Genomic DNA, 110,594 nt, shown 5'->3' on the forward strand with positions numbered 1-110,594 from the left:
CGCGTGCGTATGCCGCGCGACGGTTTCCTGCGCGAGACCTTCGTGCTGCCACGCTCCGATGCCCGGCTCAAGGCCAAGGAATGGTTCGAGCGCTTTCCCAAGCAGGCCTACTGGACCGAGATCGAAAGCTGGTTCGAGCGGCCGGGCGACCTGATCGAGTTCACCATCAGGCGGTTGCCTGCGGCCGACTAGGATTTCCTCGCCCCGTTTACGGGGAGAGGGTGCCGGCAGGCAGGTTGAGGGGCGGCGCGAACCTCTCAATGCTGGCGCCGCCCCTCATCCGTCTTCACTGCGTTCAGGCACCTTCTCCCCGTGAACGGGGAGAAGGAAGAGCGACCAGCCTCCTTGCCCCCGTTCCCTCGCGTGCCAGCCGGTCACCCTTGTTGCGCAGCGGGCATTTGTCGATCGACATGCAGCCGCAGCCGATGCAGTCGGTCAGCCCGTCGCGCAGTTTCTTCAACTGGGCGATCTTGTGATCGAGCCCGTCGCGCGGCGGTCGACAAAAGGTTCCAGTCGTCGCGCGTCGGAGTGCGGCTTTCGGGCAGTGATTCAAGTGCGGCACCGATTTCGGCCAGCGAGATGCCGACCTCCTGTGCAACCTTGATGATCGCCACGCGCCGCAGCACGTCGCGGCCGTAGCGGCGCTGGTTGCCCGACGTGCGGTGGCTGCGTATCAAGCCGCGGGCCTCGTAGAAATGCAGCGCCGACACCGCCACCCCGCTGCGCATGGCCACTTGGCCAACCGTTAATTCCGTTACAGGCGCCATGTCTGATTTTTCCGTCCCGATTTTTCTGCTTGACCTCAAGTTAAGTTGAGCTTGTAGCGAAGAAACCCTGGATGTGCAAACGAAGGAGAAGGCGATGTGCGCCTGGGTCGAGATGTCGGGAGACGGAGTGCCGTTATCCGAGTTGCCGGATGGCTTCGCCCACCACCATGGCGACGGAGAGCGCCACGTTGATGCTGCGCGCCGTACCCTGCATGGGGATGGTCAGGCGCGCATTCGCCGCCTGATGGACAGGATCCGGCACGCCTGCGGATTCGCGGCCGAACAGGAGGACGTCACCGTCCGCGAAGCTGAAGCTGGTGTAGGCCGTCGTGGCTTTGGTCGACAGCAGCACCAGCCGGTGCGAACCAGCCTTGCGCCATTCCTCGAAGGCGTGCCAGTCGACATGCCGGGTCAGGGCAGCCATTTCGAGATAGTCCATGCCGGCTCGCTTGAGCGCCTTGTCGGAGAGCGGAAATCCGGCGTGTTCGATGATGTCGACACCAAGTCCGAGGCACGCGGCGAAGCGCAGGATTGTTCCGGTGTTGCCGGCAATGTCAGGCTGGTAGAGCGCGATGCGGAGACGACGGTTCATTTCCGCGTCCTTCTAATAAGTGGCGGATCGGCCACAGCGGCTTGGCGGTTTTGGAAATTGCTGGACCTGCGGGTGGCCATTTTCTGCGAAGTCGGGTATACAACCAGCATTGTCAACCCGAACCGATGGAGGGGTAATTCATGATGACCATGCACATCCAGCGCCCCTCTCGTGGGCTTACCTGCCTGCCGGCGGTTTCGGTACGACGATTCTCCTGACTCTCTAAGACTTGATCGCACCGATTCCCGCCGAAACGATTTTTCGGCTCTCGAAGGAATCCTGCGATGTTTTTCAAAAAGTCAAAAGGGCTGAACGCCCCAACTGAAGCTGTCCGGACCGACACTCGTCATGTCCGGACCGATGCAATGCGTGCCTCCGGGCGAATGCCGGCGGACGATATTGCTTCGCCTTTTTATCTCGATTTTCACACGGAGGACGGACCGATGTTCGATCCCTACAGAATACCGGGCTCGAGGAGCCTGCATATCCACCGACTGCCGACCTGGGCGCTGCTGATCGGCGACACCTATTCGTCGGCGGTTCACGCCGAGGTTCGCCGCCGGCCGCATCGCGGCATGCTGCCGGATGTCGATTTTTCGCGCGCGGTTCCCGATCCCGGGCGGCCGTCGCTGGTGCGCCGGATCATCCGGCTGATCCGGCCTGGCGCGAAAAACCGGGCTGGCGGCATCGTGTCGTCAGGATCGTCTGGCGCAGCTGTCGGCGAAAAGCCCGCGAGCCCCTATATTGCGCGAAGCATTGCCGACGGTCCGGGTGATTCCGGACCGTCGGCACTCGACGCCATGGGTTCCGGGGACTTCGTACGCTCACGTGCCGCGTAAGCGGCAAACACATTTCACAGGCATGACCTATGTTGTTGTTTAGCTGGTTTGAAAAAAGGCTCGATCCGTTCCCCGCGGCGGAACCGGTCGAGCCGCCCAAGACGCTGGTTGCCTTCTGCGTGCATTATACGCGCGGCGCCTGGCCCTATATCCTTTTCGACGCAGTGCTGGTGACGGCCATCGCGATCGCGGAAGTGTGGATGTTCGGCTTCCTCGGCCGCATCGTCGACTGGCTGTCGGGGCAGAATCGCGAAACCTTCCTGCAGACGGAAGCCTGGAAGCTTGCCGGCATGGCCTTCATCGTGCTGTTCGCACTGCCGGGCACGGTATGGCTGCATTCGCTCCTCAACCAGCAAACGCTGATGGGCAACTATCCCATGCGCATCCGCTGGCAGGTGCACCGCTATCTGCTCAAGCAGTCGATGAGTTTCTACCAGGACGAGTTCGCCGGCCGCATCGCGACCAAGCTGATGCAGACGGCTCTCGCCGTGCGCGAATGCGTCATCAAGGTGATCGACGTCCTTAATTACGTTATCGTCTACTTCCTCGGCATGCTGCTCATCGTCGGCTCGGCCGACTGGCGGCTGGCCGCGCCGCTCGGCGTCTGGCTGGTCGGCTATATCCTTTTGCTGCGGTTTTTCATTCCCCGGCTGGGCAAGGTCGGCGAGGAACAGGCCAATGCGCGCTCGATCATGACGGGCCGGGTCGTCGACAGCTACTCAAACATCCAGACGGTCAAGCTGTTCAGCCATGCACGCCGCGAAGCGTCATTCGCCAAAGACGGTATGTCCGGCTTTCTCGAAACGGTCTACCGGTCGATGCGCCTGGTGACAGTGCTTTTCGGCTCGCTCTACATACTGAACGCGCTGCTCTTGTTCTCGGTGACCGCGATGGCGCTGTGGCTGTGGCTGGGGCAAGCAGTGACGATCGGCGCGGTCGCCGTGGTCATCGGCCTTGTGCTCAGGTTGTGGGGCATGTCGCAATGGATCATGTGGGAAATGTCGGGCCTGTTCGAGAACATCGGCACGGTGCAGGACGGTATCGCCTCGATCTCGCTGCCGCGCCTTGTCGAGGACCGGCCGGACGCGAAGGAGATCAGCGTCTCCAGGGGTGAGATCCGCTTCGAGGACATCCGCTTCCACTACGGCAAGCAGAAGGGTGTGATCGAGGGCCTGTCGCTGGCGGTGAAGCCGGGCGAGAAGGTCGGCATCGTCGGCCGTTCCGGCGCCGGCAAGTCGACGCTGGTCAACCTGTTGCTGCGCTTCTACGACCTCGAAGCCGGGCAGATATTGGTCGATGGCCAGGAAATCGCCGCTGTGAAGCAGGATTCGCTTCGTGCGCAGATCGGCATGGTCACGCAGGACACCTCGCTGCTGCATCGTTCGGTGCGCGAGAACATCCTTTATGGCCGGCCCGATGCAACCGACGAGATGCTTGCCGAGGCGGCGCGGCGCGCCGAGGCGCTGGACTTCATATCAGGGCTTTCGGATGCCAGCGGCCGCAAGGGCTTCGACGCCCATGTCGGTGACCGCGGCGTCAAATTGTCCGGTGGCCAGCGGCAACGCGTCGCCATTGCTCGCGTTATGTTGAAGGACGCACCTATACTTATCCTTGACGAAGCGACCTCGGCGCTTGATTCCGAAGCCGAGGCGGCGATCCAGGAGAATCTCTACAAGCTCATGCAAGGCAAGACCGTCATCGCCATCGCGCACCGGCTGTCGACCATCGCGGCGATGGACAGGCTGGTGGTGATGGACAAGGGCCGTGTCATCGAGGAAGGTTCGCACGAAGAACTCGTCGCCAAGGGCGGGCTCTACGCGCAGCTCTGGCAGCGCCAGTCGGGCGGGTTCCTGCTTGAGGACGGTCCCGCCGACGCCGCCAACGACGCACTTGCAAAGAGGCAAGCCGCAGAATGATGGCCGCCGCATGATGACAGCCGTCTATCGCTGGTTCGAGAACTGGGTCTATCCGTTCAGGGAGCCGGCGAATCTTCGGCCACCGATCAGTGTCGGCGGCTTTCTCTGGCACTATGTCGGCCAGGCGAAGTTCGCCTTCTTCGCCATGCTGGTCATCGGCGGCATCGCGCCGCTGGTCGAGGCCGGCCTGTTCTACTTCGTCGGGCGGCTGGTCGATATTCTCGACCAGCTTCCCGCCGAGCGCAGCTGGCACGCACTGTGGGCCGCCGCCGGCCCTGAACTGGTTTTCATGGCCGTGGTGGTGCTGGTCATCCGCACCGTCGTCGTCGGCTTGTCGGCGCTGGTCGACGAACAGACGATCACGCCGGGCTTCTACAATCTGGTGCGCTGGCAGGCGCACCGGCATGTCTCGCGCCAGTCCTACGCTTTTTTCCAGAACGATTTCGCCGGCCGCATCGCGACGAAGGTCTGGCAGGCGGGCCAGGCGACCGGCGACTTGATGGAAAGCTTCATCGAGGTCGTCTGGTTTATGATCGTCTACACGGTGACGACGCTGGCGCTGGTCGCAGGCCTCGATCTCAGGCTGGCGGTTCTGGTGGTGATCTGGATTTCCGCCTTCGGCTGGCTGGCCAAGCTCTATTTGCCGGCAATCCGCAAGCATGCCGAGGAAACAGCTGAGGCCGGCTCGATGATCACCGGCCGCATCGTCGATTCCTATTCCAACGTGCAGACGCTGAAACTGTTCTCGGCCGATGGCGACGACCGCTACATCAGGAACGGTTTCGACATCTATCTCGACGCATTGCGCCCGTTCACCCGCCGGCTGACCGGCGTGCGCATGGCGCTGACCACGCTGTCGGGCATCATGATCACGGCGATCGGCTGCTTTGCCGTCTATCTCTGGGTCGAGGGCTCGATCACCGTCGGCGCGGTCGCCTTCACCCTGTCGCTGGTGCTGCGCCTCAACATGCTGCTCGGCCGGCTGATGATGCAGCTCAACAGCATCTTGCGAAACCTCGGCGTGCTGGAAAATTCCAAGGCGCTGATCTCGCAGCCGCTCGGCCTCACCGATGCGCCCGACGCCAAGGAACTCGTCGTGGCAGGCGGCCGTATCGCGGTGAAGAACGTCGAGTTCCATTACGGCAAAGGTTTCGGCGTGCTGAACGGCATCGACCTTGTCGTCAGGCCAGGCGAGAAGGTAGGGCTGGTCGGACCGTCCGGCGCCGGCAAGACGACCCTCGCCAATCTGATCCTGCGCCTCTACGATCTCGAGAGCGGGTCGATCACCATCGATGGCCAGGATGTCGCCAAAGTTACGCAGAATTCGCTGCGCGCCAATATCGGCGTCGTCAGCCAGGACACGGCGCTGTTCCACCGTTCGCTGCGCGACAACATCAAGCTCGGCATGCCTGACGCGACCGATGCGGAGGTGATCGCGGCGGCGAAAAAGGCTGAGGCGCACGAGTTCATCCTGACCTTGCGCGACAACAGGGACCGCGCCGGCTACGAGGCGTTTGTCGGCGAGCGCGGCGTCAAGCTGTCGGGAGGCCAGCGCCAGCGCGTGGCGATCGCCCGCGTCTTCCTCAAGGATGCGCCGATCCTGATTCTCGATGAGGCGACCTCGGCACTCGATTCCGACATCGAGGCGGCGATCCAGGAGAATCTGACACGGCTGATGGAAAACAAGACGGTCATCGCCATCGCCCACCGGCTGTCGACGATCGCAGCACTCGATCGTCTGGTGGTGCTCGACGGCGGCCGCATTGTCGAGCAAGGCACGCATGACCAATTGGTGGCGCTCGACGGGCTCTATGCGCGGCTGTGGAAGCGGCAGTCCGGCGGTTTTCTCTATCACGAAGACAGCGTGCTCGAAGAGACGCGCCCGGCGGAGTAGCTCCATGGGTGGATCGACAGGCGCCATCCCAGAGGTCGGCTACGTGCTCAAGCGGCTCCGGCCGACCATGCCGGCCTTCGACACGCTGAAGGAAGAGAGCCGGCTGGAAGGCTACTGGATGCTGGTACGCCTTGCGGATGGCTGGGCAAGTGGCCGCAACAAGTTCCTGAAACGGGGGGAGGCGCTGTACGGAGCATGGTATGGAAGGGAACTCGCCGGCGTGTGCGGGTTGAACATCGATCCCTATTTCGAGGGCAGGGGCCACGGCCGGGTCCGGCACCTGTTTGTGAGCGCGCGCCACCGTCGCGCCGGCCTTGGCCGGATGCTGGTCGAAACCGTTGTCGACAGGGCACGTCACCATTTCGCCATGCTGAACACCCGCGCGCCGCAAGAAGCCTTCGGTTTCTATGAACGGCTTGGCTTTCAGCGCGTAGCAGGCGAAGAGTTCGTCACACACCGCATGGTTTTCGGGAAAGGAGGCTGAAATGTCCTTGCGTCCGCCATCTCATCTTGCCGGCGCCTCGGCCGCCGAAGCCGCCTTCTACGCGCTCGGCCATGAAATATTGGCGGAAAAGGCGGCAGCACTCGGCCGCGCCGGCCAGCGGGTAGAGGAAACGCTGGCCAGGCTGCGCGACAATGCCGACGAGCAACTGCGCCCCCTTCTGCTCAAGGATGCCGCCGAGGCGGTGCATGGCTATTTCATCCAGCGCGAGCTGTGCGGCTTGCGCAAGCACGATGCCGTCATTCGTGAATACAACATCCCGAAAGCGGTGCTGGCCAGGCTCGGCGCGAAATAGGGATCACTCCAGCCATTCGGTGATGAAGCTGCCATTCTCGTGGATGTCGGTCGTTTCCAGTGGGCCTGGGCCGAGATTGGTGAATTTGTGCGGCGTATTGGGTGGCACGATCAGGATCTGGCCGGCGGATGCCTCGATTTCCTGGTCGCCGACAGTGAACAGGCCGGTGCCCTGGCGGATGATGAAGATCTCCGCGTAGGGATGTGTGTGCAGGCGCGGGCCGCCGCCGACATCAGGTAGATAGTTGAAGATCAGGCAGGAGTTGGAGCCGTAGGCGCCACATTGCAACTCGCCCTTCCAATGGTCGGAGCGAACGGCCCAGGTGTCGCGGTCTATGACGTGTGCCATGATGACAAGGATAGGCCCGGCTGGGGCCTTGTGTCGAGCCGAACAAGGGCGTCGGATTTGCGGGTGTTTCCCGGTTGTTTAGTGATGGTTGGCGGCTATCCGGCGTCGTGTTGACCGGCGGCGGATTTTGTCCCCGCGACAATCTGCCCTTGTGCCTTCACCCGTCTGGACAAAAACGGGCTTCACGCATAAACCGAAGTCCAAATGCCGGAGGAATTCGCAAGCCTGTTCGCCATGCGCTGTCGGGTTGGCGTAATTGAGCGGGGAACAAGGCTCAACCACCGGCACGGAAGAGGCGAAAGGATCAGGCACCCGTGAGCGCAACCGACACCCAGGATCCCAACCGTCGTGATTTTCTCTACGTCGCCACCGGCATGGCCGCAGTGGTCGGCGCGGGTGCTTTCGCGTGGCCGTTCATCGACCAGATGCGCCCTGACGCCTCGACGCTGGCACTCGCCTCGGTCGAAGTCGACGTCGCCTCGCTGACGCCGGGCATGTCGCTGATCGTCAAATGGCGCGGCAAGCCGGTCGTGGTCCGCAACCGCACCGAACAGGAAATGAAGGACGGCGAGGCGGTCAAGCTGGCCGATCTCAAGGATCCGATCGCCCGCAACGCCAATCTGCCGGCCGACGCACCGGCGACCGACGCCAATCGCACCACGCCCGGCAAGGAAGCCTGGATGGTGATGGTTCAGGTCTGCACGCATCTCGGCTGCATTCCGCTTGGCCAGGAAGGCGATTTCGGCGGCTGGTTCTGCCCTTGCCACGGTTCGCAATACGACACCGCCGGCCGCATCCGCAAAGGCCCGGCGCCGGAGAACATGGCGGTTCCGGTATTCAAGTTCATTTCCGATACCAAGATCCTTATCGGTTGAGGCAGGGGGATATTTCGATGAGCGAGGGACACTCGACCTATACGCCCAAAACCGGTCTCGGACGCTGGTTCGACGCCCGCATGCCGCTGCCGCGGCTGGTCTATGACAGCTTCGTTGCCTATCCGGTGCCGCGCAACCTCAACTATGCATGGACCTTTGGCGGCATCCTGTCGATCATGCTGGTGGCGCAGATCCTGACCGGCATCGTGCTGGCCATGCATTACACGGCCGACACCAATCTGGCCTTCGGCTCGGTCGAGAAGATCATGCGCGACGTGAATTCGGGCTGGCTGCTGCGCTACATGCATTCGAACGGCGCCTCGTTCTTCTTCGTCGCCGTCTACATCCACATCTTCCGTGGCCTCTATTACGGCTCCTACAAGGCGCCGCGCGAACTGCTGTGGATCCTCGGCTGCATCATCTATCTCCTGATGATGGCGACCGGCTTCATGGGCTACGTGCTGCCGTGGGGCCAGATGAGCTTCTGGGGCGCCACCGTCATCACCGGCTTCTTCAGCGCCATTCCGCTGGTCGGCGACTGGATCCAGCAGCTGCTGCTCGGCGGCTTTGCCGTCGACAACCCGACGCTGAACCGTTTCTTTGCGCTGCACTATCTGTTGCCGTTCATGATCGCCGGCGTTGTCGTGCTGCACATCTGGGCGCTGCATGTCGTCGGCCAGTCGAACCCGACGGGCATCGAGGTCAAGTCGAAGACCGACACCGTGGCCTTCACCCCCTACGCGACCATCAAGGACGCGTTCGGCATGATCGTGTTCCTGTTCTTCTTCGCCTATTTCGTCTTCTACCTGCCGAACTATCTCGGCCATCCCGACAACTACATCGTCGCCAACCCGCTGAAGACGCCGGCCCACATCGTGCCCGAATGGTACTTCCTGCCGTTCTACGCGATCCTGCGCGCCATCACCTTCAATGTCGGGCCGATCAACTCCAAGCTCGGCGGCGTGCTATGCATGTTCGGCGCCATCGTCATGTTGTTTCTGGTGCCGTGGCTCGACACTTCGAAGGTGCGCTCGGCGGTTTACCGCCCTTGGTACAAGCTGTTCTTCTGGCTGTTCGTGGCCGATGCCATCCTGCTTGGCTGGCTGGGCTCGCAGCCGGCGGAAGGCAGCTATGTGTTCATGGCGCAGATGGCGACATTGTTCTACTTCGCCTTCTTCCTGATCGCGCTGCCGGTGCTCGGCCTGATTGAGACGCCGCGACGGCTGCCGAACTCGATCACCGAGGCGGTGCTCGAGAAGAACAAGGGCGGCAGCGGACATCCGGCGGGCGCTACGGCGGCTCCGGAAACCAAAGGCTGAGCGGTAGAGAATCTAAGGGGATTTGGCATGAAAAAGATTCTCACCTCGCTGGCGCTGATCGGCCTTGTGGCCGTCGCCGCTGGGGCCGCGGGCACTCGGGCGATCGCCGCCGAAGAGGCACACAATGTGGCCAATCCGACGCATTTCCCGATCGACGAGCCGAAGGAAATGGACTGGAGTTTCACCGGCCCATTCGGCACCTATGACAAGGCGCAGCTGCAGCGCGGCCTCAAGGTCTACAAGGAAGTCTGCTCGGCCTGCCATTCGATGAACCTGGTGGCGTTCCGCACGCTGTCGGACCTCGGCTATTCCGATGCGCAGATCAAGACGCTGTCGGCCGAGTACACCATCCACGACGGTCCCAACGATGCCGGCGACATGTTCGACCGTCCCGGCAAGCCGTCCGACCACTTCCCACCGCCCTTCGCCAATGAGGAAGCCGCCGCTGCCTCCAATGGCGGTGCTGCTCCGCCAGACATGTCCCTGCTGGCCAAGGCTCGCGGTGTCGAACGCGGTTTTCCGCAGTTCGTCTTCGATATCTTTACCCAGTACGACGCGGGCGGCCCCGACTATATCCACTCGCTGCTGACCGGCTACGACCAGACGCCGCCTGCCGGCATGGTGATCCCGGAAGGCACCCACTACAATCCGTACTTCATGTCCGGCGTGTCGCTGAAGATGCCCAAGCCGCTCTCCGACGGCCAGGTGACCTATGATGACGGTGCGCCGCAGACCATCGACCAGTATTCCCGCGACGTCTCCGCCTTCCTGGCATGGGCGGCCGAGCCGCATATGGAAGAGCGCAAGAAGACCGGTTTTCGCGTTCTGGTGTTCCTGCTTTTGTTCGGCGCGCTGGTCTATCTCACCAAGCGCAAGGTGTGGGAAGGCGTGGCGCATTAAGCCACACAATCAAGTGATCGCAAAGGGCGCCGAGAGGCGCCCTTTTGCATTTCCGGAGGCTGGTCGTGTCACATGGCCGTCACCGCATCCGGCGATCCTGGGCTGCTCTCATCAAAGGATCGCATTCATGAAAAGATACGCATCGCTCGCGGCAGGCCTGCTGCTGCTCATCGTCGGCTCGGCCGCGCAAGCGGAAGACGCCCAGCCTTTCGTCACCAACAAGGATGTCGACCTGACGATGATCCTGCCGCCGCCGCCGGCAAATGATTCGGCACAGACCAAGGCCGAACTCGGCGAGGTGCTGATGCTGCAGGTGACACGCACGCCCGAGATGGTGGCCAGCGCCGTTGCCGATGCCGAGGAGAATGTCTGGCGCTTCGCCAACGTCATGGGGCCGAAATTCAACAAGGAAACGCTGCCCAAATTCAGCGCCTTCTTCGATCGCGTCGTGGCCACCGAAGGCGCCGTCGTCGATCCGGCCAAGGATATCTGGAAGCGCCCGCGTCCGCACCAGCTCAGCGACCTCGTCAAGCCGGCGGTCAAGTTGTCGAGCTCCGGTTCCTGGCCGTCCGGCCACGCCACCGTCGGCACCATGATGGGCATTATCCTGTCCGATATGGTTCCGGAAAAGCGCGCAGAGATCATGGCGCGTGCGGCCGAATACGCCCACAACCGCGAGGTCGGCGGCATCCACTATGCGTCCGACGTCGAGATGGGCAGGATTTCCGGCAGCGTCATCGCCGCGGTCCTGCTCAACCGGGACGACTTCAAGGCCGAATATGAAGTGGCCAGGGCCGAGCTTCGTTCGGATCTCGGCATGTAACCTTCGTCAATCGGATCAGACCAGAAAGGGGCGCTTCGGCGTCCCTTTTTTGCTCATGGCCATGTCCGGAGGGCGGTTCGAAAAATAGTCCGTTGGCACGCCGACAACAGGTTGATATTCGATGCATCGAACGGTGGCGAGAAACTTGTCCCGCCATGGCCTTTGGAATTCGATGATGCGGCTCAGCGACTGTCACAACTTTTCCGATTTCCGCCGCATGGCGCAGCAGCGGCTGCCGGGACCGATCTTCAACTACATCGACGGCGCGGCGGACGACGAGGTCACCTATCGCCGCAACACCGAAAGCTTCGAGACCTGCGACCTCGTTCCCAACGTGCTGCGCGGGGTGAGCGAGGTCGACATGTCGGTGACGGTCATGGGCCAGAAGCTGGCGATGCCGTTCTATTGCTCGCCGACCGCCTTGCAGCGCCTGTTCCATCACCAGGGCGAGCGCGCGGTCGCCAAGGCCGCCGCCAAATACGGCACGATGTTCGGCGTGTCGTCGCTGGGCACTGTCAGCCTCGAGGAGGCGCGCAGCATCAGCAGCGGCCCGCAGGTCTACCAGTTCTATTTCCACCGGGATCGCGGTCTTAACCGGGCGATGATGCAGCGGGCGAAGGCGGTCGGGGTCGAGGTGATGATGCTGACCGTCGACAGCATCACCGGGGGAAACCGCGAGCGCGACAAACGAACCGGCTTTGCCATTCCCTTCAAGCTCAACCTTACCGGAATGGCGCAGTTCGCGCTCAAGCCGGCCTGGGCGATCAACTATTTCACCCATGAGGGCTTCAAGCTGCCGCAGCTCGACGAGCATGTCGACATGGGCGGCGGCACGATGTCGATCAGCCGTTACTTCACCGAGATGCTCGATCCGTCGATGACATGGGACGACGTCGCCGAGATGGTCAAGCTCTGGTCGGGTCCGTTCTGCCTAAAGGGCGTCATGTCGGTGGAGGATGCCAAACGCGCTGTCGACATCGGCTGCAGCGGCATCGTGCTGTCGAACCATGGCGGGCGGCAGCTGGATGGCTCACGGGCGGCGTTCGACCAGCTTGCCGAGATCGTCGATGCGGTTGGCGACAGGATCGACGTCATCATGGATGGCGGCGTGCAGCGCGGCACACACGTGCTGAAAGCGCTGTCGCTCGGCGCCAAGGCCGTCGGCGTCGGACGCTACTATCTGTTTCCGCTCGCGGCGGCCGGCCAGCCCGGCGTGGAACTGGCGCTCGAACAGATGCGGGTCGAGATCGAACGCGGCATGAAGCTGATGGGCTGCAGCTCGATCGAACAATTGTCGCGCAACAATCTCCGTTTCAGGTAATCTCGACCCATGAAATCCTCGCTCGAAGACACGCTGCTTGCCGCGATCCGCACCATTCCGGACTATCCCAAGCCCGGCATCCTGTTTCGCGACATCACCACGCTGCTTGGCAATGCGCGCGCCTTCCGCCGCGCCATCGACGAACTGGTGCATCCCTATGCCGGCCAGAAGATCGACAAGATCGCCGGCATCGAGGCGCGCGGCTTTATCCTTGGCGGCGCCGTCGCCCATCAGCTCTCGGCCGGTTTCGTGCCGATCCGCAAGAAGGGCAAGCTGCCCTACGAGACGGTGCGCGTCGCCTACAGCCTGGAATACGGGCTAGACGAAATGGAGATGCACAAGGACGGTGTTGCTCCGGGCGAGAAAGTGATCCTGGTCGACGATCTGATCGCCACCGGCGGCACGGCTGAAGCGGCGGTCAAGCTGCTGCGCCAGATAGGTGCCGACATCCTCGCCGCCTGTTTCGTCATCGACCTGCCGGACCTCGGCGGCCGTGCCAAGCTGGAGGCGCTTGGCGTGCCGGTGCGGACGCTGATCGGGTTCGAGGGGCATTGAGCGTTCTTCCCTTCTCCCACATGGGAGAAGGAAGAAGCGCCGCCTCTACTCGGCCTTCACCAGCACGGCGCTTTCGAACTCGAGCACCTTGGCGCCGGTCGAATCGAAAGCTTCCGAACGCAGCGCCAGCAGCCGCCAGCCGGGGCGTGAGGCAATCGGGCGGTGCGACAGCGCGGTGCGCGTAAAGGTGATGGTTTGCCCGGCATAGACCGGCTTCAGCCATTTCAGGTTCTTGAAGCCAGGCGAGGGGCCGAATTCCGGCACCGGACCGGGGCCGCTCCACGCAGCGATCTCGGCGTCCATGCGGTTTTCGAGATTGAGTTTCATCCAGGTGGCGGCGGTGTGCCAGCCGGATGCGCAGAGCCCGCCGAGCACGCTTTTCTTCGCGGCCTCCTCGTCGGTATGGAAGATCTGCGGGTCGTATTTGCGGGCGAAGGCCTTGATCGCCTCGGGCTCGAATGTGTGCGAGCCGAGCGTCACCGTGGTGCCGATACGAAAGAACTCGTCCAGTGTCATGCTTGGCTCCCCGCGGCATCGCGCGTGAGGAACATGGCGGAGTTCTCGAGCTCGAAGACGCTTTCGCCGCGCTGGTTGAACAGTTCGCTGCGCATTGTAACGAAGCCGAGTTGCGGCTTCGATTTGGACAGGCGCTTGGCAACGACCACCAGGGTGCCGGTCAGTTGATCGCCGGCCAGGACCGGCTTCTTCCATTTGACCTGATCGACGCCGGGCGCGCCCTGGCAGGTCGAGTCCAACAGGAAGGCATCGCACAGCATGCGCATGAACATGGCGCAGGTGTGCCAGCCCGACGCCGCCAGCCCACCGAGGATGCTGGCCTTGCCGGCTTCCTCGTCGAGATGCATCGGCTGCGGGTCGAATTCTCCGGCGAATTCGACGATCTCGGCGGCACTCACGAGCTTCGAGCCGAGGTCGATCGATGCACCCTCGATGAAGTCCTCATAGGCCCATGTTTTTATCTCTGCGGTCATGGTCTGGAATCCGGCTTGTCGACCCACGATCCTCAGGATCGGGGTTTCCGGATGCAGGCCGGCGTTCATTTGGTCAAGCGATTTCTACTGCGCCAGCCTGTGGCAGCCGATCGACAGGCCCACTCAGAGCCAGCCGCGGCGGCGGAAATACCAGAAGGGCAGGATCGCCGACAGCACCATCATGGCGATGGCGAAGGGATAGCCAAGTTCCCATTTCAACTCGGGGATGACGTCGAAATTCATGCCGTAGATCGAGGCGACCAAAGTCGGCGGCAGGAAGATGACGGCGGCGACCGAAAAGATCTTGATGATGGCGTTCTGCTCGATCGAGATCATGCCGAGCGTCGCGTCGAGCAGGAAGGAGATCTTCTGCGACAGGAAGGTGGCGTGGTCGGCGAGTGACAGCACGTCGCGAGACAGCGTCTTGATGCGCGCCTTGGTGTCCTTGCTCATCTTGGTGCGGGTCGAGGCATGGGCGAAAAAGCCCGCCAGGCGCTGCAGCGAGATCAGGCTGTCGCGGATCGAAGACGCGATGTCCTCCTTGCGGCCGATGGCTTTCAACAATTCCTGGAAGTCGCGATTGCGCTTGGAAACCTTGGTCGATCGCGCCTCGAAGATATCGCGCGAGATCGCCTCGATGTCACGGCCGGCACGCTCCAGAATGTCGGCGAGACGGTCGACGATCGCCTCCAGCAAGCCGATCAGGATGGTGTCGCCGCTGGTGCAGCCGGTCGCCACCTTCTCGGCGCGCTGCGGAAAGGTCTTGAAGGCCTTCGGCTCATGGTAGCGCACAGTGATCAACCTTGTGCCGGCGAGCACGAAGGTGACCGGCGACATCAAGGGATCGTCGACCTCGGTCTGCGCGGGCAGGGTTGCGGTCATGAAGTAGGCGCCGTCCTCGACATAGAGGCGGCTCGAAATCTCGATCTCCTCCATCTCCTCGCGCGTCGGAATGGCAACGCCGAGCCAGCTCTCGATCGTCGCTTCCTCTTCCTTTGTCGGGTTGAACAGGTCCGCCCAGACGATGGTCTCGCTGTTTGCCAGGAGATCGTCGACGACGCGCAGGCGATCATTGTCCACGACGAAGGCCTTGATCATCGCCTGATTCCCTTGCTGGGGCCAAAGGGTGCGTTCGGATTGACGCGTCGTGTTGGATTGCACGGTTCCCGGCGCCAGCGCCGACCGTGCGTCTGCCGCTTAGACCTGTGACGTGACAAAATCAAGACAAGTGGCTGTCCCGGGCGGCCCGGCGGATGGCCGCCGGCCGAGACGGAAAATCACGCCTGAAAAGTTTCGTCGGTTACCCCGTCGGATGTCTGGATGCTCGATAGACCAGCCTCAGGTGTTGAACTTGAACAGCAGGATGTCGCCGTCCTGGACGACATATTCCTTGCCTTCGTCGCGGGCCTTGCCGGCTTCCTTGGCCGCCACTTCGCCGCCCAGTGTGACGAAGTCATTGTAGGCGATGGTCTGGGCGCGGATGAAGCCGCGCTCGAAATCGGTGTGGATGACGCCGGCGGCCTGGGGGGCCTTGTCGCCCTTATGGATGGTCCAGGCGCGCGTCTCCTTCGGCCCGACGGTGAAGTAGGTGATGAGGTGCAACAGATCGTAGCCGGCGCGGATGACCTTGTTGAGGCCGGGCTCGTCGAGGCCGAGCGAGGACAGGAATTCCATCTCTTCCTCATCGGAGAGCTGTGCGACCTCGGCTTCGATGGCGGCCGAGATCACCACGGTGCCGGCGCCCTGGGCGGTCGCCATCTTTTCCACGGCCCTGGTGTGCTCGTTGCCGGTGGCTGCGTCGGCCTCGGCGACGTTGCAGACATAGAGCACGGGATGCGAGGTCAGAAGGTTCAGGCCCTGCAGGATGCGCAAATCTTCGGCCGAAATATCCTTGAGCAGGATGCGGGTCGGCTTGCCGGCCTGCAGCAGTTCTAGCGCTGCCTCCATCATCGGCAGCACTGACGTCGCTTCCTTGTCCTTGCTGCCGGCGCGCTTGCGGAATTGCACGATGCGGCGCTCGAGGCTGTCGAGGTCGGCGAGCATCAGCTCGGTTTCGACCGTCTCGGCATCGGCCACCGGGTCGATGCGGCCCTCGACATGGGTAATGTCGTCATCCTCGAAGCAGCGCAGCACATGCACGATGGCGTCGACCTCGCGGATGTTGGCGAGGAACTGGTTGCCCAGCCCTTCGCCCTTCGAGGCGCCGCGCACCAGACCGGCAATGTCGACGAAGGAGATGCGGGTCGGGATGATCTCCTTTGACTTGCCAATCGCCGCGATCTTCTGCAGGCGCGGATCGGGCACCGCGACCTCGCCGGTATTCGGTTCGATGGTGCAGAACGGATAGTTGGCGGCCTGCGCCGCAGCCGTTCTGGTCAACGCGTTGAAAAGCGTCGACTTGCCGACGTTGGGCAAGCCAACGATGCCGCATTTGAAACCCATTTTGTCCGGTCCTATCGGGAAATAGAAATTTGATCAGGGCTATGGGCGATAGGGGTGATCAACGTCAAGCCCTTCGGTCCCCTTGATGCTCAGTCCTTGCCGCCGAACAGCTTCTTCAGCATGGCGGCCATCGGACCGCTTTCCGGCAGCTTGGCCAGGGGCTGTTGGGGCCGTGCCTGGCGGACGTGACTTTGCTGCTTCTGCGCCGGCTGCTTAGGTGCCGATTTTTCGGGCTCCGGCCCGGCCTTGCCCTGGACGGCGAGACTGGCTTTGTTCATGAAGCCGGATTCGTCGCCTTTGGCGATCATGGCGGCGTTGTCGGCGACCGCGTCGAGCAGCGGGTCAAGCCATTCGCGGTCGGCCTTGTCGAAATCGCCGAGCACATGGTGCTGGACCATTTCCTTGACGCCTGGATGGCCGACGCCGATGCGTACGCGGCGATAGGCGTTGCCGACATGGCCATCGATCGAACGGATGCCGTTATGGCCGCCGGCGCCGCCGCCGGTCTTTATGCGCAGCTTGCCTTCGGCAAGATCGATCTCGTCATAGAAGACGGTGAGCGCGGAAAGCTCGAGCTTGTAGAAGCGCAGCGCTTCGCCGACCGACTGGCCGGACAGGTTCATGAAGGTCTGCGGCTTGATCAGGACGACTTTTTCGCCGCCGAGCGAGCCCTCGGCGATCAGGCCCTGAAATTTCTTCGACCAGGGCGAAAAGGAATGGCGGCGGGCGATTGCGTCCGCCGCCATGAAACCGACATTGTGCCGATTGCCGGCGTATTTCGCGCCCGGATTGCCGAGACCTGCAAATAGCAGCATCGCCTGCTCCGGGCGTGAAAGAGTTACTTCTCTTCGGCGGCAGGAGCCGCTTCAGGTGCAGCCGCTTCAGCCGTCTCTTCCGTCTCCGGCTTCATCGCCGACGAACCGGCAATGGTCGCGATGGTGAAGTCGCGGTCGGAGATCACAGGCTTGACCCCAGCCGGCAGCTTGACCGCCGAGATGTGGATCGAATCGCCAATGTTGGCGCCGGTGAGATCGACGGTGATGAATTCCGGGATCGCATTGGCCGGGCAGTGGAACTCGACTTCGTGACGCACGATGTTGAGCACGCCGCCGCGCTTGATGCCGGGCGACTTGTCCTCGTTGATGAAGTGGACAGGCACGTCGACATTGACTTCGGTGTCCTTGCCGATGCGCAGGAAGTCGACATGGACAGGGAAATCCTTGACCGGGTCGAGCTGGAAGTCCTTCGGCAGGACCTGGATCTTCTTGCCGTCGACATCGATCGTGGCGATCGTGGTCAGGAACCCGCCGCCATGGATCTTGTAGTAGATGTCCTTGTAGGTGAGCGCGATAGCCAGGGGAGGCTGCTTGTCACCATAAATTACTGCAGGCACTTTACCGTTGCGGCGAACTGCACGGGCGGACCCCTTACCGACCTGTTCGCGTGCTTCGGCCTTGAGCTCGTAAGTGTCGTGGCTCATGGCATTTCCTTTCGGTTTGTTCTGGAGCGCTCACGGTGGGCAGAGTGCCTGGACCGTAAACGTCGAAAGCCGACATACCCATGCATGATCTGGTCCGAAAACCGGAATCCACTTTTCGGGATCATGCGGGAAGGCGGCCTTCCGCCGCGTTGCCTCCAAGGGTGTCTACGCGGGTGGCGGCTCTATAGCGGAAGGCGGCCGGAGGTGCAAGCCAAAGGCACGACCGCCTGGTGCAGCCCAGACGGCCGCTATCCGCGCTTTTCGATGACGGCATAGAGCACGTTGCGGTTCTCGCCGAAGAATACCTGCGCCTCGACGGTGTTGCGGTCGACGCTGGCATTGACGATGTTCCACATATCGACCTCCGATCGCAGCAGCAACACCCAGTCCATGAACGTCTCCCGATACCCCGCGTCGGGGGTGCCCTCGGCGTAGTTGGCGAACAGGAATGTTCCGTTCGGCTTCAACATCTGCAGGCAGGTCTTCGTGAGTTTCACCGCGACGTTGTGGGCGAGGTAGTCGTAAAGGCCGGAGGCGTAGATGAAGTCGAATTTGCCGAGCTTGTGGCCCCGCGTGAGCACGGTTCGCACCGAGCCGTCGATGGCTTCGACGGCGGTGCCCTGGAAGTCGCGCGAGATCAGCCCAACGCTCTGGGGATCCTGGTCGAGCGCAACCCAGCGCTTGAGACGGCCCTCCGTCAGGGCGACCGAACGATTGGCTTCCCGCAAATGGCCGGCCGCGATCGCCAGAACCTCGGTTTCCGGTCCGTTCTTGGCCGCGATCTCGTCGACATATCGGGTCAGGAGGTCGCGTCGTTCCCGGGCCGCGACGCATGACGGTACGTTCTGGGTATGGCTATAGAGTGCTTTGCCGACCTCCGAGGCGTTCGCCACGCTCTCTGCCACGTGCGGATCACAATAGATGTAGTCGAGCAACTGCGCGTCGCCGGAATAGCCCCTGGGTTTGGTGAAGGACCAGTGCGTCAGTGGATCCTCGAGAAAATACTTCAGGATCGGATGGTTCTGCGCGACCGGTATCAACGCATGCCAGACGTCGGGATGAACCTTGGAATGCAGGCCATTGAGGAAGGACAGCAAGCGGCCGACGATCTCGGCCGGGTTCTTGTCCTGTTCGACCTGCTGCTGCGTCGCGTGGAGAATGAGGGCAAGCTCCGCGCGCGCGGTTTCGAACGCTTCGCCATGATGCTCGATCTTTCCCCGAGGCAGCGTGCCGGCGAGCATCTCGGCAGTAATCAAGCTTTTGCCATCAAGAACGGTCTGCACGCCATCACTCCATAGTTAACAGTCGGTTAACTTATTGCGTAGAATGCTCCCTTTGCCAATGTCGGGCCGACGGCATTTTAGGTTTATGATTAATTTCCCGCCAACCATGTTCGTTGGTTAATCAGCTTCCGAGCCGGATTCCGGGTTCGAGTTAACGGAAACTTGTCTTGCGCGATTGCATTTGTTTGCCCGGCGTTCGCAATCGCCGTCGCGTCCCAAGGAGCCGGCCCGCGTGGGGGCAGAAGCTGGAAATGAGTTCGGAAAACAAAATCCCTTTCAAAAGGGGTCGATTGTGATGAACGAACACGTGTCATCCGCATTGGCCGATACGGTTGATGCGGAGCCGTACGAGCCGCGCTACGAACTGGGGGCCGACGAACTTCGCGCCCTCTACCGCACCGAAGCCCGGGCGACGCGAAGAGGGGAAGCCAGGCCAGGGCTTTGGATCGCAGTTGCGATCTATCTCTTGTTTTCGGCAACGGATCTGCTGCTGATCCCGGATGTGGCCGCCTATACGATCACGGCGCGCTTCGCGGTCGGCTTGAGCGCGCTTTTGATCCTGGAAGCGCAGCTTCGCCACGGCGTCGGGACGGAATGGCTCGACGTGACCTGCGCCGGGGCCATCATCTTTGGCTATGTTGGTTGGCTGTGTCCGGCGATTATGGGCGCGGACAAGGAAAGCGTCTCTTACTATATGGTCTTTGGGACCATATTCATGATGAGTGCCAATCTTTTCTTTACATTCAATTTCAAGCTTTCTATCGTAACCTCGACAATAATCTTATGTATACTTTATATCGTAAATTACTTTGTTCCCTCAACTCTCATATACAAAATGGTATTTGGGGCTTTCTATGTTTCTTGTTTCACGTTCACCTCATATGTGAACTGGAAACTGAATGAGGAACGCTACAACGTCTTCCTGAACGCCCTGGAAGCCAAGATCCAGCACAATGAGGCGACCGAACGCGGCAAGGCCCTGCTGAGGTTGTCGCGGACCGATCCGCTCACGGGTCTGGAGAACCGGCGCGCGATCGACGAGAAGCTGCGAGACTACTGGAACGATTGGCAAAAGGTCGGCACCAGCTTTGGGGCGATCCTCATCGACGTGGACTTCTTCAAGAAGTTCAATGACTGCTACGGCCATCAGGAAGGCGACCGCTGCCTGATCCATGTCGCCAATGCCCTTAGCGATATGATCAAACAGTATAATGGCTCCATCGGCCGCTATGGCGGCGAAGAGTTCATCGTCCTGGCTCGCATGGAGAAAAAGGAGCAGATCCTGGACATCGCGGAAGCCATTTGCAGCACGGTGGAGAACCTGGCTCTGACGCACGAACTGCGGCGCGACGGCGTCTCGATCGTAACGGTAAGCGTTGGCGCCGCATTCACCCGGACGCAGACCGGGGCCAAGCTGGAGAAAATCATTCACGAGGCCGATCGCGCTCTCTATCTGGCAAAAGCCGGCGGCCGAAATTGTGCCCGGCTGTTCGATCCAACCGACCCGCAAAGCAGTGACGAGAGCGAGAACATTGCGGCTTTGCTGAAGATCGCGATCGGCCAGAATCTCGTTTCACTCGTTTACCAGCCTATCCAGGATGTCAAATCGGACCGGGTTGAAGCGGTGGAGGCTCTGATGCGCCTCAAGATGCTCGACGGCACATCGGTTCCGCCGAGCCTGTTCATTCCGGTGGCCGAACGGACCGGCGCGATCCTGGAACTCGGGCGCTGGGCGATAAGGACAGTGTGCGCCGAACTGCTGGCGGACGACCACGTCCGTGTCGTCAGTGTCAACGTCTCCCCGATCCAGCTCAAGACACCGGGCTTCGCGACGTCGGTCGCGACCATTCTGGGCGAGACGGGTGTCGCAGGCAGCAGGCTGGCCTTCGAGATCACCGAAGGGCTGGAGATGGAGATGCACTCCGACATCCTGCGCTGCATCAGCGACCTGAAGCTGCTCGGGATCAAGATCTGGCTTGATGATTTCGGGACCGGCTTCGCGGGTCTTTCGTGGCTTCGCCTGATCGATTTCGATACGGTGAAGATCGATCGCTCGTTTCTGCATGACTGCAGCTCCCCGAGCGGCAAGGCGATGCTGCAGGACATTATCACCCTGGTTCGAAATCGCGGCCACAAAATCCTGGTCGAAGGGGTGGAGACAGACGAGCAGATGGCCCTTATGCGCGAATTCGGCATAGACAAGATCCAGGGCTTCCATGTCGGCCGTCCCGCTCCCGCCGTCAGTTTCCAGGCAAAGCGAGCCATGCGCAAACGGCCATTTGCCGTGCTTAAGTCCGCATGATGGTGGCCTCTTCCGACGTTTGGCTAGCCGTCGTCAAGCCGTGCTAGCGGTCGCCGGTCAACGCGGCGCGTAACGCCTGGATCTGCCGGTTCAGCGCATCGAGCTCAGTCAGCGTCATGCCCGAGCGTTCGACCAAGGCTTCGTTCAGGCAGTTGCATTGGACAAGCAGTGCGCGCCCGGCTGATGTCAGATCGACCTGCACCTGGCGTTCGTCGGTCTGGCTGCGCTGGCGGGTCACCAGCCCGGCCTGCTCCATTCGCTTCACCAGCGGCGTGACGGTGCTCGATTCCAAAGCGAGCCGATGGGCGATGGTGCCGACCGACATGCCGTCGGCCTCTCCAAGCGCGTTCAACACCAGGTACTGCGGATAGGTGATGCCCATCTCGTCCAGCATCGGCTTGTAGGTGCGGTTGATCGCCATGCTGGTGGCATAGAGCGTGAAACAGAGCTGATTGTCCAACGGGAGAGGCACGGCGCATTCCTTTTGCCAATGTGGGCATCATTTCGATACCACGAAAAATGATATCGCGATACATATTTGTGTGGACAAGGGCTTTAGGCCGCGTTAGCTATGTCGTTATCGCGATATTGTTTATCGCGAAAATAACCAGAAGGAGATTGAGATGACCTCGCAAACCAAACCCAGCTCCGGCAGCGGTACGATCACCACCAGGGACGGAACGCAGATTTACTACAAGGACTGGGGGACCGGGCAGCCTGTCGTCTTTCATCACGGCTGGCCGTTGAGCAGCGACGATTGGGACGCCCAGATGCTGTTCTTCGTGTCACAGGGCTACCGTGTCATTGCCCATGATCGCCGAGGCCATGGCCGCTCGACCCAGACGGATATCGGCAACGAGATGGACACCTATGCCGCCGACGTCGCGGAACTCGCAGCCCATCTGGACCTCAAGAACGCCATCCATGTCGGCCATTCGACCGGCGGCGGCGAAGTGGCGCGTTATGTCGCCAAGTATGGCGCCGGCGGCCGTGTCGCCAAGGCGGTGCTGATCGGCGCGGTGCCGCCAATCATGCTCAAGACTGCCGCCAATCCCGGCGGCCTGCCGATCGAAGTGTTCGACGGCTTCCGCTCCGCGCAGGCAGCCAATCGCGCCCAGTTCTTCCGCGACGTTCCATCAGGTCCGTTCTACGGCTTCAACCGCCCGGGCGCAGAGGTATCGCAGGGCGTCATCGACAATTGGTGGCGCCAGGGCATGATGGGCGGCACCAAGGCGCATTATGATTGCATCAAGGCCTTTTCGGAAACCGACTTCACCGAGGATCTGAAGGCGATCGACGTGCCTGTGCTGGTCATGCACGGCGACGACGACCAGATCGTTCCCATCGCGGACTCGGCGCTGCTGACGATCAAGCTGCTCAAGAAGGGCGAGCTCAAGGTCTACAAGGGCTTCCCGCACGGCATGGCCACGACCCATGCAGACATCGTCAACGCCGACCTGCTGGCCTTCTTCAAAGCATAGGCCGTTGGAACGAAAAAAGCACCCGCCGTCCGGCGGGTGCTTTTCCTTGCGTGGGTTTCAGGCCTGATCTAGGCGGCCGCCTGCGCCTTGCGCGCTTCCTTCATGTTGGGCAGGAACACGGTCAGCAATCCAAGGAACGGCAAATAGGAGCAGATCTGGAAGACGAAATCGATGCCCTTCATGTCGGCGACGACGCCGAGCACGGCCGCCGCGATGCCGCCCATGCCGAAGGCGAAGCCGAAGAAGATGCCGGCGATCATGCCGACGCGACCCGGCACGAGCTCCTGCGCAAAGACGACAATGTTGGAGAACGCCGAGGAGAGGATCAGGCCGATCAGCACCGTCAGCACCATCGTCCATTCCAGATTGGCGTAGGGCAGGGCGAGCGTGAAGGGCAGCACGCCGACGATGGAGAACCAGATCATCGCCTTTTGCCCGTAGCGGTCGCCGAACGGGCCGCCGAGCAGGATGCCCAGCGCCGAGGCACCGAGGAACAGGAACAGCATGACCTGGCTCATCTGCACAGAAACGCCGAACTTATGCATGGAATAGAAGGTGTAGTAGCTGGCGAGGCTGGCGATGTAGGCATTCTTGCTCAGCACCAGCAGTGTCAGCACGATCAATGCATTCATCACCTTGCGGCGCGGGAAGGGCGAAACGAAGCTCGCCGCCTTGCGGGTGCCCTGCGCGGCACGCAGCCGGCTGTACCAGCCGCCGACCTGCCACAAAACGATGATGCCGATCAGCGAGCCGACGGCGAACCAGGAAATGCTGGTCTGGCCGAACGGCACGACGATGAAGGCCGCCAGCAGCGGCCCCATGGACTGGCCGAAATTGCCGCCCACCTGGAACAGCGACTGCGCCAGGCCGAAGCGGCCGCCGGAAGCGAAGCGGGCGATGCGCGAGGATTCCGGGTGGAAGATCGCCGAGCCGATGCCGATCAGCGAGGCGCCGATCAGCAGCAGCGAATAATGCCCGGCATAGGCGAGCACGATCAGGCCGATCAGCGACGACGCCATGCCGTAGGGCAGCGAATAGGGCATCGGCCGCTTGTCGGTGATCATGCCGATCAGCGGCTGCAGCAAGGATGCGGTCACCTGGAAAGTGAAGGTCAACAAGCCGATCTGCCAGAAATCGAGGCCATAATTCTCTTTCAGGAGCGGGTAAATGGCCGATAGCAGCGACTGCATGATGTCGTTGATGCAGTGGCAGAAGCTCACCGCCAGGATGACGGTGAAGGCCGTCGCCTGGGCTGAGGCGTGACTGGCGCTCGCCGGTGGGGCGACGCTGGCTGCTGTCGTATCGGTCAAGGTAGGCTCCGTGGTCTTTTTGGCGGGCACGCCCGCAGGCAACTGGCGGACGCTCCTTGCGGCCACCCTAGGGACGGTGCCTTATAAGCCGCTTGCGAGACGACTTCTTTCGTGGTTTGGTCCAATAGTTTCGCAAGTGGGCCATAACTAGATGCCGCACGGCAAAGAAGTCTTTCACGCTGGCAATGCCAATCTCGGCCAGTTGCACGAGAGCCGCTGGCAGTGGCTTGAGCAAGTGGCCGGGCCGGCGGTGGCATTGCCGACCGAATATCCTGACGGCTACCGCGTGCCACAGCACCGCCACAGCCGCAGCCAGCTCTTGCATGCGCTTGTCGGTGTGGTGCTGGTGACGACACGCTACGGGCGCTGGATGGTGCCGCCCGACCACGCGATGTGGATTCCAGCCGGCACCGAGCATTCCGTCGAGATGCTGGGCGACGTCTCGATGCGTTCGGTTTATGTCATGCCACAGGCGATCCCCGGGCTGCCCGAAGGCTTGCGCGTTGTGGGCGTCACCGACCTGATGCACAGCCTGATCGTGGAATCGGAGAAGCTCCCGCAAGGCGGCGTTCTGGAAGGACGCGGTGGGCTGATCATGAACCTTTTGCTGCACGAAATCCCGACCTTGCCGGAACGGCCTCTCGGGCTGCCATTTCCGTCCGATCCAAGATTGTCGGCGCTGTGCCGACGCTTCGTCGCAGCACCGTCGCCGCATGCGACCATCGACGAATGGGCCGATGCAGCCGGCATGAGCCGCCGTTCCTTCACGCGCGCCTTCCAGCGCCAGACCGGCCTGTCGCTGTCGACATGGCGCCAGCAGGCCTGCCTGTTCGCGGCGCTGCCCAGGCTGGCGGACGGCGAGCCGATCACCAGGGTGGCGCTTGATCTCGGCTATGACAGCGTGCCGGCCTTCATCACCATGTTCAAGCGCATGCTGGGGACCTCGCCGCGCGGCTATATGCGCGGCGCACGCGAGAACGTCGAGGTCGCTCGTCGCCTGATCGGCCCGGTTCGGTTGGAAAGCTCCGCGCCTTAAGGGCAGGCGGGTTTAGTCGAACAGGCTGGACACCGATTCCTCAGTCGCCGTGCGCGAGATGGCTTCGCCCATCAGGTCGGCGATCGAGATGACGCGGATGTTGGGCGCGTCGAGCACGCCCTGGGTCGGCTGGATGGAATCGGTGATCACCAGTTCCTGCAGCTTCGAGCCGCTGATGCGGGCAACGGCACCGCCCGACAGCACGCCGTGGGTGATGTAGGCGGTGACGCTGGTGGCGCCGTTGGCCAGCAGTGCATCGGCGGCATTGCACAGCGTGCCGCCGGAATCGACGATGTCGTCGATCAGCAGGCAATCCTTGCCGGCGACCGCGCCGATGATGTTCATCACTTCCGATTCGCCCGGCCGTTCGCGGCGCTTGTCGACGATGGCCAGTTGCGCATCGAAGCGCTTGGCCAGCGCACGAGCGCGGACCACGCCGCCAATGTCGGGCGAAACCACCACGACGTTGCCGAGTTGCTTGTATTTGGCCTTCACGTCGCGGGCCATGACCGGCACGGAAAACAGATTGTCGGTCGGGATGTCGAAGAAGCCCTGAATCTGGCCGGCATGCAGGTCGAGCGTCAGAACGCGGTCGACGCCGGCGCGGGTGATCATGTTGGCGACCAGCTTGGCCGAGATCGGCGTGCGGCCGGAGGCGCGGCGGTCCTGCCTGGCGTAGCCGAAATAAGGGATGACCGCCGTGATGCGCTTGGCCGAGGAGCGCATGAAGGCATCGATCATGATGAGCAGTTCCATCAAATGATCGTTGGTCGGAAACGAGGTCGACTGCAGGATGAAGACATCTTCGCCGCGCACGTTTTCCTGGATTTCGACGAAGATTTCCTGGTCGGCGAAGCGCCTGACCGTGGCTTTGCCCAGCGGGACGTTGAGGTACCGGGCGACTGCTTCGGCCAGCACCCTGTTGGAATTGCCCGCGAAGAGTTTCATGCACGGTTCCTGGTGGAGGATGATGAGGCCTGACGGACTCGCTTGCGCCCTTTAACCGGGCTTTTAGCGGCCCGCGCTGGTATTGCAAGCGCCGAGATCGGGAATCCGCCGGCTAAACTCAAGAAAGCTCCGCGCCATCGCCGGACTGCAACAGGGAGCAGGGGACTTGTGCTGGTTCTTCTTCTCATTGGGCATCGGATTTTCCCAAAACCGTCTCCACTTTGGGGTCCGATGCCTCTAGCCCGCCTTGCCGCCGAGCCAGGCGGCGAACTGGTCGATGGTCTGGTCGGCGATCGCCTGCATGGTGGCCGGCGAGATCCCCTTCCAGCTGTCGCCGCCCGCGCTGGCGCCGGAATTGACCGACGGAGCCTTCTGCTGGCCATTGATGCGGTGCAGCCGGTTGCCAGCGGGGTCATAGACGTCCCAGACATAGATGACGGTGGTGTCGGCGCCTTCCGACATCGTCGAGAAATAGCCCTTCAGCACATGTGTCACGGTCTGGTCGGCGCTGCCGGCGAGAGTGATGCCGCGCTGCCTGGCACGGGTCTGCAACTCCGCCGTCAGAGGTGTCGCAGCTTCCACCGAAGCGCCTACGATCGGCGCGATCTGCAAGCGGGTCTTCGACAGGATGGCAGCGCTTTGGGCTGATGTGACCGGTGCGGCGGCGGTTGCGGGAGCGCCAGACGTGCTGGTGGCGGGCCCGGCCGGAACCGTTGCCGCCGTGTTGCCTGACGTTGCGGGCAGCGTCTGGGTCGACGTCGCCGGCGGGGTGATCGCCGACGGTTCGAGCACGTCCTTTGCGTTGGTGCAGGCGGCAAGAGCCAATGCCACAAGCAATGACACGGTCGTCACATGCGATCGTCTCATTTGCCTTCTAACTCCTTGGCGAAGAACGCCTCCCACTGTGGATTCACTTTACGATCAAGTCGAGATCATGGCGGGACAGCGGCCTGGGCTGGGATTCGGTGGTCAGGTAGGTGCGGCCAAGCGTCATCGCCGTCTCGGTGTCGGAGTCCATGATGATCATATGGGCGAACAGCGTCATGTTGGGCGCGATCGGTTCGGGATTGCCCTGGTAGAACATCGGCATGTCCATCCAGGACGGGGTGAAGCGGGCGCCGACCGAATAGCCGCAGGCGTTCAGCCGGTGCTTGGTCAGGCCGTGTGCCTCCATGGTGCGGGCATGCGCATCGAAGACGTCGCCGAAGCTGTTGCCCGGCATCATCGCCTTCTCGACAGCCAGGAGTGCTGCGCGGGCGGCTTCGAACAGTTCCTGATGGCGCTTCGACACCTTGCCGGTCAGCACCGTGCGCATCATCGGCGCATGGTAGTGGTTGAAGACGCCGGCCCATTCGAGCGTCAGCTGGTCGTTCTTGGTGAGCTTGCGGCGGCCGGCCTTGTAGCGGCACAGCAGCGCATCGACGCCGGAGCCGATGATGAACTCGTTGGCCGGGTAGTCGCCGCCGCCGGCGAAGATCGCGCCCTGCATGGCGGCCAGGATCAGAGCTTCGTCGCCGCCTTGCTTGATCAGCGGCAGTGCCGCGTCGAGCGCATCGTCGGAGAGATTGGCGGCCTTCTCGGCCTTGGCGATCTCGGCCGGGCTCTTAAACAGGCGCAGCCGGCCGACAATGCCGGACGCATCGGCGATCTGGCCGAAGGTCTGCAACTGCTCGTCCAGGCGGCGGCCGTTGAAGGCGGTCAGGCCGTGGGTGTCGTATTCGACGCCGATGCGGGCGCCGAGCAGGTCGAGTTCGTTGAGCAGATTGCGCAGGTCGACCGCAGGATTGGCGCCGTTGCGGTCGGTCCACAAGACGATGTTGTCGATAATCGAGGTCTGACGCGCCTGGCGCAGGTCGGCCGAGCGGGTCAGAAGCACCATCGAACCGTCGGCCTTGACCACCAGGCACTGGAAGAAGCAGAAGCCGAACGTGTCGTAGCCGGTCAGCCAATACATGCTTTCCTGCGCGAACAGCAGGATGGCGTCGAGCTTCTTTTCGGCCATCTCGATGATCAGCCGGTCGCGCCGCGCGTCAAATTCAGATCGTTCAAAATGCAGCGCCATTATTCCCTCTCCAAGACAATTGCCGAAACCTGCCGGCCGTAATCGGGCTCCTTGCGATGCGTGGTGCGCCGATAGGAGTAGAACAGGCCTTCCTCAGCGTAAGTGCAGCGGTCTAGGCCCTCAGCCATCACGCCTGCCTTGGCCAGCCGGTCAACCGTGTAGCGGTTGAGGTCGAACATCGCATGGCCGGCATTGGCGGACGGAGCGAAATAGAGGATGTTTTCGGCGTCGGCTTCGACAAAGCGGGCGACGAATTCCGGGCCGACCTCGTAGTTTCGCGGGCCGATGGAGGGGCCTAGCACGGCGACGATGTTTTGGCGCCGGGCGCCGAGGCTTTCCATCGCCAGGATGGTGTTTTCGAGCACGCCGGTGAACGCGCCTTTCCAGCCGGCATGCGCAGCGCCGATGATGCGCGCCTGCGCATCAGCGAACAGCACGGGACCGCAATCGGCGGTCGAGGCGCCGATGGCGATGCCCGGCCGATCGGTGACGATGGCGTCCGCCTTGGGGCGCTCGCCGGCAAAGGGCTCCCTGGCGATGACGACATCGGGCGAATGGATTTGCCAGGCGGTCAACAGATGGCTTGCCGGCACGCCCATCCAGGCAGCGACGCGGCTGCGGTTCTCGGCAACCAGCGCCTGGTCGTCATTCGATCCGGTGCCGATGTTGAGGCCCTGATAGATGCCGCCGGAAACACCGCCGACGCGGGTGAAATAGCCGTGGCGGATGCCTTGTGCCTGCGCCTCGTCCAGCAGCGGCGACCGAACGGGATCCGGTTTGGTCTGATTCAGCATGCGGGCGTTGTTGTCCGTGTGGGCGGTTTCGTCAAGAAGAAGGTGCTTGGTCGAGAACAGGCTGCAAAGCGCGGACGGGAGATTGGGAGGGGCGGCGGTAAAAAGTCAATCCGCCTCGGCAAAGGGCCGAACCGCCACGCCGCGAGGCAGCACCGCAAGCACCTTGAACAGCTCGCCCATGGCTTGCGGCCCCGCGAGGCGCTCGACGTCGCCGGCGATCCTTTCGCGCGCCGCCTGGCCGGCATCGGCGCCAAGGCGGCCGGCGCGCTCGAGGATGCCCATGCCGAGCAGGAAGTCGCCCTGTGTCGTGAGATGGGCTTCGAGGCCATGTGCACGCGCGATCGCGGCAAGGGCGGCGAAATCGACGTGGGAGGTGAGGTCGGCCTCACCGGGATTGGCCAGCACATCTTCGTGATCGTGGCTGCGCAAGGCCTGCAGGGTGTCGCCGACACCCGGCTGGAGATGGCCGTAATCGAGAAACAGGCCGGCGCCACCATGCCTGGATATGCGCTCGGCGATTGTTGCCATGAGCGCGGTGCGGGCAGGCGCCACTTCGGCGATCGCGCCTTGCGGCGCGTGAGCGGCATCGGTGGGCAGCAGCGTCGGGTCGACCGAGCCGGCGCCGGCGAAGAAGCAAAGGTCGTTGGTCTCGTCGAGGCCGACCATGCGCTCGCGCCAGCCGGCGCCGGCGCGGATGAACTGGCGGATGGGCACCGCGTCGAACAGTTCGTTGCCGACGATGAACAGCGATTGTTGCGGCAGGGTCTCGATGGTTTCATGCCAGCCAACCGCGAAGGGCGTGACGCCAAGCGTCTTTTTTTGCACCTCGGTCAAGCGCGGGCTGGTCTCGATCATGGCGAAGGTGGCGCCGTTGGCCAGGCCAGGGTCGAGCCGCGACAGCGTGCGCAGCATGTCCTTCATCAGCGTGCCGCGGCCGGGTCCGATCTCGGCGATGGTGGCCGACCGCGGCCGGCCGCCCGCCAGCCAGGCTTGATAAAGCCACACGGCGACCAGTTCGCCGAACATCTGGCTGATCTCCGGCGCGGTGATGAAGTCGCCGCCCGCACCAAAGGGCTCGCGCGTCGTGTAGTAGCCGTCCGCCGGGTCGAACAGGCAGAGCGCCATGTACTCGTTGACGGGAAGCGGCCCCAGGGCCTCGATCAGGTCGACGATGCGGGTCTTCAGCCGTGTCATGCCGGCTGCGGCTGTGTCACCGGCTTGGCGGTCGCCATCGCCCAGATGCCGGCCAACACCATCGGCGACGACAGGATCATGCCCATGGTCAACCAGTTGGTGCCGAGGAGATAGCCGAGCTGCTGGTCGGGTTCGCGGAAGAACTCGACGAAGATGCGCGACAGGCCATAGCCGCAGATGAAGGCGCCACCTACGAAGCGCGGCGTCTTCAGCCTGAGGCGCGAATGGGTGAGAATGCGCAGCACAAGGAACAGCACCACACCCTCGAGCAGCGCCTCGTAAAGCTGGCTCGGATGACGGGCAAACGGCCCGCCATTGGGAAACTCGAACGCCCAGGGCACGTCGGTTGGTCGGCCCCACAGTTCGGAATTGATGAAGTTGGCGACGCGCACCAGGCCAAGGCCGACCGGCACGCCGGCCGCCACGACATCGAACAGCGACCAGGTGCGGATGCCGCGCTTGATGGAAAACAGCGTCATGGCGAGGATGACGCCGAGCAGGCCGCCATGGAACGACATCCCGCCCTGCCACACGGCGAAGATATCGAGCGGGTGCGCGATGTAGCGCGCCAGATCATAGAAGAGCACATAGCCGGTGCGGCCTCCGAGCACGACGCCGATGGCCGCCCAGACGATGAAATCGTCGAGATCCTCCGGCTTCATCGGCAGGACGCCGTTCGGCCACAGCCTGGCATTGGCGGCGAGCCGCTTGGCATACCACCAGGCGAACAGGATGCCGACGATATAGCCGACGCCATACCAGTGCACCGCCAGCGGCCCGATCTGGATGAGGATCGGGTTGATGTTGGGGAAGGGCAGGGAGGCCAGCGGCAGCAGGAAATATTCGTTCAACGGGGAACTCTCGGTTGCGAACGTGTTTGGGCGCGGACCATGCGGCAGGGTTTTGGCAGGGTCAAGGCAAGGTGGGCGCACTCGACTTGATGCCGCAGCAAGGTGCAACAAGCTTGCATTCGACGCGCGGCGCCACTACGTCAATTTTGTGCAAGCGCGAGGATTTGCCATGTCGACCGGACCGAACCGCATTCTCGATGAATTCGCCAAGCTGATGACCGACGCCGCCGGGGCCGCCCAGGGCGTGCGCCGTGAGGTGGAGACCGCCTTCAAGGGGCAGGCCGAGCGCATTCTCAACACGATGGACGTGGTGCAGCGCGAAGAGTTCGAAGCCGCGCGCGAGATGGCCGCCAAGGCGCGGGAAGAAAACACCCGCCTTGCCGCCCGCATCGAGGCGCTCGAGGCGAAGCTTGCCGAACTGGCCGGCGACGCCACACCAGCGACGGCCGCCAAGCCGCGCACAAAAAAATAATCGTTAAACTTTTCCACATAGCCCGATCCTGAAAAGCGCTTTGCCGTGAATCGCTTAACGGCATTGCATGAATCTTTGTGACAGCGGCTTTCCACATGCGAATGACGCAGTGCGAAAAATTGGGCTGTTCACGCGACTCCCGATCAATAGACTGAATTTGTTGCATGATTCGGAGCAGGATCATGCGACCGGGCGGTGGGGTCCGGTCTGGGGTCTTTGCGTCGAGAAGTCGTCTTTGCGCGAAGAAAGTCCTGGCCGTCCGAGTTCTAGACAAGATTGTTCGTTGTGTGTGCCCTCCCGCGGAGCGTGTGGCGGCGCTCGTACAGAACGACAGGAAGCATTCCATGGAACTTCTCGAACTCGAATTCTCCCGCGAAATCCATCCGGTGGATGTTATCGAGCAGGTGGCCCACAACAACGACTGGTCCTTCGAGCGGGCCGGCGACGACGAGATTTCGATCTCGGTTGCCGGAAGCTGGACCGACTATCACGTCTCCTTTTCGTGGATGGAGGATTTCGAGGCGCTGCACCTGGCCTGCGCCTTCGATATCAAGGTGCCGGAGACCCGCACGCTGGAAGTGATGCGGCTCTTGTCGCTGATCAACGAGCAGATGCTGTTTGGCCATTTCGACCTCTGGGAGCAGGAGGGCGCGATCATGTTCCGCCAGTCGCTGCTGCTGGCCGGCGGGGTCGAGCCGTCGAGCCAGCAGGTCGAAGTGTTGCTGTCGTCGGCGCTGGAAGCCTGCGAATGCTATTTCCAGGCATTCCAGTTCGTCGTCTGGTCGGGAACCTCGGCCAAGGATGCCCTGGCCGGCGTGCTGTTCGAGACCTACGGCAACGCCTGAGTCCCCGTTAAGGCAGACAAGACCAAGATGAGTTCGAACACCGAGCGCAAGCCCGAGATCAGTTTTGCCGATTTCGATCGTGTCGACATCCGCGCCGGCACGATCGTCGAGGCCGAACCGTTTCCCGAGGCGCGCAAGCCCGCGTTCAAGCTGAAGATCGATTTCGGCGCCGGTATCGGTATCAAGAAATCGTCGGCGCAGATCACCAAATACTATACACCGGAGACGCTGATCGGCCGGCAGGTGTTCGCGGTGGTCAATTTCCCCCCGCGCCAGATCGGTCCATTCATGTCGGAAGTGCTCACTCTCGGCTTTCCCGACGAAGAGGGCGCCGTGGTGCTCGGCGCGATCGAGCGTAAGGTGCCGGATGGCGGGCGGTTGTTTTAGGGTCTCAACTGGGGATCGGAATCCCCCGCGAACCGGGATGGATTGATAATCCTTTCGGCAGATGCTTCAGCATGAATGCCGATGAGGTGACAGGAGTGTCGCGCGTGGACATCATCCGCTTTTCCTGTCCGCGTCGACCAATTTCCTTATTCTGTAAAATTTGAACTGTTTGCCTTCGGCGATTAATTCAAGGTTGCCGTGTCGTGGCGGGCTGCGCTCCGGCGCGATTACCAGCAGATAGTCAAAGTCACGGGTCCAATGCGCTGCATACGCCGCCTCGACCGGTGGGGAAGCACCGGCGGCGTAGGCCTCCAGCTCAGACATCGGGATAGGCCCGCCTTGCGGTACGGTCAGGTTTGCCACTTCCGGCCGGGGCCTGACCGGCTGTTTTCCCGGATAGGTGAACAGCGTTGGCATCAGTGCATTGCGTGTGACTACGGCCAACGCGGCAGCATTGTACATTGGATAAAGGAGCAGATTCGTTGGCGGGTCGTCTGGGAGGCCATTCTGGCCGGTAAGGATTCGCGAACCCATTGGAATGGCGTCGAACGCGGTCATAAGGGCACGATATTCGCTGCCGCACGACAATTGGGCCCAGATCGCGATGCCACTGTTTGCAAGCCCGGCGCCAAACGCCAGCGCGACGAGAAGTGTTCCACGCGAGCCTTGCGGACGCTTGATCGTGACGAAGGCTGGCAGGATCAGAACAAGCGCCAGAAGGACGCGCCCGTCGACAAAGGCCGTGTCCGCAACGCGAAACGGCATGACAATGAACAGGCACAAGAGCCCAAAGCCTATCCAGCAGCCGACGCGAGAGACCGCCACCATCCTGTGCTTCACCGCAAGGTAACTGAGAATGACCAGCACCACGGTCACGGCTGAGGAAGTGTATCTGCTGAAGCCGTTGACTTGAACCAGCGCCAACAATTTCGCCGACAGGGCCCATTCGGTTCCTTCGCCACCCACTTTGCCGCCGTAGGCGAGCGCCAGGGCGCCAACTGCGACGACCGGAGCAGCCATTCCGGCAACCAGCAAGATCGTGCGTTTCCAATTCTCAATATGGTCTGGCCAGCGGGAGAGTTCGTACAGCCCCACCACAATGCCATACAGGCCGAGGGCAAATAGGTGAGAGATATACAGAACCACGACGAAGACGGCGTGGATCGCAAGGCGCAGCGGCAAAGGTCTTTCCGCAAGCCAAATCCAAACCGCGATGGACCAAAGAACGATCCCCAGTCCAAATTCAAAATTCACGAATCCGAAAGCGAAAGGCATGGCGTAGAGGAAGAGCGAAGCGACGAAGCCGCTGAGGATCACACGCCCCTGTGCGGCCGCTCCGACGGCCATTGCCCCGCTGACGACCAGCATTTGCGAGCCTAGATAGAAAAGCTTTGATGCCAGCTCGATCCCGATCAAGCGCCCAGCGAACGGGACGACGAGATCCATGGCTAGATTAGGGTAGGGTGCCCACGCGGCTTCATAGTAGGGATGGGCTTCGGGCGTACCGGCGCGCATCAGGATCGACATTCTTGCGAGATGATTTGGATAGTCTGCCATAGCGGGTATGTCGACGAGCAGTACGGGCAAGAAAGCCACCACCAGCAGAACTATCAGCAAGATACCTTCGGGCCTGATGAAATGGCTCGTGTAACTGTTGATTTTGTTGCTGGCTGTTGCTTCGAGCATGCCACAATGTAGGTAGAAATGGTAAATTTTGAGTCGCCGACAATTATCAATCTGACTTGGTCATGGCTCCGAAGTCGCACAATACGTCACGCCGAACCATCCCTTTGAAACAAGGTGCCGTGGCAGACTAACGGTTGATTGTGCGTCGCCGCGCTTTGTCATCCGTGGCGGTGTGTCAGCTTCGCCCTGGATAACGAAAAGCACGATCAGGCCGCCAGCTTTCGCCGTGTGCCCAGTGCTTCCTCGACCGTGTCGAGGAACATTTCCGCACAGGCCTTCCAGCTGTAGCGCATGGCGCGTTCGCGGGCTTCGGCACGGTCGACGTTGAGCGCGGCGAGTGAGGCCTCGCGCAAATCGTTGGAGACCGCGCCGCCAAAACCATCGCCGACAATGTCGATCGGCCCGGTCACCGGATAGGCGGCAACCGGCGTGCCGCTGGCCAGTGCCTCGATGATGACGTTGCCGAACGTGTCGGTGCGGCTCGGGAAGACGAAGACGTCGGCCGATGCATAGATCTCGGCCAGTTCGTCGTTGGGGCGATGGCCGAGGAAATGCGCTTGCGGATATTTCGCCTTCAGTCTGGCAAGCTCGGGGCCTTCGCCGACGATCACCTTGCTGCCGGGCAGGTCGAGGTCGAGGAAAGCACCCAGGTTCTTTTCGATGGCGACGCGGCCGACGCAGAGGAAGATCGGGCCGGGGAAGCCGAGGTCCTTCTTCCTGTCCGGGCGGAAATGGTCGGTGTCGACGCCGCGCGTCCATGGCCGCAGCTTGGTGAAGCCGCGCGCGGAAAGGTCGTCGGCGAGCGACTGGGTGGCGACCAGCGTGCCCTGGCCGGAATTATGGAAATCGCGCAGCCAGCGATAGGCCCAGCTTTCCGGCACCGGCAGGCGGGCGCTGAGATATTCGGGAAAGCGCGTGTGATAGCTGGTGGTGAATGGACGGCCGGCATTGCGGCAATAGCGCCGCGCCATGATGCCCAGCGGTCCTTCGGTGACGATGTGGATGTGGTCGGCCTTGCCGGCGTCGATCAGGCGCGCGACATGGCCGGGCGTGGTCAGCGCCAGCCTGATGTCGGGATAGGTCGGCAAGGGCAGGGTGCGAAAGATATTGGGCGTCAGGAAATCCACCGCGACGTCGAAGGATTTCAGCGTCTCGGTGAGCCGCTCCAACGTGTGGACGACGCCGTTGACCTGCGGGCGCCAGGCATCGGTGACCATCAGTATGCGCATGGCGGCCCTTTGCTTGAAAGGTCGACGGTTGCCTTGAGACGATGCCGGAAAGGCGACCAGCCTGCTGCTCTCGCTTCGCTCCAGCGCACCCGGACAGGTACGGGGTCGAAGATAGGCGGCAAGGCCGAATCAATTGAGGTCGCGCGCTTCATGCGCGCTCTTGATCATGGTTTCATGACGGGCGGATGAAGCGGTTTCCACTTTTCGGAATCGTGCCCGGTTATGCCGGAACCTTGATGATGGCGCGCAGTCCGCCGAGCGGGCTGTCTTCAAGAGTGATGTCTCCGCCATGGGAGCGGGCGATGTCGCGGGCGATCGACAGGCCGAGCCCGGTGCCGCTGGCATCGAGGTTGCGGGCCTCGTCGAGCCGCACGAAAGGCTTGAACACGTCTTCGCGTCGATCGGCGGGAATGCCCGGACCATCGTCATCGATGGTGACCAGCAGCGAGCCGCGGCCATGGGTGGCGTTGACCTCCACCGTCTTGGCATAGCGGAAGGCGTTGCCGATGACGTTGGACATCAGCCGGGCAAAGGCATTGGGCCGCACATGCACATCGTGATCGCCGGCAAGCGTCGTCGACAGCTTACGCTTGCGCAGCCTGGCTTCCTCGTCGAGCTTTTCGAAATAGGCCTCGAGATCGAACCGTCCGGCGTCTTCCGAAGCTTCGCCGCGGGCAAAGGACAGATAGCCTTCGAGCATCGACTGCATGTCGTCGATGTCCTGGTCGAGCGCTGCCTTGGTCTCGGCCTTGCCGCCGGAAAGCGCCAGCTGCAGCTTGAAGCGAGTGAGGATGGTTCTGAGGTCATGGCTGACGCCGGTCAGCATGGCGGTGCGCTGTTCGATCTGGCGTTCGATGCGCTCGCGCATCTGCATGAAGGCAAAGCCGGCGCGGCGAACCTCCTCGGCGCCGCGCGGCCGGAAATCGCGCGGCATCGGCCGGCCCTTGCCAAAGCTTTCGGCGGCTTCGGCAAGCATCAGGATCGGCCGGATCTGGTTGCGCAGGAAGGGAATGGCGATCATCAGCAGCACCAGCGAGGTGCCGACCATCCAGATCAGGAAGATGTGGGTGTTCGAGGCATAGGCCTGGCTGCGGCGCACGAAGACGCGCAGCACCTTGCCCTCGAGCTGCACGCGCACCTCGACGATGTTGGAGTTGCCGACCGTGTCGATCCAGAACGGGCGGTTGATCTGGCGGGTGATCTCGGACGAGAGAACATCATCCAAAATCGAGAAAAACGGCTTTGGACCGGGCGCGGGCAGTGGGTCGGGCGGCAAGAGGTCGACCTTCAGCTGCATGCGGTCCTGGGCGATGCGGATGATGTTGGTGTAGTCGGCATCGCGCGGATAGGTCTCGATCAGGTCGATGATGGCGGCGATGTCGCGCACGGTGGCCTGCGACAGGCGCTGCGTCACGGTTGCCCAGTGACGTTCCATGAAGACGAAGGCGACGACCGATTGCAGCAGGATCATCGGCGCGATGACGATGATCAGCGAGCGGGCATAGAGCCGCTTGGGCATATAGAGCGAGACGAGGCGCCAGAAGCGGTTCCAGGCGCGCGGCACCGCCTTCAGCGTCCGCGCGGCGCGTGCGCTCAAGCCGCCATTGCCCGGCTGTTCCAGTTCCGTGGTTGCCATTCGCTCTTTTCGCTTGCCCGCAGCCGTTCAGCCGGCCGCAGGCGGCATTCTATTCCACGCTGAGCCGATACCCAATACCACGTACGGTCTGCAGCCAGACCGGATTGGACGGATCGCGCTCGATCTTGCGGCGCAGGCGGTTGATCTGGACGTCGATGGTGCGCTCGCCGACTTCCGAATCGTCGCCGACAAGCTCGTGGCGGGGTATCGTCTCGCCCGCCCGCGCGGCGAAGATCGCCAGGATCTCCTGCTCGCGATCGGTCAGCTTCAACGCCTCGCCGCCACGCTTCAATTCGCGCCGGGCGATCTGGAAGGTGTAGGGGCCGAAGACCAACTGCTCGACCTTGGGCGTGGTCGCCGGGCCACCGCGGCGCAGGATGTTGTTGATGCGCAGGATCAGCTCGCGCGGATCGAACGGCTTTGGCAGATAGTCGTCGGCGCCAGCCTCCAGCCCTGAGATGCGGCTGTCGGTCTCCGACAGCGCTGTCAGCATCAGGATCGGTACGTTCTTTTCGGCCCGCAGCGACTTGGTCAGGTCGACGCCCGTCTCGCCGGGCATCATGACGTCCAGCACCAGAAGGTCGAAGTCGAGGCCGGCAAGCTTGCGCCTGGCTTCGCCGGCATTGCCGGCAACGGTGACGCGAAAGCCATTTTCGGTCAGATACTGCTTGAGAAGATTGCGGATGCGGGTGTCGTCGTCGACGACAAGCAGATGCGGCGCGTCGTCGTCCGGCGCGGCCGCGTGATCGACCCGTTCAGTGCTCTCCATGGCTTTTCCCTGACATTTTTGCGGACCCAACGTCGATCTGCGCCCTCAGTTCCGGATTGACCATCGCTTCGAGGAACCGTTCCACCAAGGTCCGTTCGGTTACTCCGGAATCCCCCAATGCAGCATGGATGCGGCGCGACTGTGGCCGCGCCAGCGCCAGCGCCAGCGCACGGCCCTTGGCTGTCGGATAAAGTTCGCGCTGGCGGCGGTCGCGCGGACCTTGCAACTGCACGATATGGTCGGTGTCGATCAGTTGCTTGAGCACACGGGCCAGGCTCTGCTTGGTGATCTTCAGCACGTCGAGCAGTTCGGCGACCGTCAGGCCCGGCCTGCGGTTGACGAAATGCAGCACCCGGTGGTGGGCCCGGCCGAAGCCGTAATCGGCCAGGATCTGGTCCGGATCGGAGGTGAAGTCGCGATAGGCAAAGAAGAGCAGCTCGATGATGGCGAAGTCGATGCCGTCCTCGACCGACATTGCGGTCCTGATCGGTTTTCCGGCGGCTGGGCTTCGATCCGTCATTATTTCTCCGTGGGAAAGAGAGATTATGTCAGTACTATTGACGTAATTTCCCTGCAATGGTAATTTTTGACAAGCTTTTGGGCGGATTGCGAACGAAAAGGCAAGGGAAGCCGGTTTTTCCGGAATTTCCTAAGTTTGCCAGAGCGCAATTATCCGCCTACGCTCCACCATAAAAGCCGCTTTGGGCGGCCGACACGAAACACACAACGATACAACTATCCGGGCTGCCGCCCGTGGGAGGTTACCATGGCATCCGTTCCCTTCGATCAACTCGATGGCTTCATCTGGATGAACGGCGAATTCGTCCAATGGGGTGACGCTAAGATCCATGTGCTGACGCACGGGCTGCATTACGCCAGCGCTGTTTTCGAGGGAGAGCGCGCCTATGGCGGCGAGATCTTCAAGCTCAACGAACACACCGAGCGCCTGCATGAATCGGCACGCCTGCTCGGTTTCAAGATCCCGTATTCGGTGGCCGAGCTCAACGACGCCTCTTCCACGCTTCTCAAGAAGCAGGGTTTCCAGGACGCCTATGTCCGGCCGATCGCCTGGCGCGGCAGTGAGCAGATGGGCGTCTCGGCGCAGAACAACCGCATCAACTGCGCCATCGCCATCTGGCAATGGCCAAGCTATTTCGATCCTGCGCAGAAGCTGAAAGGCATCCGTCTCGATGTGGCGGAATGGCGCCGGCCCGACCCGCGCACCGCGCCTTCTAAGTCGAAGGCCGCCGGGCTCTACATGATCTGCACCATGTCCAAGCACGCCGCCGAGGCCAAGGGCTATGCCGACGCCATGATGCTCGACTGGCGTGGCCAGGTCGCCGAAGCGACCGGAGCCAACATCTTCTTCGTCAAGGACGGCAAGATCCACACACCCAAGCCCGACTGCTTCCTCGACGGCATCACCCGCCGCACGGTCATCGGGTTGGCCAAGGATCGCGGCCTGGAGGTAATTGAACGCGCCATCCTGCCGGAAGAGCTGGAAAGCTTCGAGCAGTGCTTCCTGACCGGGACGGCAGCGGAAGTGACGCCGGTTTCGGAGATCGGGCCTTACCGATTCGAGGTCGGCGAAATAGCCAAGAATCTTATGAATGACTATTCTGCGGCCGTTCAGCCCAAGCACGCGATCGCCGCAGAATAACGAAAGTCACAGCTTTTTTAGGAAGTAGGGGCGGTTTTCGGGCCGCCCCTTTTATTTCAGCGTTTCTGCATTTGACTTTCGTCCAATTCGGCGTCTCATGATGGTGTCGGCCCGGGAGGCTGACAGCTATGGAGGGACTAATCATATGGACATGAACACGCTTCTTCCGATCATCATACAGGTGATTACTGGCATCATCGGTGGTCAGGCGGTCGGTGCGGCGCTCAAGACGGCGGCGATGGGTCAGCTTCCCAAAATCCTGGGCGGAGCCATTGGCGGCGTCGGTGGTGCGGCGATCCTCGGCAGCCTGCTGGGTGGCGGTGCGGTCGATCCGGCGGCTGCGGCAGCAGCAACGAGCGGTCTCGGCAGCGCGCTGAACCTGCAGAACATCGTCGGCGGCGCCGGCGGCGGCGCGATCCTGACCGCCATTCTCGGTGCGGTCATGGGCGCCATGAAGAAGTAAGCAGGCCGTTTCGGTCTTTTCAAATGGGCGGCTTCGGCCGCCCATTTCCGTTTTGGGGCTACTGACTGTTCGTCTTTCGAGGTGGACGCCCTTTGTCCGCGCCTCTACATCACCCGTGAACATCGAAAGGACGATCATGGGTCAGCTCAATGCCGGCATCGTGCCGGTCACACCGTTCCAGCAGAATTGCACCATCCTGTTCGACATGGATGACAAGCATGGCGTCGTCGTCGATCCGGGCGGCGATATCGACAAGGTGCTGGCGGTGCTGAAGGACAATGCGATCTCAGCCGGAGCTATCTGGATAACGCATGGCCACATCGACCATGCCGGCGGTGCAATGGAGTTGAAGGAGGCGCTCGGCATCGAGATCATCGGTCCGCATGAGGCCGACAAGTCGCTGCTCGACAATCTGGAAAACCAGGGCAAGCGCTACGGCATCGCCGGGGCGCGCAACTGCGTGCCCGACCGGTTCCTGGCCGAAGGCGAGACCGTGTCGTTCGGCGGCCATGTGTTCGAGGTGCTGCACTGCCCCGGCCATGCGCCCGGTCACGTCGTCTACTACAACCGCGCAGCCAAGTTCGCCCATGTCGGCGACGTGCTGTTCCGCGGCTCGGTCGGCCGCACCGACCTGCCGGGCGGCGACCACGCGGCGCTGATCGCTTCGATCAAGGACAAGCTCCTGCCGCTCGGCGACGACATCGGCTTCATTTGTGGCCACGGTCCCGGCGGACGTTTTGGCGAGGAGAGGCGGACCAATCCTTTTTTGACTTGAACCAGGCTCGGAACCGTAGCTGTTTTTCATCAGCCCAAGCGGACCGTTGACATTGTAGAGACCACAACAAAAAAGCGCTGGCCTTGCGGTCAGCGCTTTTCTGTTTTGGGGCAGGGAAGCCCTTGGTTAGTTGGCAGTGCAGAAATGCTGTTCGCCGTCATTGCCGGTGAACGTGCCGGTACGGGAATTGAAGCTGCGGTAGCGGTCCGAGCAATATTCGTACCAGTCACGCGTCCACGGTTCGGCATAACGATTGGCGTAGACCACCCGCGGCTCCGCATAATAGCGGCGGACCGGGGCCGGGCGCACCACGACGTCACGATCGTAGTAACCGTCATCGTAGTAGCGGTCAGCGTCGGGCGGCGGGCGGTCATTGGCCAATGCGCCACCGATCAGCGCCCCGGCCGCGAGGCCGAGCACGCCGGCGGCAATGGCATCGCCATTGCCATGATGGCCATGATGACGGCGCCAGTCGCGCGCATTGGCGGCGGGCAAGGCCGTGAGCGTGGTGGCGGCCACGGCAGCGGCCAGGACGGCGGTTTTGAAAATTCGGTTCATGTCGGTCTCCTTCGTTCCGGCCCGTGCAGTTTCGGGGATGCGGTCCGGCTTTACCGAAGACTAATATGCGACCGTGGCTGAACGGGGGCTGAACGGATTTTAACGTGTTTATTCAAAACGGACGTCAAAAATCACAGGCTCTCAAGGGAGCGATCTGCCCGGGAGCGCCGGTTCGAAGCCGGCTCAGCCGACCGACAGGTTGACGGCCTTGGGACCCTTGCCGCGCTTATCCGGCTCGGTATCGAACGACACTTTCTGCCCATCCTCGAGGCCGGGAAGACCGGACGCCTGCACAGCTGAAATATGGACGAAAACATCCTTCGCGCCATCATCGGGCGTGATGAAGCCGAAGCCCTTGGCATGATTGAAGAATTTGACGGTGCCGGTCTGCGGCATGGGAAGCTCCTTTGTCCCATAAACTCCAGTCTCGGGCCGGCAAATGCCCGAGTGGAAATTTGTCCTTTATTTTAGCGTCATCGGCAAGAGAAAGTTTTGCGGGCGTCTAAAGCACGTTGCGGCATGCTTCGGGTCTTTGTTTTTATGCAAGTCGTTGCCCAGAACCCGGCCGCTTGGGCGACATCACTGGCCCGCGCCTTCGATAAGGAAAAGGCGCGACGAAGATCGCCGCGCCTTTCAAAATTCAGATCCCTCTCCAGGCCAGGTGCAGGCATGGAGCCTCCGTCGCACGTCTAAGTGACATGCGGCGCGCCGATGGCTCAGGCTGCGCGGAGGTTGACGGCCTTGGGGCCCTTGCCCATGCGGTCCGGCTCGACGTCGAAGGTGACCTTCTGGCCGTCAACGAGCGTGCGCAAGCCGGAAGCTTCGATCGCGGAGATATGGACGAACACATCCTTGGCGCCACCATCGGGCGTGATGAAACCGAAGCCTTTGGTCGCGTTGAAGAATTTAACGGTGCCGGTCTGGGCCATTGGGGAAACTCCTTCACCCGTTCAGTCTTTGGTGGTCCCGCCCGCCGCCTGGCGCAAAGGGCAGTTCCCGGTGGTTGCTTCGGCAGTCATGCATTGGCGCATGGTCAAACCCCCCGCCGAAAACGGGGCCGTCAGAGATTCACAGTATCGGGGAAAGGTCGTCCAAAACGTTCCGCTCTCCGGGTCGCAAATGCCCGAACACGGAATTTATCGCACGGAAACGTGATGGTTGCAAGATACCGCCGCGGGCCGCCGTACTGGCGCGTCCCGACGCATCAATCGACTGACCTGAGCATCGATGGGCTCGGCATAGGCTTGCTTGCCGGCCGGGTCATCGGCCAGAACCGGGCCACGAATGGGCCAGATGTCGAGGTGGCCGAGGAAGTCGACGCCGCCTACAGCCCCAGCGCGTTTCCGACTGAAAGGGCTGCAAACGGGGGTTGCATTTGGCAAGGGAATGGCGAGGATCGGCAACCGGGGACGCGATCGTGGGAGATCATCATGAAATATCTGGCGGCAATCTTTTCGCGGCAGGGTTTTGTCATCCTGTTGCTGTCGGCACTTCTTGCCGCCTGCACCGTCGTCGTCGATGACGGACCAGGGCCGCGTCCGCGTCCGCCCCGGCCGGAACCGCAATATTGCAGCAAGCAGTACGAGCCGGTCTGTGCCCGGCGCGGCGGCGATCGCCAGACCTTCGCCAATGCCTGTCTTGCCGACCGGGCCGGCTACCGCATCGTGCGCGACGGTCCGTGCCGCGACGGTGGCGGCGGTGGCGGCGGTGGCGGCGGCGGCGGTGGTGAAGAGCAGACGTTCTGCACCCGCGAATATGCGCCGGTGTGCGCGCGCCGGCATGGCGAGATGCGCACCTTCCCCAATTCCTGCGAAGCCCGTGCCGCGGACTATCGCGTCGTTGGCGACGGGCCGTGCTGAGAACGCTGCGCCTCGTTGAGGAAGACAATCATCAAGCCGTCGGTTTCACCGGCGACAGTCGGCGACGAACTCGGACGCGGGCATGGGTCTGGCAAACAGCCGGCCCTGGCCGTAGTCGACGTCGCGCGCCGCGAGGTAGTCGGCCTGCGCCTGCGTTTCCCCGCCTTCGGCAACGATCTTCAGCTTTAGTGTCTTGGCCATGTCAATGATATGCGCGGTGACGGAATTGGTGGCGGAATTCGTGCTGATCGTATCGATGAACGATTTGTCGATTAGGAGCGCATCGAGCGGCAGCCCCTCGAGATAGGACAGGCTGGAGTAGCCGGTGCCGAAGTCGTCGATTGCCACTGCGTGGCCAAGTTCGCGGGCACGAACGAGCGTTGAGCGGGCCGAGTTGATATCGATGAACGCGCGCTCCGTGGCCTCGAGCCAGATTTGCTGGGGCCGGATCGCGGTGTGCTGATTTGATCTTTCCGCACCGACGAAAGGACGAGACAGCAAGCGAAGCCTTGAACCTGCGGCGCCGATGGCCTAGATCGCCACAGGCGGATAAAACACGGTAGGTTTCCCATCAACAGAGATCAAAGACGAGCGGCGGGTGCGGGAGCCAGGTCTGGCGCAGGCGGACAGCCGCCGCTGGGCCTCGACCAGTATGTGCAGCAGGCGTTGCAACTGCATCAGGCCGGGCGCCGGCAAGAGGCTGAGACGATCTACCGGCAGGTGCTGGCGCGTCAGCCCAAGCACGCGGCCGCGGCGCATTTCCTGGGACTGCTGCTCCACCAGACCGGGCGCAGCGAAGAAGGGCTGGATCTCATCGAACGGTCGGTGAGCCTGCAGCCGACGAATCCCGATTTCCTCAACAATTTCGGTACGGTGATGCGCGACCTCGGCCGCCCTGCTGCGGCCATCGATTTCTTCCGCGGCGCAGTGGATCTGCGGCCGGACCAACTCGCGGCGCGCGACAATTTCGGCTCATCGCTGAAACAGGTCGGCCAGTTCGAAGAGGCCGAAGAGATTTATCGCGGCACGGTTGCACGCAACCCATTTCATGTGCGCGCCCGCATCGGGCTTGCCGAAACCCTGCAGGAAGCCGGGCGGCTGGATGAGGCGCTGGCTGCCTTCCGCGAAGCGCTGGCGATCCGACCCAAGGATGCCGACCTGCTGCACGGGCTCGGCGTCGGGTTGATGGAAAAGGGCAAGCTCGACGAGGCGGCCGACCTGTTCCGGCAGGCGTTGGCGATCAACCCCGCCATGGCCACAGCCTGGCTGATGCTGACGCAGGTCAAGCGCCAGAAGGAGCGCGACAGCGAACTTGGGGGCATGGAAGCCCAGCATGCCAAGGCGCCGCAGGACAGCCTGGCGCGCATGCAGCTGTCCTTCGGACTCGGCAAGGCGAATGACGATCTCAGGGATTATGGCCGGGCCTTCGACTATTTCGCCGAGGGCAATGCGATCCGCCGCAAAGGCATCGACTACGACCAGGCCAGGACGCGGGCCGAGTTCGAGGCGATGAAGGCCACCTTCGATGCCGGCTTCTTCGAGAAGCACAGGCCCAGCTCAATCAGCGACGACACGCCGATCTTCATCGTCGGCATGCCGCGTTCGGGCACGACGCTGGTCGAGCAGATCATCGCCAGCCATCCGCAGGTCTATGGCGCAGGCGAGCTCAGCATCTTGAAGAAGGCGGTCGGCAGGCAGTTCCCGGCGACCATGCCGGGTGGCTTCCCATGGGGCGTATCGGATACGGGCGATTCGGATTTTGCCGAGGCAGGCCAAGCCTATCTCGACATGCTCCATGCCCGCTATCCGAACATGCGCCACGTCACCGACAAAATGCCGGGCAACTTCCTGCTTGTCGGCTTCATCCACATGATGATGCCGAAGGCCAGGATCATCCACTGCGCGCGCGATGCGGCGGCCACCTGCCTGTCGATCTACAAGGTGCATTTCCGCGGTGACAGCCATCGCTATGGCTACGATCTCGGCGAGCTCGCCGACTTCCACAATCTCTACACCGACATCATGAAGCATTGGCACACGGTGCTGCCAGGCGTCGTGCACGATGTACGCTACGAGGATTTTGTCGCCGACCAGGAAGGCCAGACGCGGGCATTGATCGCCCATCTCGGCCTGCCCTGGGACGACGCGGCACTATCGTTCCACGAGACCGACCGACCGGTGCGCACGGCTTCAGCCGCACAGGTGCGCCAGCCGATGTATCAGGGGTCGGTCGATCTATGGAAGCGCTATGGTGACCGGCTGAAGCCGCTTCTGGACAGGCTGGATTAGCGCAACGCTCTCTAGCTGATCGTGGCCTTAGAGATTGGCCTAAGCACCCGCGTCGTCACCCTAGGGTCTTCACGACGGAGCTTCGCTCCTGCTTCGTCCTAGGATGACGAAGCTGAGGGGCTTCTGCCAATCTGCTACCGGCTGCTCAAAGCTCTATGAATGGCGTGAAGCCACCGAAGATCATGCGCTTCCCGTCGAACGGCATGTCCGCCCAATCGGCCTTCAGGCGCGGATCTGCCATCACTTTGGCCATGACGGCATCGCGGCTCTCCCGCGACTCATAGACGGCCCAGGCGAAGACGACGATCTCGTCGTCCTTGGCCTGCACGGCGCGCGGGAACGAAGTGACCTCGCCATAGGGCACGTCGTCGCCGATGCATTCGACATAGGCGAGCGCGCCGTGTTCCTTCCATATAGGGCCTGCGAGATTGGCCAGCCTCTTGTAGTCATCGAGATTTGCCTTGGGCACGGCAAGCACGAAGCCATCGACATAGGACATTGTGGGTCTCCTCCTGGAAGTTCACAATCCCTCACCGACGCCAGCCGGTGAGGGACTTCGCCATTGGCGATAGATCAGGCTTTCTTGACCGGCGCGTTCATCGCCCATTCGACGCCGAACGGGTCGCGCATATTGCCCCACTGGTCACCCCAGAACATGATCTGGAGCGGCACGGCGACTTCGCAGCCGGCATCGACGGCGCGCTTCCACCAGGCTTCGATGTCGTCGCTGCCGAGGTGAAGCTGCATGGTGTAACCCTGCGGCTTGACGGCAGGCATGCCGTTTTCGGGATAGAAGTCGGAGAGCATCAGCGTCGAGCCGTTGATGTGGAGGTGGATGTGCATGGTGCGGCCTTTTTCGTCCGCCGGATAGGCAAAGACCTGCTCGGCACCAAAGGCCTTCTTGTAGAATTCGGCAGCCTTGAAGGCGCCATCCAGCTGCAGATAGGGGGTCAATCCGCCGAGCACTTTGGCCGCGGGCTGAACGGGGGTCTGATCGGTCATCTGTTGTTCCTCTTTGCGTTTGGCCTTGCGAGCCAAAGGACGGATGAGGTGCCGGCGTTCCTACATGGCCGGCAGATTTTTTTGGCCGACCGGCCCTGGACAGTCCACGCAGCCGCAGTTGGACGAGAGGCGTGAAACGAACTTGCGTCGACCGCGCCCAATCAGAGCGCAATTCTCTCGGCTCGCAGGCTAGAACAGATGGATCAGGCGAACGCCTCTTCAAATCCTGGGACGACAATGATCCTCTACTATCAGACCCACTCACCCTTCGCGCGCAAGGCACTCGTCTTCGCCCACGAGGTTGGCATTGCCGATCGGCTGGAGGTCATTCATCACGAGACCAGTCCGACCTTGCGCAATGCCCGCGTCTACGCCGAAAACCCGCTCGGCAAAGTGCCGGTGCTGTTGCGGCCCGACGCGTCGCCGATCTTCGATTCCGATGTCATCTGCGCCTATCTCGACACGCTGCATGACGGTCGCAAGCTGCTGCCGCAGGACGGCGAGGCGCGCTGGCAGGCATTGCGGTTGCAGGCGGTCGCCCAGGGCCTGGCGCAGACGGGTATAGCCTTGCGCTGGGAGACGGAAAGGAGACCCGAAAAGTTGCGCTATGGTGCTCTCGCCGACGGATACCGGGAAAAGATCGAGGCGAGCTACGACTGGATCGAGAGCACGCTGGACGACGAGGCGCCGCTCCATATCGGCCACATTGCCTTGGCCACCACGCTGTCCTGGATGGCGTTCCGTCACCTTCCGCCTTTTCGCTCACGGGCACTGCTGACGCGCTGGTTCGAGGCTTTCGAAAAACGCGTATCGATGCAGGCGACGCCGCTTTCGGGCGATACGCATGACTGACTGGCGCCCCGCGAGGTCAGGGGCGGCGGCCGTTTTGCGCATCGAAGACGTCCGGAAACCCGATATCCTTGCGCAGCGAGGCAGGCAGTGAACGCAGGACGCGTTCGCTGCGGTGACGAGCGCGCGCTGCCGCATACCGGGTTGCGATGCGACCGATGGACGAAAGAACCGACATGATAATTCTCCCTGGGTGGGCCGGCATCATCGTGTCGGCATCCCAAGGACGCGACGGGCTGAGGCTATCCGACAGACCGCCGAGATTTTTCTATCGCTAGCTCCGCAGCCTGCTTGAAGCGGGTTGTTGCTAACGCGATTACTTCAGGCCGCGGTTTGTAGACGTTCGATTGTTTCAAGATCGGCCTTCTTCGCCTCTCCCTCTACGGCGAGGTCGTAGCTCGCCTGCATATTCATCCAGAACTGCGGCGTGGTTCCGAAGAACTTCGCAAGGCGCAAAGCGGTGTCGGGCGTTACCGGTGTCGTCTCGCTGGCCAGGCGCTCGATGCGTGTGCGGGGCACATGCAGCTTTTTGGCCAGCGTGTAAGGCTTCAGATTGAGCGGCACGAGATATTCCTCACGGAGAATTTCTCCGGGATGGATAGGTGGGTTGATGTTCAGCATTTTGAACCCTCTTCAATGATAGTCGGTGATTTCAACATCCTCCGCTTGCCCTTCCACCCACCGAAAGCAGACGCGGAATTGATCGTTGATGCGGATCGAATGCTGGCCCGCACGGTTACCTTTCAGCGGCTCAAGCCTGTTGCCGGGAGGTCTTCAGATCCGACAGTTCGGCGGCGTTGTCGATCATGAACAGCTTCCGCTGGGCTGAGCGGACAAGGTCCGATGGGAAGCCCTTCGGAGCCTTGCCGTTCGAAACGGCTTCGCTGGTCTTGTCTTTGAAGGAGCGTATCATCTTGCCGACCCGAGTGGCGTACCATGGCATGATACGCTTCGGAAGTCAAGAAGACGTCTCGTAACATGATACGAAACTCCGGCCTGCGCTCGACAGGCCGGAACTTCATCGGCAGTTTTGTTCACCGATTAACCAGCGCCCTCCGCCACCGAGCGGAAGAAATCCTCTGGGTCTTCGACTTCGGTCAGCCGCCGTTTCTCGATCAGCCAGAAGCGGTTGCCGATGGCGCGGATGAAGGAGCGGTCGTGCGAGGCGAGCACACAGCTTGCCTGATGTGCCAGCAGTTCCGCTTCCAGGGCTTCCTGGCCGTCGATGTCGAGATGGTTGGTCGGCTCGTCCAGCAGATAGAAGTTGGGATTGGCGAGCCTCAGCGCCAGCATCATCAGCCGCGCCTTCTGGCCGCCGGACAGCGCACCGATCTTTTTCTCCTGCATCTCGATGACCACGCCGGCGCCTGCCAGCAGCGAGCGGGCACGCTGCTCGCCGACATCGTAGCGGCGCGAGACCAGCATCAGCGGCGTGTCGTCGCCGCTGATGCCCGACAGCGCCTGGTCGCTGTAGCCTAGCACCGTCGACGGCGTCACCTTCACATTCGGCACCGTGTCCGGTTCGACAATGGCATTGCGGATCAGGGTGACGAAGCGCGACTTGCCGACGCCGTTGCGGCCGAGCAGCACGATGCGGTCGCCCTGGCAGATATGGCGCTTGCCGGTTCGAAACAGCGGGGTGCCGTCGGGTGTTTCCACAGCCGCGTCGTCGAGCGTGATCAGCACCTTGGCGTGGGTGCCGCGATTGGCCAGTTTTATGGCACCCGCCGACTTTTCGCGGTGCGCCGGTGCGGCCGCTTCTTCCAGTTTTTCGGCCCGCAGGTTGAGCTGCTTGGTCTTCACCGTCAAAAGGTCGCTGCCCGAATTGATGCCGATGTTGTTGAGCTTGGCCGCCTGCCGGCGCAATTGCTGCGCCACCTTCATGTCGCGCTGGAACTTGCGCTCGGTCGAAGCATCGACCTCGTCGAGCGCCTGCCTGGCGCGGGAGTAGGGCAGGGCAAACACCGGCGACTGTTCCGGGCGCAGGAATAGGGTCCGGTTGGTGGTGGCGTCGAGGAAGGCGCGGTCGTGGCTGGCGATGACGACGGGCACCTCGCGCGGCAGCGAGTTCAGCCAGGTTTCGAGCTGGCTGATGCGGACAAGGTCGAGATGGTTGGTCGGCTCGTCGAGCAACAGCACGTCCGGATCGGTGACCCAGACGCGTGCGATTGGCGCAAGCCTCTGCCAGCCGCCACTCAGCGCCTGCATTGGCCGCTCGCGCATCGGCTCGGGCACGTCGAGTGAATCCAGAACCACGTCGACACGCCACATCTCGCTTTCGGCCCGCTCGGACGGCAAGGCATCCGCCACCACCTGCCGGAACGTACGGGTGAGAAGGGCCTGGGCAACCGACTGTTCGACATGACCGACGCGCAGGCCGCGCGTGCGGATGATGTCACCGGAGGTCGGCTCAATCTCGCCGGTCAGACATTTCAGCAAAGTCGACTTGCCGCGGCCATTGGCGGCGACAATGCCGAGCCGGTCGCCGGTGCCGATGGTGAGGTCGAGATTGGCAAACAGCGGCGCACTCATGGTGACGCCGAGGGATTTGAGGCTGATCAGGGCCATTTTGATTTCTCTGGTCTTGCCGGAGCTACTCCGGTCCACTTTGACGGTGCGCTTTCCGGCCATCAGGCTCGGCATTACGCACCACGAAGGGCAGACCAAAAAATCGAAGCGGGAAAAACCCGGACCGTCCCTGGTCAGCCCTGCAAGCAAGCTCGCAGGGCAGAAATCGGGCCACGCTGACGATGGTGACGATGAAACGTAAACACGTGAGCCCTCCTTTCAAGACGTTCGAGTGTGGGGAGCGATTACACCAAAGGCGGGGCTGGTGGCAAGTGCGTCGGCGGAATGCGGCGGCGGCGGAGCGCTTCCCTTCCCCTTCTGGGAGAAGGGGAAGGCGCTACTTTCCCGGCCTACCCGTCTTGCCCGGCCGGCGCTTTTCCCGACGGGCGTCGGCGGGGTCTTCGTAGGAGCCAATGCCTGTTCGCTGGCGAACAACTGGCTTGGCGGATTCGTCCCCCACGAGGGGGGAGATTGGCTGCGGCTTGGCCGGCACTTTTCCTTCGATCGGTTTTTCCGTCCGCCGCACCGTCATCTCGTCCAGCGAGTTCTTCTTGAACAGCGGCTTTGTGGCGTCCCCGGGAATGCCGAAATCGGAACCATGTGCCTCGGATGCCGACTGTTTCTTGAACAGCGAGCGCGACACCGCGCCGGCCGGCGTCGGCATGTCGGTACCTGGACCCATGTCGTCGATCGAGGGTTTCGAAAACAGCGGCTTTTTCACCGGCACAGTGCCATCGGCGCCCATCTCGTCGAGATCAGGCTTGCGGAAGAGGTTGGGCCGGGCAGCCTTGGCTGCCTCTTCGGCGGCACGCGCTGCGTCGAGCTTGCGAAAACGCTCCTGTTCCTCTGCTGTACGATGTTTGGCCACGCCCTTGTTGTGCTTGCCCTTTTCGCGGCCGGAGGCCGGGCTTTCCATGTCGGCGTATTTGGCCAGCGGGTCTTCGGAGATGGACAGTTCCATCTCACGCAGGCGCTTGATTTCGTCGCGGATGCGGGCCGCCTTCTCGAAGTCGAGATTGGCCGCGGCATCGCGCATCTGCTTTTCCATCGCGTCGAGATGGGCCTTGAGGTTGTTGCCCATCATGGCGCCGGCACCGTCGGTGAACTGCGAGATATCGGCGCGGACGTGGTCCTTCTCGTAGACCGAATCGAGAATGTCGGAGATGCGCGACTTGACCGATTCCGGTGTGATGCCGTTGGCCGCGTTCCACTCCATCTGCTTTTCGCGGCGACGGTTGGTTTCGGCCATCGCCCGTTCCATCGAGCCGGTCACCTGGTCGGCATAGAGGATGACCTTGCCGTCGACGTTTCTGGCGGCGCGCCCGATGGTCTGGATCAGCGAGGTTTCCGATCGCAGGAAACCTTCCTTGTCGGCGTCGAGAATGGCGACGAAGCCGCATTCGGGAATGTCGAGGCCTTCGCGCAGAAGATTGATCCCGACCAGCACGTCGAAGGCGCCGAGGCGCAGATCGCGCAGGATCTCGATGCGCTCCAGCGTATCGATGTCGGAGTGCATGTAGCGGACGCGGATGCCCTGTTCATGCAGATACTCGGTCAAATCCTCGGCCATGCGCTTGGTCAGCACGGTGACCAAGGTGCGGTAGCCGGCCTTGGTGGTATCGCGAATCTCGCCGACGACATCGTCGACCTGGCTCTTGGCCGGGCGGACCTCGACCGGCGGATCGATCAGGCCGGTCGGACGGATGACCTGCTCGGCGAAGACGCCGCCGGCCTGTTCCATCTCCCAGGCGCCAGGGGTCGCCGAGACCGCGACCGAAAGCGGACGCATGGCATCCCACTCCTCGAAGCGCAGCGGCCGGTTGTCCATGCAGGACGGCAGACGGAAGCCGTATTCGGCCAGCGTCGCCTTGCGGCGAAAGTCGCCGCGATACATGCCGCCGATCTGCGGCACGGTGACATGGCTTTCGTCGATGAAGACCAGCGCGTTGTCGGGGATGTACTCAAACAGCGTCGGCGGCGGATCGCCCGGCTGGCGGCCGGTGAGATAGCGCGAATAGTTCTCGATGCCGGCGCACGAGCCGGTGGCTTCCAGCATTTCGAGGTCGAAGCGGCAGCGCTGTTCCAGCCGCTGTGCCTCAAGCAGGCGGCCGGCCCGCTCCAGTTCGACCAGCCGGTGCTTGAGCTCTTCCTTGATCGACTTGATCGCCTGGTTCAGCGTCGGGCGCGGCGTCACATAGTGCGAATTGGCGTAGATCTTGACGCTTTTCAGCTCGCCGGTCTTCTGGCCGGTCAGCGGGTCGAACTCGGTGATCTGCTCGATCTCGTCGCCGAACATCGAGATGCGCCAGGCGCGGTCTTCCAGGTGGGCCGGGAAGATTTCGATGGTGTCGCCGCGCACGCGGAACGAGCCGCGGACAAAGTTGATGTCCTGCCGCTTGTACTGCTGGGCGACGAGATCGGCGAGCAGCGCGCGCTGGTCGAGCCGGTCGCCGATCTGCATCTGGAAGGTCATCGCCGTATAGGTTTCGACCGAGCCGATACCGTAGATGCAGGACACAGAGGCGACGATGATGACGTCGTCGCGCTCAAGCAGCGAACGCGTCGCCGAGTGGCGCATGCGGTCGATCTGCTCGTTGATCGAGGATTCCTTCTCGATGAAAGTGTCGGTGCGCGGGACGTAGGCTTCCGGCTGGTAATAATCGTAGTAGGAGACGAAATACTCGACGGCGTTTTCCGGGAAGAATTTCTTGAACTCGGAATAGAGCTGCGCGGCAAGCGTCTTGTTCGGCGCCAAGATCAAGGCAGGGCGCTGCGTCTCCTCGATCACCTTGGCCATGGTGAAGGTTTTTCCTGAGCCGGTGACGCCGAGCAGCACCTGGGTGCGGTCGTGGTTATCGACGCCTTCGACCAGATCCTTGATCGCGGTCGGCTGGTCGCCGGCCGGCTCGAACTCCGACACCATCTTGATGGCGATGCCGCCTTCGGATTTTTCGGGGCGGGCAGGGCGGTGCGGCGTCCACAGCACGCCGTCCTTGTGCAGCGGATTGCCGGATTCGATCAGCGCCGACAGTGCCGCCACCGTCGCGGTGACGCTGCCGGAGGCCATGGTCTCGGCGTCCTCCAGCGAAATGTCGAGGCCGGCGACCGGATTGAGCCCGGCTGCCGTGCGCTCCCTGGCTGACGCCGCGCCACCCATCGAGGTGCCGCGCGAACTGCGCCCCGGCGAGCTTGAGCGCTCGGGTATCTTCTTCGACGGCTTCGGCGATTTGCCGCCGTCACCCTTGGCGACAAGACGTCCTTCGTTTTCGGCTTCCTGCTCGATCTGCTCGGCCCAATCCGCGATCGAACCGGTCAGCGGCGTGCCAGAGAGCTCCGGCTGCGGCATCTCGGCGAAGCCGCCTTTGTGCAGCGGCTCGGAGGCGTCGAGGAAATCGGTCAGCGGGCTGCGCCGCTTCGGCGCGGCGCGGTCGTCGTTCGCCGTCGGCGGCGGTGCCTGATCGGGAGATTTGGCCATGTCCCGAATATGGGATTTCCTGGCCAAAATGGAAAGAGCGCGGTGGGGAGAGGCGTGCCGGACAGCGCTGCTCCTGACAGCAGGCTGTCAGCAGCAGCGGGAAGGCGCCCGAAAGCCTCTTGTCGTTACACGCCCCTGGCGGCTGATGCGACCTGCGTCGCCGACCCGTTCAGGCGCGGCACCACGACGAGGCGTTTGATTTTGCCCTTCTTGAAAGCGGCGAGGAAGCGCGCATAGTCCTTGAAGGCGACGCAGCCGCTCGACTGGGCGTAGCGGCCCCGGAGCAGGTAGGTATGGGCCAGCAGGCCGTTGCGATTGTATTTGTTGCGGCCATCGACCGGTGTCAGGCGCAAGGCCTCCACTCCGTGGAAGCGCGACTCGCGCATCGACAGATTGTAGGTGTTGGGCGGCGTCGGTCCGCGATTCTTCTGGTCGGCATAACGCGGCTGGTCCGCCATGGCGCCGATGCCTGAATGCGCCTCGAGCCTCGAGCCGTCAGGCATGTAGACGGTCGCGCTGCTGATGTCGTACACGGCGACGCCATTGCCGGCTCCGCTCCTGGCGGCTGGCGAGTTGAAGAGGTTCCTGAACGCCTTGCCAAGGCCGCCCGACGGGGTATCGGGCTTGGCATAGGCCAGCACATCGCCGCCATCGGCCGGCCGGCCTTGCCGCGTCGGTTTTGCCGGCTGGGCCTGCTGGACCGTCTCGCGTGCCGGCTTCGGCTGCTGAACGGATTTCGGCTGCTGGACGGACTTAGGCTCCTGCTGGACCACTTTGGGCTGCGGCGCGTCGAATTGTGGACGCCGGGTCGGCAACGGCACGTCGTCGGTCAGAGCGTCCGGCAGCGCGGCGGCATCGCCGGGTTGATCCTGCTGGGTTTCGACGGGTGAAACCACGACATCGGCTGACGATTCCTCGATCGGCAGCGGTGAGGCGAACGCCTCGTCGTCGGCCGGCAGGGACTGCACCAGAGCAAGCGCCAACTGCGAATTGTCCGGCGTATCGGATTGGGCAAAACCCATCGGCGGCGGTGCGGTCTGCACGACCACCGAGTCGGTATCCAGCCGGGCGAAACGTTCGGCCGCCGGAACTGGCATGTTATCGGACAGGCTGGCTGTGACCTGGACGGAGGGCACCAACGACGCCTCGGCAATTCGCGGTGCGACGGTGGAGATCACCGGGCGGGTGTTGGCACTGGCGGCAGGCTTTCCGGCATCGGCAAAGGCAGCGGCCAGCTTCATCGGCGAAAGCGACGCTTCCATGCGTTCGAAGCGCTCCTGCGCCTTCGACTTCACGGCGGCGGGCATCGGCTTTGCCTGCGCTACAAGGCGTTCGGATTTTTCCGCCCGCGCGCTTACCCTGGCCAGCTTGAAACAGCTGGCGCCGCACTGCACCGAATGATCATGCAGGGCCTGAGTGCCGCCATTGGCGTTGGCCAGCACGAAGGGTGCTTTCAAAAAGTGCTGTTTCAGCGGATCGGCAAGTGCGAGCGATCCCGGTGTCGACAGTGTCTGGGGCAGGCCAACCGAAGTTGCCGACAGAGAGGCGCCGACGGAACTGAGGCCAGCCATGGTGCCGATCAACCAAAGACCGATGGCGGTGCTGACGCAAGGCAGCGCGACCCAGCGGGCCACCCGGCCAGCGTTGAAGGAAGGGGAACGTGGAGCATCGACGAACTCGCCGCCCTCACGCTGTCCCCGGTTTTTTTTGTGTGTACTCAACAACGCCATGCAACCAATCTCGCTTCAATCGGTTTCCCCGTACGTGGCCTTGAGAGCCGCGACGACCATTCTGTGAGTGATCCCAGGTGGTCCCCGACGCGTTTGCCGCGTCTGTAGTTGGTTGCCGATTGCTTCAAAATATGGACAAAGTTGGTTAATCAATTCCTCTCAAAACCAACGACGAGATGTGGATTTTGGCCAAATCAGCCTTCGTCCACGGCCAGGAAAGTGGTGTTGTCGCCCTTCCGACCTGGTTTTGCTGCCTGTTTTTGGCGGCCGAGTCAAGCAAAACAGCCACTGCTAATTTTTACGCAGCGCCTCCGCGCGGTGTATGCAGCGAACCGACTGCCGGCAGACCTGCCTACAAAAGGCGCGCGTGTTTCCGGTAAAACTGTTGCCTGCCATGCTAGATTTCTCGCGGGAAGGCGGCCTCAAACGGCCCACCCTCAGTTGAACCAAAGCGCAAACGTCAAAAACCCGCCGCCGCCGAACTGGCGCTGGATCTGGTCGAAATCGTCGCTGGTCGCGAGCTCGCCGCTTTCGAGGTAGGGCGCGATGGCCGGGCCGGTGATCGACAGCACGAGATCGAAGTTTTTTGGCTCGTCGAAGAAGCGCTTCATGTTGATGCCAAGCCCAGTACTGGCGGTGACGCGGAAATGCGGCAGCAGCTTGCGGCCTTCCAGGAGATCCTCGGCCATGGTCAAGGCGGCGAGCCAGGCCTGGACCTGCTCCTCGCCGACTTCGAGGCCGGTGAGCGGGTTCTCGCCCTTCTGCTGCGGTCCAGGCAGCCATTCGCGGTCATTGTCGGTCTCGGCGCGGATCGCCTTCCAGTCCTCGCGCGACAGCCGGATCATTTCCAGCAGGTGGCGGCGCGCCGCTTGCCGGCGCTCCGGTTCGATCACCGGCCAGTTGACGAGATGCACCATCGAGATGAAATCGGCGATGCGCCATTCCGAGGAGAAGATGCTCGAGCCCATATCGCCGGCCGGCGGCACCAGAATATCCTGCAGCGGCAATTTGGCGCGCGGGAACAGCATGTGAAACGAGCCGTCGAAGGTGCTCCTGAAATCATGCGCAAGCCAGAAATCGGCCTGCGCCATCAGGAACTCGGCATAGCCCTGCAGCCAGTAGCCGTCGGCGCGGTCGAAGCGGAAGGTGAGCGTGGGGGCGGCGGCGTCCGACGAGATACCGCCGCGCGAGAGTGAGGCGATGATCGCCGCCATGCTCTCGTCCGGCGCGATTGTGCCGTCCTCGTTGAGGTCGATGCCGGCATGGGTGAGATCGATGACCATGCCGATATCGGCATCGGGCGGCACCGAGGCAAACGTGGCTGCGGATTTCTCCAGCCGGTCACGGAAGCCGACCAGGATGGCGCGGAACTGCTCGTAAGTGAGCGGCTCGGGATTGGGATTGTCGGGCACCGGCAACCGCATCAGCGGCAGCATGAAGGATTGCGGGCTTTCGAAACCATGACGGTGCAGACCGGTGGCCAGGATCTCCAGTGCGGTAAAGAACTCGCCCGCCCCGGCCGCATAGGCGGATGCCGGGTCTTTTGGCGCGGCAGCCTCCAGCGTCGAGAGAGCGGTGTCGCGCGCGGCCACGGTCTTCGCCTCAAACAATGTGGTTGCCGCTTCTGGCATTGCCGCCGACGCGGAAGACAGCGGCAGGAGCAGAATGAAAGCGGATCTCAGCAGGCCTGCCAGTCGTGTCATCTTTTCCCCCAATGTTTGTCGCGCAGTGCAAACATACACCATTTGCAGCGCCGCGCTTCAACCCGCCCGGCGGACGGTCTACACAGGGCAAACAATTGGGCATCGCGTGTCGAATTATCCGTTTTCCTACAAGCTGTCCTGGCTGCCGCGTTTCCTGAAGCCGTCACTGGCCGGCGACGCTCAAGACTTTGCGCCGATGGCTGGGACGCTGATGGATCCACCGCCGAAGCAAGCGGTGCGGCTTGCCTTTGTCGGCGACATCTCGGCAGTGGCCAACCGCAGCGCGCCGGATTGCGATCCGGCGATCAAGGCGCTGCTCGGCGCTGCCGATCTGGTGATCGGCAATTGCGAAAGCCCTGTTGTGGACAGGCCAAGCGCGGTGCTGGGCACAAGGCTCGGCACGCATCATGCGATGAGCGAGCCGTTCCTGGCCGAGGCGCTGACGGCGGTTGGTGTTGCGCGCGAAAAACTCGTGCTGTCGCTGGCCAACAACCATATGCTGGATCAGGGCATCGCCGGTTTCGACGGGACAATCGCGGCGTTGCTGCGGCTCGGCATCCGCACGATCGGCCTGGCCGACGGTCCGGTTGTGCCGATCCAGGTTGGATCGGTTGATATCGGCTTCGCCGCCTTCACGCTGTGGCGGAACGCCGATGAAAAACTGTTTGCCGGGCGCGTTTCGATGGACAGCGATCCGGCGAGCTGGCCACCCGCTGGCTTGGACCTTCTCTGCGCCGTGCCGCATTGGGACTGGGAGTTCCGACATTTTCCGCGCAACGGGACGCGAGCGCTGGCCAGGCGGCTGGCCGGGCAGGGCGTCGGGCTGATCGCGGGCCATCATGCCCATGTCGTGCAGCCGGTGGAAAAGATTGACGGGACGATCGTCGCCTATGGGCTCGGCGATTTCCTCGGTACCGCCTTTGCCCGGCAGCCATGGCCGGGCCGCATCGGCTCTATCCTCATTGTCGATGTCAGTGCCGATGCCGGGACGCGTGGCGCCATCGCGTCTTACGGGATGCATCCCTTCATGCGCCTGCGCGCTGGCGACCACGAGCGGCTGGTGTTGGTGGAGGCTTTGGAGGGCCGAATGCGTGACAAGGTCGCGGAGCGACTGAAAGCGATCTTTCCTTCTCCACCAACCGATGAAGGCGTTCCCGCTTAACCACCTGGCGGCCCTTGCAAAACCAACTATCATGCTCCCGCAGAGGCAGGATTGCGGGGGTAGCGGTGGAATCAGCGGATTTCATGCCGAGCGAAACGGTCATCGCCGGCATCCGGAAAGACATCGAGGCCTATGAAGCGGCGAGGGCTTCGGCGGTCCGGCAGGTGCGCTGGCGGGTGCCGGTGTTCGTGGGGCTGGTGCTGGTGGCCGTGGTGCTGGTCGCCTGGCTGTTCAACAAGGTCGCCGACCCCAACGAGCAATGGGTCTCGACGCCGCATGTATTTCTCTATGTGATCGGCTTCGCGGCTTCGATCCTGCTCTATTTCCAGGCCAGGAAACCGGCGACGCGGCTGCAGCAATCGTTCCGCGAGACGCTGCTGCCGATCATATTCGGCTTCATCGCCGACATGCGCTACCAGCATGGCGTGACGCCGAATTCCTTCGACCGGTTGCCGCGCACGGCGGTTGGTCCGTTCAACCGGCAGGCGTTCGACGACATCGTGGCGGGCCGCTATGAGGGGTTTCCGTTCGAACTGTACGAGGCGCATCTGCGGGAAGGGTCGGGCAAGGGCTCCTCGACCGCCTTCCAGGGCGTCATCGTCGCTTTCGAGACCATCGCGCCGTTTCCCGGCATATTGGTGGCGACGCGGCGGACCAACGCGGTGATCAGCTTCTTTCGCGGCATATTCGCCAGCAAGCTGCAAGAGCTGTCCAGCGGCGATGCTTTGCTCGATGCCGCCTACGAGTTCCGCACCGACAATCTCGGGGCGGCACAGCCATTGGTGAGCGGCCGGCTGGCGCAGGCGCTGAAATGGCTTGGCGAAACCTGGCCGGACGACCCAGCCCGCGTCGCGCTCAACGGCAGCGATGGTTTCCTACTGTTGCCGCAGACGAAGAACTTCTTCGAGCTGCCGGATATTTCGGTGCCGCTCGACTACAGCAGGCATGTCGCGCCGATGATATCGGACATGGGCGCGATGCTGGCGACGGCGGCACTTGTGCGCAAGATCGGCGCGAAGGACGAAGCGGGTTGATCGGGCTGCGCTTTCAGCACTCGAAGCCGTATTTGTCACGCATGTAGTCCGCCTCTTCTTTCGACATTTTGTTGAACATGACGCACACGGTGAAGCTACCGACCTGACGTCCGCCGCGTGTGTATCCCCAGTCGGAAATATCGTCCCTGGTGAATTCTATGTTCTGGCCGAGGACGACGTTGTGCACTTCCTCCGGCTGGTTTGCCAATATGCCGACAAATCCGGTTTCGGTGCGGCGGAACGGTATGACCCAGAAGTGTTCGGTGACGTTGCCGTCCCGTACCTTGACCTTCAATTTGAACCTCTCTGTGTCGGCGGGAGGCGCCTCGGACAGTGCCAGGAAGTCGTCCAGGCTGGCGAGCGCCTGCGCGGTCGCCGCTGCCATCTCTGGGTCGCCGGGAGTGAAGATAATTGTTTTGTCGTCGCCCGGATCCGTGGCTTGTGCGCCGGCCAATCCTGGAGCAAGCGCCAGCATCAGGGACATCGCAGTCCGGACTGCAAGCTTCATGGAAGGCCCCCCTTCATGTCAACGGTCGACACCATCCCGCATTCGACGTCGGTTTGCAACCGTAGCGCGAGTTTGATCAGCGTTGGCGTGGCGGTTTTTGAACTGATCCGCGAAACAAAATGTGTATCGACGATCGGTCAGCGCTCTGTTTCGTGATGCTGCCCGAGATGGATTGCGGCGGCTGCGTGGTGATCGAAAGCCGCCCGTCACAATCGGCCAAGTGACTCTTTTCGCGGACAGAAGTGCGTTCATTGGGGGAGCCGAAGCGGCCTGAAATGATCTAGGTCGCAGATAATGTGTCGGAATTAAGCCTATGATATTATTTGCGAAAATTCACCCAACGTGATTTGCGGAGGGTGCGCTTTCCGTCCAGTTTCAGGCCGTCCGGTGCTGTCGTTTCCCAAGGCGGCGGTCCGGAAAAGTGAAACAGCACGGAGTGCTTACCAATGAAGAAGACCCTCGCAACCACCGCTGCTCTGCTCGCCTTCCTCGGCACCGCCTATGCCGCGACCGTTCAGGGCACCATCCAGGCCGTCGACCCGACGACCAAGTCGATCACCCTCGACGACGGCAAGATCTACCAGCTGTCGCCCGAAGCGACGATCGGGAAACTGAAGGTCGGCGCCAAGGTGGCGGTGACCGTCGATGACAAGACCGGCATCGTGACGTCGATCAAGAAGGCCTCGTAAGGCGAGGGCATCGTGCGTCGGCAGACCTGCTGACGCAATTTCAGACCCTGTTCCATTCTGGCCGGTCCTCCGGGGACCGGCCATTTCGTGCCCTTCACCCTCGACGCCAGGCAAACCGCCGTCCCGGCGGCGCCGCTATGGTTTTTGCCAAAGAGCCGCGCTATCCCTTGGCCAGCGGGGGATAGTCATGGCCGACGAGCAAAAAGGGTTTCGCCTGTCGCGGCGATTGCTGCTGGGTGCGGCTGTCGTCGGCGGCGCGGTGCTGTGGGGCGGCAACACGGTGGCGCGGCTGGCACGCGGACCTTCGGGGCCGAAGAACGCAGGACGGATAGCCGATATAGACGGCTTCGCGCTGCCTCTGAAGCCGCTGGACAATGCGCCGGCCTTCGATGCGTCACTGCCCTGGTCGGCAAAGGGTGGTGACATCAACGATGCCAGCGGCCTGTCGATGACGCCGGTCTACGGCGTGGTCGAGGTCAGCGGGGACGAGCACATCGCCAAGGCCCTGGCCTTCGCCCGTGCCAATGGGCTGAAAATATCGCTGGCCGCCATCCGCCATTCCATGGGCGGGCATGCCTTCGACGACAACGCGCTGGTGCTCGACCTCAGAAAGTTCAACAGGGTCACCGTCGATGCGGCGGCCAAGACCATGACCTTGCAGCCGGGCGCGCGCTGGCATGACATCCAGAACCTTCTGCATCCGCACTTCGCGGTGAAGGCGATGCAGTCGACCGACATCTTCTCGGTCGGCGGTTCGCTGTCGGTCAATGCGCATGGCATGGACCACCAGGCGGGTTCGGTGGCGGGCTCGATCCGCTCGATGCGGGTGATGCTGGCCGACGGTTCGGTGACGACCTGCTCGCCGACCGAGAACACCGATCTGTTCCGCCACGTCGTCGGCGGTTACGGCCTGTTCGGCGTGGTGCTGGAGGCGACGCTCGATATCGTCGACAACGCCGTCTACCGCACCTCGCGCGAAATCATCAAATCGGACGATTTTCCGGAATTCTTCGCCAAGGTGCTGGAGCCGAACAAGGATATCGGCCTGTTCTACGGCCATCTGTCGACGGCGCCCGGCAATTTCCTCGAGGACATGATCGTCTACCGTTACGACAAGGTGGCCGAGCGGCCGCCGGCCGATCAGCCCAAGATCGGCGAGCCGGGATCGGTCGGGTTGAAGCGGGTGATCATCAACCTGGCGAAATGGGGCAGCCTGTTCCAGGAATTGAAGTGGTTCACCGAAAAGACGCTGGAGCCGAAATTCGAAAGCTGCACGGTGGCGCGCAGGTCGGCCATGGCCGAGGGCGAGGCCTGTCTCGTCACCCGCAACAACCCGATGCACGATTCGGTGCCCTATCTGTTCAACGATCAGATGGAAGAGACCGACATCCTGCACGAATATTTTATTCCGCGTGCCGCCTATGTCGAATTCATCGCGGAAGCGCGCGAGATCCTGCGCAAGCAGACGCTGCCGGTGCTCAATGCTTCGGTGCGCATCGTCCACAAAGAAGATGTGGCGCTGACCTACGCGCCGGAGCCGGCCTATTCGCTGGTGCTCTACGTCAATCAGCCGACCGATGCCGACGGCAATGCCAGGATGCGGGCGCTGACGCGGGCGCTGATCGACGTGACGATCAAGCATGGCGGGCGCTTCTTCCTGCCTTACCAGCTGCATTATACGGCCAGGGAATTGCTGGCCTCCTATCCCGAACTGCCGGCCTTCCTGGCGGCGAAGCGGCAGTATGACCCAACGGAACTGTTTTCCTCGACCTTCTACCGTGCCATCAAGGCGCTGAGCGGGGTGTCGTAAGAAGCAGGAGAACAGCCATGCGGATGGTATCGGCGGCGGCACTCACCCTCATCGCGCTGTGCGCCGGACCGGCCGGAGGCGAGGATCTCAAGGCCTTCAAGCTGACCATCGACGGCGTGACGGTCGATATCGATCCCGGCGAGAGCGCCGATGTGACGCTGCCCGGCGGCAAGCAGAGCAAGGTGACGCTCGCGCGCAACGACTTCGCCACCTTTTCAGGCAGCGACTTCTCCTTCGTCCATCCCAGCGGCATTTCGGTGACCAAGACCGATCTCGGCGATGACATCACGCAGTATCTGATGGCGTCGGCGCTGGGCACGATCGTCGTCGTGCAGGAATATGGCGCCATGAATCCGGTGTCGCTCAACCAGTTGATGCTGCAGGAGATGACCAGGCAATCGGTGCAGGCCGGCGCCAAGCTGACGCAGGGGCCGACCACGCGCAAACTCGCCGACGGCAAGGAATTGACCGGGATCCGGGCCGAGGTGAAGACACGCACCGACACCGCCGATTTCGAGATCGTCGGCTTCGGCCTGGCCGATCGGGGGCTGCTGTTCATCACCCGCATTGCCGGCGAGGATGCAGCGACCGAAAAGCCGCTTGTCGACAAGTTCTGGCAGAGCCTGAAAGTCAGGTTCAGGCCGGACTAGGATCGTGTCTCAGTTTGGATTTCGGCTGGGGTTTTGCGTAACGGCGGCTCAAGTTATTCTGAAGACCCTGGGTTGGAGATCCTGCAGCATGGCGAAGCTCATTTTCAGAATGAACCAGTCACTCGACGGCTATGTCGACCACCAGAAAATGCCGTCGGGCCCGACGATCTTTCGTCACTGGATAGAGCAAGTGCGCAATTTGAGCGGCAGTGTGTACGGTCGCGGCATGTACGAGGTCATGCGCTATTGGGACGAAGACCATGCTGAGTGGAGTGCGGAGGCGCATGAATTCGCGGCGGCGTGGCGGAGCCAACCGAAGTGGGTTGTGTCGCGCTCTCTGAAGTCGGCCGGCCCCAATGCCACACTTGTCGCGGATGACGTCGAGGCGGTGATACGCGGGCTTAAGGCTAAGCTCGTCGGGGAGATTTCAGTTTCTGGACCAGGCCTGGCACGAAGCCTGACCGACCTTGGTCTTGTAGATGCGTACCAACTCTACCTCCATCCGTTCGTGCTTGGTCATGGCAAGCCATTCTTCGCCGGCCCCCGGCCGCCGCTTCGCTTTGTGGCCAGCGATTTGATTGGCGACGACGTGATCAGGTTGACCTATGTGCCTGCCTGATCACGCGGTCGTCGAACCGAGACGCCAGCGGGCCTACAGCCCCTTCGGCATCAGGCCAGCCAGCCAGTTCACAGAGCGCTTCGCGGCGTCGGCGGTTGCCGAGGCGGCGCGGCCGAGATCGGTCTTGACCACGGCGTAGCCGCTCTTGGTGCGATAGAGCACACCGGTTCCGCCATCGACCACCTGTTCATAGGCAACGGGCCGGGCGGCGTCGGCTTCCATCGCGGTCGTCGGCGAACCGACCGAGACGCTCGGCCGGTGGCTGAGTTCCGGCGGCAGCGGGCTTTCGGTTCTGACGACCCGGCTGGCGGGCTTCAATTCCGGGCGCGATGCGGTCGCGGCCAGCTGCGAGGAGGACGACGAACCCTTCGTGCGGCAAATGCCGGAGACGAGCGGATAGTTGAAATTGCGCTCGTGCAGCATCTGGCTCTTCATCGCCGCTTCGCACTCGGCGACGGTCGACCATTTGGCCGGCGTCTCGCCGATATATTCGCAAAGCTTGGCGTCGCAGTCGCAGCCGACAATGGTCATGGCGACAAGGGCGGTCTTGATCACGGTCTTGTCCCTTCGAGATGCCCCCCGGCAGCCCTTCCATTTCTTCCCATTCCTTCGCGCGCGAACAAGGCGGGATTTGGCCGCGATTGTGGAATGGGCGTGACGGAGCCCAGGAAATGCGTAATCTTGGCCGGGCGTGACCGAAAGGCCTCAGTAATCGTAGACGTGTTCGAGCCTGGCGCCTGACTTGATCAGCGCCGGCAGCACGACATGCAGCTTGCGCACGGCGACGGTCATTCCCGTGCGGCGCGTTGCCGGATCTGCCGGCAGCGGATAGCTGAACAGGATGCGCATGCCTTCGGGGATGGCGATCGAATCGGTGGAAAGCACGGTGACCATGATCTCGTCATTGCCGCCGATCTCAACGAAGGACACGCCCTTGTCGATCAGCCGCGGGATCATTTCGGTGAAGACCTGATAGCGCCTGGTGACGAAGATCGTGCCGTCAGCGCCCAGATCGCGTTCGAGCCAGGTGTCGGGCTCGTTGCGCGTGGCTTCGCCGACGGGCCCCTTGGCCCAGACATGGATGTCGAGCAAGGCGGGGTCCATCGTGGCAGCGAGGGCCTTTTTTATCAGGTCGGCATAGCCCTGCTTGATGGTGTCGGCGAGGCCGAACGCCAGCTTGCGTTCGCTGGTGCGGACGGAGCTGTCGCCCGGCGCCGGCTGCACGGCAAACAGGCCGGCACGCTTGTCGGCATACGGGAACTGATACCAGGGCACCTGGTCGAGAAACGCGGCATAGTCCGCCGCGACCTTGGCCTGATAAATGTCGGCGGCGGTGCGCTTGGCCGTTGTCGCCTCGGTGATGCGGCCGACCGTGTTCTCATAGGCCCACTGCAATATATGCTCGATCGAGTGGCTGGTGCCGATGATGACCAGCATCTGGTGGTTGGCATAGTTGAACTTGTAGGGAGCGCTGGCGCGGATGACCATGGCGTAGTCCTGCCAGAAGCGGCCGATATAGGACCAGTAGGGGAAGCCGCTCGGCTGGTCCTTGTCGACGAAGCCGGCATATTCGCGTGCGGCGTAGACGATCGCCCATTCCGGATAGGTGAGGAAGGTCGATTCCTCCGGCCGCTGGTAGCCGGGGATCTCGGCGCGGACCTTGTCGGCCAGCGCCTTAGGCGGGGCGCCGTCGGCAATGCCGGGCAGCGGCGTCTTGTCGAGCGACGACGTCGTCAGGAAGCCGTAGCTCAGCCCGGCGATCGGGATGAGGATGACGACGACGATCAGCCAGAGGATCGTCTTGATGAGGCGCTTCAGCCAGCGGAACAGGAACATGCCCGATCAGGCCGTGGCGAAGTGGTCGTGTACGCGCCTGGCTAGCCGGAAGCCGACATAGACGGCGAAGCCGCCAATGACGATGTGCGGCAGGTTGGCGAAGAAGCGGGCCGGGAATTCGATATCGTTGAGAGAGCGGAAGCCGTTGATGAAGATACCGGCATCGAGGCAGCCGGAACCGGTGACCAGCCCGAGCACGCCGTCGAAAAGGTAGACCGAGCCGAACAGCTTGAAATAGAACACTGCCTGGCGGTGCGAGATGAAGGCGGCGGCCAGCGCCCAGACGCCGGAGAAGGCGTGCAGCAGATCATCGTACCATTGCAGCGAGAACAGGCCGAACAGATTGCCGTCGGCATCGTTGAAGGCCGGTATGTAGCCGATGGCGACGACGCCGAAGAACAGGAAGGCATAGGCAACGGCAAGCTTCTGGACGAGCGTCATGAAGTATCCCCCTTCTACAAGCCCATTTGTAAACGCTACTCTGCCGGCCGCCTGACGCGGTTTTCTGCGCTTCCGATGCTCACGGACTCAAAGGTCCGCTGCGCTTCGGTTCTCGAAAACCACGCCATCCGACTCGGCAGAGCGCGTTTTCAAACGGGCTCTGACCAGGCGATACTAACCGATTTTAGCGCGTGGAAAAGCGGCGCTCGCAAGATCGCCGCCAAAGGGCATCGGGGGGCCAAAAAGACAGTCGGCGCCGGGATTTCTCCCAGCGCCTCCCTGTCAGATCAGGACACGGTCGCGGCAGCAACTTCCGTAAAGTCGTCGCGCCTTGCCGGCCTTGATTTTGACGGTCCTGCCAGTCCGCCGCCCGAGAGCAGCGTCCGTTCGGGACCACGCCGGTCTCCACCCTTGCGAGCTTTGCCCTGCGCACCATCGAAGGTTTTTGCCGTCCTTCATGGCAGCATCGGTCCGCCGTAGGCGTTGGCACGCTTTCCGCGGCCCCGTAGGTCTCGGCTCCGTCCCTCGAAACAGGCAAGCCTGCTCTCGCTTCGGGCCGTACGGGCCTCAGGAAATCCGCCTTTCACTTCGCCTTTCGGCTTGATGATCGGTAGCCGCCTGAGATGGGTTTAACGTACGCCGAGTAAGGGTCCTGGGGAATGGCCGCTGCCCTGTGGATAGCGGGATTACCGGGGATCGTTAGCCACAAACCGGGGAATTCGAGCGCCGGCTGCTTTAGACAGCCCGCCCGCTTTTTTGCGTACGAGCCGACAGCGCCCCTTGCTCCGCCGGTGGTCGCGGGCTTCAATGCCGGCAAAGGATCGGACCTGCATGTCCGGCGCCGGGGAGGGCGGGTATTTTGAAAGTCGGAGTGGTTCTCAACCCGATTGCCGGTGGCGGCCGGCTGAAACGGCATTGGCCTGATGTTGCCGTGTCGCTGAAAAAGCATTTCGGCGAATTCGAGCTGCGCGAAACGCAGGCCGAAGGCGATGCCGAAAGGCTGGCAATCGATCTCGCAATGATTGGCTTCGATCTGGTGATTGCGGCCGGCGGTGACGGCACCGCCAGCGAAGTGGCCGACGGGCTTCTGCAGGCGGCCCAGGAGAGCGGCCGGATCACTGAACTTGGCCTGTTGCCGTGCGGCACCGGCATCGATTTCGCGCGCGGGCTCGGCCTGCCGAAAGAGGTGGATGCCGTGCTGAAGCGGTTGGCCGAAGCCAAGGGCCGCAAGGTCGATGCCGGGCGCATCGGCTACATCGACGATCACGGCGCGCTGGCCAGCCGGCACTTCATCAACATCGCCAGTCTGGGACTTTCCGGCGCCACCGACCGCGCCGTCAATGCCGACAAGCGCAAGGGCAGGATGTCGGCCAAGGCACTGTTCCTGTGGCGCACCGTGGTGGAGTTCATCCGCTACCGTTTTCAGGACGTCAGGATCACGGTCGACGACGGCGCACCCGTCGAAGCGCGCATGGCGCTGGTGGCGGTCGCCAATGGAAAGTTCTTCGGCGGCGGCATGATGATCGCGCCGGATGCCGAAATCACCGACGGGCAGTTCGACATCGTCATCCTGCGCGCCGCCGGCAAGCTGAAGCTGATCTGGGACATCCGGCTGCTCTATGGCGGCCGGCACCGCAACCATCCGGCGATCACCATCCTGCGCGGCAGGAAAGTGGTGGTCGAGCCGCTCGGCGATGCGTCAGAGAATGGCGCTCTGGTCGATATAGACGGCGAGTCGCCGGGACGCATACCCGCGACCTTCGAGATCCTGCCGGGTGCATTGACGCTCAGATACTGAATCAAGCCGTTGACAGATTGATTCAGATGAATGCGCCCATCAATCCAACGTCCTGAAATCGCTTGATAACTGGCTGATGTCAGAGTTCCAGCTTGGCCGGAAAACCGGGCGCGCGCAGGTCGGTATCGACGGCATCCTCGAGCAATTTGACGATCTGGGTGGACCAGGCGCTGCCGCCATATTCCTGTTTGCCCATCTGGAAAATCTCACTCACAAGCGGCGCCAGTTGGAGCGGCAGTCTGAATTCCCTGCCCATCGCCAGCGCGAAGCCGAGGTCCTTCAGCGCCAGGTCCATGGTGAAGCCGATGTCGTAGGAGCCGTTGAGAATGAGCTGGCTTTCGGTCTCGTGGACGAAGCTGTTGCCGGAGGAGGCTGAGATGGCATGGTAGGACTGGGCGAGGTCGAGCCCGCCTTGTTTGGCCAACATCAGCGCCTCGCCGGCGGCGACGAGATGGATGAAGGCGAGCATGTTGGTGATCACCTTGATCACCGCCGCCGAGCCGACCGGACCCATCAGGAACGACTTTGCGCACATCGCCTCGATGGCCGGCCGATGACGTTCGTAGAGCGCTGGATCGCCGCCGACCAGCGCGGTGATCTTGCCAGCCGCCGCCAGATGCACGCCACCGGTGACTGGGCATTCCAGCGTCTCGACGCCCCTGGCCGAGGCGAGGGCCGCAAGGCGAAGAATCTCGTCGCGGCCGTTGGTGGACATCTCGATCCAGGTGCCGCCTTGGGGCAGGCCCTCCAGCAATCCGCCGGGTCCGGCCAGCACCGCTTCGCTGACCTTGGGCGAAGGCAGGCACGTGATGGCCTTGCCGGCCCGGGCGGCGGCCTCGGCCGGGCTGCTCGCGGTAGTGGCGCCGAGCGCCACCAGGCGCTCGGCGGCGGCCGGATCGCGGTCGAAGACGGTGACGGCAAAGCCGTTGCGGATCAGGCTGGCGGCAAGGTTGCCGCCGAGATGGCCAAGCCCGATGAAGGCGTAGCTTTCGCTCACGGCATCAGCGGCGTCTGCATCATCTGCAGATGCAGGTCCTTGCCCGTATAGGGATGCGCGTCGCAGACCGCTTCGTTCAACTCGACGCCGAGGCCGGGCTCCTTCGAGGGGATGACATTGCCGTCCTGCCACTCGATCTTCTTCTTCAAGAGCGTGGCGTGGAAACCGTCCCACTGCTTCAGCGATTCCAGGATGAGGAAATTGGGCAGCGTCACCGCCAGTTGGATGTTGGCCGCACCGACGATCGGCCCGCAATAGCAGTGAGGGGCGATCTGGATGTGGTAGGCCTCGGCCATCGCCGCGATCTTCTTGGTTTCGAGAATGCCGCCGGAGCGGCCGAGGTCCGGCTGCAGGATGGTCGCGGCGCGGTTCTCGATGACGCGGGCGAACTCGAACTTGGTGGTCAGCCGTTCGCCGGTGGCGATCGGGATCGAGGTCGCGCGGGCCACTTGCGCCATGACCTCAGGCATGTCAGGCGGCACCGGCTCCTCGAACCACAAGGGATCATAGGGTTCGATGGCGCGCGCCATGCGCAGCGCGCCGGACGCTGTGAACTGGCCGTGCGTGCCAAACAGGATGTCGGCGCGGGTGCCGACCGCCTCGCGGATCGCCTTGATCATGCGGGTGGACAGGTCGATATCGACAAGACGCGGCTGGTGGCCGTCGAAGGCGGTGTAGGGGCCGGCCGGGTCCAGTTTGACGGCGTTGAACCCCTGTTCGACATATTCGAGCGCGCAGGCGGCGGCGAGATCGGGGTCGTTGTAGACGTTCTTGCCGTGCGCATCCTCGGAGTGGACGCTGCCGGTGTGCGGGTAAAGATAGGTGTAGGAACGCAGCGTTTCGTGCACCTGGCCGCCGAGCAGTTTGTAGACCGGCTTGTCGGCCTCCTTGCCGATGATGTCCCAGCAGGCCATTTCCAGCGCCGAGAAGCAGCCCATGCCTGACACGTCGGGCCGCTGGGTGAAGCCGGACGAATAGGCGCGGCGGAAGAAGTTCTCGATGTCGTGCGGATCGCGGCCGACGAGATAGCGCTCGGCCATGTCCTCGACCATCCGGGCGGTAACATGGGCGGAGAAGGTGGCGTTGTAGGCCTCGCCATAGCCGACCACGCCGCCATCGGTGGTCAACTTGACGAAGATGAAATACTTGCCGCCGATGCCGGGCGGCGGATTGTCGACAACCCAGGTCTTGACGTCGGTGATCTTCATTTTTGGTCCTCCAGAACCAGTTCGGCGCCCTTCCAACCGGTCATGATCGAGGCGGCGTTGGTGTTGCCGGTGATGTTGTCGGGGAAGATGGAGGCGTCGATGACGCGCAGGCCGTCGATGCCGTGCACCTTGAGACGCGGGTCGACGACGGCGCGCGCCGGATCGGGCCCCATGCGGCAGGTCGAGACCGGATGATAGACGGTGCCCGAGCGCTTCCTGAAATCCTGAATCAGGTCTGCATCGGAAGTGATTGACGGGCCTGGCAAAACCTCTTCCTCGATGATCTCGGCCATGGCAGGCATCGAGGCGATCTTGCGGACGAATTTCACCGCCGCCAGCATCTCCTCGACATCGGCATTGGTGGAGTAGGCATTGGCCGTTATCCTGGGGTACTCGCGCGGATTGGCCGAGCGGATCATGATCTCGCCACGGCTCGACGGGCGGCAGTTGGACAGGCCGATGGAAAAGCCCGGCCATGGGTCGGGCGTCAGGATGGGACGCTCGCCGCTCTTGGGAATGACGGTCGAGAATGCCTGGAAATAGAGCTGCATGTTGGGCCGCGTCGCCGCCGGGTCGGTGCGGAAGAAGCCACCGGCATTGTTCATCGACAGCGACAGCGGGCCCGAACGGGTCAGGATATATTGCATGCCGACCAGCAGCTTGCCCCACCAGGGACGCAGCGTCTGGTTGAGCGTCGGCAGCTTGCCCTTGAAGGTGTAGTTGATGCCGACATGATCCTGCAGATGCGCGCCGACATTCTCGTTGGCGTGGACCATCCGGATGCCCAGGCCTTTCAGCAGCGCGGAAGGCCCGACGCCGGACAGCTGCAGCAATTGCGGCGAGTTGACCGAGCCGCCCGACAGGATGACTTCGCGACCGGCACGCGCCGACTTCGTCTCGCCGTTCTGCTGGTATTCGACACCGACGGCGCGCTTGCCCTCGAACAGCACCCTGGTCGCCAGCGCCTTCATCTCGACGCGGACGTTGGCGCGCTTCATCGCCGGGCGCAGGAAAGCGCGCGCCGCCGACATGCGGCGGCCGTTGCGGGTCGAGATCTGGTAGACGCCGACGCCTTCCTGGGCAGCGCCGTTGAAATCCGGGTTGAAGGGCAAGCCGGCCTGCTGGCCGGCGGCGAGATAGCGTTTGGTCAGCGGGTGGACGGCGCCCGAACAGTCTGTGACATGCAGCGGGCCGCCGACGCCGCGCCATTGGTCCGCGCCGGCTTGGTTGTCCTCGAGCGCCTTGAAGGCGGGCAGCAGATCGTCATAGCCCCAGCCGGGATTGCCGGCGGCGGCCCAGGCATCGAAATCCTCGCGCGCGCCCCTGATCCAGACCATGGCGTTGATCGAGCTCGAACCGCCGAGCAGCTTGCCGCGCGGCCAGTGGTCGGCATTGCCGGCGAGCCCCGGGTCCGGCTCGGCCTTGTAGTTCCAGTTGACGTCGGGATCGAAGAAGGTCTTGCCGTAGCCGAGCGGCATCTGCACGTAGAAGCGGCGGTCGCTGCCGCCGGCCTCCAGCACCAGCACCGAGAAGCGCCCCGAGGCCGACAGTTTTTCAGCCAGGACCGAGCCGGCCGAGCCGGAGCCGACGATGATGAAATCATAGGTCTGCATGATGGAAATGGGAGGCTCCGAAAAATTGGCTGCAGCCTAGACGCGACGGCATTCCGAAGTCGCCGCGCCATCCGGCATCAGTTGTGAAAAAAGCGACCGTCGAACCGATCAGGTTTGCGGGGATTCCCGACAATCGCGCTTGATATCTATCGTCCCGACAGCCTATGCGATGGCACTATCTTGGCGCATAACTTTTCGGAATTATGCTCTGGCCACTCTGCGGAAGGCAGGAAATCATATGCGGACCCTCCCTGACGCGTTCATTCCCGAACTGCCGGGCCACTACAGCGGCAAGGTCCGCGAAAACTACGATCTGGCGGATGGCCGGCGCATCATCATCGCCACCGACCGGCTCAGTGCCTTCGACATCATCCTGACCTCGATCCCCTACAAGGGCGAGATACTGACCCAGACGGCGCGCTACTGGTTCGAGGAAACCGCCGATATCTGTCCGAACCATGTTCTCGAATACCCCGACCCGAACGTCGTCGTCGGCACAAGGCTCGACATCCTGCCGGTCGAGATCGTCGTGCGCGGCTATCTGGCGGGAACCACCAGCACCTCGATCCTGACTCGCTACAAGCGCGGTGACCGTGACATGTACGGCATCCGCCTGGCGGATGGCCTGCGCGACAATGAAAGACTGGCGGAGCCGATCATCACGCCGACCAGCAAGGCCGCGCATGGCGGCCATGACGAACCGCTGTCCAAAGCGGAGATTATCGAGCAGGGCCTGCTTACGCCAGCGCAGTGGGACACCGTGTCGGACTACGCCTTGCGGCTGTTCGGCTGCGGCCAGCAGCGCGCCGCGGAACGCGGCCTGATCCTCGCCGACACGAAGTACGAATTCGGCACCGACAAGGATGGGACCATCATTCTTGCCGATGAAATCCACACCCCGGACAGCAGCCGGTACTGGATCGCATCGAGCTACGAACAGGCGCTCGCCGACGGCAGCCGGCCGGAGAGTTTTGACAAGGATTTCGTCCGGTCGTGGGTCTCGGCGCGCTGCAACCCCTACAGCGACCCGATACCTGAGATACCGGCCGAGATCGTCGAACAGGCCTCGCATGTCTATGCGCAGGCCTATGAGGCGATCACCGGCAAGGAGTTCTCTCCGGACCTTTCCGGGAACAGCGTGCTCGATCGCATTCGCACGAACCTCAGGCGCTATTTCTGATCGATCTTCGCCGGGTGATGCGAACTGCCGTCCCATGGCCATGCCCAGGGTCTACGAACTCGGGTTAACCGGTCCTCGGAAACCTTCGCCGGTGTGTTGGCTGACGGAGCAAACGAAAAACCCGCCTGTGCGGCGGGTCACTGGCGCAAATCAGCACCATAGGCAAAAATGTACCATAGCTGAGGGCACCCAGTCAAGAAAAAATTCCTATCGTGAAAAAGCTGCCCGGCAAAAAGGCTGCCGACACCGCGCGCCGGCTGTCGCAGGTCTTTTGCCAGTCCGAGCCTGTGGCCATGCCGTGGCTCGTTGACCTTCTGGCGCCGTGACGATACGGGATCGAGGGCAGCCAGTCTCGAAGGATTTCTCGCATGGTGCACTACGCTGAAGGACGGCCGCTTGGCGATCTGACGCTGCGCACCCTGGCCATGCCTTCGGACGCCAATGCGGCGGGCGACATCTTCGGCGGCTGGGTGATGGCGCAGATGGATCTGGCCTGCGGCATCCGCGCCGCCGAGCGCGCCAAGGGCCGCGTGGTGACGGCGGCGGTCAAGGAAATGTCCTTCGCCAAGCCGATGAAGATCGGCGACACGCTGTGCATCTACACGCATGTCGAGCGCGTCGGCCGCACCTCGATGACGCTCAAGGTCGAGGCCTGGGCGCAGCGCTACCTCTCCGACCTGATGGAGAAGGTCACCCATGCCGATTTCGTCATGGTGGCGCTGGATGGCGAGGGCAAGCCGAAAGCGGTTCCCGCCGAAGGCTGAGGCAAGCCGTTTCTCCCAGGCTTGGTCATTTGTAACAGCGCCCGTGCGGGAGGCGCTTTTCGCGACATCCAACGGTTGCCTCCATGCCCGATCCTGCTGCAATCGGAGGAGAGACAATGCGTCAACATCTGCTGAACGGTTGGCTCGTGGCGGCCCTGGTCGCGACGACCTGTCTGCTCGGCGTGACCGCTTACGCGGAGGTGAAGGAAGACATCTCGCGCGTCGCCTGCACGCGTGGAGGACAGGCTCCTGGCGAGCGGGGCGCACGGTGTGATACCTGTGCCGCCGCGCGATGTGATGTGCGCGCATCAGGAGCCTGAGCGGCAGCCGTCAGGGGACCGCATGAGCGGCAATCCGCCAGCCAAACCGGCGCGTGCATTCGGTTCAACGATCCGCGCAGCCGAGATAGAATTTCCGATCAGACAAGCCGGATGTTGCGTGCGGGGCTGAATCCCTTGCCGCGCAAGGGTTTCAGACGCGGGCGCCGTCGAATTTTTCGCGCGCCGCCTTGACGCGCATGGTGTTGGCGCGCGCCCATTCGCTCAGTGCGCTGACGGGGATCAGCAGCTCGTGGCCGAGCTCGGTCAGCTCATAATCGACGCGCGGCGGAATGGTTGGAAACACGGTGCGGGTGACGAAGCCGTCACGCTCCAGCCCGCGCAAGGTGGTGGTCAGCATCTTCTGCGAGATGCCGCCGACGGCTGCGCGCAATTCGTTGAAACGCAGCGGTCCGTCGCCCAGCTTGCCGACGACCAGAACGGTCCATTTGTCGCCGACGCGCTGCAGGATTTCCGAGATGGCGCGGCAGTCTTCGGAGCGGTGTGGGTGCCTCGGTAACAAAAAAGTGCCTTCTTGTGCATCGCGTTTGCAGTATCTCATATAGCGCAGGTATCCAAATGATACCAGTACTTCGTGCAAGGAGAGCCCTTATGTCCAAACCCAGAATTGCCATCGTCGTCGGATCGACGCGCGCCGCTCGTTTCGCCGATGTGCCAACCCAGTGGATCGCCAAGATCGCCAAGTCGCATGCCGACATCGATGTCGAGATCGTCGACCTTCGCGACTTCCCGCTGCCGTTCTTCGACGAAGTCGCATCCTCCGCATGGGCGCCGTCGCAGAACGAAGTGGCACAGCGCTGGCAGAAGAAGGTCGCCGAATTCGACGGCTTCATCTTCACCGCCGCCGAATACAATCATGGCCCGACCGCCGTGCTGAAGAATGCCATCGACTACGCCGCCAATGAATGGAACAAGAAGCCGGCCGGCTTCGTCGGCTATGGCAGCGTCGGTGGCGCTCGCGCCGTCGAACAGCTCCGCCTTCATGCCGTCGAATTGCAGATGGCGCCGGTCAAGTCGGCCGTCCATATCGCCTGGGGCGATTTCCTCGCCGTGCGCCAGGGCGAGAAGAAGCTGGAAGATCTCGAGCATCTGAACCAGGCCGCCACGGCGCTGGTCAACGATGTTGCGTGGTGGGCCAAGGTGCTCAAGGCAGCGCGTCAGGCCGATGCCGTCGCCGAGGAAGTCAAGGCGGCCTGACCGCCGGTTCGATTTATCCTCCCAAGGATATGGGGCGGCGCTTGCGCCGCCCTTTTCAATTATAGCGGCTCGAATCGAAAGCTGGCGCCGGATCGGACGACGCGGCCAACACCGGGCGAATCCAGGTGCGCGCCGGCAACGAAACAATGATCGTCGGCAGCAAGCGCCAGCAACCGCAACCGGCTTTCGCGCGCCTGGTCCTGATCGGCATCGAATTCCCACGTCACCTCAGGTCGATCGAACTGAAGCGATGGGACGTGAACGGTGTCGCCCCAAATCAGGAGGCGTTCGCCGCCGCCAGAAACACGAAAGCAGCTGTGTCCCGCTTCATGGCCATGAGCGTCGACAATGTCGACATGTGTCCCGATACGGTCTCCGGCTTCGAAGGGTTCCGCCATGCCGTGAAATCGTTCGAGCCGCGCTTCGGCACGAAAAAAGCCGAGCTCTTCCGCGGGAACGAGCAAGCGCGTCAGGCGCGGGAAAGCGTCGCGGCCGTCGGCAAGCACAAGACCATGGATGTGGTCGAGATGCGTGTGGGTGAAGCAGACGGTACGGACTCGTCCGGCATCGATGTCAGCTTCGTCCAGTGCCTCGGGAAGTCGGCCCATGGTCGGATGCCAGGCGTTCGAGGCGCCGGTATCGATCAGGATGATCCCGTTTCCATCGTCGATCGCGAAGGCATTGACGGAAAGCCTGAGTTGACCATCAACCAACGTGACTTGTTGCGGCAATTCATCGCCAAATGGCTTGTCGCCGCGTTGCCGAAGCCGTCCGATCGGCATGTCGACATAGCCATCGCGCAAGGAGATGATGCGCAAGTCACCAAGATTGTAGGTCTGATAAAGGCCGCCTGAAGCTATGCGGTGCATTTTTTCCGATCCGTCTGTAGACAATCGACAACATGCGACGGGCCAGCTGCGTCGGCAACCCGCCCCGTCAATTCGATCTGTGCCATGTGTGCGTGCGTCGCCTGCCGTGGCCGGATGATGCAGTCGGCGAGGCGGTCCGTTTCGTTCAACTCGCCGGCATGGTGCTGATACCCTGATGTCACGATAGCCTCGGCCCAATCGGGGTTGGACTGCTACATCGACCGGGCTGCCATCTGGTCGCGCCCTTTGCCCTGATATATCCGGCTGCGATCCGTCACATGAGTGAAGCCGTGAAGACATCCAGCCCGACCGGCGCCGTTTCCCCGATGATCCCGGTGCTCGTATGCGCGCTTGCGATCTTCCTGCTGTCCGGGATGGATGCGGCGATGAAGATCCTGGTCATCGCGGTCGGGGTCTACAACACCTTGCTGTGGCGCAGCATGGTCGCGGCCGTGGTCGCGGGCGCAGCCTGGTTGGCGGGACCACGCTTAAAGCCGACCATTCCGGTGCTGAGGCTGCATGCGCTGCGTGCCGCAATTGTCGGCGTCGTGCTGATATCCTTCTTCTGGGGCTTGGCCAGGCTGCCGCTCGCGGAGGCGATCGGGCTCAGCTTCGTGGCGCCCTTGTTTGCGCTGTTTCTCGCCGCGCTGCTGCTGGGCGAACGGATCCGACGCCAGGCTGTCTGGGCATCGTTGGCCGGCATCGCCGGCGTCGCCATCATCATGGCCGGCCAGTTCGGGCAGGCAGACTATTCGCAGGACGCCATGCTCGGCACGGCAGCGGTGCTCGTATCAACCGTGTTCTACGGATACAATCTGATCCTCGCCCGGCAACAGGCGCAGTTGGCCAAGCCGATCGAGATCATGCTGTTCCAGAACCTTTGCGTTGCCATCCTGCTCGGCCTCGCGGCACCCTGGCTTGCCGTCGCCCTGCCGAGCGATCTTTGGCTTCCTTTGGCCGGGGTGACGGTGCTGTCGCTCGCCGGGCAATTCCTGATGAGCTGGTCCTACGCCCGCGCCGAAGCGCAATATCTGATCCCGACGGAATACTCGGCCTTCATCTGGGCGGTCGCGCTTGGCTGGTTCTTCTTCGGCGAGGAGGCGACCTGGACCACGCTGACGGGAGCGTGCCTGATCGTCGCCGGCTGCCTGATCGCCGCGCGGGCCAATCCCAGGCTTGCCGAGCCCATCGAAGTGGCGGTTTGAACGTCGACGTTCAACGCCCCGCAGGATCGCGAAATACCCCAGTCTCCACCTCGTGCATGAAGTGAGCGATGAGAGCCGCGCATTGGCGATGATGCGTTTCGAGAAGCATGTGCCCGCTCTCAAAGACATGGATTTCGACGGCGTCGAGATCGCGGCTGTAGGCCATGATCTCGTCCAGCGCGAAGAAGGCGTCGTGGCGCCCCCACAGCACCAGGCATGCTGGCTGTTGGTCGCGGAGATAGGCCTGGATGGCCGGGAAGCGCGCGATGTGCGAACCATAATCGGTGAAGAGTTCGAACTGAATGTCGGTGTTGCCGGGCCTCGCCAGGCGCTCCGTATCGAGATACCAACCCTCGGGCGGAAACAACACTTTCAGACGCTCGGGGAGACCGCCGATATACTGATTTCGGGTCCCCTCGAAATTCATCCAGTCCGGCAGTCTGGCGCGGTTTTCTTCAGTCGGTTCGGCGAAGAACGCCTTCGGCGCGTCCCATTCCGGTCCCAGCCCCTCGTCATGAGCGTTGCTGTCCTGGGCGATCAGGCCGAGGATGCGATCCGGCCGCCGTGTGGCGAGATGATAGCCGACGGGCGTGCCGAAGTCAGTGATGTGGAGGAAGAATCGCTGGAGGCCGAGGGCCTCGATGAAGGCTTCGATCGTGCTGGCCAGGTTGTCGAACGTGTAGTCATAGGCATCGATGGAAGGGGCGGACGAAAAGCCGAAACCGGGCAGATCCGGCGCCACCACATAGGCTGTCTCCGCCAGCGGTTCGATGACATTGCGATAGACGTGCGACGAAGTCGGATATCCGTGCAGCAGCAGGATTGCCGGTCTGCCGGGATCGCCGGCATGACGGTAGAAGATGTCGAGGCCGTCGACATTGATGGTTTCGTGGCGGGTCTTGTAACGATTGCTGCACATCCTCTCCCTCCCAGGGGTTCCGCGCCGATCTGGCGACGCGCTGGCTTTGACACCACGTATCCGTATGATAGTGGTTACATCATGTAACCGTATAATCCGGTTAATGAGGTTATGTTCCATGGGCGATGCATACACCGAATGGGTACCGGATCACTTCATAGGCGGGCATCCCGCTTTGGACCTGTCGAACGCCGTGTTCGACCGGCGGGCGCCGGCAGCAGACAATGAACTCTTCAAGTCCGTCCGGGATGTTGCGAACTGGTTCAGCGCCTCAGGGCTTGCCGACGATCGCCAGGCGCAGGCCGTTGCCGAGATAGCGGATGGGCGGTTCGTGGAAGGGGTCCGCGAAATGCGGGAGGCGTCATTTCAGGTTTTCGATCCAATCGCCGCGGGCAAACCGTCTGCGGTCGAACCGCTCGGCGTGTTGTTCTCGCGCACGGCAAGCTCGCTTGCCGCCGGGTCTATCGAGCTGGATGGCACCAGGCCGGAGCTTGCCCTTGGCCGGTGGCGCGATCCGGACGCCGTCACCGCGTTGCTGGCCATGCTGTCCATCGAAGCGTTCTTCACCCTGCCGCGCGACAGGCTGCATTCCTGCCCTCGCTGTGGCTGGCTTTTCCTCGATACGTCGCGAGGTGGCAAGCGGCGCTGGTGCAGCATGCGCACCTGCGGCAACCGCGAGAAGGTGTCGCGCCACCGAGATCATACCGACGTCTAGACTGGGTTAGCGCACCACGTCGCCTTTGCTGCGGGCGGGCCGGATGCCGGCGCGTCACTCCGGAAGACCGGCCTTGCGAAAACCATCGACGAAATGCTCGAGCGTAGCGGCGTCGCGGAATGGCTCGGTCGTCGCCCAGTGATGGGTTGTGAAATGCGGGTTGCCGACGAGGAACAGTTCAGCCTCTGCGCGCGCCTCGTCGAGCCGGCCGAGTTGGGCCATGCTTGCCGCCAGGAAACGGCGTGAGCTTGTGCGATAGGTCTCGTCACGGCGCAACGTCTCGATAGCGGCTTGGTAGTCGCGCGCCGCATATTGCGCCTGGCCGAGCGTCAGATAGTACCAGCTCGCCGGAAACGGGTTCAGCCGGAACGCCTTGCCGATGTGCTCGAGGCCCTCTTCGACCCGTCCGGCCAGGACCGCGATGTCGGACAATGCCGCCCAGGTGTCGGCCTCGTTCGGGTCGAGCTCGATCGCTTTGGCGAATTCCGCATCCGCTTCAGTGAAGTTGCGCTCATAGGCAAGCAGATAAGCCAGGATCCAGCGACAGCCGGCATCGTTGGGATCGATCGCCACCGCCTTGCGCGCCAGCTCCAGGGCAACGCTGCGGGCAGCCTCGGTTGGTCCGCCCCAATGCACCTGTCCCATCCAGTGGTTCATGGCAAGCCAACGATAGGGCTCGGCATAATCAGGATCGAGCGACACCGCGCGCGTCAGCATCAGATGCGCTTCCTGCGCCATCTGCGGCGAGTCGTCGATCAGCTTTCGCGCCCGCACGCAGAGGTCGTAGGCCTCCAGATTTCGCGGCCGATTGCGCGGCGGCGGCGCGCGCAGCCGGCCAAGCAGCGCTTCCACGATCTTGGCTGTCACCTCGTCTTGAACGGCAAAGATATCCTCCAGGCCGCGATCGAAGCGTTCCGCCCACAGATGATCGCCACTCATGGCGTCGACCAGCTGTGCGTTGATGCGCATGCGCCCCGCGGCGCGTCTTGCACTGCCTTCCAACAGGTAGCGCACGCCAAGATCCCCGGCGATCTCGCGCACGTCCATCGCTTTTCCCTTGTAGGCAAAGGTCGAGTTGCGGGCGATGACGAACAGGCCGGAGATTCTGGACAGGTCGGTGATCAGGTCTTCCGTCAACCCATCCACGAAGGGATCCTGCTCGGGATCGTTGCTGAAATTGACGAAGGGCAGCACGGCTATCGACGGTTTGTCGGGCAGCGGCAAGGGTTTTCGCCTGGCCTCGCCCAGCTGTTCGACGGCCCCCGTGAAACGGTAGCCGACGCGCGGAACGGTGGATATCCATTCGCCGTTGTCGCCGACGGGGCCAAGCAGCTTGCGCAGCTGCGCGATCTGGACGGTGAGATTGCCTTCCTCGACGGCCGTGCCCGGCCACGCGGCGTCCATCAGCTCGGCTTTTCCGAGGATTTCGCCGGGCCGCCCGACGAGTGCCGCAAGCAGGCTCAGCCCGCGATAGCCGACGGCAACGGGGACATCGTTCCGAAGCAGCGTTCCCGCACGCGGATCAAGCACGAACGGACCAAAGGCAAAACGCGATCCCTGCATAGGCGCATCTATAGGGCCGCTCTAGCTCGTTTGGAAGTTTTGGGAACTATTTGGGAGGGCTTAATTACGGCGCCGTCCGTATCGCGCAGAATTCAACCCCATCGAGAGCCCAGGCCCTCAAACCATATGGAGGTTGCCATGACCAATACCCTCACTTGTGCAGCGCGGCCGGGAACGCCTGTGCGGCCGGCATCGCGCCGGCTCCTGAAGACCCTGCGAAGCATCATCGCGAGCTGGCACGATCGGACCTGGCGCGAGCGGATACGCTTTCGCTGGCAGCTCAGGCAAATGTCGAAGGACAATCCGCATCTGATCGACGATATCGGCCTGACGATACAGCAGGTCGAGGGAGAGATCGCCAAGTCCTTCTGGGAACGATAGAGCGAAATGCCGCAAATCGCGTCGACCGTCAGCGCACCGCCTCGCGATGGGCGCCGGCCAGGCGGGTGGCGATCAGCTTGTCGATGCGGCGGCCGTCGAGATCGACCACCTCGAAGCGCCAGCCCTGCGCGTCGACGCATTCGCCAGTCGCCGGCAGATGGTGCATATGCGACAGCACATAGCCGGCGACGGTTTCGTAATCGCGGTTTTCCGGCAGGTCGATGCCGAGAATGTCGGCCATCTCGTCGGCCTGCATGTAGCCGGCGAGCAGCCACGAGCCGTCCTCGCGCTTGACCGCGTTTTCCTCGTCGCCGGCGTCGGTGTCGGCGCGGAACACGCCGGTGATGGCTTCCAGAATGTCGGCCGGGGTGACGATGCCTTCGAAATGGCCGTATTCGTCATGCACCAGCGCCATCGGCACGTCGGATTCCTTTAGCTTCTGCAGCACATCGAGCGCGTCGGCCTGGTCGTAGACGATGGGGGCTGCGCGCACATGCCTGCGCGGATCGAGCACGCGGCCGGCAAGCAGTGCGGCCAGCACATCACGCGTCTGGACGACGCCGACCATGACGTCCACGCCGCCGTCGCCTGCCGGCAGGCGCGAATGCTGGGTTTCCATGAGCAGCTTGCGGATGGCCGCCTCGTCGGATTGCAGATTGATCCAGTCGACTTCGGTGCGCGGCGTCATCACCGCGCGCACGGCGCGGTCGCCAAGCCGCATGACGCCGGCGATCATGCGCCGCTCGTCGGATTCGATGGTGCCGTGATGCTCGGCCTCGGCGACCAGCATCTTGATCTCCTCGTCGGTGACCTTTTCCTCGCTTTCGCCGCGCTGACCGAGCAGCCACAATATGGTGCGGCCGGAGAAGTCGAGCAGGAAGACCAGCGGCGCCGACACCGTGGCGAGGATGGTCATCGCCGGAGCGACCCTGGCGGCGACCCGCTCGGGATCACGCAACGCGATCTGCTTGGGCACCAGCTCGCCGACGATCAGCGAGAAATAGGTGATGATAGCAACGACGATGCCGACGCCGAGCGGGTCGGCGACAGTCTCGCGGATGCCGGTCGAAGCCAGGAACTGCGCCAGCCGTTCGCCGAGCGTGGCGCCGGAAAAGGCGCCGGAGAGGACGCCGACCAAGGTGATGCCGATCTGCACCGAGGACAGGAACTTGCCGGGATTTGAGCCAAGATCAAGGGCGCGGCCGGCGCCATTGGTGCCGCGGTCGATCATCGCTTTCAGCCTGGCCGGGCGCGACGAGACGATGGCGAGCTCGGACATCGACAAAAGGCCGTTCACGCAGATGAGGACGACCACGATAGCGATTTCGACGTATAACATGAGCGGTCAATAGCATTGTGGCGCGGTCTTCGAAAATAGTCCGGCGTGATTTTTGAGAAATGACCGGTATTTCGCTCACGCGGCATCCCAGGGCGGCGCCGAAAAATGTTCGACGAGGGCGTCGACGACAACCCGCACCTTTGGCGTGAGCGCGCGCGTCACCGGCCAGACGGCATGCACGACGATGTTCTCGACCAGGCATTCCGACAGCACCATTTCGAGATCGCCGCTTTTGAGGCTGTCGGCGGCCAGCCATGTCGGCAGGAAGGCGATGCCGCAGCCGGCGAGCGCCGCATCCAGCATCGGTTCGCCATGGCCGAGAACGAGCCGCGCCTTGGGCACGAAGGTTGCGAGATGGCCGTCGGAATGTCTGATCACCCAGGGGCGGACGATGCCCTCGCGACCGTAGCCAATGACGCTGTGATCGGCGAGATCCTCGACCGATTGCGGCCGGCCATGCCTGTCGAGATAGTCGCGAGCCGCGCATATGGCCGAGCGCTGAGCGTAGAGGCGCCTGGCCGCTAGCGACAGGCTGTCGTCGAGTTCGCCCATGCGGATCGCCAGGTCGATGCCCTCCTCGATCAGGTCGACGCGGCGGTCATTGAAGGAGACTTCAACCGTCAGGTCCGGAAATTTCCTCGAAATCTCGAACAGCACGGGGGCGACGCAGCGTCGGCCGAAGGCCAGCGGCACGTCGACCCGAAGCCGGCCAGACGGGACCTGCCGACGCGAGGCGAGCAGCGACTGTGCGGCTTCGATCTCGGCCAGGGCCCGGACGCAGGCTTCATAGTAGCTGATGCCTTCGCTGGTCGGACTGAGACTGCGGGTGGTGCGGTTCAGCAAGCGAACGCCGAGCCTCTGCTCCAGCTGCGCGATCGATTTGCCGATCGCCGACTTCGTCACATGCAGCCGCTCGCCGGCGCTAGTGAAGCTGCCGGCCTCCACCGCCTGAACAAACGCAACGGTGCCTTGCAGGTCGGCCGTTTCCATGGCAATTTCCTATTGTCGACTTTTAGTCCGCAATCAGTGTCAAATTATACCGCATGGAAGCACTATTTTCTATAGTCGAAAGGCATAAATGTCTCGCCTGGCATCAATGCACGGAGCGCGAGACGACATGAGCACCCCAATCAACAGATCCTGGCAGATGAGCGGTTTTGGCCTGTCGAGGCTAAGCCAGGTGGAAGGCAAGGTGCCCGAGCCAGGGCCGCACGATTTGCTGGTGCGGACCAAGGCCGTATCGCTCAACTACAAGGACAAGATGATCGTGGACGGCGTGCTGATCCCCGACCTTGCCTTTCCCTTCGTGCCGACATCCGACGCGGTGGGCGAAGTGGTGGCCGTCGGCAGTGCGGTCAGCCGCTTTCAGGTCGGCCAGCGCGTGCTTGGCCAGGTGATCGCCGATTGGCCGGATGGCGACGCACCGCCGGTGCTGCATAAGCACACGCTGGGGTCGTCGCTGTCGGGTATGCTTTCCGATCATGTCATCTTCGGCGAGGACGCCGCGGTGCTGGCGCCGCCGTCGCTCGGCGACATCGAGGCCGCGACATTGCCGATCGCGGCGCTGACGGCCTGGTTCGCCATGGCCGAGGCGACCAAACCGGTGCCGGGTCAGACCATTCTGATCCAGGGCACCGGCGGCGTGTCGCTGTTTGCGCTGCAGTTCGCCACTGCGTTCGGCCTGCGCGCCATCGTCACCTCAAGCAGTGATGAAAAGCTTGAGCGGGCGAGAAAGCTTGGCGCCTGGCAAGGGATCAACTACCGCACGCAACCGGCCTGGGACGATGCCGCGCGTGAGCTGACGAACGGGCTGGGCGTGAACCACGTGCTGGAAATGGTCGGCGGCGACAATGCAAGGCGATCTCTGAACGCGCTGGCCGCCGACGGCCGGCTGTCGATCATCGGCCTGCTGGGCGCGATGGAGCTCAGCTTTCCCATCCTGCCCTTCATGCGCAACCGCATCACCGTGCAGGGCCTGTCGATCGGCCATCGCCGTGCTTTCGAGCGCATGAATCAGGCGATCGAGGCGCTGGCGATCAAGCCGGTCATCGACAAGGTTTTTGGCTTCGATGAGGTGCCGCAGGCCTTGCAACATCTGGAGAAAGGGCCGTTCGGCAAGATCGTGATCACCACGACCTGACTTTTGCGATGTCATGGCAACTGCTTCAACACGCCGACAATTGCCTCGCCGTCCGTGAAATAGGGATCGCCGCCGCCATTGCGTCCCGCCTTGGTGGCGCCGACGCCCGATATGTCGCTGGTCGAGAGCAGCATGCCGGCAGTGGCCAGGTCGCGCATCAGGAAATCGCGCTCGGCGTCGATGTCGGGGCCGATATGGTGGGTGACGGCGCCGGTGTCGTGGCTGAAGCCGACGCCGCGATCGAAGCTGGCCGAGCCCAGCCACAGCGGCCGGCCATCGTCGCCGCTTGCATCGGTCTGCCAGAAGCGGACATGATGCCGTCGGTCGGCGCTGATGCCCTCCGGCTTTTCGAAGGCGAGATCCTGGGCACGGCCATCGAACAGCAGCCTGCTGACCGGCGCATCGGGATAGGGGTGGTCGAACAGCACGCTTTCACCGATCTCGATCGCGGTCTTCAGGGTGACGGCGTCGGCGGTGTCCCAGCCGGCGACGGCAAAGGCGTGGACCACCTCCTTCTGCGTGCCGACAAGGCCGACATTGATCGGGTCGCCCGGAATGCCTTGCGGCGTGTGCGTCAGCATCTCGAAGCGATGCGTGCGAAAACCTCGATCGCGGAACGTCCAGAATTCCGGTGCGGCGAAATAGGCGAGCGCCAGATACGCGGCCAACAAGGTCGCCGTCCAGATCATAATGCGTCGCCGAACGCTTCGTTGACTCATGAATGCCGCTCAAATGTTCCGGCATCACATTAGGCGTTGTCATGGCATTCAGGCAAAGGATACCCGGCACCGATCTAACGGCAGGCGCGATAACCGTTCTTGCGGTTCTTGATGTCGAAATGAAAATGGTTGCGGTGGTCGTAATTGTAGCCGGGGCCGAGCACGGTGGTGAAGTACTGGCAGCCGTCGGCGCGCACATTGTTGAGGAAGCCACGGGTGCGGAAGGCGAACAGGCCGGGCTTGCGCACGTCGATGTCGTCGCCATTGTTGAGCTCGATGCTCATGACGTCGAGCGCATTGCCCTTGCCGTGTTCGGACAGGACGCCTTCGCCGGCAATCCGGCGGCAGGAATAGCTGGAGCCCTGGTGTATGGTCTTGACGCCGGAGAAATAACGCCAGCGGGCGGAGGGAACGAGTTCGTTCTTCGTCCAGCCGGCAAAGGTAGCTGCCATGTCGCAGGTCAGGGTTGCGGCGGGTTTCATCTGGATGTTGCCGATGGCCGAGACCTTGACCGGATAATCGATGCCGCACTGGCCTTCATGGATCGGCGCCAGGTCGGTGTAGGCGACATCGAGGCGCTTCAATTGCTGACGGCAGTCGGTTTCGCTGGCCGGCATCTGCTCGACGGGCGACATCGGCTCGTCCATGCGCGGATAAGCGGCCTGCGTCATGTACGGATTGGAAGGGACAAGCTTCTGCATGCCGGCATATTGCGGCACGGCAGCCGTCTGCGCGCCGACGTCGACGGCCGGCTGCAGCGACAGCACACTGCCGGTGTTGCAGGCGGAAAGCGCCGCCAGCGCCAGACCGGCGGTCAGCATTGCTGCATATTTTGACTGGCGCGCGGTGGCGAAAAACACGGCCCGAAATTTGCCGGCCATTGGCGGAATCCCGTTGATGGATATCCGGCATTTTAACGATCAAGGGTAAAGGAAAACTCAGCGTCCGCGTTCATGCCTGCGGCCGAATTGCGGCACGCGGCCTGGATCAGCCATGATCACTGGCAGAACGTTCCGCCATGACGGCGCGGTTCGAGATCGAGATGGAAATGCAGGGAATGATCGGCGTCGGCGCCTGGGCCGAGCACCGTCTTGAAGGGTCCGCAGGCGGCCTTGCGAACATTGTTGAGGAATTTGGCGTCTTTCTCCGGCGGCGCCGGGCCGACCTCGATCTTCTTGCCGTCCGACAGCGTGAAGCTGGCGATGTCGAGCGCGTTGCCGAACGCGTGTTCCGACAGTTTTCGTGTGCCGTTGCGTGGCCGGCAGACAAAAGCCGATGCCTGGCCGATCGATTTCAGGTCCGCACCGAATTCGGCCTTTGCCGCCGGCTGGATGACATCGGCGGCAAAATGCGCCGTCGCCTCGGCCATCTTGCAGTTGAGCTCGGTTCCGGGGGCAATCGCGATCGACTTTCCAAGGGTCTTCAGCACGATGGGGTAGGGAATCGAACAGCCGATTTCGGGCTGGCTTTCCGCCTTGTGCTCTTCGAATTCGACGCCGAGCGTCTTTAGCCGTTCGCGGCATGCGACTTCCTCGGCCGGCATTTTTTCATCTGGCACGTCGGCCGAGCGCGGATCGGGCAGCATCTTCTCCTCGTCCGCGTCCGCCGGCTTTTGCGGTGGCTGCGGGGCGACGGTTGGCGGCTGGGCCTCGGGTTCTGCAATGTCAGGCTTTCGTGTCGGCGTTGGCGCGACGTCCGGCGGCTCCGGCTCGTTTTCCCCGGTTGATGGCTCCGGAGCCAATGGCTCGGGACGTGCCTGCTTTTCCTGGTGGGATTTTTCTTCCTTGAAACGGTCGGGCGCTTCCGCGGCCTTCGGCCCTACGCGCTTTTGCTCCTCGATCTTTGAAGCTTCAGCCTTTGGTGCGTCCGCCGGGCGTGGTTCGGGCACCGGAATGCCGGGTTGGGTTATCGGAGTGCCGGGTTCGGGCACGGGAACATCGGCAGGCGAGGGCAGCGATGCCTGCGTTTTCTGCTGTGTCTGCTTTGGCGTGACCTGCCGGTGGCGCCGTGGTTTCAAACGCTTTCCGCCCCTTGGTTTCAGGGGCTGGTCGGCTCGTGGTGTCAGCGGCTGCTCGACCCGCGGCGTCGGGGGCTTATGATGCCGATGGCGATGTCTCGCCTCGACCGGCATCACCAGCAAGGCCGTGACGGCCACGGTCAACGCAATCCTGCATATTCGGGAAAAGACGATCGACCCCATCGCCCTCAACGGCGCCGACGCAAGGTGGTTGCCTTGGCCGCATCACGAACGGTAACCGCTCCGTTACGCACCGATCGCTTCCAGCCCTTCCTCCAGCCAGTCGGCGAGCAGCGGCATGCCAAGCAGGTATTTCGCGGTGCGCTTGTTGGCGCGTTCGCGCGCGGCGGCCAGCGCGTCCGCCCATTCGGTGGCGTCGTAGTCGCCGCGACCGACCCAGGCCAACGCGATCAGCTCGGCTGCTTCGTCGACATTGAGGTCGTTGATCAGCTCGCGCAGCTCTTCTTCGGTCAGGTTCTCGGAGCTTTCCTCGGCAAGGCCGTCATGGTGATGGTTGACATGGGACTCGCCGTCGAGTTCGACCTCGTGCTCGGCGCCATCGGCATAGTCTTCATTGACGGCCGCACTCAGTGCCTTGGCCTTGAGGATGAACAGGCGCACCGTGTCGGGGCCGATCGAAAGCTCCCAGTCCTTTTCAAGCCGCCGCTGCAAGGGCCGTCTCCCTCAGGTCGTTTGCCGGATGATAGCGGATTTGCGGCATCCGTCACCTGATGTTCTCCCGCCCGCATTTTTCCGGGATGAAACGCAAGCCGACCGGCGTTAGTATTGCATTCTCACCCCTCCAGGAGGTTTCGATGCATAAAAGAATGCTGATCCAGGCTGCGACCGCGCTTCTCGCGCTGCAGTTCCTCGCTGTTCCCGTGTACGCCGCCGGCAGCGGCGGCAGCGGCGGTGACGAAACCGTCACCCAGTGCAAGAAGGGCCAGGTCTGGGACAAGAAGAAGAAAAAGTGCGTCGCGCCCCAGGAAGGCATGCTCGACGACGACAGCATCTATGATGCAGGCCACGCGCTGGCGATGGCCGGGCGCTATGACGAGGCGATTGCCGTGCTCAGCCTCGCCGCCAACAAGCAGGATCCGCGCATCCTCAACTATCTCGGCTATTCGCACCGCCATTCCGGCCGCGTCACCGTCGGCCTCGGCTATTACGAGGAAGCGCTGCGCATCGATCCGAACTACACGCTGGTGCGCGAATATCTCGGCGAAGCGCATCTGCAGATCGGCGATCTGGCCGGCGCCCAGCAGCAGTTGATGGAAATCGAGAAGCGGACCGGCAAGGGTTCGCGTGAATATGGCATGCTGGCCGAGCAGATCGACCATTTCATGAGAAGCTGAAAAGATCCCAGGGCTCTTCCAAGCGGCCGCGAGCGATCGCGGCCGTTTTTTGTTGCCCCCGGTCTCATTCATCGCCCCCGACTGATGAAAACGGGGATGATTTTAGCAAAACCGATTTTTGGGCGTGAAAAACCCGCTGACATTGCTATATTCAGGGAAATTGCGGTGAAACGGTTCCGTAAGCTCGAGGCTGCCGGACCCGTTTTCTTTTTGTACCCATCGACAAGGCTTTCCCCGATACGCGGGGGTGGCAGCAGGAAAGGCAGGCATCATGAACAAGGTCCCGATGACAGGCGAGGGGTTCGCGTCATTGAAGGAAGAACTGCGCTGGCGCCAGCAGGAAGAGCGGCCGCGCATCATCGAGGCGATCTCCGAAGCGCGCTCGCATGGCGACCTGTCCGAAAATGCCGAATATCATGCCGCCAAAGAGGCCCAGAGCCTCAACGAGGGCCGCGTCAACGAGCTTGAAGATTATATTGCGCGCGCCGAGGTGATCGACGTCAGCAAGCTCAGCGGCGACAAGATCAAGTTCGGCGCCACCGTGGTGCTGGTCGACGAGGACACCGAGGAAAAGAAGACCTACCGGATCGTCGGCGACCAGGAGGCGGACGTGAAGTCCGGCCGCATCTCGATCTCCTCGCCGATCGCGCGTGCGCTCATCGGCAAGGAAGTCGGCGATGCCATCGAGGTCAACGCGCCTGGCGGCGCCAGGGGGTATGAGATCGTCCAGGTGCAGTTCATCTAGGACCTTTGATAATTCTACTCTGGCGGCCGACTACAGCGCCGCGCGTCCTCTCGGACGCGCAAAGGACGCTGTAGGATTTTCAGTTAGCGCATGATCCCTTTCCGAAAATCAATTACGATTTTCGGGGGCATGCGCGGGCGGTTTTCTGCGCTTCCGGTGCTCACGTACTTTAAGTACGCGCCGCTCCGGTTCTCGAAGAACCACGCTATTCGACTCGCCAGAGCGAATTCTGAAAGGTCCTATGCCGGCGCTTGTAGTTTAAGTGCCAATAGCTTTTCTGCTTCCGCCACTACCTGCACCGGCACAACACGCCCCCCATGCGAGGCCAGCAGTGTCGATGCGTAGCGTCCGCGCGGGCCGGTCAGACCCGGCTCTGTTGCCAGGAAAATTGCGACCGTCGGCAGGCCAAAGGCACTGGCAAGATGGGTCAGCCCGGTGTCGGCGCCGATAACCAGCGTCGAGCCGCCGATAGTCGCGGCGATTTCGGACAGCGGCGATTTCGGTACCACGATCGTTGACGGCACGGCGCCTGCGATTGCCTCGGCCACGGTTTTCTCACGCTCGTTCGACCAGGTCGTGACCGGCGTCATCCCCCGCTCAATCAGGAGGCGGGCGGTTCCGATCCAGTCTTCGGCCGGCCATTTCTTGTCTTCGCGGCTGGTTCCGTGCAGCAGGAAGGCGGTTTTTCCAGAAGTGCCCGCCAGGGTGCCGGCGGGCGGCACGATGCCGGAGTCCAGCGTCGAAAGATCGGGCTGATAGGCGAGCGCCAGGCCAAACAACCGCCGCGTCCGTTCGATGGCGTGGAGATCGCGCGGGACGGCATACGTGGCATCGTAGAACAGCGTCGCCGAGGGTTCGCGCGCGCTCGAACGGTCGAAGCCGGCAATGGGTGAGCCCGCCTGTCTTGCCACCAGGGCCGATTTCAGCAGGCCTTGCGCGTCGATGACCAGATCGTAGCGGCAATTGCGCAAGGTGCGGCGCAGGGCGGCCGCCTCGCGCCAGGTGGCGCCGTCAAGCAGCGCCTTGCGCCAGCGCCGGATCGCCACCGTATGAATCTTGTCGATCGCCGGGTGAAGCGCGACGATTCCGGCGAATGCCTCTTCGACGCACCAGTCGAAGGTCAGGTCCGGGCGGTGGCGACGGGCATCCTCGACCGCCGGAAAGGTGTGGATGACATCGCCCATCGACGACGTCTTGACGATCAGCACCTTCATGCCGCGGCCGGAATTTCCAGCAGCCGGTCCGCCGCTGCCGCGACCTGGCCGACTTCCAGCGTCTTCAGGCAGTTGAGGTGGCCGAGCGGACAGACCTTCCGGTGGCAGGGCGAGCACGACAGGCCGAGCCAGACCAGCTCGCGGCGCTCCGCCAGCGGTGGCGTGTTTTCGGGCGAGGTCGAGCCGTAGATGGCGACGATCGGCGTGCCGACGGCGGCCGCGACATGCATCAGTCCGCTGTCGTTGGACACAGCCAGCCTGGCGGCGGATATCAGGTCGATGGCGTCCTCCAGCCGCGTCTGTCCGGCGAGGTCGACGACGCCGGGGGCCAGGGCTGCGATCTCCGCCGTCACGTCGCGGTCGTTCTTCGAGCCGAACAGCGCAACCTTCAAGCCTTTGCCCATGAAGCCGCTGGCAAGCCCGGCATAGCTTTCGCTGGGCCAGCGCTTGGCAGGGCCGAATTCCGCGCCGGGCATCAGGGCCACGAATTTCTGCGGCGCCAGCCCGAAACGGCCGAGCAGGTCGACCTGGTTTTTCGTGTCCACGCTAAGCCGGGGCGCCCGGAAACTGCCGCCCTGGGCAAGGCCGAAATAGGCCTGCGCGGTGCGTCGTTTGATGCTGTCGGGCAATGGCACGATGTCGGTCAGCAGGCCGTAGCGCATCTCGCGCAGATTGCCGACACGGCGCGGAATGCGGGCAAAGAACGGAATCAGCGCCGACTTCCAGCTGCCCGGCAGGATATAGGCCATGTCGTAGCGGCCGCGCAGCAGGCGGCCGAAGCGGCGGCGATGGGTGAATTCGAGCGCGCCGGGTTTGAGCGGAAAGTCGATCTGCTGGCGGATTTCGGGCATGCGCTTGACCAGGGGTGCTGCCCAGGCCGGCGCCAGCACATCGATGGCGGCGTTGGGATGCAACTCCTTCAGCGCCGAAAACAGGCACTGCGCCATCACCATGTCGCCCACCCAGCGTGGGCCGATCACGAGGATCGTTGGGCTTTCAGCCATTCGACATAGTCTCTGACACCGGTTTCCACTGTCCGGAATTGGCCATTGTAACCGGCCGCGCGCAAACGGGACATATCAGCTTGCGTAAAGCTCTGGTAGCTGCCCTTGAGATGGTCGGGAAAGGGGATGAATTCAATCTCCCCTTTACCCAACGTGTCGATCACCGTTTCGGCGATGGCGCGGAAGGGCTGGGCACGGCCGGTGCCGCAATTGAAGATGCCGCTTGAGCCCCGTTTCCACAGCCACAGATTGACGTCGGCGACATCGCCGACATGGATGAAGTCACGGCTTTGTTCGCCGGGTCCGAACCCGTCATAGGCGCCGAACAGTTTCGGGTTCTCGCCTCGCTCGACCTGGTTGAACAGATGGAAGGCGACGGAGGCCATGGCGCCCTTGTGCGCTTCGCGCGGGCCATAGACGTTGAAGTAGCGCAAGCCCACGACCTGTGAATGGTCGGCCTGCCCGGCGAACACGGTTCGCCTGACATGGTCGTCGAACAGCTTCTTGGAATAGGCGTATACGTTGAGCGGCCGTTCCAACGCGGGATCCTCGAGGAACTCCGAGCCGCCGCCATAGACGGAAGCCGAGGAGGCATAAAGGAAAGGCACGCGCAAAGTCTGGCTTGCATGCAGCAACCGTTTCGAGAAGGCGTAATTCACCTCCATCATGAATTTGCCGTTCCACTCGGTGGTGGTCGAGCAGGCGCCCTGGTGGAACACGGCCTCGATGCGGCCGAGCGAGCCGGCCTCCATGCGGGGCAGGAAATCGTCCTTGTCGAGATAGTCGGCGATCTTGAGATCGGCAAGATTGACGATCTTGTGACCGTCGGTAAGGTCGTCGACGACGAGGATGTCGTCATGCCCTTCGGCATTCAGCGCGGCGACGATGTTGGAGCCGATCATGCCGGCGCCGCCCGTGACGATGATCATGAAGGACCTCTGGTTGCTTTGCGATTCCGGTCCTTATAGGGGAGGCTAGCCGGGCTGTCGACAAAGCCAGGTGCATGCGCCTGTCCTGCCATTTTATGCGCTTGTCTGTTTTGTCCATTTTGTCTATTATGGACAAAACAGGGTATCCCATGAAAAACTATCCGTCGACCGATCTGAAACAGAATCTTGGAGATGTGCTTGCAGCTGCCAGCCAGCAGCCGGTCTCCATCACTCGCCACAACAAGCCGAGATACGTCCTGATGAGCATCGAGGCCTACGAAGCGCGCTTCGGCAACGACAGCCGCCGCGTCTACGCTGCGAAGGACGCCCCGACCGAACATGTCGAGATGCTCGAGGAGTACGCCGCGGAATTGGACCGTGATTAAACCCGCTGCTGCGGACGTCTGGCGATATCCATATCTTTGGCATCGCCAACACGGAGACGGCGAGACCGAAGGCCGGAAGTCACGGCCTGTGGCCTTTGTGGCTGTCCTTCCTGGGAAAGCCGGGGGTACCAACCTCTTCATACTTGCAATCACTTCCACACAGCCGGGCCGTGATCGCGTTGCCGTCAGCATCCCGGAAATTGAACGCCACCGTGCGGGCCTCGATCCTATGCCCCTTTGGGTCATGGTCGACGAGTACAATCATGATATCCTGGAAGCGTCGGCCTATTTCGAGCCGGGTGCCGAATTGGCGCGTTCAGCCCGTCATTTCACAAGAAAATTATGTTCGCTTTTACTGCGGTTGTCCGCACGGGTCAGTCCAAAGCAATCCCGCGCGGACTGAATCGACAGGGCAGAGCACGATCGTGAGGGACCAAAAATGCCATCGACCGAACTGCTCATCGCGTTTTTCGCCACCACGGCGATCTTCGCCTACATTCCAGGCCCGGCCATGCTCTATGCCGCCGCGCAGACGATGGCGCGCGGCCGCTGGTCCGGCCTGACGGCGGCGCTGGGCATTCATCTGGGCGGCTACGTGCATGTTTTCGCCGCGGCCGCCGGGCTGTCGGTGCTGTTTCATGCCGTGCCGACGCTCTACCTGGCGGTCAAGCTGGTCGGTGCGCTCTATCTGATCTGGCTTGGCATCTCGCTGTTTCGCAAGCGCGCGGACGGCGATGCGGCGCTGCCCGCGATCGAGCGCAAATCGGCGCGGCGCGCCTTTTTCGAGAGCATCACCGTCGAGGTGCTCAATCCGAAGACAGCGATCTTCTTCATGGCGTTCCTGCCGCAATTCATCGACGCCTCGGCGGCGTTTCCGGTCTGGCTGCAGTTCGTCGTGCTCGGCACGATAGTCAATCTGATGTTCTCCTCGGCCGATATCGTCTGCGTGTTCCTGGCGGGTGCCGTGATCGGCCGCCTGCGGCGTTCGAGCCGCGCCCAGCGGCTGATGCAGCGGGCGGGAGGGGCGGTGCTGGTCGGGCTGGGCGTCCATGTTGCCCTGCAGAAGAGCTGACGCATCGGACAGTCGCGGGTCATGTCCTGACGTTGCGCTGCGTGGATTTGCGGTATATCGGCAGGCATGAACGATCCGGCCCGTAAATTGACAATTTTCATCACGATTGAGATTTGCCTTACCCTCGCGTTGCCAGTGACATGATCAAGCACAATCCGCCTTCTCCAGAACCATTGCACCGCGCCATTGCGCGGTTCGGCCAGGCCACCGTGCTGGTGGTCGGCGACTTCATCCTCGATCGTTTCGTCAACGGCGTCATCGAGCGGATCTCGCCGGAAGCGCCGATCCCGGTGCTGCATGGGCGCGGCGAGACCTCGACCATGGGCGGCGCCGGCAATGTCGTGGCCAACATCGTTTCGCTCGGCGCTGCCGCTGTCCCCGTTTCCGTAATCGGCGCCGATCTGGCGGGCGACAGTCTGGTGCGGATGCTGCGGGAACTTGGCGCCGATACGGCGGGCCTCGCGCAGGAGCGTGGTCGCATGACATCGTGCAAAAGCCGCTTCAGCGCGCTCAACCAGCAGGTGCTGCGTTTCGATGAAGAGGAGATCAAGCCGCTCGGCGCCGCGGAGCGAGCCGGCCTGATCCGGCATTTTCGCGCCGCGCTGGCGCACGCCGACATCGTCATCCTGTCCGATTACGGAAAAGGCATCCTGCTCGATGGCGTCGCCAGCGACTTGATCGCCATCTGCCGCGAGGCTGGAAAGCCGGTGCTGGTCGACCCGAAGGGCCGCGATTACGGGCGCTATGCCGGGGCGACCGCCATCACCCCCAACCGCAAGGAACTCGGCGAGGCCGTCGGCCATGCGGTGTTCGCCGATGACGAGATCGTGGCTGCCGCGCGCCAGCTGATTTCGGCACATGGTTTCGATTTCGTCGTTGCGACGCGCAGCGAAAAGGGCATGAGCGTGGTCGGCCCCGACGAGGCGCGCCACATCGCCACCCAGGCGCGCGAAGTGTTCGACGTTTCGGGCGCCGGCGATACGGTGATCGCGAGCTTCGCGCTGGCGCTGGCCGTAGGCGCCGATACGGTCATGGCCGCTTCGATCGCCAATGCCGCTGGTGGCGTCGTTGTGGGAAAACGCGGCACAGCGCGGCTGACGGTCGAGGAACTCACCGGTGCGCTGTTCCGTTCACATGGGCCGACCGCCCACAAGGACGCCATCCTCGACGCCACATCGGCCGCCCGCATGGTGGCGGCGTGGAAGGAAGAGGGCCTGAGCGTCGGCTTCACCAATGGTTGCTTCGACATCCTGCATGCCGGCCATGTCAGCTTGCTGCACGCGGCGCGAAGCCAGTGCGACCGGCTGGTGCTCGGCCTCAACAGCGATGCCTCGGTGCGGCGCCTGAAGGGCGCCGGCCGGCCGGTCAACGACCAGCACGACCGCGCCTGCGTGCTGGCAGCACTCGCCTCGGTCGACGCGGTCGTGGTGTTCGAGGAAGATACGCCGCTGGCGCTGATCGAAGCACTGCTGCCCGACATACTGGTCAAGGGCGCCGATTACACGGTCGATACCGTGGTCGGCGCCGATGTGGTGCAGAAGGCCGGCGGACGCGTCGTGCTGGTCGATCTCGTCGCTGGAAAAAGCACCACCAACACCATTGGCAAATTGCGCGCCGGCGGCACCACAAACTGAGGGTTTCATGTCCGACTTGAACGATTACCTTGTCCGCTCGGCGGCTGCCATATCAGCCATGGTCGAACGGGACCTGACCGGTGAGATGGAGTGGGCGGCGAGCGCGGTGGTGACGGCGCTTTCGTCGGGGAAGGCCTTGCTCATCGCCGGCAATGGCGGCTCGGCCAGCGACGCCATCCACATTGCCGGCGAACTGGTCGGCCGCTTTCTCAAGGAGCGCAAGGCCTACAATGTCATCGCGCTGCCGGCCAATGCGGCGGTGCTGACCGCCTGGGGCAACGACTATGGCTTCGACACGGTGTTTTCGCGCCAGGTCGAGGCACATGGCGCGGCCGGCGGCGTGCTTCTGGCAATCTCGACCAGCGGCAATTCGCCGAGCATCCTCGCCGCCGCCGAACAGGCACGGAGGATGGACATGACGGTGATCGGCATGACCGGCGATACCGGCGGCAAGCTGAAGCCTCTGTCCGATATCCTGCTCAACGTTCCGTCGACCTCGACGCCGATCATCCAGCAGGGGCATCTGTGCCTTTATCATCATCTGTGCGAGGTGGTCGAAGCGCGCCTCAGCAATGGCTGATCCCACGACCTCTGGCCGCTATCCGCTGGCTGAGCCGGGCCTGTGGGTCGAGCAGGTCGGCTCAAAGGTGTTCGCCGCCGGCTCGCCGGCGCTGTTCCTCGATCGCGACGGCACCATCAATATCGATACGGGCTATCCGGATGATCCTGCCGAAATGGTGCTGCGCGCGGATATAGCCGCGGTGATAGCCGCCGCCAACGGGGCCGGCATTCCCGTCATCGTCGTCACCAACCAGTCCGGCATCGCGCGCGGCTATTTCGGCTGGAGCGATTTCGCCGCCGTCAATGGCCGCGTGCTCGAACTGCTACGCGCCGACAATGCGTTCGTCGACATGGTCCTTGCCTGCGCCTATCACGAGGCGGGCTCCGGCCCGCTCGCGGCCGCAGATCATCCGATGCGCAAGCCCAATCCGGGCATGCTGCTGGAGGCGGCCAGGCGCCTCGGGCTCGATCTGCGGCGTTCGCTGGTCGTCGGCGACAAGGAGGCCGACATGGAGGCGGGACAACGCGCCGGCCTCTCGCAGGGCTGGCTGGTGGACGGGCAGGCGGCTGTCCGACGGGGCTTCACAATTCGGCCTTGGTGCGACCGCGCGGACTTCGACGGCCTGCTCGCCGCAATAGCTGCACTTGGGGCCGCCTCGGGCGCGCCCTAACGGTTTATACCCGATCGTTGTCCCGCCAGGCTTCATAGAGCTTGGCCTCGGTGGCGAACGAATACACCATCACCAGCATCGAATAGACGAACCCGTGCCGGCCGCACAGGAAGTAGCGCTTGGCCAGGTAAAACTTCAGGAAGTTGCCAAGCGGCGACAGCACCAGTCTTATCAGGCCAGGCTTCTTGGCTCGTTCGACCAGCGTGGCGACCTTGAGGCTGGAGTAGGTGTTGGCTCTCGCCAGATCCTCGGCAATAGTCATTTCGCGGCGATGCAGCAGCACGCCATTTTCTATGGTGCCGGTTTCGCCCGGCACCTCGAACGACTCATGGACCCGCAGATTGAGGTCCATGGTCGCCTTGTCGCGCCGGAAAAGACGCAGCAGCCTGTTGTGAAGCACCCAGCGGTGCGCATAACCATAACCCTTCAGCTTGTCGCGGCGCCTGATGTACCATCCGTCGAAAGCATCATTCCCAAGCTGCGTCACACTCGTGATCGACTGCCTGAGAACGTCATCGATGGCCTCGTCGGCTTCAATCGAAAGGCACCACGGTTGGGTGGCCTGATCGAGCGCGAATTGCCGCTGACGAGGAAAGCCCGGCCAATCATTGTGAAACAGCCTTATCGGGTAGCCCTTGGCGATGAACGCATTGACGACGTCCAGAGTGCTGTCCGTCGAGCCTGAATCGACGACGATGATCTCGGCGCAGAAGTCGACGCTCTCCAGGCATTCGCCGATCATGTCGGCCTCGTTCATACAGATGACCAGCGCCGAAACCGGGCTAGAAAATCGAGTCATCGTCCCACCCCACGGCACACTGTTCTCGGAATTGGGCTGCCCTGCGCCACCTGTATTATGCAATCCCGAAAGCGCTATGCGCTTTTCCCAGGAAAACCGTTACACACTTTTTCTGGAATTGCTCTAGGAAACCAGCAAGGCGGCTACGGCAGGACATCCGGCTTCACAGAAGTGCCTATCGAACGCCAAAGCGGCGCTGATATGGCGAGGCGTTCAAGCCGCATCGGCGAAAGCCGGTTGCGGTTCACCGGCTCAAGGCTGTGCGAACGAGACCAAGCCTTCGTCCTTGACCCGGCGGATGGTGAGCGCTGTGCGCACCGTGTCGACATTCGGGGTCGAGGTCAGTTCCTCGATGACGAAGGTCTGGAAGGCGCCGAGGTCGCTCGCCACGCAATGCAGGAGGAAATCGGATTCGCCCGACACCATCCAGGCGTCGCGTACGATCGGCCAGCCGCGGGTGCGCTCGGCAAAGATGCGCAGCTCGGCATCGGCTTGATGATGCAGGCCGACCAGGCAGAAGGCAACGACATCAAGGCCGAGCGCTGGTGCGTTGAGCAGAGCGCGGTAGCCACGGATGATGCCGGCTTCCTCCAGGCGCTTGACGCGGCGCAGGCATGGCGGTGCCGAAATGCCGACGCGGTTCGACAGTTCGACATTGGTCATGCGGCCGTCGCCCTGCAATTCGCGCAGGATCTTCCAGTCGATGGCGTCGAGGTCGGCCTTGAGCGGCATGAGGGCTCTCGATCATGAGGGGCAACACGCAAGAATCTTGCGTGATTTTGTAATTAAACGACTTCGCTGTCCATTCCATCCTTCGCCGGAATATTTCGCGGGATCCGCGGGCGACAGGGTGTGACAAAGCTTTCCGGGGACGAACTCCAACTTGCCTTGCTGGCGTCGTGGGCAACACTTACATTACGCGCGACAATGATCGAGTTTTCCATGCCGCAATTGCCGGCAGCCCTCCGCAGAGGCTTTAGATGACCACCAAGCACGCGCCCGTTCTCATCATCGGTTCCGGCCCGGCCGGCTATACGGCGGCGGTCTACGCCGCCCGCGCCATGCTGAAGCCGATGCTGGTCGCCGGCCTGCAGCAGGGCGGGCAGTTGATGATCACCACCGATGTCGAGAACTATCCCGGCTTCGCCGACCCGATCCAGGGTCCGTGGCTGATGGAGCAGATGCTGAAACAGGCCGAGCATGTCGGCACCGACATCATCAACGACATCATCACCGAGGTCGACCTCAACGTGCGACCGTTCCGTGCCAAGGGCGATTCCGGCACCACCTACACCGCCGACGCGCTGATCATCGCGACCGGCGCGCAAGCGAAATGGCTGGGCATCCCGACCGAGCAGGACTTTATGGGTTTTGGAGTCTCGGCCTGCGCCACCTGTGACGGCTTCTTCTACCGGGGCAAGGATGTCGCGGTGATCGGCGGCGGCAATTCGGCGGTGGAAGAGGCGCTCTATCTGTCCAATCTCGCCAAGAGCGTGACGGTCATCCACAGGCGCAGCGATTTTCGCGCCGAACGTATCCTGCGCGAGCGGCTTCTGAAGAAGGACAATGTCCGCGTCATCTGGGACACGATCGTCGACGAGATCACCGGTCGGCCCGGCAAGACGCCGCTGCCGCCCTCGGTCGAAGGGCTGAAGCTCAAGCATGCGGTGACCGGCGAGGTGTCGCACCTCAAGATCGACGGCGTGTTCGTGGCCATCGGCCATGCGCCGGCGGTTGAACTGTTCGCCGGCAAGCTCAAGCAGAAGCCGAACGGCTATCTGTGGACGGCGCCGGATTCGACCCGCACCGATGTGCCGGGCGTGTTCGCGGCCGGCGATGTGACCGACGATATCTACCGCCAGGCGGTGACAGCAGCGGGGCTTGGCTGCATGGCCGCACTCGAGGCGGAGAAGTATCTGGCCGGCATCGAAGTGCATCGCGAAGCGGCCGAGTAGAGAGTTCAGAGAGCGGCTTAGAAACGCCGTGTAAAAGCCTGATTTTTCATTCAGACGCCAAAACAGAACGAGGGGAATCATGGCGTTGGACTGGGACAAGCTACGCGTGTTTCACGCTGCGGCGGAGGCGGGGTCGTTTACCCATGCGGCCGAGACATTGCATCTGTCACAATCGGCGATCTCGCGGCAGGTCAGCGCGCTCGAGCATGATGTCGGCGTGCCGCTGTTCAACCGCCACGCCCGCGGGCTGGTGTTGACCGAGCAGGGTGAGATGCTGTTTCGCACGGCGCATGACGTGCTGATGAAGCTGGAGACCATCAAGTCCCGGCTGACCGAGACCAAGGATCGCCCGTCGGGCGTGCTGCGGGTAACGACGACGGTGGGGCTGGGCGCCGGCTGGCTAACCGAGCGGGTGCAGGAATTCATCGAACTCTATCCTGAAATCAGCCTGCAGTTGATCCTCGCCAACGAGGAGCTCGATCTCACCATGCGCCAGGCCGATTGCGCCATTCGGCTGCGCCAGCCGCAGCAGCCGGACCTGATCCAGCGCCGCCTGTTCACCGTGCATTTCCACCTCTACGCGGCCCCATCCTATGTCGCCAAGCATGGCAGGCCGTCTTCCGTCGCCGAGCTGAAGGCCCATCGCATCGTCACCTTCGGCGTGCCGGTGCCGTCGCATCTGTCGGAGCTGAACTGGCTGGAAACGGTCGGTGATTTCGAAGGCGGGCAAAGGGTGCCGACGCTGCAGATCAACGACATATTGTCGATCAAGCGGGCGGTGCAGGGCGGTGCCGGTATCGCCATGCTGCCCGACTATGTGATCAGCAAGGACTCCGACCTCGTGCAGCTGCTGCCGGAGACCGAGGTGCCGTCTTTCGACACCTATTTTGCTTATCCGGACGCGATGAAGAACCAGGCCAAGCTGCACGTGTTCCGGGACTTTATCATCGCCAAGGCGAGAAGCTGGTCATTCTAAGGACATGTCGATTGCCTGGCCCGACCTGAGCCTCAACATGCCCTGAGACGGCGCTGCCGGTTTCACCTACCCCCGCCAGGGCGACAGTCGAGGCAGCCAGCCGGGCACGTTGCGGCGGTAGGCGTCGTATTCGGCGCCGTACCGGTGAGCCAAAGTCGGCTCCTCGTAGAACCGCACGAAAGAGCCCATGGCGATCGCGCCGATGACCGCATAAGCGGCCAGCGTCCAGCTCGAGAACAGCAATGCCTGGCCGAGGATGATCGACAGCACGGCGACATACATCGGGTTGCGGACATGACGGTAGATGCCGCCGATCACCAGCCTCTCGGTTGGCGCGACCGGAGCGGGCGTGCCGAGGCCCTCAAGCGCGAATCGACCGAAGGCATGCAGCAGTGCTGCGATCGCGACGGCGATCAGAAGCCCGCCGGCAGGAACAAAGCCCGGCAGACCAGACCACGGCAAGCCCCAGCGATCGGTCAACAGCCAGGGCACCAGCCCGGCAACCACGCAGGGCGCCGCGATGAAGAAGGCCGCACTGCCGGCGATCGCCGAAAACGTCCGCATTGGCTGCTTCCTCCCCGATTGCCTTAGAAATGCACGCCTGCTGCCTGCTTCCACATCATTGCCCGGTTTTGGCATTTTGAGCCGAAAGCCAGCCGAGATCGGCGATTCTGTAGTTGCAATTGCCCGATTCGGCGGCCCATTTCGACGATTCTGCTGGTCCTATTGGCTTCTGGAATGGGTTAGACCACAGCCTGCGTCTTTTTGCATGCGTGTGTTGCAAAATAGATGCTTGTTTCTTGGGCATGATGAGCACATATATAGATCATCTCCTGGGCGCGTTCTCCTCCCATTAGCGCCCTCGAGTGTTCCCCTCTGGAGGTTAGCCTTAACAGGCACTCCAATCAAACTCAGCCGGATCTTCATTGATCCGGCTTTTTTGTTGCCTGTGCTCTGCTGGGCCGGCAAAAAATTCCATCACAATTGCCACGTAACGGTGACATGTAACCTCTGGTAACATAGCCCGGACGCCCGCGACCTGCTATGTGGATCATAGGACGCGGTGTGGTTCGGACGGGAGATGGGGGCATCACTCGTACGGCCCGGGCTCAGGCGGCTACCGCGTCCGAACCGTTTTTTCCGCCGAACTCGGCGGCACCAAATGCGGCGGACCTGCCGTTTTACCTCCCAAGGAAACGGTCCGCGAACAAAACGACGTCCGGTCCCCGCCGGACGTCGTTTTCTTTTGTCCCCCTCGAATCAGGTTCGAGAGGAACGCCACGCCATCAGGCAGCCTTGCCGTTGGTGTTCATCGCCTCGTCGGCCAGACGGCCGGTGAGTTCGGCCATGTGGTCGAAGACGGCACGGTAGCTGGCGACGCCCGCGGTCGCCGAGCGCAGCTCGATGATCAGGTCGCCGATCTCGGCTTGCGGCATGGTTGCCTCGACGACATCCCATCCTGGCCAGCCAGGCCGCGCGTCGTAGCCGAGTATCTGGCCGCGCCGTTGCGGGATGAGAGCGATGATCTTCGAGGTGGCGTCGGAGGGTGTGACGATCTCGACCTTCATCACAGGCTCCAGGAGCACCGGCAAGCACGCGGCCATGCCTTCCTTCATTGCCAGCCTGGCCGCCATCTGGAAGGCCATGTCGGAGGAATCGACCGCATGGTAGGAGCCGTCCGACAGGTTGACTGCGACATCCACGACCGGAAAGCCCAGCGGCCCGGATTTCAGATAGTCGCGCACCCCGGTCTCGACCGACTGGATGTAGGTCTTGGGCACGACGCCGCCGGTGATGGTGTCGGTGAACTGGAAGCCGGAGCCGCGCGGCAGCGGCTTGATCTCGATCACCACGTCACCGAACTGGCCATGTCCGCCGGACTGTTTCTTGTGACGGCCGCGCTGTTGCGCCGATTTGCGGATCGTCTCGCGATAGGGCACCGCCGGCGGATGGCCTTCGACCGGTATCTGGTTCTTGCCTTCCAGCCGCTCGCGCACCACGCGCAGATGCATCTCGCCATGGCCCGACAGCACGGTTTCAGCCGAGTCCTGGTTGTGGCGCAGGCTGAGCGAGGGGTCCTCCTCGGCCAGCCGCTGGATGGCAGCCGACATCTTCACTTCGTCCTTGCGCTCCTTGGGGCGGAGCGCGAAGGCGAAGACCGGCTGCGGCGGCTCGAACTGGACGAGCGGCTTGATGCCGCCCTTGGCCGAACTCAACGTCTGGCCGGTCTTGACCTCGTCCAGCTTGCCCAGCGCGACCGTATCGCCGGCCTTGGCGATGGAGAGCTTGGACTGGTCCTTGCCGAGCATCCGGTAGATGCCGGAAACCTTGGCCGTGTCGCCGCCGGGCAGCCAGAGTTCGGAACCGTCGACGACCTGGCCGGAGAGGATGCGCGACACCGACAGCTTGCCGCCATGCGAGGTGTGGATGGTCTTCATCACCTGGACCAGGGTAGCCGCGCCGTCGGGTGCACCGAGCCGCTTGCGGGTCGCCTCGATGTCGGGCGCGTCGTGGCGGATCGCCTTCAGGAGACGCAGCACGCCGTTGCCTTTCTCGGCGGTGCCGATCAGCACCGGGGTCACCGCGCCGTCGCGCAGGTCGGCGGCGAGATCGTCGAAGATCGCGTCCTTTGGCGGTTCGATCTCCTCGAGCAGCTGTTCCATCAACTGGTCATCATGGTCGGCCAGCGTCTCCAGCATCGAGAAACGCGCTTCGAGCTCGCGCGCCTTCTCGTCGCCGGGAATCTGCGCCACCTCGCTTTCGGCATATTCGCGATAGATGTAGGCGCGCTCCAGCGCCAGGTCGATCGAACCAATGACGACGCCGTCCTTGCGCAGCGGAATCTGGCGCAGTAGCAATGGCACGCCACTGGCCGGCTGCAGCATCTTCAGCGTGTCTCGCACGCCGGTGATTGCCTTGTCGACCTTGTTGAGAAACAGGATGCGCGGCACGCCAAGATCGTCGAGCTTGCGCATGATCAGTTGCAGGGCAGGGATCTTCTTTTCATCGGCCTCGGCCACGACCACTGCGAGGTCGCAGGCGGCCAGCACCGGTTCGGCTTCGAAAGAGAATTCGATGGAGCCGGGACAGTCGACGAAGGTGATCTGCTCGCCCATGAATTCGGTGGTGGCGATCGTCGCCTCGACGCTCATGGCGTGGGCGCGCGCCTCGGGCGAATGATCTGAAACGGTGTTGCCTGATGAAACGGGATTTTGTCGGGGAATTGAGCCCGTACGGGCCAATATGGCTTCGAGAAGTGTCGTCTTACCGCTTGCGAAGGGACCGACTATGGCAATGCATTTCGGTCCCGTGCGTCGTCCTCCGGCGCGAGTACCCATGACTGACCTCCACTCAGGCGTTTCCCGCAGGACCGACTGGCATGCATGGTTCAGGCGTGGTCAATCGGTCCTGAGCGGCGGCCGGCCTGTTCGACCGTCGCGGGCGGGGTTCTTTTCAAGTCCACCTGCCCAAAGCCATCGTCCCACTTGTTTGCCGGCAGGGCAAGGAAAATAGAAATCCTTTGCTCGGCCGTGGACCCGTGCTGGCCATATAGGGGGCTGGCAGCCGGAAGCTGTTGCACGTCGGCCGATATCGGCGGAAACTGAAGCAGGCGACCCGTCGCCCGCTGTTTTGAAGGACCATCGACCCATGAAGATCATTGCCTGCGGCAGCGTGCCGACCGTCATCGCGCCGGAAAAATACTTCACCGGCCGGGTGCTGCAGACGCCGATCATCGAGAAAGAGGCGCCGGCGCGGCTACGAGCCACGCTGGTCAGCTTCGAGCCGGGCGCGCGCACCCACTGGCATACGCATCCGCTTGGCCAGACGCTCTACGTGACGGTGGGCGCCGGGCTTGCCCAGACGTGGGGCGGCCCGATCCAGCAGATCAGGGCCGGCGACGTCATCTCGTTCGCGCCTGGCGAAAAACACTGGCATGGCGCGGCGCCGAAATCGGCGATGACGCATATCGCCATGCAGGAGGCGCTCGACGATGTCCATGCCGACTGGCTGGAAGCGGTGACATCGGAACAATATGACGGCTGAATGCTCAGTCCGCAGGAACCCGGCTTCTATTCCAGCCGCAACATTTTCAGAAGAGGGCGACTCGCGGCGACGCCGGATCGACAGCGCCATGCCGCCCGTTCAACTGACCGTCGGTCAGTAATTTGCGAAACTCACGTCCGGACTAGCCATGACAAAGCACCGTTTGCCCCTGGTCGCCGCTGTCTATCTTGGTTCGTTCGTGGCTCTGCTCGACGTCAGCATCGTCAATGTCGCGCTGCCGACCATCCAGCAGGCGTTGCAAACCGATTTCGGCGGCCTGCAATGGGTGGTCGACGCCTACACGCTGTGCCTGTCGGCCTTCATGCTGTCGTCCGGCCTGATCGGCGACCGCTATGGCCGCAAGCGCTCATGGCTGGCCGGCGTCGGCATCTTCGTGGCCGGCTCGCTGATCTGCGCCGTCGCGCCCAATTTGCCGGTGCTGCTGGCCGGCCGGGTCGTACAGGGCATCGCCGGCTCGCTGCTCATTCCAGGCGCGCTGTCAATCCTGACGCAAGCCTTTCCCGATGCGCGCCAGCGCGCCGGCGTCATTGGCGGCTGGGCGTCGTTCGCCGCCATCTCTCTGCTCGTTGGTCCCGTCCTCGGTGGCATCCTGGTCGAGACCGTCGGCTGGCAAAGCATCTTCCTTATCAACCTGCCGCTTGGTCTGATCACGATCGCGCTCGGTGCTGCTTCGATCAACGAGACGGCGCATCCCGAACATGCCCATCTCGATCTCGTCGGCCTGGCTCTCAGCATCCTGTGGCTGGGGGCGCTGACCTTTGGCCTGATCTCGGCCGGCGAGAATGGTTGGGGCGAGCCAAGGACGGTCACGGCGCTCATCGCAGGTGTCGTCGGCCTGGGTGCTTTCCTCGGCTTCGAGGCGCGCACGGCACGGCCGATGCTGCCGCTTGGCCTGTTCCGTGACGTCCGCTTTGCCGTCGCCAATGTCGCTTCGTTCGCGCTCGGCTTCACCTCCTATTCCAGCGTCTTCTTCTTCTCGATGTTCCTGCAGCAGGTGCAGGGCTGGTCGCCGACGCAGACCGGCCTGCGCATGGCGCCGGCCTTCATCGTCCAGATCGTGGTGTCGCCGTGGATCGGCAGGCTGAGCGCGCGCTATGGTCACTCCGCGCTGATGACCATCGGCTATGTTGCTATCGGCCTGTCCATGCTCGGCATGTGCTGGGCCGGTCCTTCGACGTCCTACGCGATGCTGTGCCTTCTGTTCGCCATCGGCGGCCTCGGCAATGCGCTTGCAATCCCGACCGGCAGCGCTGCCGCCATGTCCTATGCGCCGCGCGAACGCTCGGGCATGGTGTCGGCGGTCATCAATGCCACCCGCCAGAGCGGTCTTGCCATCGGCATCGCCTTGCTCGGCGCCTTGATGAGCATGCGGGCAACCAACCTTTTGACCGGGTATCTCGGCGATGCCGGTGTCGCCAACGCGGAAGCGGTCGCCCGTGCTGCAATTTCGCGGCATGATTTCGCAACCGATGCGGCGATGGGCGAAAGCGGCGTGCATGAACTCTATGCTGCCGCCTATGCCGGCGGCTTCCATGCCGCCATGCTGACGGCAGCGATAGGCGCGTTCCTCACCGCCGCACTGCTGGTTGCCGTGCTGGCGCCGGCCGAGGCGCGCTCGGCCAAAGAGACCAAGCACGAGGCGTGAGGCTGACGGCCCATTGAAAACCCGGCAGTGAAGCCGGGTTCTGCGTCCAAAGTGCGCCGCTCAGGTCAGCGAAGCCGTAAAGCGCTGGATGCGCGTGCAGGCTTCCTCCAGAAGCGTCTCCGAGGTGGCGTAGGAGATGCGGAAGTTGGGGCCGAGGCCGAAGGCCGAGCCGAACACCACCGCGACGCCCTCGGCTTCGAGCAATTCCGAGCAGAAGGTTTCGTCGGTGTCGATCGGCTTGCCGGCCTTGGTTTTCTTGCCGATCAACTGGGCGCAGGAGGGATAGACATAGAAGGCCCCTTCCGGCGACGGACAGGTGATGCCGCGCGCCTGGTTGAGCATCGAGACGACGAGGTCGCGACGGCCTTGAAAGATCGCCTTGTTTTTGGCGATGAAATCCTGCGGGCCATTCAGCGCCTCGACGGATGCCCATTGCGCGATGGTGCAGGCACCCGATGTCTGCTGGCCCTGGATCATGTCCATCGCCTTGATCAGTTGGACCGGGCCCGCCGCATAACCGATGCGCCAGCCGGTCATTGCATAGGCTTTCGACACGCCGTTCATGGTCAGCGTGCGCTCGTAGAGCTTAGGCTCGACCTCGGCGATGGTCCTGAAGACGAAATCGCCATAGGTCAGGTGCTCGTACATGTCGTCGGTCAGCGTCCAGACATGCGGATGCTTCAACAGCACGTCGGCCAGCGCGCGCAGTTCGGCCTCGGTATAGGCGGCACCCGACGGGTTCGACGGCGAGTTCATCAGCAGCCATTTGGTCTTCGGCGTGATCGCCTTTTCCAGCACGGAAGCGGTCAGTTTGAAGCCGTTGTCGATCGAGGTGTCGGCAAACACGGAGGTGCCGCCGCAGATCGCCACCATCTCGGGGTAGCTGACCCAGTAGGGGCGAGGAATGATGACCTCGTCGCCGGGGTTCAGCGTCGCCATGAAGGCGTTGAACAGGATCTGCTTGCCGCCCGTACCGACGATGGTCTGCTCGGGCTTGTAGTCGAGATTGTTCTCGCGCTTGAACTTTTTTGCGATCGCCTCGCGCAGCGGCACGATGCCCGAAACCGGCGGATACTTGGTTTCGCCGCGGCGGATCGCCTCGATTGCCGCATTCTTGATGTTGTCGGGCGTGTCGAAATCCGGCTCGCCGGCGCCGAGGCCAATAATGTCACGGCCGGCATTTTTCAGCTCGCGCGCTTTCTGCGTGACCGCGATGGTGGCGGAAGGCTTCACGCGCGAAAGGGTGTCGGCAAGAAAGGCCATGAGCTTGACGTCTCCATGGAAGATCGGCGCGGCCAGGAGCGACCGCGGCGCTTCTCATGTCGCATGATTTCGCGCAACGCAAGCATTGTCGGCTGATCCAGGTCTCAAGGAGCTGTGATCGGACCCGGGGTCGGCAACAATAAATTCATTAACGAGCGGTAGAGGCTTGAGTGGCAGGATCGCAGACCAATTGCGGAGCGAGGAACCGTGTCGCGCAGCGTCGGGCTTGCCCACATCATCCGTCAGGACGACGGCACCTCCACCGGTGTCTGGGGCATCTACACGTTGCAAAGCGCTTTCCAGCCGATCTTCGCCTTCAAGGAAGGCAAGCTGTCGGTGGTCGCGTTCGAAGGGCTGATCCGACCGTTCCGCGACGGCGAGCCACAATCGCCGATGAATTTCTTCTCGACCTGTCCGGCCGCCGACCGGCTGCATATCGAGGCGCTGACCAGGACGCTGCATCTTCTCAACGCCGGTGCCTGCCTGCCGCGGGAAGCGTCGATCTTTGTCAATTTCGACCCGTCGGTGTTCACCGAACGCACTGTTGCCGACGCTGCCTTGCGCGAAATGCGGCTTGTGCTGCACGAAGCCGGCATCGACCCGCGCCGCGTCGTCTGCGAGGTGACCGAGCAGCGATCGGCGTCGCAGGAAGCCTTGCACGGTTTCGTCGCGGCACTGAGAGCCAACGGTTTTCGCATCGCCGTCGACGACTATGGCGCCGACGATTCCGACATCAACCGGGTCAAGGAGTTGAAGCCGGATATCGTCAAGTTCGATGCCTACTGGATCACGCAGCTGATGGAGTCCGGCGCCGGCTTCGCGTTGCTGACCACCATGGTGAAGAACTTCGAGGAGCAAGGCATCCATACGGTGTTCGAAGGCATCGAGGAGGGCTGGCAACTGGAGCTCGCCGAGAAATCGGGTGCGTCGATGGTGCAGGGTTTCGTGCTGGCGCGACCCGAATTGGCGCCGACCAGCTTTGGCGTCTTCGACAAGGCCGGGCAGGCGCCTGTCGCTGCTGCCGTCGACACGTCTGCTGCTGCCGTGGCAACGCCTTCGGCGCGGCCGGTCAAGGCCTTCGGGCGCCGCGTGGCGACATGAGAGGTGATCGGCGGCGCAATGTCGGCGATGCGATCCGGGTCGACGAAGTCGGCATCGAATACGGCATGTATGGCGAGTTCCGGCTGCGCAGCGCCTATCAGCCGATTTTCGCGCCGCGCGGCCGGTTCCTTCACGCGGTCGCGGCCGAAGCCCTGATCGAGCCGCACCGTGCGGGCCGCCCCGGCGCGCCAAAGATATTCTTCGAAAGCGTTGCCGTCTCGGACCGGCTGTTTGTGGAAACCATGTGCCGGGCGCTGCATCTCAGGAATTTTCGCAATATCGGCGTCGACGGGCTCGACCTGTTCTTCAACTACAATCCGTTGATCAACGACCATGCCGGGCGGGCACTGGCCGAGATTCGCCTGATGACCAGGCATCTCGGCGAGTTCGGCCTGGCGCCGGCCATGCTGGTCTGCGAAATCACCGAACAGGCGGCGGACGACGCGCTTCTCGCGCGGCTGGTGCGCGAAATGCGGCGCGACGGCATCCGCATCGCCATCGATGATTTCGGCACCGGGCACTCGACCGAGGAGCGGGTGAGCCTGCTCAAGCCCGACATCGTCAAGATCGATGGCACCTGGTTCGCGGAGTTCTGTCGCCACGCTGCCGCTGAACGGTTCTTCCGCCCGCTGGTTTCCAGCTTGCATGACCGCGGCGCCAAGGTGCTGGTCGAAGGCATCGAGCAGCCCACCCATCTGCGCGTCGCGCTCGAGGGCGGCGTCGACCTGCTGCAGGGTTTTCTCCTCGCCCGCCCAGCCTTGGCGGGGACCGTTTTCGAGGAAGAGCCACTCAACATCGACACGCTGCTGGGTACCGGCGGCAATGTCGTCCCGCTGTTCGGCTAGGGGCGCCACTATTCACACATCAGCGGCGCTGATCGTCGCGACAAAACAAATCATTGGTTGAGTCCGCCGCCGCTGCGATAATCGCGAGGAGAGAGTGCTCGGGGGAACAGCCATGATACTTTACGGCATGATCGACAGCGGCAATTGTTACAAGCCGCGCCTGCTGATGGCGAAGCTTGGCCTGGCCTTCACCAACGTCGAGGTGAGTTCGCACACCGGCGACACACGCAAAGCCGACTTTGTCGCCAAGAACCCGAACGCCATGGTGCCGCTGCTCGAGTTCGACGATGGCCGGCGGCTGGCCGAATCCAACGCCATCCTGCTCTATCTCGCCGAAGGCACACGCTTCCTGCCGGCGGACAGGTATGAGCGTGGGCTCGCGTATCAATGGCTGTTCTTCGAACAATACAGCCACGAGCCCTACATCGCCGTGCGCAAGGCGCTGCTGACCTTTCCCGAACGTGCTGGGGATGCGACCCCGGAGCGGCTGGCGGTGACGCTGGAGCGCGGCAACAAGGCGCTCGGCGTGATGAACAGGCATCTGGAAAACAATGCCTTCTTCGCCGGCAGCGCGCTCAGCGTCGCCGACATCGCGCTCTATGCCTATACGCATACGGCGGAGCAGGGCGGTTTCCAGCTCGACGCCTATCCGGCGGTGTCGGCATGGCTTGGCCGAGTGGAAGCGGATCCGGGGCATGTGCCGATCGAGTGGGTGGGGTAGCCTTCTCCTCCTGAAGGAGGGGCTATTTCAACAAATGGTCGTAGTCGGCGTGGGTGCCGACCCAGAACCAGATCACATCTTCATTGTTGCGTATGGCAACAGCCCGATAGTTTTCGTCAACTCGCGCCGACCAATAGCGACCGACCTGTTTGAAATGCAGTGAGGGATGAAAAGGATCGAACGCAGTCGGGCAAAACGCCTGTCCGCCTTTGCTCTGATTGACGATGGCAGTTTTTCATAAGCCTCCCAGAACGGTGGAGAGGCGACGTGGTTCACAGAGGCCGCGTCCGACCAGCGCGATGGTCAGCCAGCGCCTGTTCGGCAAGCCTGTTCAAACGGCCCGCCTTCGCGTCGGCTTCCATCTGCCGGTCCCACATATCCGCCTGGAGCGCCTCGAACCAGGCGGCAAACGCCTTCAGTTCCTCGGGGCTCAGTTCGGCGACGGATTTTTCGATCTGCTCAAGTTTGGTCATGGCCGAATGGTACCACTACTGGGCTAAAAGTACCACAAGTTGGAACCATAGTGCAGGCTGCGCCACCTAACCCAGACAGCAAAAAAGGCGGGATAAATCCCGCCTTCCCATGCTTGGTAGCCTGATCGGGAGCGTCCGGTCCGGGCTGGCAGCTATCTGCTGATCCAGCTTGTCGGGTCTTTCCGCTCCAGCGCGCTTCTCGCGCGACTGTCAGTACATCCGTGACTTGCCGCGCGCCCCGAACTCTCGCCCGGCGCGCGCTATCGCAAAATCAGGCTGCCTTGCTCAGAGATCCAGCGGACGACTTGCCAGTGCGGCGGTCCTGCTCGATCTCGAAGTTGATCTTCTGGCCTTCGACCAGGGTCGACAGTCCAGCACGCTCGACAGCGGAGATGT

Annotated in this window: 111 protein-coding genes and 5 pseudogenes (1 of these 116 running past the window's edge); 52 read left to right on the forward strand and 64 right to left on the reverse strand. The window is 62.7% G+C overall.

Translation table 11 applies throughout. From position 1 onward, the window contains the following. Positions 1-192 (forward strand): annotated as a pseudogene (locus RPF88_RS00005) (hypothetical protein); the annotation flags it as partial. Between the two features lie 103 nt (positions 193-295). Here the strand turns inward: RPF88_RS00005 and soxR are convergent. Continuing rightward, a pseudogene (gene soxR, locus RPF88_RS00010) lies at positions 296-767 on the reverse strand (redox-sensitive transcriptional activator SoxR). 133 nt (positions 768-900) lie between these two features. Next, positions 901-1,359 (reverse strand): tRNA (cytidine(34)-2'-O)-methyltransferase, encoded by a 459-nt coding sequence (locus tag RPF88_RS00015; RefSeq protein WP_337121352.1) that lies wholly within the window; start codon positions 1,357-1,359, stop codon positions 901-903. 443 nt (positions 1,360-1,802) lie between these two features. Here RPF88_RS00015 and RPF88_RS00020 point away from each other — a divergent pair, with 443 nt between their 5' ends. From RPF88_RS00020 to RPF88_RS00040, 5 genes are read left to right on the forward strand one after another with little or no spacing between them, the layout of a single operon-like run. Further along, a complete protein-coding gene (locus RPF88_RS00020; protein WP_275952422.1) occupies positions 1,803-2,198 on the forward strand; it encodes a hypothetical protein in 396 nt (131 codons plus the stop codon). Positions 2,199-2,227: 29 nt separating this feature from the next. After that, the gene (locus RPF88_RS00025) at positions 2,228-4,114 is read left to right on the forward strand and encodes an ABC transporter ATP-binding protein (protein WP_337121353.1); all 1,887 of its coding nucleotides are present in this window, start codon (positions 2,228-2,230) and stop codon (positions 4,112-4,114) included. Positions 4,115-4,124: 10 nt separating this feature from the next. Next, positions 4,125-6,008 (forward strand): ABC transporter ATP-binding protein, encoded by a 1,884-nt coding sequence (locus RPF88_RS00030; protein WP_032808649.1) that lies wholly within the window; start codon positions 4,125-4,127, stop codon positions 6,006-6,008. A gap of 4 nt (positions 6,009-6,012) precedes the next feature. Further along, on the forward strand, positions 6,013-6,492 hold the full coding sequence (locus tag RPF88_RS00035) for a GNAT family N-acetyltransferase (RefSeq protein WP_013529981.1): 480 nt from the start codon (positions 6,013-6,015) through the stop codon (positions 6,490-6,492). Position 6,493: 1 nt separating this feature from the next. Continuing rightward, positions 6,494-6,805, forward strand: coding sequence for a DUF6665 family protein (locus tag RPF88_RS00040; RefSeq protein ID WP_337121354.1), 312 nt, complete (start codon positions 6,494-6,496; stop codon positions 6,803-6,805). A 3-nt stretch (positions 6,806-6,808) separates the two neighbouring features. Here the strand turns inward: RPF88_RS00040 and RPF88_RS00045 are convergent, their stop codons facing one another. After that, positions 6,809-7,153, reverse strand: a complete 345-nt coding sequence (locus RPF88_RS00045; protein ID WP_013529983.1) for a cupin domain-containing protein — start codon at positions 7,151-7,153, stop codon at positions 6,809-6,811. A gap of 314 nt (positions 7,154-7,467) precedes the next feature. Here RPF88_RS00045 and petA point away from each other — a divergent pair, with 314 nt between their 5' ends. The 6 genes from petA (at position 7,468) to RPF88_RS00075 (ending at position 12,946) form a co-directional block, all read left to right on the forward strand. After that, on the forward strand, positions 7,468-8,028 hold the full coding sequence (gene petA, locus RPF88_RS00050; protein WP_013529984.1) for a ubiquinol-cytochrome c reductase iron-sulfur subunit: 561 nt from the start codon (positions 7,468-7,470) through the stop codon (positions 8,026-8,028). A 17-nt stretch (positions 8,029-8,045) separates the two neighbouring features. Next, positions 8,046-9,347 (forward strand): cytochrome b, encoded by a 1,302-nt coding sequence (locus RPF88_RS00055; protein WP_013529985.1) that lies wholly within the window; start codon positions 8,046-8,048, stop codon positions 9,345-9,347. A 27-nt stretch (positions 9,348-9,374) separates the two neighbouring features. Beyond that, complete coding sequence (locus RPF88_RS00060) at positions 9,375-10,247, forward strand: cytochrome c1 (protein ID WP_337121355.1); 873 nt, start codon at positions 9,375-9,377, stop codon at positions 10,245-10,247. A gap of 127 nt (positions 10,248-10,374) precedes the next feature. Beyond that, entirely contained in the window at positions 10,375-11,070 is a 696-nt protein-coding gene (locus RPF88_RS00065) for an acid phosphatase (protein WP_337121356.1), read from the forward strand. A gap of 175 nt (positions 11,071-11,245) precedes the next feature. Then, entirely contained in the window at positions 11,246-12,391 is a 1,146-nt protein-coding gene (locus tag RPF88_RS00070; protein WP_337121357.1) for an alpha-hydroxy acid oxidase, read from the forward strand. Positions 12,392-12,400: 9 nt separating this feature from the next. Next, complete coding sequence (locus RPF88_RS00075; RefSeq protein WP_013529989.1) at positions 12,401-12,946, forward strand: adenine phosphoribosyltransferase; 546 nt, start codon at positions 12,401-12,403, stop codon at positions 12,944-12,946. A gap of 45 nt (positions 12,947-12,991) precedes the next feature. On the opposite strand, the gene RPF88_RS00080 is transcribed toward RPF88_RS00075, so the two are convergent. The 7 genes from RPF88_RS00080 to RPF88_RS00110 all read right to left on the reverse strand — a co-directional run bounded on the left by RPF88_RS00080 (position 12,992) and on the right by RPF88_RS00110 (position 19,140). Further along, entirely contained in the window at positions 12,992-13,462 is a 471-nt protein-coding gene (locus RPF88_RS00080; protein WP_013529990.1) for a MaoC family dehydratase, read from the reverse strand. Further along, positions 13,459-13,935, reverse strand: coding sequence for a MaoC family dehydratase (locus RPF88_RS00085; protein WP_013529991.1), 477 nt, complete (start codon positions 13,933-13,935; stop codon positions 13,459-13,461). Before RPF88_RS00085 ends, RPF88_RS00080 begins: the two co-directional genes overlap by 4 nt. A 123-nt stretch (positions 13,936-14,058) precedes the next feature. After that, entirely contained in the window at positions 14,059-15,033 is a 975-nt protein-coding gene (gene corA / locus RPF88_RS00090) for a magnesium/cobalt transporter CorA (RefSeq protein ID WP_023809832.1), read from the reverse strand. Between the two features lie 240 nt (positions 15,034-15,273). Continuing rightward, positions 15,274-16,377, reverse strand: coding sequence for a redox-regulated ATPase YchF (ychF, locus tag RPF88_RS00095; protein ID WP_024505635.1), 1,104 nt, complete (start codon positions 16,375-16,377; stop codon positions 15,274-15,276). 89 nt (positions 16,378-16,466) lie between these two features. Then, positions 16,467-17,192 (reverse strand): aminoacyl-tRNA hydrolase, encoded by a 726-nt coding sequence (gene pth / locus RPF88_RS00100; RefSeq protein ID WP_337121358.1) that lies wholly within the window; start codon positions 17,190-17,192, stop codon positions 16,467-16,469. Positions 17,193-17,215: 23 nt separating this feature from the next. Further along, positions 17,216-17,857 (reverse strand): 50S ribosomal protein L25/general stress protein Ctc, encoded by a 642-nt coding sequence (locus RPF88_RS00105; protein WP_013529995.1) that lies wholly within the window; start codon positions 17,855-17,857, stop codon positions 17,216-17,218. A gap of 248 nt (positions 17,858-18,105) precedes the next feature. After that, on the reverse strand, positions 18,106-19,140 hold the full coding sequence (locus RPF88_RS00110; protein WP_013529996.1) for a methyltransferase: 1,035 nt from the start codon (positions 19,138-19,140) through the stop codon (positions 18,106-18,108). Positions 19,141-19,435: 295 nt separating this feature from the next. On the opposite strand from RPF88_RS00110, the gene RPF88_RS00115 reads away from it, so the two are divergent. Further along, complete coding sequence (locus RPF88_RS00115) at positions 19,436-21,442, forward strand: putative bifunctional diguanylate cyclase/phosphodiesterase (protein ID WP_032808605.1); 2,007 nt, start codon at positions 19,436-19,438, stop codon at positions 21,440-21,442. A 43-nt stretch (positions 21,443-21,485) separates the two neighbouring features. On the opposite strand, the gene RPF88_RS00120 is transcribed toward RPF88_RS00115, so the two are convergent. Next, positions 21,486-21,914 carry a MarR family winged helix-turn-helix transcriptional regulator gene (locus tag RPF88_RS00120; RefSeq protein ID WP_013529998.1) on the reverse strand — a complete coding sequence of 143 codons (429 nt, stop codon included), beginning with the start codon at positions 21,912-21,914 and terminating at the stop codon, positions 21,486-21,488. A 151-nt stretch (positions 21,915-22,065) separates the two neighbouring features. On the opposite strand from RPF88_RS00120, the gene RPF88_RS00125 reads away from it, so the two are divergent. Beyond that, a complete protein-coding gene (locus RPF88_RS00125) occupies positions 22,066-22,923 on the forward strand; it encodes an alpha/beta fold hydrolase (RefSeq protein ID WP_337121359.1) in 858 nt (285 codons plus the stop codon). A gap of 68 nt (positions 22,924-22,991) precedes the next feature. On the opposite strand, the gene RPF88_RS00130 is transcribed toward RPF88_RS00125, so the two are convergent. Next, positions 22,992-24,233: an MFS transporter gene (locus RPF88_RS00130; protein WP_063170320.1), complete on the reverse strand. Its 1,242-nt coding sequence runs from the start codon at positions 24,231-24,233 to the stop codon at positions 22,992-22,994. Between the two features lie 151 nt (positions 24,234-24,384). On the opposite strand from RPF88_RS00130, the gene RPF88_RS00135 reads away from it, so the two are divergent. Then, positions 24,385-25,269 (forward strand): AraC family transcriptional regulator, encoded by an 885-nt coding sequence (locus RPF88_RS00135; protein ID WP_013530001.1) that lies wholly within the window; start codon positions 24,385-24,387, stop codon positions 25,267-25,269. Between the two features lie 12 nt (positions 25,270-25,281). Here the strand turns inward: RPF88_RS00135 and RPF88_RS00140 are convergent, their stop codons facing one another. The 6 genes from RPF88_RS00140 to lgt all read right to left on the reverse strand — a co-directional run bounded on the left by RPF88_RS00140 (position 25,282) and on the right by lgt (position 31,118). After that, on the reverse strand, positions 25,282-26,217 hold the full coding sequence (locus tag RPF88_RS00140) for a ribose-phosphate pyrophosphokinase (protein WP_013530002.1): 936 nt from the start codon (positions 26,215-26,217) through the stop codon (positions 25,282-25,284). A 237-nt stretch (positions 26,218-26,454) separates the two neighbouring features. Next, positions 26,455-27,084, reverse strand: a complete 630-nt coding sequence (locus tag RPF88_RS00145; RefSeq protein ID WP_063168841.1) for a hypothetical protein — start codon at positions 27,082-27,084, stop codon at positions 26,455-26,457. A 43-nt stretch (positions 27,085-27,127) separates the two neighbouring features. Continuing rightward, complete coding sequence (locus RPF88_RS00150; RefSeq protein ID WP_337121360.1) at positions 27,128-28,279, reverse strand: M24 family metallopeptidase; 1,152 nt, start codon at positions 28,277-28,279, stop codon at positions 27,128-27,130. Then, positions 28,279-29,073: a peptidoglycan editing factor PgeF gene (pgeF, locus tag RPF88_RS00155; RefSeq protein WP_337121361.1), complete on the reverse strand. Its 795-nt coding sequence runs from the start codon at positions 29,071-29,073 to the stop codon at positions 28,279-28,281. Before pgeF ends, RPF88_RS00150 begins: the two co-directional genes overlap by 1 nt. Before the next feature lie 105 nt (positions 29,074-29,178). Further along, a complete protein-coding gene (locus tag RPF88_RS00160; protein ID WP_337121362.1) occupies positions 29,179-30,267 on the reverse strand; it encodes a class I SAM-dependent methyltransferase in 1,089 nt (362 codons plus the stop codon). Beyond that, the gene (gene lgt, locus RPF88_RS00165; RefSeq protein WP_337121363.1) at positions 30,264-31,118 is read right to left on the reverse strand and encodes a prolipoprotein diacylglyceryl transferase; all 855 of its coding nucleotides are present in this window, start codon (positions 31,116-31,118) and stop codon (positions 30,264-30,266) included. The genes RPF88_RS00160 and lgt overlap by 4 nt, the downstream gene beginning before the upstream one ends. A gap of 169 nt (positions 31,119-31,287) precedes the next feature. Between lgt and RPF88_RS00170 the strand changes: the two genes are divergently transcribed. The 3 genes from RPF88_RS00170 (at position 31,288) to RPF88_RS00180 (ending at position 32,822) form a co-directional block, all read left to right on the forward strand. Further along, a complete protein-coding gene (locus RPF88_RS00170) occupies positions 31,288-31,590 on the forward strand; it encodes an accessory factor UbiK family protein (RefSeq protein ID WP_013530008.1) in 303 nt (100 codons plus the stop codon). Positions 31,591-31,934: 344 nt separating this feature from the next. After that, positions 31,935-32,435, forward strand: coding sequence for a YbjN domain-containing protein (locus RPF88_RS00175; RefSeq protein WP_013530009.1), 501 nt, complete (start codon positions 31,935-31,937; stop codon positions 32,433-32,435). A gap of 27 nt (positions 32,436-32,462) precedes the next feature. Further along, a complete protein-coding gene (locus RPF88_RS00180) occupies positions 32,463-32,822 on the forward strand; it encodes a tRNA-binding protein (RefSeq protein ID WP_013530010.1) in 360 nt (119 codons plus the stop codon). A 111-nt stretch (positions 32,823-32,933) separates the two neighbouring features. Here RPF88_RS00180 and RPF88_RS00185 read toward each other — a convergent pair whose 3' ends face one another. The 5 genes from RPF88_RS00185 to RPF88_RS00205 all read right to left on the reverse strand — a co-directional run bounded on the left by RPF88_RS00185 (position 32,934) and on the right by RPF88_RS00205 (position 38,662). After that, positions 32,934-34,508, reverse strand: coding sequence for a hypothetical protein (locus RPF88_RS00185; protein ID WP_337121364.1), 1,575 nt, complete (start codon positions 34,506-34,508; stop codon positions 32,934-32,936). A gap of 206 nt (positions 34,509-34,714) precedes the next feature. Beyond that, positions 34,715-35,737: a glycosyltransferase family 4 protein gene (locus RPF88_RS00190; RefSeq protein ID WP_013530012.1), complete on the reverse strand. Its 1,023-nt coding sequence runs from the start codon at positions 35,735-35,737 to the stop codon at positions 34,715-34,717. A 220-nt stretch (positions 35,738-35,957) separates the two neighbouring features. Further along, positions 35,958-37,373, reverse strand: coding sequence for an ATP-binding protein (locus RPF88_RS00195; RefSeq protein ID WP_013530013.1), 1,416 nt, complete (start codon positions 37,371-37,373; stop codon positions 35,958-35,960). Between the two features lie 49 nt (positions 37,374-37,422). Continuing rightward, positions 37,423-38,142 (reverse strand): response regulator, encoded by a 720-nt coding sequence (locus tag RPF88_RS00200; RefSeq protein WP_013530014.1) that lies wholly within the window; start codon positions 38,140-38,142, stop codon positions 37,423-37,425. Continuing rightward, positions 38,129-38,662, reverse strand: a complete 534-nt coding sequence (locus RPF88_RS00205) for a MarR family winged helix-turn-helix transcriptional regulator (protein ID WP_024505623.1) — start codon at positions 38,660-38,662, stop codon at positions 38,129-38,131. Before RPF88_RS00205 ends, RPF88_RS00200 begins: the two co-directional genes overlap by 14 nt. 246 nt (positions 38,663-38,908) lie before the next feature. Here RPF88_RS00205 and RPF88_RS00210 point away from each other — a divergent pair, with 246 nt between their 5' ends. The 3 genes from RPF88_RS00210 to RPF88_RS00220 all read left to right on the forward strand — a co-directional run bounded on the left by RPF88_RS00210 (position 38,909) and on the right by RPF88_RS00220 (position 41,040). Next, positions 38,909-39,802: a branched-chain amino acid aminotransferase gene (locus RPF88_RS00210; RefSeq protein WP_013530016.1), complete on the forward strand. Its 894-nt coding sequence runs from the start codon at positions 38,909-38,911 to the stop codon at positions 39,800-39,802. 145 nt (positions 39,803-39,947) lie between these two features. Further along, complete coding sequence (locus RPF88_RS00215; protein WP_013530017.1) at positions 39,948-40,265, forward strand: hypothetical protein; 318 nt, start codon at positions 39,948-39,950, stop codon at positions 40,263-40,265. A gap of 136 nt (positions 40,266-40,401) precedes the next feature. Further along, positions 40,402-41,040, forward strand: a complete 639-nt coding sequence (locus RPF88_RS00220) for an MBL fold metallo-hydrolase (protein ID WP_337121366.1) — start codon at positions 40,402-40,404, stop codon at positions 41,038-41,040. 126 nt (positions 41,041-41,166) lie between these two features. Here RPF88_RS00220 and RPF88_RS00225 read toward each other — a convergent pair whose 3' ends face one another. From RPF88_RS00225 to RPF88_RS00235, 3 genes are all read right to left on the reverse strand, one after another. Further along, positions 41,167-41,598 (reverse strand): BA14K family protein, encoded by a 432-nt coding sequence (locus tag RPF88_RS00225; protein ID WP_013530019.1) that lies wholly within the window; start codon positions 41,596-41,598, stop codon positions 41,167-41,169. A 183-nt stretch (positions 41,599-41,781) separates the two neighbouring features. Continuing rightward, the gene (locus RPF88_RS00230; RefSeq protein ID WP_013530020.1) at positions 41,782-41,994 is read right to left on the reverse strand and encodes a cold-shock protein; all 213 of its coding nucleotides are present in this window, start codon (positions 41,992-41,994) and stop codon (positions 41,782-41,784) included. A 320-nt stretch (positions 41,995-42,314) separates the two neighbouring features. After that, entirely contained in the window at positions 42,315-42,527 is a 213-nt protein-coding gene (locus tag RPF88_RS00235) for a cold-shock protein (protein WP_006202520.1), read from the reverse strand. Positions 42,528-43,028: 501 nt separating this feature from the next. On the opposite strand from RPF88_RS00235, the gene RPF88_RS00240 reads away from it, so the two are divergent. After that, complete coding sequence (locus RPF88_RS00240) at positions 43,029-43,457, forward strand: Kazal-type serine protease inhibitor domain-containing protein (protein WP_337123831.1); 429 nt, start codon at positions 43,029-43,031, stop codon at positions 43,455-43,457. Between the two features lie 45 nt (positions 43,458-43,502). Here the strand turns inward: RPF88_RS00240 and RPF88_RS00245 are convergent. Further along, positions 43,503-43,928: pseudogene (locus tag RPF88_RS00245) on the reverse strand (EAL domain-containing protein); the annotation flags it as partial. 195 nt (positions 43,929-44,123) lie between these two features. Here RPF88_RS00245 and RPF88_RS00250 point away from each other — a divergent pair. Beyond that, positions 44,124-45,746, forward strand: a complete 1,623-nt coding sequence (locus RPF88_RS00250) for a tetratricopeptide repeat-containing sulfotransferase family protein (RefSeq protein ID WP_337121367.1) — start codon at positions 44,124-44,126, stop codon at positions 45,744-45,746. A gap of 145 nt (positions 45,747-45,891) precedes the next feature. Here RPF88_RS00250 and RPF88_RS00255 read toward each other — a convergent pair whose 3' ends face one another. Both RPF88_RS00255 and RPF88_RS00260 read right to left on the reverse strand, forming a co-directional pair. Continuing rightward, positions 45,892-46,245: a DUF1428 domain-containing protein gene (locus RPF88_RS00255; protein WP_013530023.1), complete on the reverse strand. Its 354-nt coding sequence runs from the start codon at positions 46,243-46,245 to the stop codon at positions 45,892-45,894. Positions 46,246-46,319: 74 nt separating this feature from the next. Further along, the gene (locus tag RPF88_RS00260) at positions 46,320-46,748 is read right to left on the reverse strand and encodes a VOC family protein (protein WP_013530024.1); all 429 of its coding nucleotides are present in this window, start codon (positions 46,746-46,748) and stop codon (positions 46,320-46,322) included. Between the two features lie 237 nt (positions 46,749-46,985). Here RPF88_RS00260 and RPF88_RS00265 point away from each other — a divergent pair, with 237 nt between their 5' ends. Continuing rightward, the gene (locus RPF88_RS00265) at positions 46,986-47,600 is read left to right on the forward strand and encodes a glutathione S-transferase family protein (RefSeq protein WP_024504188.1); all 615 of its coding nucleotides are present in this window, start codon (positions 46,986-46,988) and stop codon (positions 47,598-47,600) included. A 16-nt stretch (positions 47,601-47,616) separates the two neighbouring features. On the opposite strand, the gene RPF88_RS00270 is transcribed toward RPF88_RS00265, so the two are convergent. The 7 genes and pseudogenes from RPF88_RS00270 to RPF88_RS00300 form a co-directional block, all read right to left on the reverse strand. Continuing rightward, the gene (locus RPF88_RS00270) at positions 47,617-47,775 is read right to left on the reverse strand and encodes a hypothetical protein (protein WP_013530026.1); all 159 of its coding nucleotides are present in this window, start codon (positions 47,773-47,775) and stop codon (positions 47,617-47,619) included. Between the two features lie 143 nt (positions 47,776-47,918). Next, positions 47,919-48,218, reverse strand: coding sequence for a HigA family addiction module antitoxin (locus tag RPF88_RS00275; protein WP_027039367.1), 300 nt, complete (start codon positions 48,216-48,218; stop codon positions 47,919-47,921). Positions 48,219-48,230: 12 nt separating this feature from the next. Beyond that, positions 48,231-48,510 (reverse strand): annotated as a pseudogene (locus RPF88_RS00280) (type II toxin-antitoxin system RelE/ParE family toxin). 128 nt (positions 48,511-48,638) lie between these two features. Further along, positions 48,639-50,165, reverse strand: a complete 1,527-nt coding sequence (locus tag RPF88_RS00285; protein WP_337121368.1) for an ABC-F family ATP-binding cassette domain-containing protein — start codon at positions 50,163-50,165, stop codon at positions 48,639-48,641. 337 nt (positions 50,166-50,502) lie between these two features. Further along, a complete protein-coding gene (gene uvrB / locus RPF88_RS00290; RefSeq protein ID WP_337121369.1) occupies positions 50,503-53,640 on the reverse strand; it encodes an excinuclease ABC subunit UvrB in 3,138 nt (1,045 codons plus the stop codon). Between the two features lie 125 nt (positions 53,641-53,765). Beyond that, complete coding sequence (locus RPF88_RS00295; RefSeq protein ID WP_337121370.1) at positions 53,766-55,370, reverse strand: DUF2778 domain-containing protein; 1,605 nt, start codon at positions 55,368-55,370, stop codon at positions 53,766-53,768. A gap of 437 nt (positions 55,371-55,807) precedes the next feature. Further along, entirely contained in the window at positions 55,808-57,073 is a 1,266-nt protein-coding gene (locus RPF88_RS00300) for a hypothetical protein (protein ID WP_337121371.1), read from the reverse strand. Between the two features lie 106 nt (positions 57,074-57,179). On the opposite strand from RPF88_RS00300, the gene RPF88_RS00305 reads away from it, so the two are divergent. Both RPF88_RS00305 and RPF88_RS00310 read left to right on the forward strand, forming a co-directional pair. Further along, complete coding sequence (locus RPF88_RS00305; protein ID WP_337121372.1) at positions 57,180-58,235, forward strand: CapA family protein; 1,056 nt, start codon at positions 57,180-57,182, stop codon at positions 58,233-58,235. A gap of 83 nt (positions 58,236-58,318) precedes the next feature. Continuing rightward, complete coding sequence (locus tag RPF88_RS00310) at positions 58,319-59,269, forward strand: DUF3137 domain-containing protein (RefSeq protein WP_164747158.1); 951 nt, start codon at positions 58,319-58,321, stop codon at positions 59,267-59,269. Positions 59,270-59,282: 13 nt separating this feature from the next. Here RPF88_RS00310 and RPF88_RS00315 read toward each other — a convergent pair whose 3' ends face one another. Beyond that, positions 59,283-59,777 carry a YegJ family protein gene (locus RPF88_RS00315; protein WP_013530036.1) on the reverse strand — a complete coding sequence of 165 codons (495 nt, stop codon included), beginning with the start codon at positions 59,775-59,777 and terminating at the stop codon, positions 59,283-59,285. Between the two features lie 446 nt (positions 59,778-60,223). On the opposite strand from RPF88_RS00315, the gene RPF88_RS00320 reads away from it, so the two are divergent. The 4 genes from RPF88_RS00320 to RPF88_RS00335 all read left to right on the forward strand — a co-directional run bounded on the left by RPF88_RS00320 (position 60,224) and on the right by RPF88_RS00335 (position 63,545). Further along, a complete protein-coding gene (locus RPF88_RS00320; protein WP_013530037.1) occupies positions 60,224-60,466 on the forward strand; it encodes a DUF1344 domain-containing protein in 243 nt (80 codons plus the stop codon). A 187-nt stretch (positions 60,467-60,653) separates the two neighbouring features. After that, the gene (locus tag RPF88_RS00325; protein WP_337121374.1) at positions 60,654-62,276 is read left to right on the forward strand and encodes an FAD-binding oxidoreductase; all 1,623 of its coding nucleotides are present in this window, start codon (positions 60,654-60,656) and stop codon (positions 62,274-62,276) included. Positions 62,277-62,293: 17 nt separating this feature from the next. Next, positions 62,294-62,926 (forward strand): hypothetical protein, encoded by a 633-nt coding sequence (locus RPF88_RS00330; protein ID WP_063168827.1) that lies wholly within the window; start codon positions 62,294-62,296, stop codon positions 62,924-62,926. Between the two features lie 88 nt (positions 62,927-63,014). Beyond that, positions 63,015-63,545 (forward strand): dihydrofolate reductase family protein, encoded by a 531-nt coding sequence (locus RPF88_RS00335; RefSeq protein ID WP_337121375.1) that lies wholly within the window; start codon positions 63,015-63,017, stop codon positions 63,543-63,545. Positions 63,546-63,578: 33 nt separating this feature from the next. Here the strand turns inward: RPF88_RS00335 and RPF88_RS00340 are convergent, their stop codons facing one another. From RPF88_RS00340 to RPF88_RS00350, 3 genes are all read right to left on the reverse strand, one after another. Continuing rightward, on the reverse strand, positions 63,579-64,100 hold the full coding sequence (locus tag RPF88_RS00340) for a hypothetical protein (protein ID WP_064994504.1): 522 nt from the start codon (positions 64,098-64,100) through the stop codon (positions 63,579-63,581). Positions 64,101-64,250: 150 nt separating this feature from the next. Then, positions 64,251-65,381, reverse strand: coding sequence for a hypothetical protein (locus RPF88_RS00345; RefSeq protein WP_337121376.1), 1,131 nt, complete (start codon positions 65,379-65,381; stop codon positions 64,251-64,253). A gap of 6 nt (positions 65,382-65,387) precedes the next feature. Next, the gene (locus RPF88_RS00350) at positions 65,388-65,822 is read right to left on the reverse strand and encodes a DUF4383 domain-containing protein (RefSeq protein ID WP_013530043.1); all 435 of its coding nucleotides are present in this window, start codon (positions 65,820-65,822) and stop codon (positions 65,388-65,390) included. 859 nt (positions 65,823-66,681) lie between these two features. On the opposite strand from RPF88_RS00350, the gene RPF88_RS00355 reads away from it, so the two are divergent. Further along, entirely contained in the window at positions 66,682-67,620 is a 939-nt protein-coding gene (locus RPF88_RS00355; protein ID WP_013530044.1) for a diacylglycerol/lipid kinase family protein, read from the forward strand. A gap of 79 nt (positions 67,621-67,699) precedes the next feature. On the opposite strand, the gene RPF88_RS00360 is transcribed toward RPF88_RS00355, so the two are convergent. Genes RPF88_RS00360 through RPF88_RS00370 form a run of 3 tightly spaced genes read right to left on the reverse strand, consistent with a single transcriptional unit; the run spans position 67,700 to position 71,438 of the window. Then, on the reverse strand, positions 67,700-68,617 hold the full coding sequence (locus RPF88_RS00360; protein ID WP_127367138.1) for an NAD(P)-dependent oxidoreductase: 918 nt from the start codon (positions 68,615-68,617) through the stop codon (positions 67,700-67,702). After that, complete coding sequence (locus RPF88_RS00365) at positions 68,614-69,825, reverse strand: mandelate racemase/muconate lactonizing enzyme family protein (RefSeq protein ID WP_013530046.1); 1,212 nt, start codon at positions 69,823-69,825, stop codon at positions 68,614-68,616. Before RPF88_RS00365 ends, RPF88_RS00360 begins: the two co-directional genes overlap by 4 nt. Beyond that, entirely contained in the window at positions 69,822-71,438 is a 1,617-nt protein-coding gene (locus RPF88_RS00370; RefSeq protein ID WP_027162132.1) for a GMC family oxidoreductase, read from the reverse strand. The genes RPF88_RS00365 and RPF88_RS00370 overlap by 4 nt, the downstream gene beginning before the upstream one ends. 238 nt (positions 71,439-71,676) lie before the next feature. Between RPF88_RS00370 and RPF88_RS00375 the strand changes: the two genes are divergently transcribed. Further along, on the forward strand, positions 71,677-72,618 hold the full coding sequence (locus RPF88_RS00375) for a phosphoribosylaminoimidazolesuccinocarboxamide synthase (RefSeq protein WP_337121377.1): 942 nt from the start codon (positions 71,677-71,679) through the stop codon (positions 72,616-72,618). A 368-nt stretch (positions 72,619-72,986) separates the two neighbouring features. Next, positions 72,987-73,382, forward strand: a complete 396-nt coding sequence (locus RPF88_RS00380; RefSeq protein ID WP_013530049.1) for an acyl-CoA thioesterase — start codon at positions 72,987-72,989, stop codon at positions 73,380-73,382. 471 nt (positions 73,383-73,853) lie between these two features. Here RPF88_RS00380 and RPF88_RS00385 read toward each other — a convergent pair whose 3' ends face one another. Beyond that, the gene (locus tag RPF88_RS00385; RefSeq protein WP_024504168.1) at positions 73,854-74,222 is read right to left on the reverse strand and encodes a winged helix-turn-helix transcriptional regulator; all 369 of its coding nucleotides are present in this window, start codon (positions 74,220-74,222) and stop codon (positions 73,854-73,856) included. 89 nt (positions 74,223-74,311) lie between these two features. Here RPF88_RS00385 and RPF88_RS00390 point away from each other — a divergent pair, with 89 nt between their 5' ends. Then, positions 74,312-74,917, forward strand: coding sequence for an NADPH-dependent FMN reductase (locus RPF88_RS00390; protein ID WP_064994510.1), 606 nt, complete (start codon positions 74,312-74,314; stop codon positions 74,915-74,917). 59 nt (positions 74,918-74,976) lie between these two features. On the opposite strand, the gene RPF88_RS00395 is transcribed toward RPF88_RS00390, so the two are convergent. Next, positions 74,977-76,086, reverse strand: a complete 1,110-nt coding sequence (locus RPF88_RS00395) for an MBL fold metallo-hydrolase (RefSeq protein WP_337121378.1) — start codon at positions 76,084-76,086, stop codon at positions 74,977-74,979. On the opposite strand from RPF88_RS00395, the gene RPF88_RS00400 reads away from it, so the two are divergent. Further along, positions 76,065-76,991 (forward strand): DMT family transporter, encoded by a 927-nt coding sequence (locus tag RPF88_RS00400; protein ID WP_024504166.1) that lies wholly within the window; start codon positions 76,065-76,067, stop codon positions 76,989-76,991. The two genes, RPF88_RS00395 and RPF88_RS00400, sit on opposite strands and share 22 nt — an antisense overlap. Before the next feature lie 10 nt (positions 76,992-77,001). Here the strand turns inward: RPF88_RS00400 and RPF88_RS00405 are convergent, their stop codons facing one another. Next, positions 77,002-77,910, reverse strand: a complete 909-nt coding sequence (locus RPF88_RS00405; protein WP_013530054.1) for an alpha/beta fold hydrolase — start codon at positions 77,908-77,910, stop codon at positions 77,002-77,004. Between the two features lie 175 nt (positions 77,911-78,085). On the opposite strand from RPF88_RS00405, the gene RPF88_RS00410 reads away from it, so the two are divergent. Beyond that, positions 78,086-78,625, forward strand: a complete 540-nt coding sequence (locus tag RPF88_RS00410) for a CGNR zinc finger domain-containing protein (RefSeq protein ID WP_337121379.1) — start codon at positions 78,086-78,088, stop codon at positions 78,623-78,625. 54 nt (positions 78,626-78,679) lie between these two features. Here RPF88_RS00410 and RPF88_RS00415 read toward each other — a convergent pair whose 3' ends face one another. Next, complete coding sequence (locus RPF88_RS00415; RefSeq protein WP_027162123.1) at positions 78,680-80,188, reverse strand: winged helix-turn-helix domain-containing tetratricopeptide repeat protein; 1,509 nt, start codon at positions 80,186-80,188, stop codon at positions 78,680-78,682. Positions 80,189-80,326: 138 nt separating this feature from the next. On the opposite strand from RPF88_RS00415, the gene RPF88_RS00420 reads away from it, so the two are divergent. Next, entirely contained in the window at positions 80,327-80,569 is a 243-nt protein-coding gene (locus RPF88_RS00420; RefSeq protein ID WP_013530057.1) for a DUF1127 domain-containing protein, read from the forward strand. A gap of 28 nt (positions 80,570-80,597) precedes the next feature. Here the strand turns inward: RPF88_RS00420 and RPF88_RS00425 are convergent, their stop codons facing one another. Both RPF88_RS00425 and RPF88_RS00430 read right to left on the reverse strand, forming a co-directional pair. Beyond that, complete coding sequence (locus RPF88_RS00425; protein WP_027162121.1) at positions 80,598-81,908, reverse strand: hemolysin family protein; 1,311 nt, start codon at positions 81,906-81,908, stop codon at positions 80,598-80,600. A gap of 75 nt (positions 81,909-81,983) precedes the next feature. Beyond that, on the reverse strand, positions 81,984-82,898 hold the full coding sequence (locus RPF88_RS00430; protein ID WP_027162120.1) for a LysR family transcriptional regulator: 915 nt from the start codon (positions 82,896-82,898) through the stop codon (positions 81,984-81,986). A gap of 127 nt (positions 82,899-83,025) precedes the next feature. On the opposite strand from RPF88_RS00430, the gene RPF88_RS00435 reads away from it, so the two are divergent. After that, entirely contained in the window at positions 83,026-84,048 is a 1,023-nt protein-coding gene (locus RPF88_RS00435; protein WP_063172910.1) for a zinc-dependent alcohol dehydrogenase family protein, read from the forward strand. Between the two features lie 11 nt (positions 84,049-84,059). Here RPF88_RS00435 and RPF88_RS00440 read toward each other — a convergent pair whose 3' ends face one another. From RPF88_RS00440 to RPF88_RS00455, 4 genes are all read right to left on the reverse strand, one after another. Beyond that, positions 84,060-84,767: an LssY C-terminal domain-containing protein gene (locus RPF88_RS00440; protein WP_024504161.1), complete on the reverse strand. Its 708-nt coding sequence runs from the start codon at positions 84,765-84,767 to the stop codon at positions 84,060-84,062. Between the two features lie 74 nt (positions 84,768-84,841). Next, on the reverse strand, positions 84,842-85,648 hold the full coding sequence (locus RPF88_RS00445; protein WP_013530062.1) for an extensin-like domain-containing protein: 807 nt from the start codon (positions 85,646-85,648) through the stop codon (positions 84,842-84,844). Positions 85,649-85,764: 116 nt separating this feature from the next. Continuing rightward, positions 85,765-86,898, reverse strand: coding sequence for an extensin family protein (locus tag RPF88_RS00450; RefSeq protein WP_337123832.1), 1,134 nt, complete (start codon positions 86,896-86,898; stop codon positions 85,765-85,767). 132 nt (positions 86,899-87,030) lie between these two features. Continuing rightward, the gene (locus RPF88_RS00455; RefSeq protein ID WP_013530064.1) at positions 87,031-87,456 is read right to left on the reverse strand and encodes a DUF3775 domain-containing protein; all 426 of its coding nucleotides are present in this window, start codon (positions 87,454-87,456) and stop codon (positions 87,031-87,033) included. A gap of 143 nt (positions 87,457-87,599) precedes the next feature. On the opposite strand from RPF88_RS00455, the gene RPF88_RS00460 reads away from it, so the two are divergent. Together RPF88_RS00460 and greA are read left to right on the forward strand one after the other, a co-directional pair. Beyond that, positions 87,600-88,139 (forward strand): tetratricopeptide repeat protein, encoded by a 540-nt coding sequence (locus tag RPF88_RS00460; RefSeq protein ID WP_013530065.1) that lies wholly within the window; start codon positions 87,600-87,602, stop codon positions 88,137-88,139. 271 nt (positions 88,140-88,410) lie between these two features. Next, the gene (greA, locus tag RPF88_RS00465; protein WP_013530066.1) at positions 88,411-88,884 is read left to right on the forward strand and encodes a transcription elongation factor GreA; all 474 of its coding nucleotides are present in this window, start codon (positions 88,411-88,413) and stop codon (positions 88,882-88,884) included. Positions 88,885-89,123: 239 nt separating this feature from the next. Here greA and waaC read toward each other — a convergent pair whose 3' ends face one another. The 3 genes from waaC to rfaD are packed head-to-tail and all read right to left on the reverse strand — an operon-like array spanning position 89,124 to position 92,031. Then, positions 89,124-90,098, reverse strand: a complete 975-nt coding sequence (gene waaC / locus RPF88_RS00470) for a lipopolysaccharide heptosyltransferase I (protein WP_337121383.1) — start codon at positions 90,096-90,098, stop codon at positions 89,124-89,126. Beyond that, positions 90,095-91,102, reverse strand: coding sequence for a lipopolysaccharide heptosyltransferase II (gene waaF / locus RPF88_RS00475; RefSeq protein ID WP_337121384.1), 1,008 nt, complete (start codon positions 91,100-91,102; stop codon positions 90,095-90,097). Before waaF ends, waaC begins: the two co-directional genes overlap by 4 nt. Continuing rightward, entirely contained in the window at positions 91,075-92,031 is a 957-nt protein-coding gene (rfaD, locus tag RPF88_RS00480) for an ADP-glyceromanno-heptose 6-epimerase (protein ID WP_337121385.1), read from the reverse strand. Before rfaD ends, waaF begins: the two co-directional genes overlap by 28 nt. A 149-nt stretch (positions 92,032-92,180) precedes the next feature. Here rfaD and RPF88_RS00485 point away from each other — a divergent pair, with 149 nt between their 5' ends. From RPF88_RS00485 to RPF88_RS00505, 5 genes are all read left to right on the forward strand, one after another. Further along, positions 92,181-92,417: a type II toxin-antitoxin system Phd/YefM family antitoxin gene (locus RPF88_RS00485; protein WP_024504156.1), complete on the forward strand. Its 237-nt coding sequence runs from the start codon at positions 92,181-92,183 to the stop codon at positions 92,415-92,417. Positions 92,418-92,856: 439 nt separating this feature from the next. Continuing rightward, positions 92,857-93,489 carry a LysE family translocator gene (locus RPF88_RS00490; RefSeq protein WP_024504155.1) on the forward strand — a complete coding sequence of 211 codons (633 nt, stop codon included), beginning with the start codon at positions 92,857-92,859 and terminating at the stop codon, positions 93,487-93,489. A 140-nt stretch (positions 93,490-93,629) separates the two neighbouring features. After that, the gene (gene rfaE1, locus RPF88_RS00495; RefSeq protein WP_337123833.1) at positions 93,630-95,123 is read left to right on the forward strand and encodes a D-glycero-beta-D-manno-heptose-7-phosphate kinase; all 1,494 of its coding nucleotides are present in this window, start codon (positions 93,630-93,632) and stop codon (positions 95,121-95,123) included. Between the two features lie 7 nt (positions 95,124-95,130). Then, positions 95,131-95,703 carry a D-sedoheptulose-7-phosphate isomerase gene (locus RPF88_RS00500; protein WP_337121387.1) on the forward strand — a complete coding sequence of 191 codons (573 nt, stop codon included), beginning with the start codon at positions 95,131-95,133 and terminating at the stop codon, positions 95,701-95,703. Beyond that, entirely contained in the window at positions 95,696-96,355 is a 660-nt protein-coding gene (locus tag RPF88_RS00505) for an HAD family hydrolase (RefSeq protein ID WP_337121389.1), read from the forward strand. Before RPF88_RS00500 ends, RPF88_RS00505 begins: the two co-directional genes overlap by 8 nt. 4 nt (positions 96,356-96,359) lie before the next feature. Here the strand turns inward: RPF88_RS00505 and RPF88_RS00510 are convergent, their stop codons facing one another. Together RPF88_RS00510 and RPF88_RS00515 are read right to left on the reverse strand one after the other, a co-directional pair. Then, complete coding sequence (locus RPF88_RS00510) at positions 96,360-97,154, reverse strand: glycosyltransferase family 2 protein (RefSeq protein WP_027162109.1); 795 nt, start codon at positions 97,152-97,154, stop codon at positions 96,360-96,362. Between the two features lie 252 nt (positions 97,155-97,406). After that, positions 97,407-97,886: an Lrp/AsnC family transcriptional regulator gene (locus tag RPF88_RS00515; protein ID WP_023809735.1), complete on the reverse strand. Its 480-nt coding sequence runs from the start codon at positions 97,884-97,886 to the stop codon at positions 97,407-97,409. A gap of 248 nt (positions 97,887-98,134) precedes the next feature. Between RPF88_RS00515 and trxB the strand changes: the two genes are divergently transcribed. Continuing rightward, positions 98,135-99,109 (forward strand): thioredoxin-disulfide reductase, encoded by a 975-nt coding sequence (gene trxB, locus RPF88_RS00520; RefSeq protein WP_013530078.1) that lies wholly within the window; start codon positions 98,135-98,137, stop codon positions 99,107-99,109. 79 nt (positions 99,110-99,188) lie between these two features. Next, positions 99,189-100,085, forward strand: a complete 897-nt coding sequence (locus tag RPF88_RS00525) for a LysR family transcriptional regulator (RefSeq protein WP_013530079.1) — start codon at positions 99,189-99,191, stop codon at positions 100,083-100,085. A 66-nt stretch (positions 100,086-100,151) separates the two neighbouring features. Here the strand turns inward: RPF88_RS00525 and RPF88_RS00530 are convergent, their stop codons facing one another. Further along, positions 100,152-100,649: a methyltransferase family protein gene (locus RPF88_RS00530; RefSeq protein ID WP_013530080.1), complete on the reverse strand. Its 498-nt coding sequence runs from the start codon at positions 100,647-100,649 to the stop codon at positions 100,152-100,154. A gap of 722 nt (positions 100,650-101,371) precedes the next feature. Beyond that, positions 101,372-103,423, reverse strand: a complete 2,052-nt coding sequence (locus RPF88_RS00535) for an elongation factor G (RefSeq protein WP_337121395.1) — start codon at positions 103,421-103,423, stop codon at positions 101,372-101,374. A 310-nt stretch (positions 103,424-103,733) separates the two neighbouring features. On the opposite strand from RPF88_RS00535, the gene RPF88_RS00540 reads away from it, so the two are divergent. Both RPF88_RS00540 and RPF88_RS00545 read left to right on the forward strand, forming a co-directional pair. Continuing rightward, complete coding sequence (locus RPF88_RS00540; protein WP_024504148.1) at positions 103,734-104,129, forward strand: (R)-mandelonitrile lyase; 396 nt, start codon at positions 103,734-103,736, stop codon at positions 104,127-104,129. 148 nt (positions 104,130-104,277) lie between these two features. Then, the gene (locus tag RPF88_RS00545; protein WP_337121397.1) at positions 104,278-105,795 is read left to right on the forward strand and encodes an MFS transporter; all 1,518 of its coding nucleotides are present in this window, start codon (positions 104,278-104,280) and stop codon (positions 105,793-105,795) included. 60 nt (positions 105,796-105,855) lie between these two features. On the opposite strand, the gene RPF88_RS00550 is transcribed toward RPF88_RS00545, so the two are convergent. Then, on the reverse strand, positions 105,856-107,058 hold the full coding sequence (locus RPF88_RS00550; protein WP_027162106.1) for a pyridoxal phosphate-dependent aminotransferase: 1,203 nt from the start codon (positions 107,056-107,058) through the stop codon (positions 105,856-105,858). Between the two features lie 207 nt (positions 107,059-107,265). On the opposite strand from RPF88_RS00550, the gene RPF88_RS00555 reads away from it, so the two are divergent. The 3 genes from RPF88_RS00555 (at position 107,266) to RPF88_RS00565 (ending at position 109,725) form a co-directional block, all read left to right on the forward strand. Further along, positions 107,266-108,159, forward strand: coding sequence for an EAL domain-containing protein (locus RPF88_RS00555; protein ID WP_013530085.1), 894 nt, complete (start codon positions 107,266-107,268; stop codon positions 108,157-108,159). Further along, entirely contained in the window at positions 108,156-109,004 is an 849-nt protein-coding gene (locus RPF88_RS00560; protein ID WP_063172901.1) for an EAL domain-containing protein, read from the forward strand. The genes RPF88_RS00555 and RPF88_RS00560 overlap by 4 nt, the downstream gene beginning before the upstream one ends. A 112-nt stretch (positions 109,005-109,116) precedes the next feature. Further along, the gene (locus tag RPF88_RS00565) at positions 109,117-109,725 is read left to right on the forward strand and encodes a glutathione S-transferase family protein (protein WP_013530087.1); all 609 of its coding nucleotides are present in this window, start codon (positions 109,117-109,119) and stop codon (positions 109,723-109,725) included. Positions 109,726-109,747: 22 nt separating this feature from the next. On the opposite strand, the pseudogene RPF88_RS00570 reads toward RPF88_RS00565, so the two are convergent. The 3 genes and pseudogenes from RPF88_RS00570 to RPF88_RS00580 form a co-directional block, all read right to left on the reverse strand. Beyond that, positions 109,748-110,001: pseudogene (locus RPF88_RS00570) on the reverse strand (type II toxin-antitoxin system RelE family toxin). Next, on the reverse strand, positions 109,998-110,198 hold the full coding sequence (locus tag RPF88_RS00575) for a hypothetical protein (RefSeq protein WP_337121402.1): 201 nt from the start codon (positions 110,196-110,198) through the stop codon (positions 109,998-110,000). Before RPF88_RS00575 ends, RPF88_RS00570 begins: the two are co-directional and overlap by 4 nt. Before the next feature lie 271 nt (positions 110,199-110,469). Then, positions 110,470-110,594, reverse strand: the 3' portion of a protein-coding gene (locus tag RPF88_RS00580) for a cold-shock protein (protein WP_010910991.1). 88 nt of this gene lie beyond the right edge of the window; 125 of the gene's 213 nt are visible here — the last part of the coding sequence; its start codon lies off the right edge, out of view; it ends in the stop codon at positions 110,470-110,472.

Source organism: Mesorhizobium sp. ISC11 (genome assembly GCF_037162595.1).
In the GTDB taxonomy this organism is placed as follows: domain Bacteria; phylum Pseudomonadota; class Alphaproteobacteria; order Rhizobiales; family Rhizobiaceae; genus Mesorhizobium; species Mesorhizobium ciceri.

Coding starts and splice junctions, on each gene's coding strand:
- RPF88_RS00015 (WP_337121352.1), bottom strand. CDS start 1,359: ATGAACCGTCGTCTCCGCATCGCGCTCTACCAGCCTGACATTGCCGGC.
- RPF88_RS00020 (WP_275952422.1), top strand. CDS start 1,803: ATGTTCGATCCCTACAGAATACCGGGCTCGAGGAGCCTGCATATCCAC.
- RPF88_RS00025 (WP_337121353.1), top strand. CDS start 2,228: ATGTTGTTGTTTAGCTGGTTTGAAAAAAGGCTCGATCCGTTCCCCGCG.
- RPF88_RS00030 (WP_032808649.1), top strand. CDS start 4,125: ATGATGACAGCCGTCTATCGCTGGTTCGAGAACTGGGTCTATCCGTTC.
- RPF88_RS00035 (WP_013529981.1), top strand. CDS start 6,013: ATGGGTGGATCGACAGGCGCCATCCCAGAGGTCGGCTACGTGCTCAAG.
- RPF88_RS00040 (WP_337121354.1), top strand. CDS start 6,494: ATGTCCTTGCGTCCGCCATCTCATCTTGCCGGCGCCTCGGCCGCCGAA.
- RPF88_RS00045 (WP_013529983.1), bottom strand. CDS start 7,153: ATGGCACACGTCATAGACCGCGACACCTGGGCCGTTCGCTCCGACCAT.
- RPF88_RS00055 (WP_013529985.1), top strand. CDS start 8,046: ATGAGCGAGGGACACTCGACCTATACGCCCAAAACCGGTCTCGGACGC.
- RPF88_RS00060 (WP_337121355.1), top strand. CDS start 9,375: ATGAAAAAGATTCTCACCTCGCTGGCGCTGATCGGCCTTGTGGCCGTC.
- RPF88_RS00065 (WP_337121356.1), top strand. CDS start 10,375: ATGAAAAGATACGCATCGCTCGCGGCAGGCCTGCTGCTGCTCATCGTC.
- RPF88_RS00070 (WP_337121357.1), top strand. CDS start 11,246: ATGCGGCTCAGCGACTGTCACAACTTTTCCGATTTCCGCCGCATGGCG.
- RPF88_RS00075 (WP_013529989.1), top strand. CDS start 12,401: ATGAAATCCTCGCTCGAAGACACGCTGCTTGCCGCGATCCGCACCATT.
- RPF88_RS00080 (WP_013529990.1), bottom strand. CDS start 13,462: ATGACACTGGACGAGTTCTTTCGTATCGGCACCACGGTGACGCTCGGC.
- RPF88_RS00085 (WP_013529991.1), bottom strand. CDS start 13,935: ATGACCGCAGAGATAAAAACATGGGCCTATGAGGACTTCATCGAGGGT.
- corA (WP_023809832.1), bottom strand. CDS start 15,033: ATGATCAAGGCCTTCGTCGTGGACAATGATCGCCTGCGCGTCGTCGAC.
- ychF (WP_024505635.1), bottom strand. CDS start 16,377: ATGGGTTTCAAATGCGGCATCGTTGGCTTGCCCAACGTCGGCAAGTCG.
- pth (WP_337121358.1), bottom strand. CDS start 17,192: ATGCTGCTATTTGCAGGTCTCGGCAATCCGGGCGCGAAATACGCCGGC.
- RPF88_RS00105 (WP_013529995.1), bottom strand. CDS start 17,857: ATGAGCCACGACACTTACGAGCTCAAGGCCGAAGCACGCGAACAGGTC.
- RPF88_RS00115 (WP_032808605.1), top strand. CDS start 19,436: ATGAACGAACACGTGTCATCCGCATTGGCCGATACGGTTGATGCGGAG.
- RPF88_RS00125 (WP_337121359.1), top strand. CDS start 22,066: ATGACCTCGCAAACCAAACCCAGCTCCGGCAGCGGTACGATCACCACC.
- RPF88_RS00135 (WP_013530001.1), top strand. CDS start 24,385: ATGCCGCACGGCAAAGAAGTCTTTCACGCTGGCAATGCCAATCTCGGC.
- RPF88_RS00140 (WP_013530002.1), bottom strand. CDS start 26,217: ATGAAACTCTTCGCGGGCAATTCCAACAGGGTGCTGGCCGAAGCAGTC.
- RPF88_RS00145 (WP_063168841.1), bottom strand. CDS start 27,084: ATGAGACGATCGCATGTGACGACCGTGTCATTGCTTGTGGCATTGGCT.
- RPF88_RS00150 (WP_337121360.1), bottom strand. CDS start 28,279: ATGGCGCTGCATTTTGAACGATCTGAATTTGACGCGCGGCGCGACCGG.
- pgeF (WP_337121361.1), bottom strand. CDS start 29,073: ATGCTGAATCAGACCAAACCGGATCCCGTTCGGTCGCCGCTGCTGGAC.
- RPF88_RS00160 (WP_337121362.1), bottom strand. CDS start 30,267: ATGACACGGCTGAAGACCCGCATCGTCGACCTGATCGAGGCCCTGGGG.
- RPF88_RS00170 (WP_013530008.1), top strand. CDS start 31,288: ATGTCGACCGGACCGAACCGCATTCTCGATGAATTCGCCAAGCTGATG.
- RPF88_RS00175 (WP_013530009.1), top strand. CDS start 31,935: ATGGAACTTCTCGAACTCGAATTCTCCCGCGAAATCCATCCGGTGGAT.
- RPF88_RS00180 (WP_013530010.1), top strand. CDS start 32,463: ATGAGTTCGAACACCGAGCGCAAGCCCGAGATCAGTTTTGCCGATTTC.
- RPF88_RS00185 (WP_337121364.1), bottom strand. CDS start 34,508: ATGCTCGAAGCAACAGCCAGCAACAAAATCAACAGTTACACGAGCCAT.
- RPF88_RS00190 (WP_013530012.1), bottom strand. CDS start 35,737: ATGCGCATACTGATGGTCACCGATGCCTGGCGCCCGCAGGTCAACGGC.
- RPF88_RS00195 (WP_013530013.1), bottom strand. CDS start 37,373: ATGGCAACCACGGAACTGGAACAGCCGGGCAATGGCGGCTTGAGCGCA.
- RPF88_RS00200 (WP_013530014.1), bottom strand. CDS start 38,142: ATGGAGAGCACTGAACGGGTCGATCACGCGGCCGCGCCGGACGACGAC.
- RPF88_RS00205 (WP_024505623.1), bottom strand. CDS start 38,662: ATGACGGATCGAAGCCCAGCCGCCGGAAAACCGATCAGGACCGCAATG.
- RPF88_RS00210 (WP_013530016.1), top strand. CDS start 38,909: ATGGCATCCGTTCCCTTCGATCAACTCGATGGCTTCATCTGGATGAAC.
- RPF88_RS00215 (WP_013530017.1), top strand. CDS start 39,948: ATGGACATGAACACGCTTCTTCCGATCATCATACAGGTGATTACTGGC.
- RPF88_RS00220 (WP_337121366.1), top strand. CDS start 40,402: ATGGGTCAGCTCAATGCCGGCATCGTGCCGGTCACACCGTTCCAGCAG.
- RPF88_RS00225 (WP_013530019.1), bottom strand. CDS start 41,598: ATGAACCGAATTTTCAAAACCGCCGTCCTGGCCGCTGCCGTGGCCGCC.
- RPF88_RS00230 (WP_013530020.1), bottom strand. CDS start 41,994: ATGCCGCAGACCGGCACCGTCAAATTCTTCAATCATGCCAAGGGCTTC.
- RPF88_RS00235 (WP_006202520.1), bottom strand. CDS start 42,527: ATGGCCCAGACCGGCACCGTTAAATTCTTCAACGCGACCAAAGGCTTC.
- RPF88_RS00240 (WP_337123831.1), top strand. CDS start 43,029: ATGAAATATCTGGCGGCAATCTTTTCGCGGCAGGGTTTTGTCATCCTG.
- RPF88_RS00255 (WP_013530023.1), bottom strand. CDS start 46,245: ATGTCCTATGTCGATGGCTTCGTGCTTGCCGTGCCCAAGGCAAATCTC.
- RPF88_RS00260 (WP_013530024.1), bottom strand. CDS start 46,748: ATGACCGATCAGACCCCCGTTCAGCCCGCGGCCAAAGTGCTCGGCGGA.
- RPF88_RS00265 (WP_024504188.1), top strand. CDS start 46,986: ATGATCCTCTACTATCAGACCCACTCACCCTTCGCGCGCAAGGCACTC.
- RPF88_RS00270 (WP_013530026.1), bottom strand. CDS start 47,775: ATGTCGGTTCTTTCGTCCATCGGTCGCATCGCAACCCGGTATGCGGCA.
- RPF88_RS00275 (WP_027039367.1), bottom strand. CDS start 48,218: ATGCTGAACATCAACCCACCTATCCATCCCGGAGAAATTCTCCGTGAG.
- RPF88_RS00285 (WP_337121368.1), bottom strand. CDS start 50,165: ATGGCCCTGATCAGCCTCAAATCCCTCGGCGTCACCATGAGTGCGCCG.
- uvrB (WP_337121369.1), bottom strand. CDS start 53,640: ATGGCCAAATCTCCCGATCAGGCACCGCCGCCGACGGCGAACGACGAC.
- RPF88_RS00295 (WP_337121370.1), bottom strand. CDS start 55,370: ATGGCGTTGTTGAGTACACACAAAAAAAACCGGGGACAGCGTGAGGGC.
- RPF88_RS00300 (WP_337121371.1), bottom strand. CDS start 57,073: ATGACACGACTGGCAGGCCTGCTGAGATCCGCTTTCATTCTGCTCCTG.
- RPF88_RS00310 (WP_164747158.1), top strand. CDS start 58,319: ATGCCGAGCGAAACGGTCATCGCCGGCATCCGGAAAGACATCGAGGCC.
- RPF88_RS00315 (WP_013530036.1), bottom strand. CDS start 59,777: ATGAAGCTTGCAGTCCGGACTGCGATGTCCCTGATGCTGGCGCTTGCT.
- RPF88_RS00320 (WP_013530037.1), top strand. CDS start 60,224: ATGAAGAAGACCCTCGCAACCACCGCTGCTCTGCTCGCCTTCCTCGGC.
- RPF88_RS00325 (WP_337121374.1), top strand. CDS start 60,654: ATGGCCGACGAGCAAAAAGGGTTTCGCCTGTCGCGGCGATTGCTGCTG.
- RPF88_RS00330 (WP_063168827.1), top strand. CDS start 62,294: ATGCGGATGGTATCGGCGGCGGCACTCACCCTCATCGCGCTGTGCGCC.
- RPF88_RS00335 (WP_337121375.1), top strand. CDS start 63,015: ATGGCGAAGCTCATTTTCAGAATGAACCAGTCACTCGACGGCTATGTC.
- RPF88_RS00345 (WP_337121376.1), bottom strand. CDS start 65,381: ATGTTCCTGTTCCGCTGGCTGAAGCGCCTCATCAAGACGATCCTCTGG.
- RPF88_RS00350 (WP_013530043.1), bottom strand. CDS start 65,822: ATGACGCTCGTCCAGAAGCTTGCCGTTGCCTATGCCTTCCTGTTCTTC.
- RPF88_RS00365 (WP_013530046.1), bottom strand. CDS start 69,825: ATGAAGATCACCGACGTCAAGACCTGGGTTGTCGACAATCCGCCGCCC.
- RPF88_RS00370 (WP_027162132.1), bottom strand. CDS start 71,438: ATGCAGACCTATGATTTCATCATCGTCGGCTCCGGCTCGGCCGGCTCG.
- RPF88_RS00375 (WP_337121377.1), top strand. CDS start 71,677: ATGCGGACCCTCCCTGACGCGTTCATTCCCGAACTGCCGGGCCACTAC.
- RPF88_RS00380 (WP_013530049.1), top strand. CDS start 72,987: ATGGTGCACTACGCTGAAGGACGGCCGCTTGGCGATCTGACGCTGCGC.
- RPF88_RS00390 (WP_064994510.1), top strand. CDS start 74,312: ATGTCCAAACCCAGAATTGCCATCGTCGTCGGATCGACGCGCGCCGCT.
- RPF88_RS00400 (WP_024504166.1), top strand. CDS start 76,065: ATGAGTGAAGCCGTGAAGACATCCAGCCCGACCGGCGCCGTTTCCCCG.
- RPF88_RS00395 (WP_337121378.1), bottom strand. CDS start 76,086: ATGTCTTCACGGCTTCACTCATGTGACGGATCGCAGCCGGATATATCA.
- RPF88_RS00405 (WP_013530054.1), bottom strand. CDS start 77,910: ATGTGCAGCAATCGTTACAAGACCCGCCACGAAACCATCAATGTCGAC.
- RPF88_RS00415 (WP_027162123.1), bottom strand. CDS start 80,188: ATGCAGGGATCGCGTTTTGCCTTTGGTCCGTTCGTGCTTGATCCGCGT.
- RPF88_RS00420 (WP_013530057.1), top strand. CDS start 80,327: ATGACCAATACCCTCACTTGTGCAGCGCGGCCGGGAACGCCTGTGCGG.
- RPF88_RS00425 (WP_027162121.1), bottom strand. CDS start 81,908: ATGTTATACGTCGAAATCGCTATCGTGGTCGTCCTCATCTGCGTGAAC.
- RPF88_RS00430 (WP_027162120.1), bottom strand. CDS start 82,898: ATGGAAACGGCCGACCTGCAAGGCACCGTTGCGTTTGTTCAGGCGGTG.
- RPF88_RS00435 (WP_063172910.1), top strand. CDS start 83,026: ATGAGCACCCCAATCAACAGATCCTGGCAGATGAGCGGTTTTGGCCTG.
- RPF88_RS00440 (WP_024504161.1), bottom strand. CDS start 84,767: ATGAGTCAACGAAGCGTTCGGCGACGCATTATGATCTGGACGGCGACC.
- RPF88_RS00445 (WP_013530062.1), bottom strand. CDS start 85,648: ATGGCCGGCAAATTTCGGGCCGTGTTTTTCGCCACCGCGCGCCAGTCA.
- RPF88_RS00450 (WP_337123832.1), bottom strand. CDS start 86,898: ATGCCGGTCGAGGCGAGACATCGCCATCGGCATCATAAGCCCCCGACG.
- RPF88_RS00460 (WP_013530065.1), top strand. CDS start 87,600: ATGCATAAAAGAATGCTGATCCAGGCTGCGACCGCGCTTCTCGCGCTG.
- greA (WP_013530066.1), top strand. CDS start 88,411: ATGAACAAGGTCCCGATGACAGGCGAGGGGTTCGCGTCATTGAAGGAA.
- waaC (WP_337121383.1), bottom strand. CDS start 90,098: ATGAAGGTGCTGATCGTCAAGACGTCGTCGATGGGCGATGTCATCCAC.
- waaF (WP_337121384.1), bottom strand. CDS start 91,102: ATGGCTGAAAGCCCAACGATCCTCGTGATCGGCCCACGCTGGGTGGGC.
- rfaD (WP_337121385.1), bottom strand. CDS start 92,031: ATGATCATCGTCACGGGCGGCGCCGGCATGATCGGCTCCAACATCGTC.
- RPF88_RS00485 (WP_024504156.1), top strand. CDS start 92,181: ATGAAAAACTATCCGTCGACCGATCTGAAACAGAATCTTGGAGATGTG.
- RPF88_RS00490 (WP_024504155.1), top strand. CDS start 92,857: ATGCCATCGACCGAACTGCTCATCGCGTTTTTCGCCACCACGGCGATC.
- rfaE1 (WP_337123833.1), top strand. CDS start 93,630: ATGATCAAGCACAATCCGCCTTCTCCAGAACCATTGCACCGCGCCATT.
- RPF88_RS00500 (WP_337121387.1), top strand. CDS start 95,131: ATGTCCGACTTGAACGATTACCTTGTCCGCTCGGCGGCTGCCATATCA.
- RPF88_RS00505 (WP_337121389.1), top strand. CDS start 95,696: ATGGCTGATCCCACGACCTCTGGCCGCTATCCGCTGGCTGAGCCGGGC.
- RPF88_RS00510 (WP_027162109.1), bottom strand. CDS start 97,154: ATGACTCGATTTTCTAGCCCGGTTTCGGCGCTGGTCATCTGTATGAAC.
- RPF88_RS00515 (WP_023809735.1), bottom strand. CDS start 97,886: ATGCCGCTCAAGGCCGACCTCGACGCCATCGACTGGAAGATCCTGCGC.
- trxB (WP_013530078.1), top strand. CDS start 98,135: ATGACCACCAAGCACGCGCCCGTTCTCATCATCGGTTCCGGCCCGGCC.
- RPF88_RS00525 (WP_013530079.1), top strand. CDS start 99,189: ATGGCGTTGGACTGGGACAAGCTACGCGTGTTTCACGCTGCGGCGGAG.
- RPF88_RS00530 (WP_013530080.1), bottom strand. CDS start 100,649: ATGCGGACGTTTTCGGCGATCGCCGGCAGTGCGGCCTTCTTCATCGCG.
- RPF88_RS00535 (WP_337121395.1), bottom strand. CDS start 103,423: ATGGGTACTCGCGCCGGAGGACGACGCACGGGACCGAAATGCATTGCC.
- RPF88_RS00540 (WP_024504148.1), top strand. CDS start 103,734: ATGAAGATCATTGCCTGCGGCAGCGTGCCGACCGTCATCGCGCCGGAA.
- RPF88_RS00545 (WP_337121397.1), top strand. CDS start 104,278: ATGACAAAGCACCGTTTGCCCCTGGTCGCCGCTGTCTATCTTGGTTCG.
- RPF88_RS00550 (WP_027162106.1), bottom strand. CDS start 107,058: ATGGCCTTTCTTGCCGACACCCTTTCGCGCGTGAAGCCTTCCGCCACC.
- RPF88_RS00560 (WP_063172901.1), top strand. CDS start 108,156: ATGAGAGGTGATCGGCGGCGCAATGTCGGCGATGCGATCCGGGTCGAC.
- RPF88_RS00565 (WP_013530087.1), top strand. CDS start 109,117: ATGATACTTTACGGCATGATCGACAGCGGCAATTGTTACAAGCCGCGC.
- RPF88_RS00575 (WP_337121402.1), bottom strand. CDS start 110,198: ATGACCAAACTTGAGCAGATCGAAAAATCCGTCGCCGAACTGAGCCCC.